The 109,063-nt window shown below is 64.5% G+C and carries 113 protein-coding genes, 4 tRNA genes and 3 pseudogenes (2 of these 120 cut by a window edge); 88 read left to right on the plus strand and 32 right to left on the minus strand.

The features are described from left to right. The 5 genes from murU to GCU53_RS15410 all read left to right on the plus strand — a co-directional run. A protein-coding gene (gene murU, locus GCU53_RS15390; RefSeq protein WP_152388391.1) for an N-acetylmuramate alpha-1-phosphate uridylyltransferase MurU crosses the window boundary here: on the plus strand, positions 1-234 show its 3' end. It extends 435 nt beyond the left edge of the window; only the last 234 of its 669 coding nucleotides appear in the window; the start codon falls outside the window, past its left edge; the stop codon is at positions 232-234. A 1-nt stretch (position 235) separates the two neighbouring features. Next, positions 236-997 carry a molecular chaperone DjiA gene (locus GCU53_RS15395; protein ID WP_152388392.1) on the plus strand — a complete coding sequence of 254 codons (762 nt, stop codon included), beginning with the start codon at positions 236-238 and terminating at the stop codon, positions 995-997. Between the two features lie 134 nt (positions 998-1,131). After that, entirely contained in the window at positions 1,132-2,412 is a 1,281-nt protein-coding gene (gabT, locus tag GCU53_RS15400; protein WP_152388393.1) for a 4-aminobutyrate--2-oxoglutarate transaminase, read from the plus strand. A 98-nt stretch (positions 2,413-2,510) separates the two neighbouring features. Next, entirely contained in the window at positions 2,511-3,185 is a 675-nt protein-coding gene (gene rpe, locus GCU53_RS15405; RefSeq protein WP_152388394.1) for a ribulose-phosphate 3-epimerase, read from the plus strand. Beyond that, on the plus strand, positions 3,182-3,889 hold the full coding sequence (locus tag GCU53_RS15410; protein ID WP_152388395.1) for a phosphoglycolate phosphatase: 708 nt from the start codon (positions 3,182-3,184) through the stop codon (positions 3,887-3,889). Before rpe ends, GCU53_RS15410 begins: the two co-directional genes overlap by 4 nt. Before the next feature lie 95 nt (positions 3,890-3,984). Here the strand turns inward: GCU53_RS15410 and GCU53_RS15415 are convergent, their stop codons facing one another. Continuing rightward, positions 3,985-4,878: a LysR family transcriptional regulator gene (locus GCU53_RS15415; protein ID WP_152388396.1), complete on the minus strand. Its 894-nt coding sequence runs from the start codon at positions 4,876-4,878 to the stop codon at positions 3,985-3,987. An 85-nt stretch (positions 4,879-4,963) separates the two neighbouring features. Between GCU53_RS15415 and GCU53_RS15420 the strand changes: the two genes are divergently transcribed. Continuing rightward, positions 4,964-5,740: an NAD(P)H-dependent oxidoreductase gene (locus GCU53_RS15420; RefSeq protein WP_152388397.1), complete on the plus strand. Its 777-nt coding sequence runs from the start codon at positions 4,964-4,966 to the stop codon at positions 5,738-5,740. A 590-nt stretch (positions 5,741-6,330) separates the two neighbouring features. After that, positions 6,331-7,809 carry an anthranilate synthase component I gene (gene trpE, locus GCU53_RS15430; RefSeq protein WP_152388398.1) on the plus strand — a complete coding sequence of 493 codons (1,479 nt, stop codon included), beginning with the start codon at positions 6,331-6,333 and terminating at the stop codon, positions 7,807-7,809. 177 nt (positions 7,810-7,986) lie between these two features. On the opposite strand, the gene GCU53_RS15435 is transcribed toward trpE, so the two are convergent. Together GCU53_RS15435 and GCU53_RS15440 are read right to left on the minus strand one after the other, a co-directional pair. Then, on the minus strand, positions 7,987-8,439 hold the full coding sequence (locus GCU53_RS15435) for a GNAT family N-acetyltransferase (protein WP_152388399.1): 453 nt from the start codon (positions 8,437-8,439) through the stop codon (positions 7,987-7,989). Positions 8,440-8,598: 159 nt separating this feature from the next. Then, complete coding sequence (locus GCU53_RS15440; RefSeq protein WP_152388400.1) at positions 8,599-9,357, minus strand: TorF family putative porin; 759 nt, start codon at positions 9,355-9,357, stop codon at positions 8,599-8,601. A 693-nt stretch (positions 9,358-10,050) separates the two neighbouring features. Here GCU53_RS15440 and GCU53_RS15445 point away from each other — a divergent pair. From GCU53_RS15445 to GCU53_RS15460, 4 genes are all read left to right on the plus strand, one after another. Beyond that, positions 10,051-11,586 carry an alpha-amylase family glycosyl hydrolase gene (locus GCU53_RS15445; protein ID WP_152388401.1) on the plus strand — a complete coding sequence of 512 codons (1,536 nt, stop codon included), beginning with the start codon at positions 10,051-10,053 and terminating at the stop codon, positions 11,584-11,586. 2 nt (positions 11,587-11,588) lie between these two features. Further along, on the plus strand, positions 11,589-13,211 hold the full coding sequence (locus tag GCU53_RS15450; protein ID WP_152388402.1) for an alpha-amylase family protein: 1,623 nt from the start codon (positions 11,589-11,591) through the stop codon (positions 13,209-13,211). A 105-nt stretch (positions 13,212-13,316) separates the two neighbouring features. Further along, positions 13,317-13,928: an exopolysaccharide biosynthesis protein gene (locus GCU53_RS15455; protein WP_152388403.1), complete on the plus strand. Its 612-nt coding sequence runs from the start codon at positions 13,317-13,319 to the stop codon at positions 13,926-13,928. A gap of 73 nt (positions 13,929-14,001) precedes the next feature. Then, positions 14,002-14,829: an HTD2 family dehydratase gene (locus GCU53_RS15460; protein ID WP_152388404.1), complete on the plus strand. Its 828-nt coding sequence runs from the start codon at positions 14,002-14,004 to the stop codon at positions 14,827-14,829. A gap of 27 nt (positions 14,830-14,856) precedes the next feature. Here the strand turns inward: GCU53_RS15460 and GCU53_RS15465 are convergent, their stop codons facing one another. Then, on the minus strand, positions 14,857-17,091 hold the full coding sequence (locus tag GCU53_RS15465; RefSeq protein WP_152388405.1) for an alginate lyase family protein: 2,235 nt from the start codon (positions 17,089-17,091) through the stop codon (positions 14,857-14,859). Between the two features lie 423 nt (positions 17,092-17,514). Here GCU53_RS15465 and GCU53_RS15470 point away from each other — a divergent pair, with 423 nt between their 5' ends. The 3 genes and pseudogenes from GCU53_RS15470 to GCU53_RS15480 all read left to right on the plus strand — a co-directional run bounded on the left by GCU53_RS15470 (position 17,515) and on the right by GCU53_RS15480 (position 20,146). Then, positions 17,515-18,423, plus strand: a complete 909-nt coding sequence (locus GCU53_RS15470; protein ID WP_152388406.1) for a LysR family transcriptional regulator — start codon at positions 17,515-17,517, stop codon at positions 18,421-18,423. Positions 18,424-18,829: 406 nt separating this feature from the next. Beyond that, a pseudogene (locus GCU53_RS15475) lies at positions 18,830-19,099 on the plus strand (YybH family protein); the annotation flags it as partial. A 66-nt stretch (positions 19,100-19,165) separates the two neighbouring features. After that, positions 19,166-20,146 carry an IS5 family transposase gene (locus tag GCU53_RS15480; RefSeq protein WP_152385832.1) on the plus strand — a complete coding sequence of 327 codons (981 nt, stop codon included), beginning with the start codon at positions 19,166-19,168 and terminating at the stop codon, positions 20,144-20,146. Between the two features lie 391 nt (positions 20,147-20,537). On the opposite strand, the gene tnpC (GCU53_RS15495) is transcribed toward GCU53_RS15480, so the two are convergent. The 3 genes from tnpC (GCU53_RS15495) to tnpA (GCU53_RS15505) all read right to left on the minus strand — a co-directional run bounded on the left by tnpC (GCU53_RS15495) (position 20,538) and on the right by tnpA (GCU53_RS15505) (position 22,792). Further along, positions 20,538-22,049, minus strand: a complete 1,512-nt coding sequence (tnpC, locus tag GCU53_RS15495; protein ID WP_152386468.1) for an IS66 family transposase — start codon at positions 22,047-22,049, stop codon at positions 20,538-20,540. 81 nt (positions 22,050-22,130) lie between these two features. Then, positions 22,131-22,466, minus strand: a complete 336-nt coding sequence (tnpB, locus tag GCU53_RS25535) for an IS66 family insertion sequence element accessory protein TnpB (RefSeq protein WP_167520046.1) — start codon at positions 22,464-22,466, stop codon at positions 22,131-22,133. Then, positions 22,463-22,792 carry an IS66-like element accessory protein TnpA gene (gene tnpA, locus GCU53_RS15505; RefSeq protein ID WP_152388408.1) on the minus strand — a complete coding sequence of 110 codons (330 nt, stop codon included), beginning with the start codon at positions 22,790-22,792 and terminating at the stop codon, positions 22,463-22,465. The genes tnpB (GCU53_RS25535) and tnpA (GCU53_RS15505) overlap by 4 nt, the downstream gene beginning before the upstream one ends. Positions 22,793-22,873: 81 nt before the next feature. On the opposite strand from tnpA (GCU53_RS15505), the gene GCU53_RS15510 reads away from it, so the two are divergent. Next, a complete protein-coding gene (locus tag GCU53_RS15510) occupies positions 22,874-23,299 on the plus strand; it encodes a P-loop nucleotide/nucleoside kinase family protein (protein WP_208845275.1) in 426 nt (141 codons plus the stop codon). A gap of 333 nt (positions 23,300-23,632) precedes the next feature. Here the strand turns inward: GCU53_RS15510 and GCU53_RS15515 are convergent, their stop codons facing one another. Beyond that, complete coding sequence (locus tag GCU53_RS15515; RefSeq protein WP_152388410.1) at positions 23,633-25,003, minus strand: transposase; 1,371 nt, start codon at positions 25,001-25,003, stop codon at positions 23,633-23,635. 317 nt (positions 25,004-25,320) lie between these two features. Here GCU53_RS15515 and GCU53_RS15520 point away from each other — a divergent pair. Both GCU53_RS15520 and GCU53_RS15525 read left to right on the plus strand, forming a co-directional pair. After that, a pseudogene (locus tag GCU53_RS15520) lies at positions 25,321-25,700 on the plus strand (VOC family protein). Between the two features lie 112 nt (positions 25,701-25,812). Further along, positions 25,813-26,670 carry an EamA family transporter gene (locus GCU53_RS15525; RefSeq protein WP_152388411.1) on the plus strand — a complete coding sequence of 286 codons (858 nt, stop codon included), beginning with the start codon at positions 25,813-25,815 and terminating at the stop codon, positions 26,668-26,670. A gap of 19 nt (positions 26,671-26,689) precedes the next feature. On the opposite strand, the gene GCU53_RS15530 is transcribed toward GCU53_RS15525, so the two are convergent. Together GCU53_RS15530 and GCU53_RS15535 are read right to left on the minus strand one after the other, a co-directional pair. After that, entirely contained in the window at positions 26,690-28,669 is a 1,980-nt protein-coding gene (locus tag GCU53_RS15530; protein WP_152388412.1) for a S8 family serine peptidase, read from the minus strand. A gap of 1 nt (position 28,670) precedes the next feature. Next, positions 28,671-28,976 carry a hypothetical protein gene (locus GCU53_RS15535; protein WP_244306793.1) on the minus strand — a complete coding sequence of 102 codons (306 nt, stop codon included), beginning with the start codon at positions 28,974-28,976 and terminating at the stop codon, positions 28,671-28,673. Between the two features lie 773 nt (positions 28,977-29,749). Here GCU53_RS15535 and GCU53_RS15540 point away from each other — a divergent pair. Beyond that, a complete protein-coding gene (locus GCU53_RS15540; protein WP_152388413.1) occupies positions 29,750-30,874 on the plus strand; it encodes a S1C family serine protease in 1,125 nt (374 codons plus the stop codon). An 82-nt stretch (positions 30,875-30,956) separates the two neighbouring features. On the opposite strand, the gene GCU53_RS15545 is transcribed toward GCU53_RS15540, so the two are convergent. Beyond that, positions 30,957-32,003 carry an alpha/beta fold hydrolase gene (locus GCU53_RS15545; RefSeq protein WP_152388414.1) on the minus strand — a complete coding sequence of 349 codons (1,047 nt, stop codon included), beginning with the start codon at positions 32,001-32,003 and terminating at the stop codon, positions 30,957-30,959. A gap of 210 nt (positions 32,004-32,213) precedes the next feature. Continuing rightward, the gene (locus GCU53_RS15550) at positions 32,214-33,035 is read right to left on the minus strand and encodes a bestrophin-like domain (protein WP_167520080.1); all 822 of its coding nucleotides are present in this window, start codon (positions 33,033-33,035) and stop codon (positions 32,214-32,216) included. A gap of 213 nt (positions 33,036-33,248) precedes the next feature. Between GCU53_RS15550 and GCU53_RS15555 the strand changes: the two genes are divergently transcribed. Both GCU53_RS15555 and GCU53_RS15560 read left to right on the plus strand, forming a co-directional pair. Beyond that, positions 33,249-34,418: a zinc-dependent alcohol dehydrogenase gene (locus tag GCU53_RS15555; RefSeq protein WP_152388416.1), complete on the plus strand. Its 1,170-nt coding sequence runs from the start codon at positions 33,249-33,251 to the stop codon at positions 34,416-34,418. 10 nt (positions 34,419-34,428) lie between these two features. Beyond that, positions 34,429-34,995 (plus strand): hypothetical protein, encoded by a 567-nt coding sequence (locus GCU53_RS15560; protein ID WP_152388417.1) that lies wholly within the window; start codon positions 34,429-34,431, stop codon positions 34,993-34,995. Positions 34,996-35,058: 63 nt separating this feature from the next. Here GCU53_RS15560 and GCU53_RS15565 read toward each other — a convergent pair whose 3' ends face one another. Further along, positions 35,059-36,111: an alpha/beta fold hydrolase gene (locus GCU53_RS15565; protein WP_152388418.1), complete on the minus strand. Its 1,053-nt coding sequence runs from the start codon at positions 36,109-36,111 to the stop codon at positions 35,059-35,061. A 180-nt stretch (positions 36,112-36,291) separates the two neighbouring features. Between GCU53_RS15565 and GCU53_RS15570 the strand changes: the two are divergent. Continuing rightward, positions 36,292-36,798 (plus strand): annotated as a pseudogene (locus GCU53_RS15570) (methylated-DNA--[protein]-cysteine S-methyltransferase); the annotation flags it as partial. Positions 36,799-36,887: 89 nt separating this feature from the next. Further along, positions 36,888-37,301, plus strand: coding sequence for an archease (locus tag GCU53_RS15575; RefSeq protein ID WP_152388420.1), 414 nt, complete (start codon positions 36,888-36,890; stop codon positions 37,299-37,301). A 48-nt stretch (positions 37,302-37,349) separates the two neighbouring features. Here GCU53_RS15575 and GCU53_RS15580 read toward each other — a convergent pair whose 3' ends face one another. The 4 genes from GCU53_RS15580 to GCU53_RS15595 form a co-directional block, all read right to left on the minus strand. Then, positions 37,350-37,595: a hypothetical protein gene (locus GCU53_RS15580; RefSeq protein WP_152388421.1), complete on the minus strand. Its 246-nt coding sequence runs from the start codon at positions 37,593-37,595 to the stop codon at positions 37,350-37,352. Between the two features lie 376 nt (positions 37,596-37,971). Continuing rightward, positions 37,972-39,615, minus strand: a complete 1,644-nt coding sequence (locus GCU53_RS15585; RefSeq protein WP_244307189.1) for a cation:proton antiporter — start codon at positions 39,613-39,615, stop codon at positions 37,972-37,974. Positions 39,616-39,769: 154 nt separating this feature from the next. Then, positions 39,770-40,363, minus strand: a complete 594-nt coding sequence (locus tag GCU53_RS15590) for an NAD(P)H-dependent oxidoreductase (protein ID WP_152388422.1) — start codon at positions 40,361-40,363, stop codon at positions 39,770-39,772. 300 nt (positions 40,364-40,663) lie between these two features. Continuing rightward, positions 40,664-41,776: a CapA family protein gene (locus tag GCU53_RS15595; protein WP_152388423.1), complete on the minus strand. Its 1,113-nt coding sequence runs from the start codon at positions 41,774-41,776 to the stop codon at positions 40,664-40,666. 114 nt (positions 41,777-41,890) lie between these two features. Here GCU53_RS15595 and GCU53_RS15600 point away from each other — a divergent pair, with 114 nt between their 5' ends. Next, entirely contained in the window at positions 41,891-43,252 is a 1,362-nt protein-coding gene (locus GCU53_RS15600) for a nicotinate phosphoribosyltransferase (protein WP_152388424.1), read from the plus strand. 187 nt (positions 43,253-43,439) lie between these two features. Here the strand turns inward: GCU53_RS15600 and pncA are convergent, their stop codons facing one another. From pncA to GCU53_RS15615, 3 genes are read right to left on the minus strand one after another with little or no spacing between them, the layout of a single operon-like run. Next, positions 43,440-44,063 (minus strand): bifunctional nicotinamidase/pyrazinamidase, encoded by a 624-nt coding sequence (pncA, locus tag GCU53_RS15605; RefSeq protein ID WP_152388425.1) that lies wholly within the window; start codon positions 44,061-44,063, stop codon positions 43,440-43,442. Beyond that, positions 44,060-45,040 carry a ribose-phosphate diphosphokinase gene (locus GCU53_RS15610; RefSeq protein ID WP_152388426.1) on the minus strand — a complete coding sequence of 327 codons (981 nt, stop codon included), beginning with the start codon at positions 45,038-45,040 and terminating at the stop codon, positions 44,060-44,062. Before GCU53_RS15610 ends, pncA begins: the two co-directional genes overlap by 4 nt. Positions 45,041-45,100: 60 nt before the next feature. Beyond that, positions 45,101-46,111: a phosphotransferase gene (locus tag GCU53_RS15615; protein ID WP_152388427.1), complete on the minus strand. Its 1,011-nt coding sequence runs from the start codon at positions 46,109-46,111 to the stop codon at positions 45,101-45,103. Positions 46,112-46,337: 226 nt separating this feature from the next. Here GCU53_RS15615 and acsA point away from each other — a divergent pair, with 226 nt between their 5' ends. The 6 genes from acsA (at position 46,338) to GCU53_RS15645 (ending at position 53,090) form a co-directional block, all read left to right on the plus strand. Next, positions 46,338-48,101: an acetate--CoA ligase gene (acsA, locus tag GCU53_RS15620; protein WP_152388428.1), complete on the plus strand. Its 1,764-nt coding sequence runs from the start codon at positions 46,338-46,340 to the stop codon at positions 48,099-48,101. Further along, positions 48,098-49,084: a pyruvate dehydrogenase (acetyl-transferring) E1 component subunit alpha gene (gene pdhA, locus GCU53_RS15625; RefSeq protein WP_152388429.1), complete on the plus strand. Its 987-nt coding sequence runs from the start codon at positions 48,098-48,100 to the stop codon at positions 49,082-49,084. The genes acsA and pdhA overlap by 4 nt, the downstream gene beginning before the upstream one ends. After that, a complete protein-coding gene (locus GCU53_RS15630; RefSeq protein WP_152388430.1) occupies positions 49,081-50,058 on the plus strand; it encodes an alpha-ketoacid dehydrogenase subunit beta in 978 nt (325 codons plus the stop codon). The genes pdhA and GCU53_RS15630 overlap by 4 nt, the downstream gene beginning before the upstream one ends. A 123-nt stretch (positions 50,059-50,181) precedes the next feature. Beyond that, on the plus strand, positions 50,182-51,285 hold the full coding sequence (locus tag GCU53_RS15635) for a dihydrolipoamide acetyltransferase family protein (RefSeq protein WP_152388431.1): 1,104 nt from the start codon (positions 50,182-50,184) through the stop codon (positions 51,283-51,285). A gap of 10 nt (positions 51,286-51,295) precedes the next feature. Further along, the gene (locus GCU53_RS15640) at positions 51,296-51,544 is read left to right on the plus strand and encodes an acyl carrier protein (RefSeq protein ID WP_152388432.1); all 249 of its coding nucleotides are present in this window, start codon (positions 51,296-51,298) and stop codon (positions 51,542-51,544) included. A gap of 115 nt (positions 51,545-51,659) precedes the next feature. Continuing rightward, the gene (locus GCU53_RS15645) at positions 51,660-53,090 is read left to right on the plus strand and encodes an RtcB family protein (RefSeq protein WP_152388433.1); all 1,431 of its coding nucleotides are present in this window, start codon (positions 51,660-51,662) and stop codon (positions 53,088-53,090) included. A 121-nt stretch (positions 53,091-53,211) separates the two neighbouring features. Here the strand turns inward: GCU53_RS15645 and GCU53_RS15650 are convergent, their stop codons facing one another. Together GCU53_RS15650 and GCU53_RS15655 are read right to left on the minus strand one after the other, a co-directional pair. Next, positions 53,212-53,991 carry a tetratricopeptide repeat protein gene (locus GCU53_RS15650; protein WP_152388434.1) on the minus strand — a complete coding sequence of 260 codons (780 nt, stop codon included), beginning with the start codon at positions 53,989-53,991 and terminating at the stop codon, positions 53,212-53,214. Between the two features lie 23 nt (positions 53,992-54,014). Next, positions 54,015-54,323, minus strand: a complete 309-nt coding sequence (locus GCU53_RS15655; protein WP_152388435.1) for a hypothetical protein — start codon at positions 54,321-54,323, stop codon at positions 54,015-54,017. Between the two features lie 310 nt (positions 54,324-54,633). Here GCU53_RS15655 and GCU53_RS15660 point away from each other — a divergent pair, with 310 nt between their 5' ends. Genes GCU53_RS15660 through trpC form a run of 3 tightly spaced genes read left to right on the plus strand, consistent with a single transcriptional unit; the run spans position 54,634 to position 57,070 of the window. After that, entirely contained in the window at positions 54,634-55,227 is a 594-nt protein-coding gene (locus tag GCU53_RS15660; protein WP_152388436.1) for an aminodeoxychorismate/anthranilate synthase component II, read from the plus strand. Further along, the gene (gene trpD, locus GCU53_RS15665; protein ID WP_152388437.1) at positions 55,227-56,273 is read left to right on the plus strand and encodes an anthranilate phosphoribosyltransferase; all 1,047 of its coding nucleotides are present in this window, start codon (positions 55,227-55,229) and stop codon (positions 56,271-56,273) included. Before GCU53_RS15660 ends, trpD begins: the two co-directional genes overlap by 1 nt. Next, the gene (gene trpC, locus GCU53_RS15670; RefSeq protein ID WP_152388438.1) at positions 56,270-57,070 is read left to right on the plus strand and encodes an indole-3-glycerol phosphate synthase TrpC; all 801 of its coding nucleotides are present in this window, start codon (positions 56,270-56,272) and stop codon (positions 57,068-57,070) included. The genes trpD and trpC overlap by 4 nt, the downstream gene beginning before the upstream one ends. A 45-nt stretch (positions 57,071-57,115) precedes the next feature. Here trpC and crp read toward each other — a convergent pair whose 3' ends face one another. Then, a complete protein-coding gene (crp, locus tag GCU53_RS15675; RefSeq protein WP_152388439.1) occupies positions 57,116-57,763 on the minus strand; it encodes a cAMP-activated global transcriptional regulator CRP in 648 nt (215 codons plus the stop codon). Positions 57,764-57,994: 231 nt separating this feature from the next. Here crp and GCU53_RS15680 point away from each other — a divergent pair, with 231 nt between their 5' ends. Beyond that, positions 57,995-58,417, plus strand: coding sequence for an OsmC family protein (locus GCU53_RS15680; RefSeq protein WP_152388440.1), 423 nt, complete (start codon positions 57,995-57,997; stop codon positions 58,415-58,417). 217 nt (positions 58,418-58,634) lie between these two features. Beyond that, the gene (gene speD / locus GCU53_RS15685) at positions 58,635-59,429 is read left to right on the plus strand and encodes an adenosylmethionine decarboxylase (protein WP_152388441.1); all 795 of its coding nucleotides are present in this window, start codon (positions 58,635-58,637) and stop codon (positions 59,427-59,429) included. Between the two features lie 81 nt (positions 59,430-59,510). On the opposite strand, the gene coq7 is transcribed toward speD, so the two are convergent. The 3 genes from coq7 to hemJ all read right to left on the minus strand — a co-directional run bounded on the left by coq7 (position 59,511) and on the right by hemJ (position 61,110). Further along, positions 59,511-60,158 carry a 2-polyprenyl-3-methyl-6-methoxy-1,4-benzoquinone monooxygenase gene (gene coq7 / locus GCU53_RS15690; RefSeq protein WP_152388442.1) on the minus strand — a complete coding sequence of 216 codons (648 nt, stop codon included), beginning with the start codon at positions 60,156-60,158 and terminating at the stop codon, positions 59,511-59,513. A 71-nt stretch (positions 60,159-60,229) separates the two neighbouring features. Then, entirely contained in the window at positions 60,230-60,568 is a 339-nt protein-coding gene (locus GCU53_RS15695; protein WP_152388443.1) for a histidine triad nucleotide-binding protein, read from the minus strand. 113 nt (positions 60,569-60,681) lie between these two features. Then, positions 60,682-61,110: a protoporphyrinogen oxidase HemJ gene (hemJ, locus tag GCU53_RS15700; protein WP_152388444.1), complete on the minus strand. Its 429-nt coding sequence runs from the start codon at positions 61,108-61,110 to the stop codon at positions 60,682-60,684. Positions 61,111-61,243: 133 nt separating this feature from the next. Between hemJ and argC the strand changes: the two genes are divergently transcribed. Together argC and erpA are read left to right on the plus strand one after the other, a co-directional pair. Continuing rightward, positions 61,244-62,278, plus strand: coding sequence for an N-acetyl-gamma-glutamyl-phosphate reductase (gene argC / locus GCU53_RS15705; protein WP_152388445.1), 1,035 nt, complete (start codon positions 61,244-61,246; stop codon positions 62,276-62,278). Positions 62,279-62,426: 148 nt separating this feature from the next. Then, a complete protein-coding gene (gene erpA / locus GCU53_RS15710; RefSeq protein ID WP_152388446.1) occupies positions 62,427-62,777 on the plus strand; it encodes an iron-sulfur cluster insertion protein ErpA in 351 nt (116 codons plus the stop codon). A gap of 67 nt (positions 62,778-62,844) precedes the next feature. On the opposite strand, the gene GCU53_RS15715 is transcribed toward erpA, so the two are convergent. Then, complete coding sequence (locus GCU53_RS15715) at positions 62,845-63,939, minus strand: anhydro-N-acetylmuramic acid kinase (RefSeq protein ID WP_152388447.1); 1,095 nt, start codon at positions 63,937-63,939, stop codon at positions 62,845-62,847. 1 nt (position 63,940) lies between these two features. Then, entirely contained in the window at positions 63,941-65,392 is a 1,452-nt protein-coding gene (locus GCU53_RS15720; RefSeq protein ID WP_152388448.1) for a peptidoglycan DD-metalloendopeptidase family protein, read from the minus strand. 382 nt (positions 65,393-65,774) lie between these two features. Between GCU53_RS15720 and tyrS the strand changes: the two genes are divergently transcribed. From tyrS to GCU53_RS15735, 3 genes are all read left to right on the plus strand, one after another. Further along, a complete protein-coding gene (gene tyrS / locus GCU53_RS15725; protein ID WP_152388449.1) occupies positions 65,775-66,974 on the plus strand; it encodes a tyrosine--tRNA ligase in 1,200 nt (399 codons plus the stop codon). A 144-nt stretch (positions 66,975-67,118) separates the two neighbouring features. Next, complete coding sequence (locus tag GCU53_RS15730; protein ID WP_152388450.1) at positions 67,119-68,216, plus strand: IS630 family transposase; 1,098 nt, start codon at positions 67,119-67,121, stop codon at positions 68,214-68,216. 435 nt (positions 68,217-68,651) lie between these two features. Then, positions 68,652-69,512, plus strand: a complete 861-nt coding sequence (locus GCU53_RS15735; protein WP_244306795.1) for an IS5 family transposase — start codon at positions 68,652-68,654, stop codon at positions 69,510-69,512. Between the two features lie 11 nt (positions 69,513-69,523). On the opposite strand, the gene tnpC (GCU53_RS15740) is transcribed toward GCU53_RS15735, so the two are convergent. The 3 genes from tnpC (GCU53_RS15740) to tnpA (GCU53_RS15750) form a co-directional block, all read right to left on the minus strand. After that, positions 69,524-71,035 (minus strand): IS66 family transposase, encoded by a 1,512-nt coding sequence (gene tnpC, locus GCU53_RS15740; protein WP_152388451.1) that lies wholly within the window; start codon positions 71,033-71,035, stop codon positions 69,524-69,526. Between the two features lie 81 nt (positions 71,036-71,116). After that, complete coding sequence (gene tnpB, locus GCU53_RS25540) at positions 71,117-71,452, minus strand: IS66 family insertion sequence element accessory protein TnpB (protein WP_167520046.1); 336 nt, start codon at positions 71,450-71,452, stop codon at positions 71,117-71,119. Next, entirely contained in the window at positions 71,449-71,778 is a 330-nt protein-coding gene (gene tnpA, locus GCU53_RS15750; protein ID WP_152388408.1) for an IS66-like element accessory protein TnpA, read from the minus strand. Before tnpA (GCU53_RS15750) ends, tnpB (GCU53_RS25540) begins: the two co-directional genes overlap by 4 nt. Positions 71,779-71,859: 81 nt before the next feature. On the opposite strand from tnpA (GCU53_RS15750), the gene GCU53_RS15755 reads away from it, so the two are divergent. The 49 genes from GCU53_RS15755 (at position 71,860) to rplQ (ending at position 107,104) form a co-directional block, all read left to right on the plus strand. Beyond that, complete coding sequence (locus tag GCU53_RS15755) at positions 71,860-72,039, plus strand: transposase (protein WP_244306798.1); 180 nt, start codon at positions 71,860-71,862, stop codon at positions 72,037-72,039. A gap of 690 nt (positions 72,040-72,729) precedes the next feature. Continuing rightward, positions 72,730-73,695, plus strand: a complete 966-nt coding sequence (gene birA / locus GCU53_RS15760; protein ID WP_152388452.1) for a bifunctional biotin--[acetyl-CoA-carboxylase] ligase/biotin operon repressor BirA — start codon at positions 72,730-72,732, stop codon at positions 73,693-73,695. Further along, a complete protein-coding gene (locus tag GCU53_RS15765) occupies positions 73,679-74,434 on the plus strand; it encodes a pantothenate kinase (RefSeq protein ID WP_152388453.1) in 756 nt (251 codons plus the stop codon). Before birA ends, GCU53_RS15765 begins: the two co-directional genes overlap by 17 nt. 8 nt (positions 74,435-74,442) lie before the next feature. Further along, positions 74,443-75,111, plus strand: coding sequence for an SPOR domain-containing protein (locus GCU53_RS15770; protein WP_244306800.1), 669 nt, complete (start codon positions 74,443-74,445; stop codon positions 75,109-75,111). Between the two features lie 133 nt (positions 75,112-75,244). Next, positions 75,245-75,329: transfer RNA gene (locus GCU53_RS15775), tRNA-Tyr, on the plus strand. A 27-nt stretch (positions 75,330-75,356) separates the two neighbouring features. Beyond that, positions 75,357-75,430, plus strand: a tRNA-Gly gene (locus GCU53_RS15780). An 18-nt stretch (positions 75,431-75,448) separates the two neighbouring features. Beyond that, positions 75,449-75,524, plus strand: a tRNA-Thr gene (locus GCU53_RS15785). Between the two features lie 67 nt (positions 75,525-75,591). Continuing rightward, positions 75,592-76,785, plus strand: a complete 1,194-nt coding sequence (gene tuf, locus GCU53_RS15790; protein WP_152388454.1) for an elongation factor Tu — start codon at positions 75,592-75,594, stop codon at positions 76,783-76,785. Positions 76,786-76,839: 54 nt separating this feature from the next. After that, positions 76,840-76,915: transfer RNA gene (locus GCU53_RS15795), tRNA-Trp, on the plus strand. 42 nt (positions 76,916-76,957) lie between these two features. Further along, complete coding sequence (secE, locus tag GCU53_RS15800) at positions 76,958-77,332, plus strand: preprotein translocase subunit SecE (protein WP_152388455.1); 375 nt, start codon at positions 76,958-76,960, stop codon at positions 77,330-77,332. 10 nt (positions 77,333-77,342) lie between these two features. Continuing rightward, positions 77,343-77,876, plus strand: a complete 534-nt coding sequence (nusG, locus tag GCU53_RS15805; protein WP_039806181.1) for a transcription termination/antitermination protein NusG — start codon at positions 77,343-77,345, stop codon at positions 77,874-77,876. Between the two features lie 116 nt (positions 77,877-77,992). Beyond that, entirely contained in the window at positions 77,993-78,424 is a 432-nt protein-coding gene (gene rplK, locus GCU53_RS15810) for a 50S ribosomal protein L11 (RefSeq protein ID WP_152388456.1), read from the plus strand. After that, positions 78,425-79,120, plus strand: a complete 696-nt coding sequence (rplA, locus tag GCU53_RS15815; protein WP_152388457.1) for a 50S ribosomal protein L1 — start codon at positions 78,425-78,427, stop codon at positions 79,118-79,120. Positions 79,121-79,315: 195 nt separating this feature from the next. Continuing rightward, complete coding sequence (gene rplJ / locus GCU53_RS15820; protein ID WP_152388458.1) at positions 79,316-79,816, plus strand: 50S ribosomal protein L10; 501 nt, start codon at positions 79,316-79,318, stop codon at positions 79,814-79,816. An 81-nt stretch (positions 79,817-79,897) separates the two neighbouring features. Further along, on the plus strand, positions 79,898-80,266 hold the full coding sequence (rplL, locus tag GCU53_RS15825) for a 50S ribosomal protein L7/L12 (protein ID WP_152388459.1): 369 nt from the start codon (positions 79,898-79,900) through the stop codon (positions 80,264-80,266). 218 nt (positions 80,267-80,484) lie between these two features. Continuing rightward, entirely contained in the window at positions 80,485-84,561 is a 4,077-nt protein-coding gene (rpoB, locus tag GCU53_RS15830) for a DNA-directed RNA polymerase subunit beta (protein ID WP_152388460.1), read from the plus strand. 65 nt (positions 84,562-84,626) lie between these two features. Beyond that, the gene (rpoC, locus tag GCU53_RS15835; protein WP_152388461.1) at positions 84,627-88,826 is read left to right on the plus strand and encodes a DNA-directed RNA polymerase subunit beta'; all 4,200 of its coding nucleotides are present in this window, start codon (positions 84,627-84,629) and stop codon (positions 88,824-88,826) included. A 137-nt stretch (positions 88,827-88,963) separates the two neighbouring features. Further along, positions 88,964-89,335: a 30S ribosomal protein S12 gene (rpsL, locus tag GCU53_RS15840; protein ID WP_039806165.1), complete on the plus strand. Its 372-nt coding sequence runs from the start codon at positions 88,964-88,966 to the stop codon at positions 89,333-89,335. 106 nt (positions 89,336-89,441) lie between these two features. Further along, positions 89,442-89,912: a 30S ribosomal protein S7 gene (gene rpsG / locus GCU53_RS15845; protein ID WP_012699299.1), complete on the plus strand. Its 471-nt coding sequence runs from the start codon at positions 89,442-89,444 to the stop codon at positions 89,910-89,912. A gap of 29 nt (positions 89,913-89,941) precedes the next feature. Continuing rightward, a complete protein-coding gene (fusA, locus tag GCU53_RS15850; protein ID WP_039806162.1) occupies positions 89,942-92,044 on the plus strand; it encodes an elongation factor G in 2,103 nt (700 codons plus the stop codon). 30 nt (positions 92,045-92,074) lie between these two features. Beyond that, positions 92,075-93,268 (plus strand): elongation factor Tu, encoded by a 1,194-nt coding sequence (gene tuf / locus GCU53_RS15855; RefSeq protein WP_152388462.1) that lies wholly within the window; start codon positions 92,075-92,077, stop codon positions 93,266-93,268. Positions 93,269-93,418: 150 nt separating this feature from the next. Then, positions 93,419-93,730, plus strand: coding sequence for a 30S ribosomal protein S10 (gene rpsJ / locus GCU53_RS15860; RefSeq protein ID WP_003463313.1), 312 nt, complete (start codon positions 93,419-93,421; stop codon positions 93,728-93,730). Between the two features lie 84 nt (positions 93,731-93,814). Beyond that, positions 93,815-94,450, plus strand: coding sequence for a 50S ribosomal protein L3 (gene rplC / locus GCU53_RS15865; protein ID WP_152388463.1), 636 nt, complete (start codon positions 93,815-93,817; stop codon positions 94,448-94,450). Positions 94,451-94,463: 13 nt separating this feature from the next. After that, positions 94,464-95,066, plus strand: a complete 603-nt coding sequence (gene rplD / locus GCU53_RS15870; protein ID WP_152388464.1) for a 50S ribosomal protein L4 — start codon at positions 94,464-94,466, stop codon at positions 95,064-95,066. Continuing rightward, entirely contained in the window at positions 95,063-95,362 is a 300-nt protein-coding gene (gene rplW, locus GCU53_RS15875; protein ID WP_152388465.1) for a 50S ribosomal protein L23, read from the plus strand. Before rplD ends, rplW begins: the two co-directional genes overlap by 4 nt. Positions 95,363-95,373: 11 nt before the next feature. Continuing rightward, the gene (rplB, locus tag GCU53_RS15880) at positions 95,374-96,195 is read left to right on the plus strand and encodes a 50S ribosomal protein L2 (protein ID WP_131255353.1); all 822 of its coding nucleotides are present in this window, start codon (positions 95,374-95,376) and stop codon (positions 96,193-96,195) included. Positions 96,196-96,211: 16 nt separating this feature from the next. Then, on the plus strand, positions 96,212-96,487 hold the full coding sequence (gene rpsS, locus GCU53_RS15885; protein WP_012699306.1) for a 30S ribosomal protein S19: 276 nt from the start codon (positions 96,212-96,214) through the stop codon (positions 96,485-96,487). A 13-nt stretch (positions 96,488-96,500) separates the two neighbouring features. Next, entirely contained in the window at positions 96,501-96,833 is a 333-nt protein-coding gene (gene rplV, locus GCU53_RS15890) for a 50S ribosomal protein L22 (RefSeq protein WP_003304070.1), read from the plus strand. Between the two features lie 13 nt (positions 96,834-96,846). After that, a complete protein-coding gene (gene rpsC / locus GCU53_RS15895; RefSeq protein ID WP_039806143.1) occupies positions 96,847-97,533 on the plus strand; it encodes a 30S ribosomal protein S3 in 687 nt (228 codons plus the stop codon). A 14-nt stretch (positions 97,534-97,547) separates the two neighbouring features. After that, on the plus strand, positions 97,548-97,961 hold the full coding sequence (gene rplP / locus GCU53_RS15900) for a 50S ribosomal protein L16 (RefSeq protein WP_012699309.1): 414 nt from the start codon (positions 97,548-97,550) through the stop codon (positions 97,959-97,961). After that, positions 97,961-98,152: a 50S ribosomal protein L29 gene (rpmC, locus tag GCU53_RS15905; RefSeq protein ID WP_039806140.1), complete on the plus strand. Its 192-nt coding sequence runs from the start codon at positions 97,961-97,963 to the stop codon at positions 98,150-98,152. The genes rplP and rpmC overlap by 1 nt, the downstream gene beginning before the upstream one ends. Positions 98,153-98,154: 2 nt before the next feature. After that, entirely contained in the window at positions 98,155-98,421 is a 267-nt protein-coding gene (gene rpsQ, locus GCU53_RS15910) for a 30S ribosomal protein S17 (RefSeq protein WP_012699311.1), read from the plus strand. Positions 98,422-98,444: 23 nt separating this feature from the next. After that, positions 98,445-98,813 (plus strand): 50S ribosomal protein L14, encoded by a 369-nt coding sequence (rplN, locus tag GCU53_RS15915; RefSeq protein WP_120997520.1) that lies wholly within the window; start codon positions 98,445-98,447, stop codon positions 98,811-98,813. A 12-nt stretch (positions 98,814-98,825) separates the two neighbouring features. Further along, complete coding sequence (gene rplX / locus GCU53_RS15920) at positions 98,826-99,140, plus strand: 50S ribosomal protein L24 (protein WP_152388466.1); 315 nt, start codon at positions 98,826-98,828, stop codon at positions 99,138-99,140. A 20-nt stretch (positions 99,141-99,160) separates the two neighbouring features. Continuing rightward, entirely contained in the window at positions 99,161-99,700 is a 540-nt protein-coding gene (rplE, locus tag GCU53_RS15925; RefSeq protein ID WP_039806132.1) for a 50S ribosomal protein L5, read from the plus strand. Between the two features lie 12 nt (positions 99,701-99,712). After that, entirely contained in the window at positions 99,713-100,018 is a 306-nt protein-coding gene (rpsN, locus tag GCU53_RS15930; RefSeq protein ID WP_152388467.1) for a 30S ribosomal protein S14, read from the plus strand. Between the two features lie 187 nt (positions 100,019-100,205). Then, positions 100,206-100,598 (plus strand): 30S ribosomal protein S8, encoded by a 393-nt coding sequence (rpsH, locus tag GCU53_RS15935; RefSeq protein ID WP_152388468.1) that lies wholly within the window; start codon positions 100,206-100,208, stop codon positions 100,596-100,598. A gap of 14 nt (positions 100,599-100,612) precedes the next feature. Then, entirely contained in the window at positions 100,613-101,146 is a 534-nt protein-coding gene (rplF, locus tag GCU53_RS15940) for a 50S ribosomal protein L6 (RefSeq protein ID WP_152388469.1), read from the plus strand. A gap of 10 nt (positions 101,147-101,156) precedes the next feature. After that, positions 101,157-101,507, plus strand: coding sequence for a 50S ribosomal protein L18 (gene rplR, locus GCU53_RS15945; RefSeq protein ID WP_039806123.1), 351 nt, complete (start codon positions 101,157-101,159; stop codon positions 101,505-101,507). A 3-nt stretch (positions 101,508-101,510) separates the two neighbouring features. Further along, positions 101,511-102,011: a 30S ribosomal protein S5 gene (gene rpsE / locus GCU53_RS15950; protein ID WP_152388470.1), complete on the plus strand. Its 501-nt coding sequence runs from the start codon at positions 101,511-101,513 to the stop codon at positions 102,009-102,011. Positions 102,012-102,013: 2 nt separating this feature from the next. Beyond that, positions 102,014-102,190 (plus strand): 50S ribosomal protein L30, encoded by a 177-nt coding sequence (gene rpmD, locus GCU53_RS15955; protein WP_039806119.1) that lies wholly within the window; start codon positions 102,014-102,016, stop codon positions 102,188-102,190. A gap of 3 nt (positions 102,191-102,193) precedes the next feature. After that, entirely contained in the window at positions 102,194-102,628 is a 435-nt protein-coding gene (rplO, locus tag GCU53_RS15960; RefSeq protein ID WP_152388471.1) for a 50S ribosomal protein L15, read from the plus strand. Further along, the gene (gene secY / locus GCU53_RS15965; protein WP_152388472.1) at positions 102,629-103,957 is read left to right on the plus strand and encodes a preprotein translocase subunit SecY; all 1,329 of its coding nucleotides are present in this window, start codon (positions 102,629-102,631) and stop codon (positions 103,955-103,957) included. Positions 103,958-103,985: 28 nt separating this feature from the next. Then, on the plus strand, positions 103,986-104,102 hold the full coding sequence (gene rpmJ, locus GCU53_RS15970; RefSeq protein WP_003281814.1) for a 50S ribosomal protein L36: 117 nt from the start codon (positions 103,986-103,988) through the stop codon (positions 104,100-104,102). 133 nt (positions 104,103-104,235) lie between these two features. Then, complete coding sequence (gene rpsM / locus GCU53_RS15975; RefSeq protein ID WP_152388473.1) at positions 104,236-104,592, plus strand: 30S ribosomal protein S13; 357 nt, start codon at positions 104,236-104,238, stop codon at positions 104,590-104,592. 30 nt (positions 104,593-104,622) lie between these two features. Further along, entirely contained in the window at positions 104,623-105,012 is a 390-nt protein-coding gene (gene rpsK, locus GCU53_RS15980; RefSeq protein ID WP_003093689.1) for a 30S ribosomal protein S11, read from the plus strand. A gap of 16 nt (positions 105,013-105,028) precedes the next feature. Next, entirely contained in the window at positions 105,029-105,649 is a 621-nt protein-coding gene (gene rpsD, locus GCU53_RS15985; RefSeq protein ID WP_152388474.1) for a 30S ribosomal protein S4, read from the plus strand. 22 nt (positions 105,650-105,671) lie between these two features. Further along, positions 105,672-106,673, plus strand: coding sequence for a DNA-directed RNA polymerase subunit alpha (locus tag GCU53_RS15990; protein ID WP_152388475.1), 1,002 nt, complete (start codon positions 105,672-105,674; stop codon positions 106,671-106,673). Between the two features lie 44 nt (positions 106,674-106,717). After that, positions 106,718-107,104, plus strand: a complete 387-nt coding sequence (gene rplQ / locus GCU53_RS15995; protein ID WP_152388476.1) for a 50S ribosomal protein L17 — start codon at positions 106,718-106,720, stop codon at positions 107,102-107,104. 353 nt (positions 107,105-107,457) lie between these two features. Here the strand turns inward: rplQ and uvrA are convergent, their stop codons facing one another. Continuing rightward, positions 107,458-109,063, minus strand: the 3' portion of a protein-coding gene (gene uvrA, locus GCU53_RS16000) for an excinuclease ABC subunit UvrA (RefSeq protein ID WP_152388477.1). The gene runs 1,229 nt beyond the window's last position; only the last 1,606 of its 2,835 coding nucleotides appear in the window; its start codon lies beyond the right edge, outside the window; the stop codon is at positions 107,458-107,460.

Here is a 109,063-nt window from a genome sequence, read left to right on the forward strand (position 1 = left end):
GGCCGGGTCGGCGCGCGCGGCGAGCAGCCCGGCCTGACCTACAGCGGCATCGCCGTGCTCGACCCGGCGCTGTTTGCCGGTTGCCGGCCGGGGGCCTTCAAGCTGGCGCCGCTGCTGCTCGCCGCCATGGCCGAGGGCCGGGTCGGCGGCGAGCACTTCCGCGGGCGCTGGGTGGACGTCGGCACCCACGAACGCCTTGCCGAGGTCGAGCGGCTGCTGGCGGAGCCCTGCTGAGGTGGTCTGGCCGTTCGCCCTGCTCGGCGCCCTGGCCGGCCTGCTGGTGGCCGGGCTGCCCGGGGCGGCGGTCGGCGGCCTGCTCGGCCTGCTGCTCGACCGCCGCCTGAGGCTGCGTTCCTGGTGGCAGCTGGCCGAGCGTCTGGGCCTGCGTCCGGCGGAGGACGACCACGAGCTGCTGTTCCATCTGCTCGGCCGCCTGGCGCGGCGCGAGGGCCCCGTGCAGGAGGCCCATCTGCGCCAGGCCTGCCGCGAGATGGGCGAGCTCGGCCTGGATGCGCGGGCCCGGCAGGCCGCCAGCCGGATCTTCGCCCACGGCATGCTCGGGGTCGACGGACTGCGCCGTTCGCTGCAACGCCTGAGCGGCCGGGCCGAGCGGGTCGAGCACCTGCTGCGCGCCTGCTGGCGGATGGCCTGGGCCGACGGCCGGGTGAGCCCGGCCGAGCGCGAGCTGGTGCTGCTCTGGGGGCGCTGGCTGGGCTGCAGCAGCGCCCAGGTCGAGGCGCTGGGCCGCGGCTGCGCGGCGCCGCCGGCGCCGTCCAAGGCCGTCGGCTACCTGCGGGCCCTGCGCCTGCTCGGCATCCACGCCGACAGCGACCCGGCGACCATCAAGCACGCCTATCGCCGGCTGCTCAACCGGCACCATCCGGACAAGCTGGGCCGCGCCGGGGCAAGCCCGGCACGGCTGTACGCGGCCACGGCGCGGACCTGCGAGCTGCACGAGGCCTACCGGCTGGTCCGCGACCACCACGGCTTTCGCTGACGCCTCTGCGCTGATCGCTCCCGGCCAGCCCCTGCGCTAGAGTGGCAAAAGGAAGGCCGACCGGGCGCCCGCGCCTGCCGCCGGCGCCCGATTCCCCTTGAGCGAAGCGCCGCCGCGCGGCCAGAGAGGACTCCATGAGCAGGACCAACGAATCCCTGATGCAACGCCGGATCGCCGCGGTGCCGCGCGGCGTCGGGCAGATCCACCCGATCTTCGCCGAGCATGCGCGCAACTGCAGCGTGGTCGACGTGGAAGGGCGCGAGTACATCGACTTCGCCGGCGGTATCGCCGTGCTCAACACCGGTCACCTGCACCCGAAGATCGTCGAGGCGGTGGAGCGGCAGCTGCACAAGCTGTCGCACACCTGCTTCCAGGTGCTGGCCTACGAGCCCTACGTCGAGCTCTGCGAAAAGCTCAACGCGCGCGTGCCGGGCGACTTCGCCAAGAAGACCCTGCTGGTCAGCACCGGCTCGGAGGCGGTGGAGAACGCCGTGAAGATCGCCCGCGCGGCCACCGGGCGGACCGGGGTGATCGCCTTCACCAGCGCCTACCACGGACGCACCCTGATGACCCTGGCGCTGACCGGCAAGAAGGTGCCCTACGCCGCCGGCATGGGGCTCTTGCCGGGCGGCGTGTTCCGTGCCCGCTACCCGAGCGCGCTGTGCGGCGTCGACGTGGCCGAGGCGCTGGCCAGCGTCGAGCGGGTGTTCAAGAACGACGCCGAGCCGCGCGACATCGCCGCGATCCTGGTCGAGCCGGTGCAGGGCGAGGGCGGCTTCAACGTCGCCCCGCCGGAGTTCATGCGCGGCCTGCGGGCGATCTGCGACCAGCACGGTATTCTCTTGATCGCCGACGAGGTGCAGACCGGTGCCGGGCGTACCGGCACCTTCTTCGCCATGGAGCAGATGGGCGTGGCCGCCGACCTCACCGCCTTCGCCAAGTCCATCGCCGGCGGCTTCCCGCTGGCCGGGGTGTGCGGCAAGGCCGAGTACATGGACGCCATCGCCCCCGGCGGGCTCGGCGGCACCTACGCCGGCAACCCGCTCTCCTGTGCCGCGGCCCTGGCGGTGCTGGAGGTGTTCGAGGAGGAGCGCCTGCTCGAGCGCGCCCGGAGCATCGGCGCGCGGCTGACCGAAGGGCTCCGGGCGATCCAGGCGCGCCATGCGTCGGTCGCCGAGGTGCGCGGCCTGGGCGCCATGGTTGCCATGGAGCTGTGCGAGGGCGGCGACGTCCTGAGGCCGGCCACCGTGCTGACCGGGCAGATCGTCGCCCGGGCGCGGGACAAGGGGCTGATCCTGCTGTCCTGCGGCACCTACGGCAACGTGCTGCGCTTTCTGATGCCCTTGACCGTGCCGGACGAGCTGCTCGAGCGCGGCCTGGCGATCCTCGCCGAGTGCTTCGACGAGCTGGCCTGAGCCGGCCCGCCGCGGGACAGGGCGGCGCGCCGCCCTTGCCGCCCCGGCGGTGACGCGGGAAACTGCACCTCTTTGCCGCAAGTCGCTCCGAGGTCTCCATGCAACCCTTCGCCATCGCCCCGTCGATTCTCTCCGCCGACTTCGCCCGTCTGGGCGAAGAGGTGGACAAGGTCCTCGCCGCCGGCGCCGACATCGTCCACTTCGACGTGATGGACAACCACTACGTGCCCAACCTGACCATCGGCTCGATGGTCTGCACGGCGCTGCGCAAGTACGGGATCAGTGCGCCGATCGATGTGCACCTGATGGTCAAGCCGGTCGACCGCATCATCGGCGACTTCCTCGAGGCCGGCGCCAGCTACATCACCTTCCACCCGGAGGCCTCCGAGCACATCGACCGCTCCCTGCAGCTGATCAGGGACGGCGGCGCCAAGGCCGGCCTGGTGTTCAACCCGGCGACCCCGCTGGACTGCCTGAAGTACGTGATGGACAAGCTCGACATGGTGCTGCTGATGAGCGTCAACCCTGGCTTCGGCGGGCAGAAGTTCATCCCCGGCACCCTCGACAAGCTGCGCGAGGCGCGCGCCCTGATCGACGCCAGCGGCCGGGACATCCGCCTGGAGATCGACGGCGGGGTCAACGTCAAGAACATCGGCGAGATCGCCGCGGCCGGCGCCGACACCTTCGTTGCCGGCTCGGCGATCTTCGGCCAGCCGGATTACAAGGCGGTGATCGACGCCATGCGCGCCGAGCTGGCCCGGGTGCGCCCATGACGCCCCTGCACGCCCTGTTCGGCGGACGCCTGCCGAAGCTGGCGATGTTCGATCTCGACGGCACCCTGGTGGACTCGGTGCCGGACCTGGCGGCGGCGGTCGACCGCATGCTCGTCCAGCTTGGCCGGGCGCCGGCCGGCGTCGAGCGGGTGCGCCTGTGGGTCGGCAACGGCGCGCCGGTGCTGGTGCGCCGCGCCCTGGCTGGCGACCTGCGCCACGACGGTGTGGACGCAGCCGAGGCCGAGGCGGCGCTGGCGCTGTTCATGGACGCCTACGCCGACAACCACGCGCTGACCCGCGTCTATCCCGGTGTGCCGGAAACCCTCGACTGGCTGCGCGAGCGCGAGGTGCAACTGGCGCTGATCACCAACAAGCCGGCGCGCTTCCTGCCCGAGCTGCTGGCCGACAAGGGCCTGGACGGCTATTTCCGCTGGGTCGTCGGCGGCGACACCCTGCCGCAGCAGAAGCCCGATCCGGCGGCGCTGCGCTGGGTGATGACGGAGGCCGGCGTGCTGGCGGAGGAGTCGCTGTTCGTCGGCGACTCGCGCAACGACGTGCTCGCCGCCCGGGCGGCGGGCGTCGCCTGCGTGGCGCTGTCCTACGGCTACAACCACGGTCGGCCGATCGCCGAGGAGGGGCCGGCGCTGGTGCTCGATGCGCTGTCCGTGCTGGTTGATTCGACACCCGCGGCTGCGCTGATGTGACCACTCGCGGGGCGACACGCATGCTCGTGTCGTTGCTTGGCTGGACGGTTTCCCTGATCATCGATCAAGCCTGAGAGTGCAACGCTCTGCACGGATCACACTGAATCTGCGATGTACTCGCGCAGCCATTGATGGGCGGGGTCGCCATGAGAGCGCTCATGCCAGAACATGGCCATCTCGAAGCCCGGTACATCAACCGGTGGCTCGACAACCTGCAACGCACTGGTATTGCGAACCAGGCGCGAAGGTAACATCGCCACGAGATCAGTGCTTGCCAGGACCGACATCACGAACAGGAAGTGCGGAACGGAAAGCACCACCCGGCGTGTCAGGCCCACCTCCGCGAGCGCCTTGTCCGTGATGCCGCGAAATCCCCCGCCATCCGGCGACACCATCAGGTGCTCGAGTTCGCAGAACTGCGCCAGCGTTGGTCGTCTTTTCAGGCGCGGATGACCCGCGCGGCTCACCAAAACATAGCGTTCCGTAAAGAGCGCGCGGCGATGCAGGCCGGACGGCGCCTCCTCACTGGTATGCAAGGCAAGATCGATCTCCCCCCGTTCCGCCTGCCTGGCGATGCGTGACGGCACAACTTGAAGGACTGCCAGTCGCGTACCGGGCGCCACCGAACGCAGGCCGCTCAGGGCTGGCAGCAGGATCGTCGACTCGCTGTAGTCGGACGCGGCGACGCGCCACGCATGACGGGCCTCGGCAGGGTCGAAGGGACTGGCGGGCGATACCGCGCGCTCGAGCGCCTCCAGTGCTTGCCGCAAGGGTTCGCGCAGCTCGTCGGCCCGCGCGGTGGGCCGCATGCCTCGCGGCCCCGGCAGCAACAGGGGGTCCCCGAAGATGTCCCGCAGCTTGGCGAGGTGGACGCTGACCGAGGGTTGGGCGAGGTTCAGGCGCTCCGCCGCACGGGTCACATTGTGCTCCGAGAGCAACACATCGAGCGTCACCAGCAGGTTGAGATCCAGCCGCCTGAGATTGTTCATGACAATACCTGGAATATTGGATATTCATTTCCAATATACCCGGCAAGGCCCCACTCTGCTCCTGTCCAGCAACGGAGGCCCAGCCATGAATATTCTGCTCGTCCATGCCCACCCTGAACCCCAGTCATTGAACGGCTCGCTCAAGGACTTTTCGGTCAAGCGCCTCGAGAAGGCCGGGCACGTCGTCCAGGTATCGGACCTGTATGCCATGCACTGGAAGGCGACGTTCGACGCCGACGACAGCACGGACCGGCGGGCCGATACGCGCTTCGATCCCGCCCTCGACTCCAGGCGGGCGTTCGAGAGCGGCACACAGAGCCAGGACATCGCGCGCGAACAGGACAAGCTGCGCTGGGCGGACGCCCTCATCCTGCAGTTTCCCCTGTGGTGGTTCTCGATGCCGGCGATCCTCAAGGGCTGGGTGGAGCGCGTCTATGCGTATGGCTTCGCCTACGGCGTGGGGGAACACTCCGACAGCCACTGGGGCGATCGATACGGGGAAGGCACGCTGGCGGGCAAACGAGCGATGTTGATCGTCACGGCGGGCGGCTGGGAGTCCCATTACGGCCCGCGGGGCATCAATGGCCCGATCGACGATATCCTGTTCCCCATCCAGCACGGGATTCTGTTCTACCCCGGTTTCGAGGTCCTGCCGCCGTTCGTGATCTATCGGACCGGCCGCATGGGCGAAGTCCGGTTTTCCACAATCTGTGAGGCACTCGGACAGCGTCTCGACGACCTTTGGAAGACGGCGCCGATACCCTTTCGCCCGCAGAACGCCGGTGCGTACCTCATCCCGGAGCTCACCCTGCGACCCGATATCGCGCCGGACCGGTCCGGCTTCGCCGCGCACGTCGTGTAGACACTGCGCCGTCACGCACTCCTGCGTTGTAGGCGATCGGCGAACGATGCCACTCGGGTTTCGGCGTTCCAGGGCGTGTCATCAATTTCCCGCTTGCGTTGCCGCCTGAGCCGGGCCCAGACAAGCCGCAGCCTTTGGCAATGGTCATTCCCTTGCCAAAGGCCGCCCTGGCGGAAGGTGCGGGAGATCATCAAGGGTTGTCGTCAGGCGGGTGGACGGCGGACCGGATACCCTGAGTAATCGCGTGCTGCTGCACCCGGACTGCCCTGTACTGCTCCACAGCGGCTTATAAGTGATATAGTCGCGCGCAACGTTCGTGCGTTGCCGGCCGAGTCTCTTGGCTTGAGCCGTATGCGGTGAAAGTCGCACGCATGGTTTTTAAGGAGGATGAGGCAGGAGTGGCCCGTCCTTGCCCGGCTCGTCCATTTTTCGCCTCGAGGGAAGCGTGATCGTGGTGGTTTCCCGCAAACTCTGGATGAAGGTCATCAAGGCCCTGGCCCGCTGGCGCTGGCGCGCCTGACGACATCCCCTGCCGGTTCGCCGGCGCGTTTGCCCCTTTCCCGTATTCCTGCCCGCCACGAGGCTGATTCATGACCCGCGAAGAATTCCTGCGCCTGGCCGCCGAAGGCTACAACCGCATTCCGCTCGCCTGCGAAACCCTCGCCGACTTCGACACCCCCCTGTCGATCTACCTGAAACTCGCCGACGCGCCGCACAGCTACCTGCTGGAGTCGGTGCAGGGCGGCGAGAAGTGGGGCCGCTACTCGATCATCGGCCTGCCGGCGCGCACCGTGCTGCGCGTCCATGGGCACTGCGCCTCGGTCAGCGTCGACGATGTCGAGGTGGAGCGCCACGACTGCGAAGACCCGCTGGCCTTCGTCGAAGCCTTCAAGGCGCGCTACCGGGTGCCGACCCTGCCGGGCCTGCCGCGCTTCAACGGCGGCCTGGTCGGCTACTTCGGCTACGACTGCGTGCGCTACGTCGAGAAGAAGCTCGCCCATTGCCCGAACCCCGACCCGCTGGGCACGCCGGACATCCTCCTGATGGTCTCCGATGCGGTGATGGTGTTCGACAACCTGGCCGGCAAGATGCATCTGATCGTCCTTGCCGACCCGGCCGAGGCGGACGCCTTCGAGCAGGGCCAGGCCCGCCTGCAGACGCTGCTGGAGCAACTGCGCCAGCCGCTGGCGCCGCGCCAGGGCATCGATCTTTCCGCCCAGCCCGGCGCCGAGCCGGCATTCCGCGCCAGCTTCGGCCGCGAAGACTACGAGCGCGCGGTGGACACCATCAAGGAGTACATCCTCGCTGGCGATTGCATGCAGGTGGTGCCCTCGCAGCGCATGTCGATCGACTTCAAGGCCGCGCCCATCGACCTGTACCGGGCGCTGCGCTGCTTCAACCCGACCCCCTACATGTATTTCTTCAATTTCGGCGACTTCCACGTGGTCGGCAGCTCGCCGGAAGTGCTGGTGCGCGTCGAGGACGGCCTGGTCACGGTGCGCCCGATCGCCGGCACCCGCCCGCGCGGCGCGACCGAGGAAGCCGACCTGGCGCTGGAAAAGGACCTGCTCTCCGACGCCAAGGAGCTGGCCGAGCACCTGATGCTGATCGACCTGGGCCGCAACGACGTCGGCCGGGTCGCCGACACCGGCTCGGTGAAGGTCACCGACCAGATGGTCATCGAGCGCTACTCCAACGTCATGCACATCGTCTCCAACGTCACCGGCCATCTGAAGGAAGGGCTGACGGCGATGGACGCGCTGCGCGCCATCCTGCCGGCCGGCACCCTCTCCGGCGCGCCGAAGATTCGCGCCATGGAGATCATCGACGAGCTGGAGCCGGTCAAGCGCGGGGTCTACGGCGGCGCCGTCGGCTATCTGGCGTGGAACGGCAACATGGACACGGCGATCGCCATCCGCACCGCGGTGATCAAGGACGGCGAGCTGCACGTGCAGGCCGGCGGCGGCATCGTCGCCGACTCGGTGCCGGCGCTGGAGTGGGAGGAAACCATCAACAAGCGCCGCGCCATGTTCCGCGCCGTGGCCCTGGCCGAGCAGGGCAAGGCCTGATCCGAAGCCGCTGGGGTTGTAGGGTGGACAACGCCGCAGGCTTGTCCACCATGGTGGATGGCTTCGGCCATCCACCCTACCCGGCTCGGGGTACAGATCGTAGGGCGGGTTTCAACTGCCCTACGGCACTGTAGGGTGGGCAACGGCGCAGCCTTGCCCACCAAGAGCGCTGTATCCCTACGCCGGATCGAGCGCCCGGCGCAGGGGAATCATCGGCGAGCGGGCGAAGCCCTGGCGGGCGTAGAAGCGCTGGGCGTCGAGGTTGTCGGCGTCGGTCAGGAGAGTGATGCGCAGGCAACCGTGCTGCCGCGCAGTGGCGATGGCTGCCTCCAGTAGCTGCGTGCCGAGGCCCCGGCCGCGCGCCGCGGCGTCCACCACCATGTCCTCGAGCAGTGCCACCGGCGCGCCCAGCGCGGTGGAAACCGTATAGAGCAGGTTGACCATGCCGAGGGGCCGCCCGTTCTCCTCGGCGAGCAGGATCCCGCCGACCTCCGGGCTTTCGATGATCGCCGCCAGGCCGCGCTGCTGCGCCGCGCGGTCGGGCGTGAATTCGGCCTCCTGGGCGAACAACTGGTCGAGCAGGAAGCACAATGCCGGGATATCGGCGGGCGTGGCGGGGCGAATCTCCATGGGCGCTTCTCCGAAGGGGACAGGGACCGGCAGCCCGGCATCATAGCGCCTGGCGGCCTCCCGGGCCTTCCTTCCTGCCCCCTTTCAAGGGGCGAAGCGTGCGGATGCCTTCAAGCGGTGCCTGCCGCGCGGACGATCCGGCCGGCGGCAGGCGAGCGGTCAGAAGGTCTTGGACACCGAGGCGACGAGGTTGGCGTCGCAGTAGGTGTCGTTGCCGGTGTAGTTCTCGCACTCCTCGTCCTTCAGGTCGGTCTGGGTATAGGCCAGGCCGAACTGCAGGCCGACGAACTCCTTGGTCACCCCGACGTACCAGTCGTAGTAGGCGTCCTCGCCCTTGGTCGCGCCGTCCTTGAAGAAGGTGTCGTCCTTGAAGTCGTACTTGCCGACACGCATGGACAGGCCGATTCCGTAGGGCAGGTCGCGCTTGTAGCCGATGTAGGAGTAGACGACGTTGTTGTCGCTGTTGACGTCGTCGGAGTAGTTGATGCCGACCTTGAAGCCGTAGGCCGAGAGGCTGCCGTAGAACTCGCTGTAGTTCAGGTCGGCGTTGTCGAGGTGGTCCTTCACATAGTCGTACTTGAGCCAGCCCACGTCGAAGGTCAGGTCTTCGGTGATGTTATTGCTGAAGCCGATGTAGTAGTCGCGCTCCATGGTCGCATCGGAGGTTTCGTAGTCGGTGTTGGAAACCCAGGCGCCGACGTACAGGCCGCTCTCGTGAACGATGTCCAGCCCGCCCTGGAGGGCCGGGTCGCCCTTGGTCTGCGAGATACCGCGGAAGATGTACTCGGAGGCCAGGGTGACGTTGGCGCTGGCGCTGAACTCGCCGAGCGGCGTGTCCACCGTTATCCCCGCCACGGCGATGCAACTGCCGGCCATGGCGCCGGCGGCGGTGAGGGCGAGGGTCGTTTTCTTGAGCATGACTCTTCTGTCCTTGGTAGTTGCGTTGCGCTGTTCCGCGCAGGTCTTGAGTGATTCGATAAAGCTTCCCTGAGATAAGCACAGGGCTTGCCAACCATCAAAGAAGCCCTGAAAAAAGCATTTCCTTGCGCTTTTCAGGGGATTCCTGCACCAAACTGAGCGTATTGCGATTAACGGTGCATCGTCCCGGTGCGCTGCCTGGGCGCCTGCCCGCAAGGCAGCCTGGCTGCACCGCCGGGAGACATTTTCGAGCCCCGCCAGGGGGCATGGGCCGAGGGAAATGGCCCGGCAGCCAGGCGCAGCCTGGTGCTGCTGCAACGGGCCGGGCTGGTGCGGACTGTTGGTGAACTGCTTCGCAAAGGGGCGGGCCTCGGAGCCCGTGCCCGATTCGAAGCCACCGATGCGCTTCGACCGTCGCGGCGAAGCGGCCGAAGCCTGACGGGGCACCCGGGCGGATTCCGATGGACGGTAGCCAGGCCCGGCGGAAATGCCCGTCTCTTGCGCCGGGCGCCTGTGCTTTCGGCCGCCAGGCATCGTCGGCATGCCGTGCGTCGGACTGGAAGGCGCTCCGTGCGGCTGCGAGCCGGTCCGCCCATGGCCCGGCAGCATTGAACCGGCCAGCCCGTCGGCCAGTCGTACCTGATGAAAGGCATCGAACACGAAGCATTCGCCGCGATTCGAGGACCGATCCGCATGCACGAGCCGTCAGCGACGCCCTGGTGGAAAAGTGCCGTCATCTATCAGGTCTATCCGCGTTCCTTCGCCGACGGCAATGGCGACGGCATCGGCGATCTGCCGGGCCTGATCGGTCGCCTCGACTACCTGCAGCGGCTCGGCGTCGACGCCCTCTGGCTGTCGCCGATCTATCGCTCGCCGATGGCCGATGCCGGCTACGACATCAGCGACCATCGCGCGGTCGACCCGCTGTTCGGCCGCCTCGAGGATGTCGACCGCCTGCTCGCCGAGGCCCATGGGCGCGGTCTGCGCGTGCTGCTGGATTTCGTGCCCAACCACACCTCCGACCGGCACCCCTGGTTCGTCGAGTCGCGCGCCTCGAGGACGAGCCCCCAGCGCGACTGGTACCTCTGGCGCGACCAGCCGAACAACTGGCGCGCGGCGATCGGCGGCGGCAGCGCCTGGACCTGGGACGAGGGCAGCCAGCAGTACTACCTGCATTTCTTCCTGCCGCAGCAGCCGGACCTGAACTGGCACAACCCGCAGGTGGTCGAGGCGATGCACGGGGTGCTGCGCTTCTGGCTGGAGCGCGGCGTCGACGGCTTCCGCATCGACGTGGCCCACTGCATCGGCAAGGACCCGCGCTTCGCCGACGACCCGCGCTGCCTGGCTGGCGAAGTGATGGCGCACATCAACGACCAGCCCTACAGTCACGAACTGCTGCGCGGCCTGCGCCGTCTGGTGGACGGCTATCCCGGCGAGCGGGTACTGGTCGGCGAAGTCAACATCCGCTCCACCGCGCGGATCGTCGAGTACTACGGCGCCGGCGACGAGCTGCACATGGCGTTCAATTTCCTGCCGCTGGACGCCCTCTGGGACGCGGTGACCTTCCGCCTGTGCATCCGCGAGGTCGAGGTCCTGCTGGGCGCGGCCCGCTCCTGGCCGACCTGGGTGCTGTCCAACCACGACAGCAGCCGCCACCGCAGCCGCTACGGCGGTTCGCTGCGCCGTGCGCGCGCAGCGGCGGTGCTGCTGCTGACGCTGCGCGGCACGCCCTTCGTCTACCAGGGCGAGGAGCTGGGGCTGGAGGACGTGCAGGTCACGCCGCAGACCCGGGTCGATCCCGGCGGCCGCGACGGCAGCCGCGCGCCGCTGCCCTGGCTGCGCGAGCCGCCGCACGGCTGGAGCGGCGCCAGGCCCTGGCTGCCGTTTCCGCCGGATGCCGCAGCGCTGTCCGTCGAGGCGCAGGAGGCGTCGGAGCATTCGACGCTCCGGCTCTACCGCCGGCTGCTGGCGATTCGCCGCGCCAGCCCGGCGCTGCGGCTGGGCGATTGGCAGGAGCTGCCTTCGCATCCCGAGGTGCTGGCGTACCGCAGGCAGCAGGGCAGCGACCTGCGCCTCGTCTGCACCAACTTCGCCGGGCGGCCGCACGCCTTTCCCCTGGCCGGCGACTGGCAGGTCGAGATCGCCAGCGACGGCCAGGGCGACGGCGCGTCCTTCGGCGGCACGCTGGCGGCCGAGCAGGCACTGATCCTCAAGCCGAGGGAGGGCTGAACATGCGACCACTCTGGTATCGCAACGCGGTGATCTACCAGATCGATCCTTCGCTGTTCCGCGACAGCGACGGCGATGGCTGCGGCGATCTGCGCGGCGTCACCGAGCGCCTGGACTACGTGCGCGGGATGGGCGCCACGGCGATCTGGCTGATGCCGATCTACGCCTCGCCGTTCCGCGACGCCGGCTACGACGTCAGCGACCACATGGCCGTCAACCCGCGCTTCGGCGACCTGGCCGACGTGGTCGCCCTGCTGGAGAAGGCCGAGGAGCTGGGCCTGCACGTCATCCTCGAGCTGGTCGTGCAGCACACCTCGGACCAGCATCCCTGGTTCCAGCAGGCGCGCCGGGACCGCAACTCGCGCTACCGCGACTACTACATATGGTCCGACACGCCGCTGGAGACGGACGTCGAGCCGATCTTTCCCACCGTCGAGGAGGAGGTCTGGCGCTGGGACGAGGAGGCCGGCCAGTACTACCGCCACCTGTTCTATCGCCACGAGCCGGACCTCAACCTGGCTAACCCGCAGGTGATCGAGGAAATCGAGCGGATCATGTCCTTCTGGCTGCGCCTGGGGGTCTCGGGCTTTCGCGTCGACGCCGCCTCGCACCTGATCGAGCAGGCCGGCCGCGGCAAGGTGCAGGACGGCATCTGGCTGCTCGACCACCTGCGCGACTTCGCCACCCTGCGCCGCCCGGAGGCGATCCTGATGGGCGAGGTGGACATCGAGCCGGAGGGCTATGTCCACTACTTCGGCGCAGGCGACCGGCTCACCCTGCTGCTGGATTTCTGGGTGAACAACCATTTGTACCTGTCCCTGGCCCGCGGCGAGGCCGAGCCCCTGCACCGCGCCGTCGCCAGCCAGCCGGTGCCGCCCGCGCGGGCGCAGTACGCGGTGTGGCTGCGCAATCACGACGAGCTCGACCTGGAGCGCCTGAGCGACGCCGAGCGCGAGGAGGTCATGCGCGCCTTCGCCCCGGACCCTGACATGCGCGCCTATGGGCGCGGCATCCGCCGCCGGCTGGCGCCGATGCTGGGCGGCGACCAGCAGCGCCTGGCGCTGGCCAACGCCATCCTGTTTTCCCTGCCGGGCACGCCGATCCTGCGCTATGGCGAGGAGATCGGCATGGGCGACGACCTCTCGCTGCCCGAGCGCCTGGCGGTGCGCACGCCGATGCAGTGGTCCGACGAGCCCAACGGCGGTTTCTCCTGCGCACGTCCCGAAGCGCTGGTCGCCCCGCCGATCGCCGAAGGCCCGTTCGCCTACGGCACGGTCAACGTCTACACCCAGAGCCTCGTCAGCGACTCGCTGCTGGCGCATACCAGCAACATGATACGCACGCGCATCGGTCTCACCGAGATCGGCTCCGGCACTTACCGCCCGGTCAGGGTCGACTGCCCGAGCGTGTTCGCCATCCGCTACGACGGCGACTCGACCCTGCTGATGCTGGCCAATCTCTCGGCGGAGGAGGTCGAGGTGCAGGTGCAGGAGGAAGACCTGCAGGACTTCGCCGACATCCTCGCCGACAGCCTGTACGAGCAGTCGCAGGGCCATCCGCTGTATCTGCGCCTGCGCGGCTACGGCTACCGCTGGCTGCGGCGCAGGCAGCAGCTCTTTGGATGAGCCCGCGCCGGGGGCGAGCGGCTCGGCCGCCGTCCCGCGATCCGCGCCGCGCGCCCGGGTTTCCCGGCCAGCCGAACAACCGACCAGTGCAAAGTCGAGGTGCCCATGCCGGCAGCTGAGCAGAAGAAGGAGCCCCAGAGCCTCGAGGCGGTGATCGATGGGGTCATCGATCTGGGCAGGCAGAGGGAAGGGGAGAAGGTGTCCATCGGCGACATCCAGGGCCGGATCGGCCAGCGCAGCTTCGGGCCCTTCCTGTTCATCGCCGCCGTGTGCGAGATCAGCCCGCTGGGCGGCGTGCCGGGCCTGCCCACCCTGCTCGCGGTGATCGTGGCGCTGTGCTCGATCCAGATGCTGCTGGGGCAGGAGCGCTTCTGGATACCGGGCCTGCTGCGCAACCGCGCGGTCAGCGGGCAGAAGCTGCAGTCCGGGCTGAAGCGGATCAAGCCCGCGATGCGCTGGCTGGACAAGGTCATCCGCCCGCGCCTGGGCTGGGCGACCGAGAAGTCCTTCGTGCGGATCCTCGCCGTGCTCTGCCTGACGCTGGCGGCCTCGGTCCCGCCACTGGAGCTGCTACCCTTCGCCAGTAGCATTCCCTTCGCCGCCATCGGCCTGTTCGGCCTGGGACTCACCGCCAGGGACGGCTATGTCGTTCTCGCCGGGCTCGTGGTTTCCCTCGCGGGCTTGTTCCTGGCCTTCAGGAGCCTGCTGGGGGGATGAGCCGACCCTGCCACAGCACCCGGCCCTCGCCCCGGCGGGGCCCTACAGCACGACACCAACCAGGAGAAGCGCGATGAGCACGATCGACCTTTCCGCCTGGATCGGCCACAGCCAGACCGTCCACGACCAGCTGACCCTCAACCTGATCGGGCGCCTCGCCGCGACGCTCGGCGAGGCATCGCCGGCCCATGGCCACCCATTGCCGCCGCTGTGGCACTGGGCGTTCTTCCAGGAACCCGTGCCCGGGGCCGGTCTCGGCCCGGACGGGCATCCGGCGCGCGGCGGCTTCCTGCCGCCGGCGGACGATCGCAACCGCATGTGGGGCGGCGGGCGTCTGGAGTTCTTCGAGCCGCTGCGGGTCGGCGGCGAGGCCAGCTGCATGTCGACCATCGCCACGATTGAGGAAAAGGCCGGCAGGAGCGGCGCCCTGCTGTTCGTCACGCTGCGTCACGAGTACCACCAGGACGGCCGCCTGGCGCTGCGCGAGGAGCAGGACATCGTCTACCGCGAGCCAAGCCCGCCGAGGACCCGCTCCGACGAGCCGGTGCCGCCGGGCGGCTGGCGCGAGCGCGTCGAGCCGACCAGCACGCTGCTGTTCCGCTATTCGGCGGCGACCTTCAACGGCCATCGCATCCACTACGACTGGCCCTACGCCACCGAAGTCGAGGGCTATCCCGGCCTGGTGGTGCACGGTCCGCTGATCGCCACCCTGGTGCTCGGCGCCTTCTGTCGCGCCAATCCCGGCGTGCGCCTGCAGCGCTTCGCCTACCGCGGCCTGCGCCCGCTCTTCGCGCCTGTGCCCTTCGAGGTCGGCGGCTTCATCGATGCGCCGGGCCACGCCGGGCTGTGGGCCGGCAATGCCGATGGCCTCGCCCAGCAGGGCGATGTCTGGTTCGACTGACAGACCGCACCGCGGCGGCGCCCGCCGCTACGGCTGCGGCCGCACGGCCAGCGCCTGCGGCCCTTCCTCGGCGGCCGGACCGTCGAAGCGGCCGACATGGCCGCTCCATTCGAGCGGCTGGCCGTCGAGCTCGGCTCGATGCGCCTTGGCCGCATCCGTGTCGTCGGCGATGGCCAGGGTCACCGTCCGGCCGTCGAGCAGCTCGAGCGCGACGAGATCGGCATCCGCGGCGCGGATATGGCGCAGCGCGGCGATCCGGCTGCTGCTGTCGGTGACCGTCTCGGCAGCCGGGTCGTAGCGTCCGTGCGGCTCGAGCACGGCGACGAAGGTGGCGTCGGTGGCGTTCTCCAGGCGCTCGATCAGCACCGGCTCGCGGCGCAGGTTGAAGTGCGGGTCGTTGGCGCCGCTCTCGGCCAGGATGACCTGCGTCCCGGCGGCGGGCAGCAGGCGGTAGGTATAGAAGCGCTCGCCGTTGAGCCAGGTCAGGGTCGCGTTGCCGGTCTGCGGCGTGCCGGTCGCATCCACCCACAGGTGCTGGTAGCCGTTGGCGCTGCCCAGTACCGGCCGCTCGGCCGGGTTCGACTGCAGCGGAAAGCCCACCTCGGTGATGTGTCCCGCGTAGTGCAGGGGCCGGTCGTAGCGCGCCGGCTGGCTGCCCTGGACGCGCAGCAGGTCGACCACCACGGGGCTGGCCAGACCGTCGATCTCCACCTGCGCCAGGCTGCGGCGGAAGCGCACCCCGGGATAGGCGCCCTCGACCTCCGCGGTGCTGACCCGCGTCGGCCCGTCCGCCGAGAAGAACAGCTGGCGGGGCGCGGTTTTCTCGCCGACCTTCCACTGGCCGTCGAAGTGGCTGGTCTCGTTGACCACCAGGGTGTTGTGGGCGACGGTCTGCCGGGCCCAGCTCTGGTTCTCCTTGAGGTAGCGGCCGCCGTCCTTGGACTCGACGTTGAGAAAGCGCGCCGCGCCGTAGTCGGTGACCACCGCGGCGCCGTCGTCGTAGAGCATCCAGCCCAGCTTGTCGAAATGCCCGTGGCCCATGCCCTGGGCGCTGTTCTTGACGACCAGCGTCTGGTCCCGCTCGCCCGGCCCGGCGCGCAGCACCGCAACGCCCCCGCGATCGCCCGCCGGACCGTCGCGAAACAGCCGGGAGGCGAAGGGGAAGGGCTGCGCCTTGCCTTCGGCCAGGTCGCGGGCGACCAGCAGCCCCTCGGGAGTGAGGGTGGTGCGTCCCTGCCACTGGGCGACGGACAGGAAGGCCGGGTCGCGGGTCGCGGCGTAGCCGATGGCGATGGCCTGGTAGAGCTCGTCGGTCTTCAGGCTCTTGTCCAGCAGGGCGTCGTTGAGCGGGAAGAAATGGCCGCCCTGGGTGAGCTGGACGGTGCTGCGGATCGCCTCGAGCAGCACGCCGTCGCGGTACGCGAAGATCTTGCGCGCGGGCTCGTTGGCTTCGATCGCCTGGGCGAAGACCACGAAGGGCAGCAGGGCGTAGCGCTGGTAGTAGGGGCCTTCGGTGTAGTAGCCGTCGGACGAGAAGAGTTGCTCGACCTGGCGCAGGAAGCCGGTGCGGCCGCTCTTGTCGAGACCGTTCAACGCCCTGGCCACCAGCTCGTTGTCGCGCAGCACGTAGCCGGTCATGCCGACCGCGGCGCAGGCCCAGGTCGCGTGGTTGTGGATCAGCTCGAAGACCTGCGGCTGGCCTTCGGAGAGAAGGGCCGCCATCGGGCGGAAGACCTGCTCGTCGATGGTCCGCCGGTCCTCGTCCGAGAGGGTGTCGCGGATCGCGTCGTAGCCCTGCACCGCATAGACCAGCCAGACGCTGTCGTTGAGGCTCTGCCAGAACAGCCGTCCCGGCGAGTCGCCGCTGGCGGCCGGGTGCGGCCCCAGGGTCGGATAGAGTTTCGCGTACTCCAGCAGCAGGCGCCGCGCGTAGTCGGCATAGGCGGCGTCGCCGGTGACCCGGTACAGCAGGCCGGCGCCGTGGATCGCCATGTAGTTGCGCTTGTGCTGCTCGTGGGTGGAACCGCCGCCGGGGTCGCGCGGCACCGGCACGTCGATTCCGGCGCGTCTGGCCGCCTCGACCAGCGCCGTCATGCGCTGCCGCTCGCCGGCGAACAGCGGGTAGTCGGCCTGGATCGGACCCGGGCTGGCGGGTCTGAACAATACCGGCCCGGTGCTTGCGGGGTCCGCGGCCGCGGCGTCGGCCTGTCCTGCAAGCAGCATGGCGGCGACCAGGCCCAGCGTAGTCTGCAGTCTTTGCATCGGCGGTCTTCCTTCTCGTCTGGTTATCCAGCCGGTTGCGGCGCGTCTGTCCGACGGCCGGGCTGGGGCATGGCTGGCAGGGCGAGCATCGCCCCCTGGAGGGCTTCGACGTGCGTGCTGCCATAATGTTCGAACCTGTCGCATCGCGGGGCCGCCCGCCTGCCGTGTCCGGTCGGCTGGACATTGCCTCCCTTCATATGGGACGTTCGTACCTTTCGGGCCGGGACCGGCGGATCGCTCCGCCATCCGGCGTGCCTTCGTGGCGTGCCCTCATACACCGGCCCGGCAGCCTCATTTCCTCGACCGTCTACCCGCCGACTCTCGATTTCGCCGCCGGCCATCCGCCGGAGTACGCGGGGATGAGATTCCGCGCGGAGTTCGGCGTATGTTCGGTTTCACAGCCTTCGGGAGCTTGCAGCAGTCATGACCAATCCCCTCCATTTCGATCTGCAGTCCCTGCGGGTCTTCCTGCTGGCCGCCGAGCTGGGCAGCCTGACCCGGGCGGCGGAGCGCGCCCACCTCACCCTGTCGGCGGTGAGCAAGCGCATCTGCGATCTGGAAAGGACCATCGACTGCCCGCTGTTCGTCCGTCAGCCGCGCGGGCTGGAGCTGACCCCGGCCGGCCAGGAGCTGCTGGAGCACACCCGCACCATCCTCGACAACGTCAACCGCATGGCCGCCGACATCGGCGAGTTCGCCACCGGCGTGCGCGGCCACCTGCGCCTGTGGGCCAACACCTCGGCGGTGCTGCAGTTCCTGCCGCACGACCTAGCGGCCTTCCTCGGCGAGCGGCCGCAGGTGCGCATCAACCTGGAGGAACGGCTGAGCGAGGAGATCATCGCGGCGCTGGACAGCGGGCGGATCGATCTGGGGGTGTTCGCCGACAACGTGCCGGCGCCGACCCTGGAGCTGCGGCCCTACCGGCAGAACCGGCTGGTCCTGCTGGTGCCGGTCGGGCATCCGCTGGCCAAGTTCGGCCGGATCGCCTTCGTCGACACCCTGGCCTACGACTACATCAGCCTCGCCCACGGCACCTCGCTGCTGCGCCTGCTGATCGACTCGGCGGTGACCGCGCAGCGCATCCTGCGCCTGCGCATGCAGGTCGGCAGCTTCGACGCCATCGGCCGGATGGTCGAGGCGGGGCTCGGGATCGGCGTGGTGCCCGAGGGCGCGGTGCACGACGAACGCCTGAAGGCCGGCCTGCGCGCCATCCCGCTGACCGACGACTGGGCCAGCCGCACCCTGTGGGTCGGGGTGAAGTCGGAGCAGGCCCTGCTGCCCGAGGCGCGCGAGCTGTGGCAGTTCCTGCTGCGCGAAGGGGCTGAGGGTTAGGGCGCTGCTTGGGGGGCGAAAGACTTCGTCGCGATGATCGAGAGTGCCCGAGAGCGCAACGGGGCTTCGGGGTCAGCTTGGCGAAGGATTGTGACGGCGGGAAGTAGAGTTTCGAAAATAGCGTTTCATCCGGGGATGACCGGGAGGATGGGGGCATCGACGAGGCTACGCATCCTCAGCCGGCTCGTTGTGAGAGGCAACAAGCGGCCAGGAGCAGTCATTGAACATCTTCTTTTCGCTGGCTAAAGCATCTGTTAGCGTATCCGTATGAGCGCACTTAGTTTCTTCATTTTTATTATTACCACCGTCCAGTTGATGGTGGGTTAGCGTTCATCTCTGCTTTTACCCGCCTCGAAAGGCGGGCCTCCAAAACCGACCTTCCGAGGCTCCACAGAAGGAGACTGGAATGAGCAAGGCACCCCACGCTGTCAAGCAACTTATCGAAGCTGCTGATCGAGCAATTACGGCAGAAGATTTCGATGCATTAATGGATTTCTATGCTGACGATGCCACTTTGGTCATCAAGCCTGGTTTACAGGCTAAAGGGAAAGAACAGATCAGGCGTGCTTTTATTGCTATCGCAGACCACTTCAACCACAGCTTGATAGTGACTCAGGGTGAAGTGGAAATCATAGAAGGTGCGGATGTGGCTTTGGTCATCATGGAAACGCACCTAAGGAAATCCTGAAAAAGACTTCCCGATTCTGGTGAAATACACCCGCTCCCTTGTCCGAGTTTCCCGATGAAGCAACTGTCCTTCGCCGATGCCGAGTATGCCGGCAAGCGCAAGCAGACCCGCCGCGAGCGCTTCCTGCTCGAGATGGACCAGGTGGTGCCGTGGCAGGGGCTGATCGCCCTGATCGAGCCCTACTATCCCAAGGGCGAAGGCGGTCGGCCCGCCTACCCGCTGGCAGCCATGCTGCGCGTGCACCTGATGCAGAACTGGTTCGGCTACAGCGATCCGGCGATGGAGGAAGCGCTGTACGAAACCACTCTCCTGCGCCAGTTCGCCGGCCTGAGCCTGGAGCGCATCCCGGACGAAACGACCCTCCTCAACTTCCGTCGCCTGCTGGAGAAGCACGAACTGGCCGGGGGAATACTGGAGGTGATCAACGGCTATCTGGGCGAGCGCGGACTGTCGCTGCGCCAGGGCACCATTGTCGACGCCACCCTGATCCATGCGCCGAGCTCGACGAAGAACAAGGACGGCAAGCGCGACCCGGAAATGCACTCGACGAAGAAGGGCAACCAGTACTACTTCGGCGCAAAAGCTCACATTGGTGCCGACGCTGAGTCGGGTCTGGTGCACAGCGTGGTGGTCACGGCAGCCAACGTGGCAGATGTCACCCAAGTCGACCAACTGCTGCATGGCGAGGAAAACGTAGTGAGTGCCGATGCGGGCTATACCGGCGTAGAGAAGCGCCCCGAGCATGAAGGTCGGCAGGTCATCTGGCAGGTCGCGGCCCGGCGCAGTACCTACAAGAAGCATGGCAAGCGTAGCGCCTTATACAAAGCGATCCACAAGATCGAGAAGGCCAAGGCCCAGGTACGAGCCAAGGTCGAACATCCGTTCCGCGTGATCAAGCGCCAGTTTGGCTACACCAAGGTGCGCTTCCGGGGATTGGCCAAAAACACGTCACAGTTGGTGACGCTGTTCGCCTTGTCGAATCTGTGGATGGCGCGCCGATATTTACTGGCGAATGCAGGAGAGGTGCGCCTGTAATGCGGGAAACGGTTGCTGCGACGTGCTCGCGGCAGCTAAAAAACGCAGAAACGAGCGGGTGATCTGATCGTTTTTGATCGATTCTCCGCTTTCAAAGTCGGCGGGGGGCTGAAGTCAGCCAGAAATACATGACTACTTCAGACCATCCCTAAAGGCGATAGACAAAGACGGCTCAGCTATCAAAACCTCGCGCCGAGCCACTTATGTGTTCCGCAGGTATCCTGATGACAAATGGCTCTGTGTCGTCGATAACTCTTATGGAACGGATCTGCTGGGGGGCGAGGCTAATGTCTAGTCCAGGGGCGGTGCTGCACTTGCTGTGCGGCAAGATTGCGTCAGGCAAATCCACTCTAGCTGCGAAACTGGCTAGCCATCCGTAAGCGGCTGGGGATTACACCTTGCTGGCAGGCATCCAGTTGTGCGGCAGCAGCTCGGTGAGCCCACTGGCCTTCTGCGTTGGCAGCCGGGTCAGCACATCTTTCAGATAGGCATACGGATCATGGCCGTTCAACCGCGCTGACTGGATCAGTGTCATCAGCGCAGCCGCACGTTTGCCGCTGCGCAGCGAGCCGGCGAACAGCCAGTTCGCACGGCCGATGGCCCACGGGCGGATCTGGTTTTCACACCCGTTGTTGTCGATGGCGAGCATGCCGTCATCGAGATAGCGCACCAGGGCCGCCCAGCGCTTGAGGCTGTAGTCGAGTGCCTTGGCGATGGCCGTGCCTTCATGCACCAACCGGCGCTGGGCGAGCATCCAGCCGTGCAGGGCATCGGCGATGGGCTTGGCTTTTTCCTGGCGTATTCGCTGTCGCTCATCGGGCAGCAAGTCGTGTACCTCGCGCTCGACGTCATACAGCTGACCGATGTGGCGCAGGGCCTGTTCAGCCAGTTGGCTCTGGTTCGCGACATGCAGGTCGTAGAACTTGCGTCGGGCATGGGCCATGCAGCCGATCTCGGTCACGCCCTGCTCGAAGCAGGCCTTGTAACCGGCGAAGTCGTCGCAGACCAGCTTGCCTTTCCAGTCGCCCAGGAAGGTGCGGACATGCTCGCCGGCACGGCTGGGGCTGAAGTCGTAGACGGCTGCGCGCAGCTCGGCGAACGGGCTGGGAACGTAGGCCCAGACGTAGGCGCGCTGGGTCTTCTTCATGCCCGGCGCGAGCATCTGCACCGGGGTCTCGTCGGCATGGACGACGTTCTGCTCCAGGACTGTGTCCCGCAGCGCATCGACCAGCGGTTGCAGCTGTACGCCGCAGCGGCCGACCCACTGCGCCAGGGTCGAGCGCGGGATGGCCAGGCCGGCCCGGGCGAAGATCCTTTCCTGCCGGTACAGGGGCAGATGATCGGCAAACTTGGCCACCATGACCTGGGCCAGCAGCCCGGCGGTCGGGATGCCCTTGTCGATCACCTGGGCCGGAACCGGCGCCTGGATCAGGGTTTCGCACCGCTCGCAGACCCACTTGCCGCGGATATGCCGCTCCACCGTGAAGACGCCCGGGGTGTAGTCGAGCTTTTCGCTGACATCCTCGCCGATGCGCTTGAGCTGGCAGCCGCAGGAGCACTGCGTGTTGTCCGGCTCGTGATGGATCAGCGTGCGGGGGAACTGCGGCGGCAAGGCCGTGCGCCTGGGCTGCCGGCGTGGCCCGGCAGCGGCGGGAGCTGGAGCCAGTTCCTCGAGCTCGGCTTCGATGGCCGCGATATCGGTATCGAGCAGATCGTCCAGCAGGCTGAGCTGGGCAGCACCGAGCTGCTCGCTGCGCCGGGCAAACCGATGCCGCTTGAGGACGGCAATTTCGTGAGCCAGCTGCTCGCCGCGGGTTTTGTAGTAATGGACTTGCTGCGTCAACTGCGCCGCCAGTTCGCGCAGTTGCTCGGGAGTCAGATGGTCGAAGCAAGCAGAAGTCATGGCGCCGAGTGTGCCTGCCTTGATCGCTCCCGGCGATAGGCCGTTCGGTCAATTGCGCGGCATGGGGCACCTGACGGTCAACTATAAAAGGCGGATTTCGGCCCCCGATCCGACCCGCTGCCAGGGCAGCCCGACCACCAGGGCCTGAAGCTGCTCGGCGCTCAGTTCAAACTGGGCACCCTGCCAGCTGCCCGGCCAGACGAAGCGGCCCCGGTTCAGCCGGCGCGAGGCCAGCCAGACACCGAAACCATCGTGAACCAGCACTTTCATGCGGTTGGCCCGCTTGTTGGCGAACAGGTAGGCGTTGTGCGGCTTCGCCGCACCGAAGACCGCCACCACCCTGGCCAGCGCCGTTTCCGTTCCGGCCCGCATATCCAGCGGCGCGGTGGCGAGCCAGATGGCATCGATGCGGATCATTGCAGGAGCTCGCGGACGAACCGGGCACAGCCTTCGGCATCGCCCGCCGGCCAGTGCACGGTCAAGCTTGTACGGCGATGGGGAATCTCGATGCGGATCTCCGCCTGGTCGAAAGTCGCCGACTGAACCAGCGGCTCCAGCGTCACCGGAAGAAAGGCGGGCAGTGTCCCGGTCGACGGGGAGCATGCGGCCAATCTTCTCCAGCGATGAACCACATTGGTATTGATGCCGTGGCTCAGGGCCACGCTGGCAACCGAGTTGCCGGGCAGGCTGCACTCCTGCACGACCTGCGCCTTGAAGGCCTTGGAATAAGAACGTCGCTGCATGATTCCCCGCTTGAAAGCCTTGAAATGGTGTCCACGATAAATAGGTGGACACCATCTCTTAGCCTGGCGGGTTCAAGCCAGATGACTTGGCCGGACGGTTACAGCCATCCTTCGACGTTATTGATAGCAGAAGATATCTGGCTAGGACAGCTCTATCCTGACGAGATTAAGACCGTTACGGATTATGTTCTTCGATCAAAAAGACTGAAGCAAATCTTAGGAAGCCACATTATTGATGTGCTCCGCGCAGAGATTAGTGTTGTACTGGACTTTCCAGCCAACACGGTTTCAGATCGGCAGTGGTTACGTGCGCTGGCTGATCAGGCTAGGGTAAACCATGTTCTCCATTTTCTTGATGTAGATGATGCTACCTGTCTTGCCCGCTTACGCTCTCGTAACTCCACTGGCAATCATGCTTTTCAAACAAGTGACGCGGATTTCGCCCTGATCACAAGTTACTTCATGCCACCTGGGCAAGAAGAAGGATTCCACATCGTGTTGGGTTAGTCATATTAATCCGGCAATACGAAAGCACAAATAAGGCTCATACTAGTATCGGCATATATCCTTGATTTTCAAGGAGAAACCAAAATACAGAAATGCCCTATTGTATTGCCGGATTAATAGTTTGCTTGCTGAGAGGATAGTCTTGGCAAGCAAACGAACGTCTGCTTCGGGTCGATTCTGTTGAAAAAGTAGGTTCAGCGGCAGCCAGCCGTTCAGGTGTGCCTGCTGTCGAAGTGGCTGCAAGTCACTTCAAGTTGCCTTTCGGTATTTCACTGAGCGTCCTTGCTCTGGTTTGAGGGTTAATCCGAGGGTTTCTGCTCGCAGCAGACGTACCTATCCCCTAAGCGGTGGCCCTTGAGGCAAAAGCTTGGCCATGCGGCGCAAGTTCTGCACCATCGCCGCCAAGGTGAATTCGTCAGTGGCACCTGTCAGTCCACGCAGTCGTAAGCGATCGAGTTTCATGATCCGTTTGAGGTGGGCGAAAAGCATCTCCACCTTCTTTCGCTCGCAGCGAGAGACGAGGTATTCCGGTGTTTTGGCGATGCGTCGGGCCACGTCGCGGGCAGCCTCATGGATGCTGCGGACGATCTTCCGATTCGGCGTGTTGGGGCAGCACTTCGCTTTTAACGGACAGGTAGCGCAATCGGTTTGGCTGGAGCGGTAGATGATGGTGTTGGCCTTGGTCACCCGCGATCTTTTCCGGGTGAAGGCGCGCCATTCACTGCGTAGCGGTTTGCCGGCTGGGCAGCGGTATTCATTGGCCTCCTGATTCCAGTAGAAGTCGTTACTGGAGAGGCTGTCGTCCTTGCGCTCGGTCTTGTCCCACACTGGCACGTGCGGCTCGATGTCCTTCTCTTCGACCATCCAGGCCAGCATCGGGGCAGTGCCATAAGCGGTATCGCCAATGAGGCGTTCTGGCGTGAGGTCGAACTGCGCTTCGACGCGCTCCACCATCGTTTGGGTCGAATCGACTTCGGCGGTGCGATGCGCTGGGGTAGCTTCCACATCCAGGATCACGCCGTGCTGAGTGTCGATCAGGTAGTTGGTGGAATAGGCAAAGTACGCCGGGCCACCTGGCGCTGCGGTCCAGCGAGCCAGCGGATCGGTGAGCGAAATCTTCTTGGGGAGGGCTTCGGCCAGCGCTTCTTCATCGAGAGCCTCAAGGTACTCGCGCACGGCGCGGCTGCTGAGCGCTGGATCGCGCCAATCGACCTCATCTCCCGCTACCCCACGTTGCCGGCTGGCATCCGCCTTGATGATGCTGGCGTCGACAGCGAAACCTTCACCCTTGACCAGGCCGGCCGCCATGCAGCGCCGCAGCACCTCATTGAACAACCAGCGGAACAGATCACTGTCACGGAAACGGCCGTGGCGATTCTTCGAGAAGGTTGAGTGATTGGGTACTGTGTCTTCCAGACCCAGCCGGCAGAACCAGCGATAGGCCAGGTTTAGATGTACCTCTTCGCACAATCGCCGCTCGGAACGGATGCCATAGCAGTAGCCGACGACCAGCATGCGAACCATCAATTCCGGGTCAATCGAGGGACGCCCGATGGGGCTATAGAAATCCGCCAGGTAGGCGCGCAGGTCACTGAGATCCAGGCACTGGTCGATGCTGCGCAGGAGGTGTTGGGCCGGGACGTGATCTTCCAGATTAAACGAGTAGAACAGGCGCTGCTGTCCTCCCGGTAACTGTCCCATCATGCTGTTCGCCCCCATGCTCGCTGACAGAGCAATTCTGCCGACGGCATGGGGAAGCAGCTACTTTTTCAACAGAATCGGTCGACAGCCGTCGGTGCCGAGGGGCAAAAGTCAACCCGAAACGGCCAGTTGTTGTAGTAGGCAAAAACCGGCCAGGAGTGGACGTTCCGTGTATTGGGGCCTATTGAGGGCAACCAGCAGGCCCGGATCGGCGGATCGGGCAGGGACATGGCAGACTCCGGGCGGGACGGCCCCATGCTTGCCAATTCCGCCGCACCCGGCAAGGCCGACGGCCGGGTGCCACGCCCGAGGAGACCCCGATGATCGACCATCTCGACCACCTGGTACTGACTGCCACCGACCCGCAGGCCACCACGCACTTCTATACCCAGGTGCTCGGCATGCGCCTGGAGACCTTCGGCAACGGCCGCGTGGCCTTCGCTTCGGCAACCAGAAGATCAACCTGCACGTGCGCGGTCGCGAGTTCGAGCCCAAGGCGCACCTGCCGGTGCCCGGCGCGCTGGATCTGTGCTTCATCGCCAGCCAGCCGCTGGAGGCGGTGATCGCCCACCTGCAGCGGATGAATTGGCCGGTCGTCGAGGGGCCGGTGATGCGCACCGGCGCGACCGGGCCGATCCGCTCGATCTATGTGCGCGACCCGGACCTCAACCTGATCGAGATTTCCGAACCGGCCGCCTGAGCCGCGTGCGGCGGGGAGGGCAGGCGGAGGTACGCCTCCGCGAAGGTGTGGGGATGACCCGGAGCGGCAGGCGCTAGACTGCGGAAAACCTCGGACTCCACACGGAGACGCCATGACCGCCCGCACCCTGCTGCTCACCACCCTCGCCATGCTGGCCTTCGCCGGCAATTCCCTGCTCTGCCGCCTGGCCCTCAGGGACACGGGCATCGACGCCGCCAGCTTCACCGGCATGCGCATCCTCGCCGGCGCGCTGACCCTCTGGCTGCTGCTGCGCACGCGGCAGCAGGGCAGGGCGGGCGGCAGCTGGTCCGGCGCCGTCGCGCTGTTCGTCTACGCCGCCGGCTTCTCCTTCGCCTACCTGCAGCTGGATGCCGGCGTCGGCGCGCTGCTGCTGTTCGGCGCGGTGCAGCTCGGCATGCTGCTCTACGGCCTCTCGCACGGCGAGCGCCTCGGCCCCTGGGCGAGCTTCGGCCTGCTGCTCGCCCTCGCCGGGCTGGTGGCGCTGCTGCTGCCGGGGGCCGACGCGCCGGAACCGGGCAGCGCCGCGCTGATGCTGCTCGCCGGCCTGGCCTGGGCGGTCTACTCGCTGCTCGGCCGCGGCAGTGCCGACCCGCTGGCGGCCACCGCCGGCAACTTCATCCGCGCGATTCCCCTGGCCCTGCTGCTCGGCCTGCTTCTCGTCGCGCAGAGCCGGCCGGATCCGCTGGGCCTCGTCTATGCGCTGCTCTCCGGCGCGCTGACCTCGGGGCTCGGCTACGCCGTCTGGTACAGCGCCCTGCGCGGCCTCGGCGCCCTGCAGGCGGCGACCGTCCAGCTCAGCGTGCCGATCCTCACCGCCCTGGCCGGCGCCCTGCTGCTCGGCGAGGCCCTGAGCCTGCGCCTGAGCCTCGCCGCCCTGGCCGTGCTCGGCGGCATCGCCCTGGTGCTGAGCGCCGAGCGCCCCGCCCCGCTGGCGTCGCGCCAGGCCTGAGGGGCGCCTACCCGGCAGATCAGACGAACAGCAGCCCCTCGAAGCCGCTCAGGGTGTCGGTGCCGCCGCCGGACAGGCTCTGCACGGTGATGACGCCCTCGGCCTCGCTGACGCTGTAGTCCTCGGCGCGGCCGTGGAAGACCGCCGTGTCGTTGCCCTCGCCGCCGATCAGGGTGTCGTCGCCGCGCATGCCGTAGATGAGGTTGTCGGCCGCGTTGCCCTCGATGCGGTCGTTGCCGTCGCCGCCGATGGCGTTCTCGATGAGGGTGTCGGTGGAGATGGTCAGGAAGGGGGTGCCGCCCAGGGTGGAGGTCTGTCCGGCCACCAGGCTGAGCGACAGGTCCTGGAGCACCGCGGCGGCATCGATCCAGTCGCTGCCGCCATCGGCGTCGACCAGCGTCAGGCGCTCGCTCTGGCCGGGCAGGGCCCGCACGGCGAGGGCTTCCTCCGTGTAGTGGTAGACATCGGCGTTGTCGGGCGCCGAGCCGTAGCCGCTGAAGCCGACCGAGTGCAGCGTGCCGCTGTCGCCCGGTAGCGCATCGCGGATCTGCAGGGTCCAGGTGCCCTTGCTGCTCTCGCCGCGCAGCCCGTCCACGCCGAAGGTGTAGGTGAACATGCCGTCGGCGTCGCTGGCCTCGCCCGTGCTGCCGTCGTAGAGCGACAGCCGCGTGCCGCTCGGCGAGATCAGGGCGATGCGCAGGTCGGTCAGGTCGGAGTGGTTGAGCGAGACCGTCAGGGCGACGTGCTCCAGGTCGATGTCGTCGTTCAGGGTGAAGCCGTAGTCCAGGGTGGCGTTGTCGGCGATGGTCGCGTTCGCTGCGATGCGGCTGTCGATGCGGGCTTCGTTGGCCGAGGTGGCGGCGGGCTGGAGCGCGCTCCAGACCTCGGCCATGCGCACGGCGCTGAGGGCGTTGACCATGCCGTAGCCGTAGTCCTCGCTGAAATGCAGGCCGCCGCCGTTCCAGTCGTCGGCGCCGTTCCATTTCCAGGCGAAGTTCTCGTTGCTGCGGGTCCCGTTGTGGAGGCTGCCGGTGCCGGTCGCCGAGTAGGCGAGGATGTTCTGCACGTCGCGCCAGCCGAGGCCGGGGTTGGCCTCGAGCATCAGGGCGATGACCCCGGCCACCAGCGGGCCGGCCGCCGAGGTGCCGCCGAAGGTGTTGGTGTAGTCGCCGGCGAGCAGGCCGTTGTAGCCGTCCGCGCCCAGCAGGTCGGTGGTCACCGAGCCGGCCGGCGCCGACACCAGCACATGGGCGCCATAGCTGGAATAGCTGGCGACGTTGCCCGTGGCGTTGTTGCCGATCGCGGCGACGCTGACGGTGAAGCGCGAGGCGCTCACTTCCTCGCCGTTGCCGTCGACGTTGAAGTTGCCGGCCGACCTGACGTTGAGGGTGCCCAGGCCGCCGCGCCCGTCCCGGGCCGCCACCTCGAGCCGGGTGACATCCCCCCAGCTGCCGAAGTCCGGGTAGCTGCTGTAGCTGTGGTTGGTCACGTCGAACCGGCCGAGGCTCTCCAGGGTCTGCAGGTAGCGCGACCAGTTGGCGTTCAGGTCGTCTTCCCCGCCGAAGACGCGCACCGAGGTGATCCTGGAGCCGTAGGCGACGCCGACGCCGCCCTCGCCGTTGTTCTCGGCGGCGATCAGCCCGGCGACCGCGGTGCCGTGGCCCCGGTTGGCGTCCAGCGGCTGGCCGTCGTTGAGGGTGCCGCCGATGGTCAGGTGCCGGCTGGCGTCGTAGTTGGCGTCGAGGTCCCAGTGGCCGCTCTGCACCCCCTCGTCCCAGATGCCCACCGCGACGCCCGCGCCGGTGTACTCGTTCCATACGCGCTCGATGCCCGCCGTGTTGGTGGCGCCGGGCCTGGCGGCGAACCCCGCGGCGCCGATGAAGCCCAGGTGCCACTGGCTGCCGTAGAGTCCGTCGACCGGGGCGTTCTGGACGCGTACGGCCGGCTCCGGGAAAACTTCCGCAAACAGGGGGAAGTTCGTTCTGGAAGATGGCTTCATGTCATGGCTCCTCGACTTTCAGCACTTGCTCCACCTGCAGGGTGCGTTTTCCCTGCATGCAAGGTGAAACCCTGACGAATACGCCGTTCAGCGTCAGACGGGTGGAGGGGGGATAATCACTGCGGCCGATGCCGGTCAGCGGCAGCACTTCACCGTCGCGGGTGCGCAAGAGCGGGCAGACGATGCCGCCTTCGACCAACTGGCCTTCGACTTGCACGTATTTGGCCGGTGCGGAAGTGTCCGCCATGGCGGTCAGTGCATTGCCCATGCATAACAGCAGAAACTTTCGAAAGAGCTTTCTTTTCATAAGCCGAATGTTACTTCTGTGGCTGCCATTCAATCGGAAAAGCCCTTCATAGAGCCATTCTCCTGTATCCGTTGCCTGCCCCGTGCCTGCGGTTCGGCATGTTTTAATGGCAATTGGAAATCAAACTGTTCCTGTATTGATTTTATCCGCCGAGAACTTTTGTGGCGCAATGCGACGAGGCATGGATATTCGCTTAGAACTACCTGCGGAGTATTTATTGTGCGACAGATATATGTTCTTTCGACGACGCTGGAAACTGTCCGGGATAAATGAATAGTTACAGATTAAAAGAATCCTGTTTGTATGGTTGGTTATCAGGCTGCTTTCCGACCAGTGGCGAGCATGGGTGGAATCGAGGCGATGGGTGAGCGTCTGGAACAATGACGCAGAACTTGAAAGTTCGCCGGAAGGCAAGCGCAACTTGTCGGGCGACTGTGAATGCGTGCTGGAAAAAGCATTGTTTTCCAGCCGCGGTTCGCCTTTTCACCCGCCGGCGGAAGAGGAAATGAGCCGGCGCACGCTGCGGCCTGAACGATGGCCTGGAGCGGCCGTCGGGGACTGCCTGGCGCGCCCGCCGGGCCGGGTGACAGGACGCCGGCCGCTATACCGGCCATGGGCCGGCCCCCGTATCATCGGCCCGGCCCGAGCCGTCGCAGACTGCCGGGCAAGCGCCGGCGCAAGGGCGCCGGGACAGGAATCCGGCCATGTCGCGGTCCTGTACCGAGCCGCACGCCCGGAAAGCCCGAGTCAATCCGCAATCAAGGAGTTCTTTCATGCGCGATCCCTTTCTCGTCCGTTTGCTGGGCGTCACGCTGGCGGTCGGTGCGCTGACCGTGCTCTGGCGTGGTCTGCCGGACTTTTCCGGCTGGTCCGGCGGCAACCCGGACTCCACGCCACGAGTGGTCGAGGCGCGGGGCGACCTGGCGGCGGACGAGCAGAGCACCATCGAGCTGTTCGAGAAGTCCCGCAACTCGGTGGTGTTCATCACCACCCGGGCGCAGGTGATGGACTTCTGGACCCGCGATGTCTTCTCGGTGCCGCGCGGCACCGGCTCGGGGTTCATCTGGGACGATGCCGGGCATGTGGTGACCAACTTTCACGTGGTGGAGGGCGCCAGCGAGGCCATGGTCAAGCTGGCCGACGGGCGCACCTTCAAGGCCTCCCTGGTGGGCACCTCCCGCGAGCACGACATCGCCGTGCTGAGGATCGGCGTGGACTTCAAGCAGCCGCCGCCGGTGCCCCTGGGCTCCAGTCAGGATCTCAGGGTGGGGCAGAAGGTCTTCGCCATCGGCAATCCCTTCGGCCTGGACTGGACGCTGACCACCGGGATCGTCTCGGCCCTGGACCGCACCCTGGCCGGCGAGGGCGGCCCGGCGATCGACCACCTGATCCAGACCGACGCGGCGATCAATCCGGGCAACTCCGGCGGGCCGCTGCTGGACTCGGCCGGCCGGCTGATCGGCATCAACACCGCGATCTACAGCCCGAGCGGGGCCTCCGCCGGGATCGGCTTCGCGGTGCCGGTGGACACCGTCAACCGGGTCGTGCCCGAGCTCATCAAGTCCGGCAAGTACGTGCAGCCGACCCTCGGCATCCAGGTGGACACCGGCCTGAACCAGCGCCTCACCGAGCTGAGCGGCATCGAGGGCGTCTTCGTCCTCGGCGTGCGGCCGGACTCCGCCGCCGAGGCGGCCGGGCTGGAGGGCGTGGGCTTCACCCGCGACGGCGGCATCGTGCCCGGCGACGTCATCACCGCCGTCAACGGCAAGGCCGTGGAGTCGGTCGAGCAGCTGCTGGCGATCCTCGACGACTACCGGGCCGGGGAGGTGGTGCGGCTGTCCGTGCGGCGCGGCGACGCGCGGCGCGAGGTCGAGGTACCGCTGCAACCGGGATCGTGATCGTGCCCCGGTTCCCGCGCCGGCCCCGCTCCCTGCGGCAGCCGAAGGCCCGAGGCCGCCCGGCGCGCGCAGGCGGCCTGGCTCATGTCCGGCCCTGCCGGGGCTTCGCCGGCTCCGACGCCGGGGCCTGAACCTGCCCGGCATCGAGCGGCTCGCCCGACACCCGATCCGCCTGGCGAGCGGCAACCGCCCCGGCGGTCATGCCCTCGACGATCTCGACGATCCGCTCGGGGACGGCGTAATGCACCATGTGGCCGGCTCCGGGGATCAGATGCAGATCGCTGCCGGGGAGTTGCGCGTGGAACCACTTGGCGTGTCGCTCATGCCTGACGATCAGATCCTTGGTGCCCGCCATGATCACGATCGGCAAGCGGAGCTCATGATAGCGGCCGCGCATTCTCATCACGGCGGGAATCATGGTGACGGCATCCTGGGCCGCGGCGCGGATCTGCCCCGGCCTGACCGGGAAGCGGTAGGGGAATTCCTGCTTGAAATGCTCCGGGACCGGCAGCGGGGCGAACATGGCCTTGAAGTTCAGCGGCAGCAACGCGCTGCCCATGAGCGGCGACAGGGTGTAACGGAGAAGGCCGCCGAGGATGGGAATCGCCGGTGGAGAGGCGAGCAGCACGTCGGGCCGGGCGGTCGGCGTGTAATAGCCGCCCAGCAGCACGAGACCGGCCACGTGTTCGGGGTGATCCAGGGCCATCCTCAGCGCGACCAGCGTTCCCCAGGAGTGGCCGACCACGATCGGGCGCGCGATACCCAGTTGCACGAGCGCCTGATCGAGCAGGTCGGCCTGTTTCGCCGCGGTCCACAGGCTGCCGAGCGGACGGTCGCTGTAACCGTAGCCGGGGCGGTCGAAGGCGATGACCCGATGATGTTTGGCGAGCCGGTCGAACACCCCGCTCAGCACATAGTCCTCGGCGGTCACCACGTTGCCGTGCAACAGCACCACGGGCGGTCCTTCCCCGCGTTCCAGGTAATGCAGGCGCACCTTGCCCACCTGGGTAAAGGAGCCGCCCGGCGGATGCTCGCGTTCCGCCTGGCGTGTCCGGTAGACGTTGTAGATGGCCAGGGCCACCAGGACGACCACCACTATCAGCAGGACGAGCGTGAAATCCTCATTCATTCGAATCTCTCCTTGATGTCGATGTGCGACAGGTCAGAACGCGCCAGTTGCGCCAGGCGCCCGGGCCCCTCGAGGACTAGATTTCATCCGGCCCCCTTGGTTCAGGCCGGGTTACCGGCGGCGCCGCCCGGGAGAGCGTGCTGGCGAGCAGCGCGGGGGCGGCCAGGCGAGCGTGCCCGGGCCGGGGGCATGGGTGCCGGCCGCAGCGCCTCATTCGAGGCCCGGTTCGTCCCGGCGCCGCTGGCGGCTTTGCATGGCCGCGGCCAGTTCGGCCTGAAGATCCGCCATCGGCTGTTGAGGTGCGATGAAATAGCCGCTCATCGGCCGGTCGAGCGAAGCGATCAGGGCGATCACCACGGCGAACGAGAGCGCCAGGCACGGCGTCGCCCAGGAGCGCCGGGAGCCGGCATTGGCCATCTGGTAGCCGAACCCGGCCATGGCCAGGACCAGCAGGGTGTACTGAACCAGCCAGATGCTGCGCGGCAGCCGGCTTTCCAGCGCGATGTCCACGCGCAGTGCATGGACCCGGATCATCTCGTTCAAGGCGGGGATGTAGAGGTTGGGGATGGGCGGGTTGCTGCCCGTGCGGGCATGCGCGATCGCCATGTCCCAGAGCTGCCGGTGGATCCGCGCCGAGCGCACCAGACCCTGGCGGAGCCTGTCGGGGCCGGGCTCCCGAGCCAGCCTCACACGCAGGTCGACGTATTCGGCGAACAGCTCCGCCGCCTGCTCGCGGTCGGGCTCGGGCAGGAAGTCGGCGCGCAGGAACGCCGTGCGAATCGCGTTGGCGTCCTCGCGCACCAGTGCCTTGCGCGCCTCGTACAGGCCGGACACGATGGCGAAGGTGAAGGCCAGGACGAACGCCAGCAGCCCCATGTTGGCGTTCACTATCGTCGAAACCGCGGATTCCTTTTCATTCTCCCGGTGCCGGTGGACGACATGTCCCGCCCGGTAGCCGGCCTCGATGGCGATCACCACGAGAACGGCGGTGATCGTGAACAGGCCGCCGATGGAGATCGTCTCGAAGTCCATGCACACCTCCGCCGTTGTGGCTTGCGCCCGGTGTCCGGTCCGGCCGGCCCGGGCCCTGCAGTCCATCCCCCCGCCTGAACCTTTCGCCGCTTTCCCGCTGTCCCAGCCCTAACGTCGCCGAGGATGCGGCGATGCCCGAGGCCCGGCCAGGTGGTAGGCGCGAGGGGGATGCTTCGCGTGCTGTCGGGACAACCATCACGAGGGGAGTCATCCATGAAGGCGCTCTGTTGGCATGGCAAGAACGACATCCGCTACGACACGGTCCCCGATCCGAGCATCGAAGATTCCCGCGACGCCATCGTCAAGGTGTCGAGCTGCGCCATCTGCGGCTCGGACCTGCACCTCTACGACCACTTCATCCCCGGCATGGAACACGGCGACATCATGGGCCACGAGTTCATGGGCGAGGTGGTGGAGGTCGGCGCCGACACGAAAAGGCTCAAGGTGGGCGACCGCGTGGTGGTGCCCTTCACCATCGTCTGCGGCGAGTGCGAGCAGTGCCGGCGCGGCAACTTCTCGGTCTGCGAGCGCAGCAACCGCAACAGGGAACTGGGCGACAAGGCCTTCGGCCACGCCACCGCCGGGCTGTTCGGCTACACCCATCTGACCGGCGGCTATGCCGGCGGCCAGGCCGAATACGTGCGGGTGCCTTTCGCCGACACCACCCACGTCAAGGTCCCGGACAGCCTGAGCGACGAGCAGGTGCTGTTTCTCGGCGACATCTTCCCGACCGGCTGGCAGGCCGTGGTGCAGTGCGACGTCCAGCCCACCGACACCGTGGCGATCTGGGGCGCGGGGCCGGTCGGCCAGTTCTGCGTGCGCAGCGCGGTGCTGCTCGGCGCCCGCCAGGTGGTGTGCATCGACCGGGTGCCGGAGCGGCTGTCGATGGCCGCGGCCGGCGGGGCGATCACCATCGACTTCGACGAGGAGAGCGTGCTCGAGCGGCTCAAGGAACTCACCCACGGCAAGGGCCCGGAGAAGTGCATCGACGCCGTGGGCCTGGAGGCGCACGCCACCCGCTCGCTGGACTCCATGTACGACCGCGCCAAGCAGGCGGTGATGCTGGAGACCGACCGCCCGCACGTGCTGCGCGAGATGATCTACGTCTGCCGCCCGGCCGGGGTGCTGTCGGTCCCGGGGGTCTATGGCGGGCTGGTGGACAAGCTGCCGTTCGGCGCGCTGATGAACAAGGGCCTCACCCTGCGCACCGGGCAGACCCACGTCCGGCGCTGGACCGACGACCTGCTGCGGCGCATCGAGGAGGGGCAGATCGATCCGTCCTTCGTCATCACCCACACCGTGGGCCTGGAGCAGGGGCCGGACATGTACCGGGTCTTCCGCGACAAGCTCGACAACTGCATCAAGGTCGTGCTGAAGCCTTGAGGGGAACGCCATGAACCACACGCATACGTCCGCCACCTCGTCGATGGCCACTTCCGACCGGGTCGCCCGCGGCCTGGGCTATTTCAGTATCGGCCTGGGGCTGCTGGAGCTGGCCTCGCCGCGCCTGGTGACCCGCTCCCTGGGCATGGAGGGCGCCGAGACGCTGGTGCGCGCCGCCGGCGCCCGCGAGATCCTCACCGGCCTCGGCGCGCTGGGAGTGAATCCCACGCCGGCGCTCTGGGGCCGCGTGGCCGGGGATGCGCTGGACCTGGCCACCCTGGCCTCGGGCCTGTCGGCGGACAACCCCCGGCAGGGCAACGTCAAGGCGGCGATGGCCGTGGTGCTGGGCACCGCCATGGTCGATGCCATGGCGGCTCGCGCGCTGAGCGAGCGGCATGTCCGCCCCCGACATGCGCACATCGCCGACTACAGCCGCTGCAGCGGCTTTTCCCGCCCGGTGGAGGTCATGCGCGGCGCCGCCAGCGACTTCGAGACGCCGGCCGACATGCGCGCCGACATCGGCAGCGGGCCGCGTCCAACGCCGGTGCCGATCAGGCTGAGCGACAGCGATCGGTGACGGAGCCGGCCTGGCCCCGGGCTTGCCCGGTCGCCCCATGGCCGGTCTTGAGCGCCTCCGCGGTCAGCCGGTTTCGGCGTGCGCGTCCAGCCAGCGCAGGATGTGCGGCCATACCTCCCGGTGCGCCCGCCTGCCGACCAGCACCCCGACATGCTGTAGGGCGACTCCCACGTCGCCCTCGTACCAGAGCAGCTGCGCATCGCCGCTGCCGACGGCGGCGTGAAACGGCAGCACCGCATCGGGTGGCACCACGTGCGAGCGCGGGTCGACCACGCTGAGGACCGGCGTCTTCGCGCCTGCCGGCGTGGCCGGCCGCCCGCCGATCTTCAGGGTTCCGCCCATGAAGCGGTTTTCCCGGTACAAAAGCTCCACGACTTCCTCGAACAGCCGCCGGGGCATCGGCAGCTCGTCCAGGCTCCAGCGTGTGACCAGCAGATGGGTCTGCAGGGCCTCGCGGTCGCTCAGGCTGTTCAGCCAGTCCGTCCAGCGGGCCCGGACGAAGCTGTCCGGGGCGGCGCGGGCGGCCGCCATGCTCAGGAAGGAGCCGGGCACTTCGTGCAGCAGGGCGGTGACCTGCCGGGCGTGGGGGGCACGGGCGACGAACGGGGTGAAGGCGTCTGCTGCCGTGCCGAACTGAATCGGCGCCTCGAGCAGGACGAGACCGCCGACCCGTTCGGGATGCAGCGCGGCGAAGATGGCCGCCAGGGTGCCGCCCAGGGAGTGACCCGCCAGGAGCGCCGGGCGCCGGCCGCGCTCGGCGGCGATCGCCTCCAGGCAGTCGAGGATGCAGCGCTCGGCGTAGTCGGCCAGCCCGAGATCCTGCTCGTCGGCACCGGGCTGCTCCCATTGCAGCAGGTGGACGGCGGCGCCATGCTGCAGCAGCCGCTGCACGACGCTGATCCGCGGGATGAGGTCCCAGATATAGGCGCGCTTGATCGGCGCCGGCAGCAACAGCAGGAGCGGACCGTCCTGCTTGGCCGTGCCATAGGCCTTGAGGGTGAAGGCGGGCGTCGAAAGCACCACCCGCGACGGCGTTTCCTGCGGGCCCAGGCCCAGGGCATCCAGCCAGCGGCCCTGCAGTCGGCGAACCTGATCGATCTGTCCATACGCATTCATGACGGGTCCATCCGGTCTCGTTTTTCCGGGGATAGGCGGTTCGGCGCAGCCCCGACACCACTGGGGGCGCCTGCCATCTACACTCGGCAAGAGTAGTTCATGCAGCCTCGGCAAATCGGGGCGGGAGGCACGATGAAAACCTCGAAGGCAGACCCTGTGACGGACCATCCGGGAAGCGCCGGGCGGCGCGGCGATGCGATCCGCTTTGCGCTGGGCGCCTGTTCGCTCGGCGCCATCCTGGTCGCGCAGAGCGGGCGCGGGGTCTGCGCGATCCTGCTGGGCGACGAGCCGGAGGCGCTGCGGCGCGAGCTGCAGGCGCGCTTTCCGGCGGCGCAGCCGGGCGGCGGGGAGGCCGCGCTCGAGCAACTGATCGCCGGGGTGGCCGCCTTCGTCGAGGCGCCGCAAATCGGCCTCGACCTGCCGCTGGACGTCCGCGGCACGGCCTTCCAGCAACGGGTGTGGGCAGTGCTGCGGCAGATTCCGCCGGGAACCACCCTCAGCTATGGCGAGGTGGCGGCGCTGGCCGGGGTGCCGCAGGCGGTGCGCGCGGTGGCCCAGGCCTGCGCCGCCAACGCCCTGGCGCTGGCGATTCCCTGCCACCGGGTGGTGCGCCAGGACGGCGGGCTGTCCGGCTACCGCTGGGGCGTGGAGCGCAAGCGCGCGCTGCTCGGGCGGGAGCGGGCATGAGGACGGCGGCCCGCCGGCTTTCCCGCTCCCTGGCCCGCTTCCCGGTGGAGAGCGGCTGACCGGAGTCCCCCGACAGGAGTACGTGGCCCATGCCCTGGCAGACCTTTTCCCACGAAGCCGACGTCGGCGTGCGCGGCACCGGCGCGACCCCGGCCGAGGCCTTCGCCGGGGCGGCGATCGCCCTGACCGCGGCGATCTGCGATCCGGCCACGGTGGCGCCGCGCGAGGCCGTGACGGTCGACTGCGAGGCGCCGGATCTCGAACTGCTGCTGGTAGACTGGCTGAACGCGCTGGTGTTCGAGATGGCCACCCGGCACCTGCTGTTCTCGCGCTTCGAGCTGGCGATCGACGGCACCCGGCTGCACGCCACGGCCTGGGGCGAGCCTTTGGACGTGGCGCGCCACCAGCCGGCGGCGGAGGCCAAGGGAGTGTCCTTCTGCGAGCTGAAGGTGACGCGGCAGGCCGATGGCCAGTGGCTGGCTCAGGCGGTGGTGGATGTCTGAGCAGCCCTGGGCGGCGGCCGCAGGCCCGTTCGGGCACTGCGGCCCGGGTCAGCAGCGTGCCGAGCTGAAGACCAGGTCGTCGTCGCGCTCGATCTGCACCAGCTTGTCGAGCGCGTCGTCGGCCGCTTCGTCGGCCTCCGACAGCCGGGAGAAGTGGGAGCCGTCGTAGACGAGGTGGAAATGCAGCTCCGACTCGGGGCTGCGGGACTGGGTGACGATGAACGCCAGGGCATGGTCCCCGTTCATGCAGGCCTTGCTCCAGGCGACGTGGTCTGGAAAGTCGCGTCGTTTCATGAGGGCCTCCGTCGAGAGGACAACTCTCGCTTCGAGAACGCCCATTCACTATCCGTCCCTTCGCGACACTCTGCCGGCGCTCGTGGTCCGAAACCGACCAGAGGACATGCAGCCGTCTCCGCAGGCCGGTCGTTCCGCGACGAACGGACCTTGCGTCCTCCGGAGAGTCCGCCAGCGCGGGTATCCACGGCCCTCCCGGACACGCCGGCAGCCTGTTCGCCGGGCAACGCCCGCAATGAACCGCGGGCGTCCAGCCCCGCGGCATGCATGAGCCTGTAGCGGGCGTCGGTAGCGCGGGCGATCTGGAAGCCGCGATCCACGGCATGCAGCGAGGGGGGCGAGAGGTCGGTGGCGGCAAGTATGTGATGAAGCGTCTTCATGGTCGGGTTTCCCTTTGCCGGATCAGTTTCGTCAGGGCGCCCACGGCATAGTCGACCGCGTTGCTCATCGGGTAGAGGACGTGGGCGATGCCCAGCTTCCTGAGCGCCGCGTGGTCGAACTCCTCGCGCGCGACGACCGCCAGCCCGCCGTCGTAGCGCTGTTCGCGCAGGACCCGCAGCAGTTCGCGATTGGATTGCAGGTCGGGCAGGGCGCTGACGATCCAGGCCGTGTTCTTGAGGGGCAGGCTCTCGACGAAGTCGGTCTCCATGCCGTCGCCGAAGCGCACCGGAAAGCCCTTGCGGCTCGCGGCGCGCGCTGCTTCCGGATCGAAGTCGACGCCCACCACCTGCAGGCCTGCGGCCTTCAGGCCCAGCGCCAGCTGGCTGCCGTAGCGCCCCAGGCCGAAGACCATCACGTCCGGATGCTCGCCGTAATGGTGGTCGTGATCCGCGCCGAGCTCCCGGTGCGGGTGCCGGCGCTCGAACACCCGCAGCAGCGGCGCCAGGAACTCGTAGAGCGGGTAGGAGTAGAGAATCATGTAGGTCGAGAGGGCGATGGTGATCAGCCCCACCAGGGTGGTCAGGCTCAGGGCCTCGGTGCCGACGTGTCCCAGCGAGATGCCCATGGCCACGAAGACGATCGAGAACTCGCTGATCTGCGCCACCGTCAGGCCGGCGAGGAAGCCGGTCCGCCTGCGGTAGCCCATGTAGCCCATGATCCCCAGCACGATGAGCGGGTTGCCGATCAGCACGAACAGGGAGAGCGCCAGGGCCGGCCAGAGCTGGTCGCCCAGCATGGAGAAGTCGAGCTTGGCGCCGAGGTCGATGAAGAAGAACAGCAGCAGGAAGTCGCGGATGCCGGTCAGCCGCGCATTGATGGCGTCCCGGTAGTGGGTCGAGGCCAGGGAAAAGCCGGCGAGAAAGGCGCCGGCCTCCTTGGAGAACCCTGCCCATTCGCCGAGGGCCGCAAGACCGGTGCCCCAGGCGATGGCGAAGATCAGCAGCAGCTCCTGGGAGCGCGCCATCATCGCCACCACCTTCGGCAGCACGAAGCGCATCAGCAGGTACAGGGAGGCGGCAGCCACGCCGATGCGCAGCGCGAGCGACAGGGCGAGTTCCGCCAGGGCGGCGTCGCCGTCGCCGCGCATGGCGCTCATGACCATCATGGCGAGCACCACGGCGAGATCCTGCACGATCAGGAAGCCCACCGCGATGCGCCCGTGCAGCGAGTCGATCTCGCGTTTGTCGGAGAGCAGCTTGACGATGATGATGGTGCTGGAGAACGTCAGGGCCACCGAGACGTAGAGGGCCTCCATGAGGCTCTTGCCCATGAGCAGGATGAGCACGAAGCCGAACACGATGGTGAAGGCCAACTGGCCCAGTCCGGTGGCCAGGGCGACGGGGCCGATATGGCGTATGTGCTGCAGATCGAGCTTGAGACCCACCACGAACAGCAGCACGGTCACGCCGACCTGCGCCAGCAGGTCGATCTGGTCGTGGCTGGTCACCAGACCCAGCACCGAGGGGCCGACCAGGATGCCCACGACGATGTAGGCGATCAGGGCCGGTTGCCTGAGCCGCAGGAAGAGGGCGCCGGCGAAGGCGGCGATCATCAGCAGCAGGGAGAACTCGCTGAACACGCTGTGCAAGGTCCGTCTCCTGTCGTCGCCCCGGCCGGGCCGTGGTCCTCAGGAAACTATCAGCCGGTGCCGGGCCTTGCGCCAGCCGGCCGGCGCCTTTTCGGCGTGGCGCGGGAGCGTTTTTCCTGTCCCCGGCGGGAAAGGAGCAGGCGCCCTAGTCCGCCTGCGGGCGGCCGAACACTGCGCTCAGGTGTGCCTGGTAGGCGCGGATGTCGCGCTCCACGTCGGGCGCCTTGATCACGTCGGTGGCGAGGAAGGTGGGCAGGCCCTGCATGCCGAGGAATTCCTGGGACTTGTGGAAGGGGAAGTAGACGCCGTCCACGCCGCGGCCCTCGAAGAAATTGCCCGGCGCGTCGAAGGCGGCCTGCGGCGCGTTCCAGGTCAGGGAGAGCATGTAGCGCCGGCCCTGCAGCAGGCCGCCGCTGCCGTAGTGGCGGCTCGGCTCCTGGCGGCTGCGCCCGTCGTTGGCGTAGAGGCCGCCGTGGCCGGCGGTGAACACCTCGTCGAGGTACTTCTTCACCGTCCAGGGTGCGCCCATCCACCAGCCGGGCATCTGGTAGATCAGGGCATCGGCCCAGAGAATCTTCCGCACTTCCGTCTCGATGTCGTAGCCGGAGGCGATGCGCGTCTCCTCCAGCGCATGGCCCAGCTCGGCGAGCTGGGCGCGTGCCGCGTCGTGCAGGGTGTCGTTGAGACGCCCGCCCGAGTGGGCGAAGCGCTGGCCGCCGTTGATCAGCAGAATTTTCATGGTGGAGTTTCTCCGCATAGAAGATCGGGACCGTCGCCGGGGGACGGCCGGGATGGCGGGCAGTATCGGAGAAACGACCGGCGGCATTAAGCCGGGGAAGCGGAACAGAACCTGTGATTCGAAATCACGAGTCGGCAGGCTTGCCCTTATGGCGCGGTTCGGGACGCGGGCCCGCCGGTGGAAATCGCTGCGCGGGTTTTCCACGGGGAGGCCATCCAGTCTGCGCGGGGGCGGGCCCCGTAGGGTGGGTAACCGCGCAGCGTTACCCACCGGCAGGCAGCATCGATGTCGCCACCGGGCTCAGGCCGCCGCCGGCCATTCCAGGCGCAAGGCCTGTCCCGCGCTGTCGTGCAGGCGGCAGCCGAAGTGCGCGCACTCGCGCATCAGGGCGCCCTGCAGCCACTGGCGGTCCTGGCCCCTGGCGTACTGGAGGCTGAAGCGACACTGGCGGGTGGGCACCAGTTCCAGGGCCTGCAGGCGGCCCTCGGCGTCCAGGTCGGCGAAGTACAGGAGGCCCAGGTCGCCGCGCCAGGCCTCCTGGTCGTCGATGCCCTCGTAGTCGTCGAGCAGGTCGCCGCAGCCGTAGAGGATCAGCCGCTGGCGGTACACCTCGATGCCCTTGACGTGGTGCGAGGAGTGGCCGTGGATCAGGTCGACGCCGGCCTCGTCGATCAGCGCGTGGGCGAAGCGCTGCTGCTCGGCGGGGATGCTGAAGCCCCAGTTGCCGCCCCAGTGCAGGGCGACCACGACCCGGTCGCCGGGCCGCTTCGCCGCGCGGATGCAGCGTGCCACCCGCTCGAGGCTCTCGGTCGAGAGGTCTTCGAGGAAGGCGACGCCCGGCTGCTGCTCGCCGGCCGCCCAGTTATCCGGCACGCCGCAGTCCGCAGCGGCGAAGGCGAATACCAGGAGGCGTTTGCCGTCGGCCAGCGGCAGGATCGCCGGCGCCTCGGCGTGCTGGCGGTCGGTGCCGGCGCCGGCGTGGTGCAGGCCCGCGGCGTCGAGGTTGTGCAGAGTGTCGAGCAGGCCTTCCTCGCCCCAGTCCAGCACGTGGTTGTTGGCCAGCACGCAGCAGTCGAGGCCGGCTGCCGCGAGCACCGGCAGGTTGGCCGGGTTCATCCGGTAGTTGATGCCCTTGGGCACCGGCCAGCCGCGCGTCGTCACCGCGGTTTCCAGGTTGACCAGGCGCACGTCCGGGCGGCGCCGCTCGAACTCGGCCAGGGCCACGCCCCAGACGTAGGCGAAGTCCGCCGGGCGGGGAATGGGGCCGTTGCGCCGTTCGGCCAGCTCCACGTAGTCGTCGGCGTATCTGGCATAAGCTTCGTGGAGAAGGGGATCGCCGGGATGTGGCAGGATGCGGTCGATGCCGCGGGCGGTCATCAGGTCGCCGGCGAGAAAGACTCTGGTGCTGGACATGGGCGCCTCCCGGATCTTGCCGCGTTCCCTTCCAGTCTGGACCGCCCGGGGCGGCCGGCGCCGGGCCGCGGCGACCGGCCGTCGGGCCGCCATCAACTGCACGGGAGAATGCCCATGCCGCTCGATCCGCCACGTCTGGCCGCCCCCGGTGCGCTGCTCACCGACCTCTACCAACTGACCATGCTGCAGGGCTATGTCGAGCACGACATGCTCGACACCGCGGTGTTCGAGTTCTACGCCCGCCAGCCGCCGGCCTGCCGCAACTTCTACCTGGCCGCAGGCCTCGAGCAGGCGCTCGACTACCTGGAGCAGCTGCACTTCACCCCGGCCGAGCTGGACTGGCTGAGCGGCCTGGGCCAGTTCCGCCCGGCCTTCCTCGACTACCTGGCCGGGCTGCGCTTCACCGGCGAGGTGCACGCCATGGCCGAGGGCACGCCGTTCTTCGCCGACGAGCCGATCCTGCGCGTCACGGCGCCCCTGCCCGAGGCGCAGCTGGTGGAGTCGCGGCTGATCAACCTGCTGCATTTTCAGACGCTGATCGCCAGCAAGGCGGCGCGGGTGGTGCTGGTGGCGTCGGGCAAGCGCCTGGTGGACTTCGGCCTGCGCCGCGCCCACGGCGCCGAGGCCGGGCTGCTGGCCGCCCGCGCCAGTTACCTGGCCGGCTTCCACGCCAGCGCCACGGTGCTGGCCGGCGCCCAGTTCGGCATCCCGTTGGCCGGGACCATGGCGCATTCCTTCGTCCAGGCCCACGTCGACGAGGCCGAGGCCTTCGAGCACTTCGCCCGCAGCCTGCCGCAGTCGGTGGTGCTGCTGATCGACACCTATGACACCGAGGCGGGCGCGCAGCGGGTCGTCGCGCTGGCCCCGCGCCTGGCCCTGGCCGGCATCCGCGTCCAGGGGGTGCGTCTGGACAGCGGCGACCTCGGCGCGCATGCCCGCCAGGTGCGCGCCATCCTCGACCGCGGCGGGCTGGGTGGCGTGGCGATCTTCGCCAGCGGCAACCTGGACGAGTACCTGGTGCGCCGGCTGGTGGCCGAGGGCGCGCCGATCGACGGCTTCGGCGTCGGCACCCGGCTGGACACTTCCAGCGACGCGCCCTACCTCGACTGCGTCTACAAGCTGCAGGAGTACGCCGGCCAGCCGCGGCGCAAGCGCTCGGAGGGCAAGGCCACCTGGCCGGGGCGCAAGCAGGTCTGGCGGCGCTACGACGAGGCCGGCTGCTGCTGCGGCGACAGCCTGATGCTCGTGGGCGAGGCGGGCGAGGGACAGGCGCTGATCCAGCCGGTGATGCAGGGCGGCCGGCGCCTGGCGCCCTCGCCGGCGCTGGAGGCGGTGCGCACCCACGCTCTGCACCAGCTCGACAGCCTGCCGCCGGCGTTGCAGGACCTGGAGCCGGCGCCGCCCTATCCGGTGGAGGTGAGCGACGCGCTGCGCCTGATGGCCGCGGCGATCGACCGGCAGGCAGGTTGGGAGTGAGGGGCCAGGACCGTAGGGTGGATGGCCACCCCGTGGAAAACCGCGCAGCGTTTTCCACCACAAGCTCCTCCATGGCCGGCAGGTGGAAAAGACCGGCGGTCGTTTTCCACCCTGCGAGTTCGTGTAGGTGGGTGAAACCCGCCATTGTACGTCGGGCGTTGGCCATGTCCGGCGGGTTGCACCCGCCCTACCCGAGGATCTCCACCCCTGCCGCGCGCATCGCCGTCAGTGCCGCGGCCAGCGAGCCGTCGTGGTCGATGGCGCGGCAGGCGTCCAGCAGCACCACCGTCTCGAAGCCCGCCAGGCGCGCGTCCAGCGCCGTGTAGTACACGCAGAAGTCGGTGGCCAGGCCGGCGAGGAACAACCGGCGCAGGCCCCGTTCGCGCAGGTAGCCAGTCAGGCCGGTGGGGGTGCAGCGGTCGTTCTCGTAGAGCGCCGAATAGGAGTCGACCTCGGCGCGGTAGCCCTTGCGCAGGATCAACTCGGCGTGGGGGATGACCAAGCCGGGATGGAAGTCGGCGCCATGGCTGTTCTGCACGCAGTGATCGGGCCACAGGATCTGCTCGCCGCAGGCCAGCTGGACGGTTTCGAAGGGGCAGCGGCCAGGATGGCTGCTGGCGAAGCTCCGGTGGCCCGGCGGGTGCCAGTCCTGGGTCAGCACCACGTGGGCAAAGGCTTCGGCCAGGCGGTTGATGACCGGCACCAGCTCGTCGGCGCCCGGCACGGCCAGCGTGCCGCCGGCGCAGAAGTCGTTCTGCAGGTCAGTCACTATGAGCAGGTCGCTCTCGCCGATGGCGGGCAGGCGCCTCATGCCGGCAGCTCCCCCATCGGCGCCAGGCGGTATTCCCGGGCCAGCCGCGCGGCCAGCGCCGCGGTCGAGTCGAGGATTTCCAGGCGCTGCGCGGCCAGCTCGGCGGACAGGCGGAACGGCGGCACGCTGTCGCAGATCACGATGCGCTCGAACACCGGGCTGTCGAGCAGTTCCGTGCCGCCGGTGAACAGGCCGTGGGCTGCGGCGGCGAACAGCCGGGTGGCGCCGGCCGCCTGGCAGGCCTGGCCGGCGCGCAGCAGGGTGCCGCCGGTGCTGATCAGGTCGTCGACGACGATCGCCGCCTTGCCGCGCACCTCGCCGACCAGCAGCGAGCCGCTGATCTGGTCGTTGCTGCGGTATTTCTCCATGAAGGCGCTGCCCACCGGGCGGCCGAGGCGTTCCTCCAGCTCCTGGCGGAACTGCTCGGCACGCTTGGCGCCGCCGGCGTCGGGCGACACCGCGACCACCTCCGCCTCGCCCACGAGCGGGGCGAAGTGCTCGGCGAACAGCGCGGCGGCCTCGACGTTGTGGCAGGGCACCCGGAAGGCGTTGTCGAAGGCGGCGACGTTGTGCACCTCCAGGGTGGTCAGCCGGTCGACCCCGCAGCTTTCGATGAGGCCGGCGACGTAGCGGGTGATGATCGGGTCCTGGAACTTGGTGCGGCGGTCCTTGCGCGCGTAGCACAGGTAGGGGGCGACCACCTGCACGCGGCGGGCGCCGGCGTCCTTCAGGGCGGCGCAGAAGAACAGCAGGCGGCACAGCTTGTCGTTGGCGCTGTGCCGGTCGTCGCCGTGCAGCGCATGGAAGACCAGCGCCTCGCGGCCCTCGACCGGCTCCAGCGCGCGGCTCTTGTGCTCGCCGTCTTCGAACTCACGCTCCTCGTGGGCGGCCAGGCTCAGGCCGAGGTGCTCGGCGACGCGGGCGGCATAGGCCTCGCTGCCGTGAAGGGCGAAGAGCAGGGGATGCTCCGTGGACATGGGGGGACTCCTTGTATTCGGTGGAGGATGGACATTGTGCCTGGCCTGTCGTTCGCGCGCTCAGGGCAGGCCATCGCCGCGCAGGCAGGCTGCGGCCCGCTCGAGCAGGGCGCGGGCCTGGCGGGCCTTGTCGGCGGCCAGCGCCGGGTCGTGCTGGCGCCCGGCGCTGCAGGCCAGGGTGAAGCTGCGGGTGGCGGCGCGCAGGGAGAGGAACAGCGGCAGCGGCCGGCAGTCCTCGGGCTCGCCGGCATGCGCCAGATAGCTGTGCAAAAGGCGCGTCGCCAGGGCGTCGAGGCCGTGGTGCTGCAGGTCGAGCAGCAGGAAGGCGAGGTCGTGGAGCACGTCGATGCAGCTCAGCCGGTCGCTGAACTCGATGCCGTCGAAGGGCGTCGGCCGGCCGTCGAGCAGGCAGACGTTGGCCAGCCGCAGGTCGCCGTGGCAGCGCCGCACCCGGCCCACGCGGCGGCGCCGGTCGAGCTCCCCGGCCTGGGCGTCGAGGGCGGCCAGCGCGGCGCGGTGCAGGGCGTTCCGGGCGCCTGGGTCGAGCAGGTCCGGGTAGCGGCAGAGCTCCCGGTGGTTCTCCTCGATGACCAGCCGCAGCGCCGCCGGGCCGCCGAACTGCGGGGTGAGCTCGGCGCCGGCGTGGAAGCGGGCGATCTCCGCGCCCAGGCGATCCATCAGCGTCTCCGTCAGTTGCCCGGCGACCGCCAGGTTCTCGAACAGTGCCGCCTGGGGAAAGCGCCGCATCATCACCACCCAGTCCAGTACCGGCCCGGCGCCATCGAACTGCAGGCCGCCGTCCGCCGCCCGGTTGATCGAGCGCACGTCCAGATACAGCTGCGGCGCGGTACGCCGGTTCAGGCGCAGTTCGGCGCGGCAGGCATGCTCGCGGCTGCTCAGGCTGCGGTAGTCGAGGGCCGCGTAGGCGACCGCGCGCTTGAGCTTGTAGGCGCGCTCGCCGTGCAGGAAGACCAGCGAGCCGTGGCTCTCGATGCGCTCGACGCGGCCGTCGGGCGCGCCGTAGCTGGCGGCCCGGGAGAGAAAGGCGATGACCTCGTCCTGAGCGCTCACGGGCGCTCCGTGACGGCCGGCCGGTCCGTGGCGTGGCGCGGGGCTGGCATGGTCCCGGGTTCTCCCGTTGCTGGGGCCGCCGCAGGGGCGGGCGGCCGTCTGAGCAGTCTGGACCAGCCGCCGGGCAAAGTCCTGCCGCACCGTCGCCGGGCGGCGCCCGTGGCGGTCTACGCTGAAACAGGATCGCTCGTTCCTTCGTTCGAGCCTGCGCGCGGAGGGCAAGCCCATGCGCCCGTCCATCATCGAGAAAAATCCCGCCGATCTGCGTCAGGTGCCCAACTGGCCGGATACCGCCGCGGCCCGCGCGGCCTTTTCCTGGCAGGTCGAGGCGACCGGCCTTTCCGGCCTGCCCGGCGGCGGGCTGAACCTGGCCTTCGAGGCGGTCGACCGGCATGCCGCCGGCCCGCGCAGCGTCCATGTCGCCCTGCGTCTGCTGATGCGCGACGGCCAGCGCCAGCAGATCAGTTACGGCGAGTTGTGCCGCCTGACCAGCCGTTTCGCCAACGTGCTGGGCGGACTCGGCATCCGCCCCGGCGCGCGGCTGTTCGTGTTGTGCAACCGGGGCCTCGAGCTGTACCTGGGCGTGCTCGGCGGGCTCAAGTACGGCTGCGTGGTCGCGCCGCTGTTCGCCGCCTTCGGTCCCGAGCCGCTGGAGACCCGCCTGCGCCTGGGCGAGGGCGAGGTGCTCTTGACCAGCGCGGCGCTGTACCGGCGCAAGGTGGCGGCGATCCGCAAGCAGCTGCCCGCGCTGCGCCACGTGCTGGTCTACGCCGAGGAGGGCGACGCCGTGGAGGAGGGGGACGGCACCCTGGACCTGCACCGCCTGCTGGGCGAGGCCGCCGACGATTTCGCGATCGCCCCGACCACGGCCGACAGCCCCTCGCTGCTGCATTTCACCAGCGGCACCACCGGCACCCCGAAGGGCGCGCTGCACGTGCATGGCGCGGCGCTGACCCATTACGTCTCCGGCAAGTACGCCCTCGACCTGCACCCGGGCGATGTGTTCTGGTGCACCGCCGACCCCGGCTGGGTCACCGGCACCTCCTACGGCATCCTCGCGCCGCTGTTGCTCGGCGTCACCAGCGTGGTCGACTGCGCCGAGTTCGACGCCGAGCGCTGGTATGTCATCCTCGAGAGCGAGCGGATCAGCGTCTGGTATACCGCGCCCACCGCCATCCGCCTGTTGATGAAGGCCGGCGCCGAGCTGGCGCACCGGCACCGCTATCCGAACCTGCGCTTCATCGCCAGCGTCGGCGAGCCGCTCAACCCCGAGGCGGTGTGGTGGAGCCAGGAGGTGCTCGGCCTGCCGATCCACGACAACTGGTGGCAGACCGAGACCGGCGGGATCATGCTGGCCAACACCGCGGCCATGCCGATCAAGCCGGGCTCCATGGGCAAGCCGCTGCCGGGCATCGAGGCGGCCATCGTCGAGCGCCGCGAGAACGGCACGCTGCAGCTGCTGGGTGACGAGGCCGTCGGCGAGCTGGCGCTGAAACAGCCCTGGCCCGGCATGTTCCGCGCCTATCTCGGCCGCGAGGAGCGCTACCGGCGCTGTTTCGCCGGCGACTGGTACCTGAGCGGCGACCTGGCCCGCCGCGACGGCGACGGCTATTACTGGTTCGTCGGCCGCAGCGACGACGTGATCAAGTCCGCCGGCCATTTGATCGGACCCTTCGAGGTGGAGAGCGCGCTGCTCGAGCACCCGGCGGTGGCCGAGGCGGCGGTGATCGGCAAGCCCGACCTGCTGCTCGGCGAGACGGTGAAGGCCTTCGTCTCGCTCAAGGGCGGCTTCGCGGCCGGCGAGGCGCTGCACGACGAGCTGCTCGGCCACGCGCGCAGGCGCCTGGGCGCGGCGGTGGCGCCCAAGGAGCTGGACATCCTGCCGAGCCTGCCGCGCACTCGCAGCGGCAAGCTGATGCGCCGCCTGCTCAAGGCCCGCGAGCTGGGCCTGCCCGAAGGCGACACCTCGACCCTGGAGAACCCGTCATGAGTTTGCCTGTGCCCTATCCCGCCGAGTTCGCCCGGCAGCTATTGCGCGACATGCTGCGCATCCGCCGCCTCGAGGAGCGCGCCGCCGAGCTGTACGGCGAGGGCAAGATCCGCGGCTTCCTGCACCTGTACATCGGCCAGGAGGCGGTGGCGGTCGGCGCGCTGCACGCCCTGGGGCCGGGCGACGCGGTGGTCGCCACCTATCGCGAGCACGGCCATGCGCTGCTGCAGGGCGTGTCGATGAACGCGATCATGGCCGAGATGTACGGCCGCCGGGAGGGCTGCTCGCGCGGGCGCGGCGGCTCCATGCACCTGTTCGACGCCAGGACGCGCTTCTTCGGCGGCAACGCCATCGTCGGCGGCGGCCTGCCGCTGGCGGTGGGCCTGGCGCTGGCCGAGCGCATGCAGGGCGGCACGCGGCTGGCCGCCTGCTTCTTCGGCGAGGGGGCGCTGGCCGAGGGCGCCGCCGCCGAGTCGCTGAACCTGGCCGCGCTCTGGCAGCTGCCGGTGCTGTTCTGCTGCGAGAACAATCTCTACGCCATGGGCACCGCGCTGGCGCGCTCGCAGGCGCAGACCGACCTGTGCGCCAAGGTCCAGGCCTTCAAGGTGCCGGCCCGCTCGGTGGACGGCATGGATGTGGTCGCCGTGTACGAGGCGACCCGCATGGCGGTCGAGCAGATGCACGCCGGCCACGGACCCTGCTTTCTCGAGTTCCGCACCTATCGCTTCCGCGCCCACTCGATGTTCGATCCCGAGCTGTACCGCGACAAGGCCGAGGTGGAGGCGTGGAAGAAGCGCGGGCCGATCCACACCTACAGTGCGCAGCTGAAGGCCCAGGGACTGCTCGACGAGACCGGCCTCGACGCCCTCGAGGCCGAGGCTTCGGCCGAGGTGGAGGCCGCGGTGGCCTTTGCCGAGGCGGGCAGCCTGGAGCCGGTCGAGGACCTGCTGCGCGATGTCTACACCCCGGAGCGGACGCCGTGATCCGCACCACCTATCGCGAGGCGCTGCGCGAGGGCCTGCGCGAGGCGCTCGCCCGCGATCCGCGGGTGTTCCTGATGGGCGAGGACGTCGGCCGCTACGGTGGCACCTACGCGGTGTCCAAGGGGCTGCTCGAGGAGTTCGGCGAGCAGCGCATCCGCGACACGCCGCTGTCGGAGCTGTCCTTCGTCGCTGCCGGCATCGGTGCGGCGCTGGGCGGCATGCGGCCGATCGTCGAGGTGATGACGGTGAACTTCAGCCTGCTGGCGCTGGACCCGCTGATGAACACCGCCGCGACCCTGCGGCACATGTCCGGCGGGCAGTTCTCGGTGCCGCTGGTGCTGCGCATGGCCACCGGCGCCGGACGCCAGCTGGCGGCGCAGCACTCGCACAGCCTGGAAGGCTGGTACGCGCACATCCCCGGGCTGAAGATCCTCGCCCCGGCCACCCTGGAGGACGCCCGCGGCATGCTCTGGCCGGCGTTGCAGGACCCCGATCCGGTGCTGATCTTCGAGCACAGCACGCTGTACAACCTCGAGGGCGTGCTGGACGAGGGCGCGGCGGTGGACATCCATTCGGCGCGGGTGCGCCGCGAGGGCAGGGACCTGACCCTGGTCACCTACGGCGGCAGCCTGGGCAAGGCGCTGGCGGCGGCCGGGCAATTGGCGGGCGAGGGCATCTCCGTCGAGGTGATCGACCTGCGCGTGCTGCACCCGCTGGACGACGCCACGCTCATGGCCTCGGTGCGCAGGACCCGCCGCCTGCTGGTGGTCGACGAGGGCTGGCGCAGCGGCAGCCTGGCCGCCGAGATCATCGCCCGGGTCGTCGAGCAGGGCTTCTACGAGCTGGATGCGCCGCCGGCGCGGGTCTGCAGCCAGGAGGTGCCGGTACCCTACGCCAAGCACCTGGAGGAGGCGGCGCTGCCGCAGGTGCCGGGCATAGTCGCGGCGGCCAGGGAGCTGCTCGGCCGCGGCTGAAGCGTGGGGCGAAAACCGTAGGGTGGAAAACTCGCGCAGCGATTTTCCACCATGGCCCTGCTCGATGGTGGGAAATGCCTTCGGCAGTTTCCCACCCTACGCACTGCCACCCACGGAGGACCGATGATCGAATTCAAGCTGCCCTCCCTCGGCGCCGACATGGACGAGGGCACCCTGCTCGAGTGGCGGATCGCCCCGGGCGATGCGCTCAGGCGCGGCCAGGTGGTCGCCGTGGTCGACACCGCCAAGGCGGCGGTGGACGTGGAGTGCTGGCAGGACGGCAACGTGCTCGACCTGCTGATCCAGCCCGGCGACAAGGTACCGGTGGGCACGCCCATCGCCCTCCTGCTGGAGCCGGGAGAGTCCGCGGAGACGGCGCCCGTGCCGACTGCCGCCGTTCCGGCCGCCGTGCCGACCGGGCGGCCGCGGATTTCGCCGGCCGCCCGCAAGCGCGCCGCCGAGCTGGGCATCGACGCCAGCGTTCTGTCCGGCACGGGGCCGCAGGGCGCCGTGACCCTGGAGGACGTCGAGGCCGCCGCCAGGCAGGCCGCGCCCGTCGACCGCCAGGCCGCCATGCGCCAGGCCATCGGCGCGGCGATGAGCCGTTCCAAGCGCGAGATTCCCCATTACTACCTGGGCGAGACCATCCCCCTGGGCGCTGTCATGGCCTGGCTTGCCACGCACAACGCCGAGCTGGCGCCGGAGCGGCGCCTGCTGCCCGGCGTGCTGCTGCTCAAGGCCATCGCCCTGGCCCTGCGCGACTACCCACAGCTCAACGGTTTCTGGCAGGGCGGCGCTTTCCACCCGGCCCCCGGCATTCATCTGGGCGTGGCCGTCGCCCTGCGCCAGGGCGGGCTGATCGCCCCGGCGCTGCACGACGTCGCCGACAAGCCGCTGGCCCAGCTGATGGACGAGCTGGGCGATCTGGTACAGCGCGCGCGCAGCCATTCGCTGCGCAGCTCGGAGCTCGCCGACGCCAGCCTGACCGTCACCCAGCTCGGCGACCAGGGCGTGGACAGCGTGTTCGGCGTGATCTACCCGCCGCAGGTGGCGCTGGTCGGCGTCGGCCGCATCGCCGAACGGCCCTGGGTGGAGGCGGGCCGGTTGTGCGCGATGCCCACTGCCCACTTCAGCCTGGCCGCCGACCACCGCGCCAGCGACGGCCACTACGGCGCGCGCTTTCTCGCCGAGATCCGCCGCCTGCTGCAAGCCCCGGACAGCCTGTGAGGATTCGAAGATGGACGAAGCACAGATCCGCCGGCAGGTGCTCGAAGCCCTGCAGGGCATCGCCCCGGAAGTCGATCCTGCCACCCTGCGCGGCGAGCGTCCGCTGCGCGACGAGGTGGACCTCGACTCGATGGACTGGCTGCGCTTTCTCGCCGCCCTGCACCAGCGCCTCGGGGTGAGCATCCCTGAGGCCGACTACCAGCGCCTGGGCAGCCTGGATGCGCTGCTGGCCTATCTGGCACAGCGGCTGGAGGGCTGAGCGGCGGGGGCCGATCCCCCCGCGCGGATCGCGGCCATGGCGGTCGATGACCGGTCCGGCCGCATCCCGGACGCTCGCCTATAGTCAGGCAGATCGCTATCTGCAGGAGAGCGCCATGAACCTCTCGCAATTCCGCCAGCGCGGTCCCTTCGAATGGGAACTGCCGGCCCGTGGGGCGATGCGTGTGCCGGGGGTGATCTTCGCCTCGCAAGAACTCGTCGAGGCGATGGACGACAAGGTCGGCGAACAGATCGCCAACGTCGCCAGCCTGCCGGGCATCGTCGAGGCCGCCTACGCCATGCCCGATGCGCACTGGGGCTATGGCTTCCCGATCGGCGGGGTGGCGGCCTTCGATGCCGAGGAGGGCGGGGTGGTGTCGGCCGGCGGAGTGGGCTTCGACATCTCCTGCGGGGTGCGCAGCCTGCATACCGGGCTCACGCTGGCCGACGTGGAGGCGGCCAAGCCGCGCCTGGCCGATGTGCTCTACCGGCACATTCCGGCCGGGCTCGGCAGCACCGGGGCGCTGCGCCTGTCGGCCCGGGAGATGAACGCCATGCTGCGCGGCGGCGCGAAGTGGGCGGTCGAGGAGGGCTTCGGCGGCGAGGCGGATCTGGCGCGCATCGAGGAGTCCGGCTGCATGGCCGGCGCCGATCCTTCCGCCGTCTCGGAGCAGGCGAAGAAGCGCCAGCGCGACGAGATGGGCACCCTCGGCTCGGGCAACCACTATCTGGAGGTGCAGGTGGTCGACGAATTGTTCGATGTCCGGGCGGCCCGGGCCTATGGCCTGGCCGAGGGCGACGTGCTGGCGACCATCCACTGCGGCTCGCGGGGCATGGGCCACCAGATCGGCACCGACTACCTGCGCGCCATGGTGATCGCCGCGTCCCAGGCCGGCATCGCCCTGCCGGACCGCGAGCTGGCCTGCGCGCCGCTGAAGTCCGAGCTCGGCCAGCGTTACCTCGGCGCCATGCGCGCGGCGATCAACTGCGCGCTGGCCAACCGGCAGATCCTCACCCACCTGACCCGGCAGGCCTTCGCCGAGGTGTTCCCCGGCATCCATCTGCCGCTGCTCTACGACGTGTCGCACAACACCTGCAAGGAGGAGCGCCATGTCCTCGGCGGACAGCACCGGCGGCTGTTCGTCCACCGCAAGGGGGCGACCCGCGCCTTCGCCGCCGGGCACGCCGAGCTGCCGGCGGAGTACCGCCAGGTCGGCCAGCCGGTGCTGATCGGCGGCAGCATGGGTACCTTCTCCTGGGTTCTCGCCGGCTCAGCGGGCACCGGGGAGCGCGCCTTCGCCTCGGCCTGCCACGGCGCCGGCCGCGCCATGAGCCGCCACGAGGCGCTGCGCCGCTGGCAGGGCCGCTCGGTGGTGGACGAGCTGGCCTCCCGCGGCATCCTGATCCGCAGCCCGAGCCTGCGCGGCGTGGCCGAGGAGGCGCCGCTGGCCTACAAGGACGTCGGCGCAGTGGTCGAGGCGGCCGAGCAGGCAGGGTTGGCAGTGCGGGTGGCGCGGCTGCGGCCTGTGGTGTGCGTCAAGGGCTAGGGTCTGTTGACGTTTTGGCGTGAGCCGCGTTGCCGCGTCAAATGACACCAGGCCGGGCCGCGTTCGGCAAGGCGCGGGCCGCCGTCGCGGCCTACGGCAAAGCATCAACAGACCCTAGGCGTCAGGAACCGACCAGCCAGGCCCCGGCGGGAAGCTCGCGCTTCAGCGTCCGGCAGTCGCCCGGCGGCGGCTGGTGGCCCGGCGGACGGTCGGGAAACCAGATGCGGCACTGCCCCGGCGGCGGCCAGTGGCTGGCCGGGACCTGCGAGGCGTTCTGGCCATCGACCGGGCCGAGGGCGGCTTGCTGCTCATCGGGCCGGGACCACTGCAGGCGGGCTTCCCCGCGGTTCTGTCCGGTCGCGGCGGAGGGCAGCGGGGCTTGGCTGGATGCCGTGCAGCGCGCCTGCACCTGCTCCAGCCGTTCGCGCAGGGCGGCGATCTCGCTTTCGGCTTGCCGGCGTCGCTCGGTTTCTTCGTCGAGCCGCTGCTGCAGGGCCGCTGGCTGGCCGTCGCTGACCGGCGAATTGCGTTGCTGGCCGGCGGCCTGCCGGGCCGCCGCGATCAGCCAGACGTTGCGCACGCGCAGGGCGTCGTTGTCGCCGATCAGGGTGTTGGACTTGGCGGCCAGGGACTCGGCTTCCTGATGGTGGCCCTGGTGCAGGCGGGTCTGTCCCAGGTAGTGCCAGAGGATGGCGTTGTTCGGCTCGATGCGCAGGGCCCGTTCCAGGGCGGAGGCGGCCTGGTCGGGGCGGCCGGCGCTGAACTCCTCGATGGCGCTTTTCAGCAGGGAGACCACGGCCTGATTCTCCTGCGTGGCCGCATTGGCGGGCAGGGCCGAGCCGAGCGCGCAGAGCAGCAGGGCCGTCCGCAGGCCGGAAAGCCCGAAGGATGTCTTCATCATGTCGGTGAGCTGTCGTCCCGGTTTCAGTGATCTTCCCGCCAGTGCTCCCCGGCATGCTTGTGCCGTTCCCGGTGCATTTCTTCGGCGTGCTTGTGCTGCTCCCGATGCATTTCCCCGGCATGCTTGCGGTGTTCCCGCTGAGCCTCCATCTCGGCTTTTCGGTACTCCCGGTGCATTTCCTGATGGTGTTTCTCGGCCTCGTGGCGACCCTGGCCGTACGAGTCGGCGAAGGCTGCGGGCGTGTTGCCGGCCAGGGCGATCAGGGCTGCCGCCAGTGTCTTGTATGGGGTCATCGGGTTGCCTGTGCAGGTGTGGAAAACGGGCGCGATCATACCGCGCCCGCTCCGCACCGGCGCTGCCGGGCCGCGCGCTCTGGTATAGTCCGGTTGCAGGCCGGTCGGGCCTGGGCTACTGTGCCCCGACAGCAAGACGAGACATTTCCGTGACATCCAGCAGCACCCTTCTGATGCGAGTCGTCAAGGCCCACGCCCGTTGGCGCTGGCGCGCCTGATCCCTTTCCTTTCCGGCCTGGCCGGACGCTTCCTTGCCACCCCGTTCCCGGCTCGCAGACGAGCCCTCCCTGACGGAACAGCGGACCGGGGCCTTTCATCCGACGCAGTGAATCAAGGGGTTACGCCTACCATGCTGCTGATGATCGATAACTACGACTCCTTCACCTACAACGTCGTCCACTATCTCAGCGAGCTGGGAGCCGAGGTCAAGGTGATCCGCAACGACGAGCTGAGCATCGCCGAGATCGAGGCCTTGGGCCCGGAACGGCTGGTGATCTCGCCCGGCCCCTGCACGCCCAGCGAGGCGGGGGTGTCGCTGGAGGCGATCCGCCATTTCGCCGGCAAGCTGCCGATCCTCGGCGTCTGCCTGGGGCACCAGAGCATCGGCCAGGCCTTCGGCGGCGATGTGGTGCGCGCGCGGGTGGCCATGCACGGCAAGACCAGCCCGGTGTTCCACCGGGACCAGGGGGTGTTCGCCGGCCTCAACAATCCGCTCACGGTGACCCGCTACCATTCGCTGGTGGTCAGGCGCGAAACCCTGCCTGAGTGCCTGGAGATCACCGCCTGGACGCAGTTCGAGGACGGCGCCGTGGACGAGATCATGGGCCTGCGCCACAAGACCCTGAACATCGAGGGCGTGCAGTTCCATCCCGAGTCCATCCTCACCGAGCAGGGCCACGAGCTGTTCGCCAATTTCCTGAAGCAGAACGGAGGCGTGCGCTGATGGACATCAAGCAAGCCCTGGCGCGGGTGGCCGAGCGTCTCGACCTGAGCACGGCGGAAATGCAGGACGTGATGCGCCAGATCATGACCGGCCAGTGCAGCGACGCGCAGATCGGCGCCTTCCTGATGGGAATGCGCATGAAGAGCGAGAGCATCGACGAGATCGTCGGCGCTGCACTGGTCATGCGCGAGCTGGCCGCGCCGGTGCGGATCGACGCCGCACACCTGGTCGACACCTGCGGCACCGGCGGCGACGGCATGAACATCTTCAACGTCTCCACCGCCGCGGCCTTCGTCGTCGCCGCGGCCGGCGGCCGGGTGGCCAAGCACGGCAACCGCGCGGTCTCCGGCAAGAGCGGCAGCGCCGATCTGCTGGAGGCCGCCGGAGTCTACCTGGAGCTGAGCCCCGAGCAGGTGGCGCGCTGCGTCGAGTCGGTCGGCGTCGGCTTCATGTTCGCGCCCGCCCACCACGGGGCGATGAAGCACGCCATCGGCCCGCGCCGTGAACTCGGCCTGCGCACGCTGTTCAACATGTTGGGTCCGATGACCAATCCGGCCGGCGTGAAGCATCAGGTGCTCGGCGTGTTCAGCCAGGCGCTGTGCCGGCCGCTGGCGGAGGTGATGGCCCGTCTGGGCAGTCTGCATGTACTGGTGGTGCATGCCCAGGACGGTCTGGACGAGATCAGCCTGGCCGCGCCGACCCACATCGCCGAGCTGCGCAACGGCCAGATCGACGAATACCTCGTCCAGCCGGAAGATTTCGGCATCAGGAGCCAGAGCCTGATCGGCCTCGATGTGGAGGGGCCGCAGGAGTCGCTGACGCTGATTCGCGATGCCCTCGGCCGGCGCAAGACCGAGAACGGTCAGAAGGCCGCCGAGATGATCGTGCTCAACGCCGGCGCCGCGCTCTATGCCTCCGACCGGGCCGGCACCCTGAAGGAGGGTGTGGCGCTGGCCCACGACGCCCTGCACACCGGGCTGGCACGCGACAAGCTGGAAGAGCTGGTATCCATCACCGCCGTCTTTCGTCAGGAGAATCAAGCGTGAGCCTGCCCACCGTTCTGGAAAAGATCATCGCGCGCAAGGTCGAGGAAGTCGCCGAGCGCAGCGCCCGTGTCCCGCTGGCCGAGGTCGAGGCGCTGGCCCGCTCCGCCAGTACCCCGCGCGGCTTCGCCGCGGCCCTGCAGGCGCAGGTCGGGCGCAAGCAGCCGGCGGTGATCGCCGAAGTCAAGAAGGCCTCGCCGAGCAAGGGCGTGTTGCGCGAGCACTTCGCCCCCGCGGAGATCGCCAGGAGCTATGAGGACGGCGGAGCGACCTGTCTGTCGGTGCTGACCGACGTGGACTTCTTCCAGGGCAGCGACGCCTATCTGCAGGAGGCCCGCGCGGCCTGCGGCCTGCCGGTGATCCGCAAGGACTTCCTCATCGACCCCTATCAGGTGGTCGAGGCCCGCGCGCTGGGTGCCGATTGCGTGCTGCTGATCGTCGCCGCGCTGGGCGATGCGCAGATGCTGGAGCTGGCCGCCACCGCCAGGGATGTCGGTCTCGACGTGCTGGTGGAGGTGCATGACGGCGCCGAGCTGGAGCGGGCACTGCAATTGGAGACGCCGCTGATCGGCATCAACAACCGCAACCTGCATACCTTCGAGGTGAGCCTGGAAACCACCCTCGACCTGCTGCCGAAGGTGCCGCGGGACCGTCTGGTGGTCACCGAGAGCGGCATTCTCAACCGCGCCGATGTCGAGCTGATGGAGGTCAGCGGCGTGTATGCCTTCCTCGTCGGCGAGGCGTTCATGCGGGCGGAGAAGCCGGGCGCCGAGCTGCGCCGGCTGTTCTTCCCGGGCTGAGGAGGCGCGGCCCGGCGTGTTGCGCGCCGGGCCGGGGAAAGGCCGTCAGCGGGTGCCGAAGACCACCATGGTCTTGCCCTTGACGTGGACCAGCCCCTGTTCCTCCAGGCTCTTCAGCACGCGGCCGACCATTTCCCGCGAGCAGCCGACGATGCGGCCGATTTCCTGGCGGGTGATCTTGATCTGCATGCCGTCGGGATGGGTCATGGCGTCGGGCTGCTTGCACAGATCGAGCAGGGTGCGCGCCACCCGTCCCGTGACGTCGAGGAAAGCCAGGTCGCCGACCTTGCGGGTGGTGTTGCGCAGGCGGTCGGCCATCTGCCGACCGAGGGCGTAGAGGATTTCCGGATCCTGCTGGGCCAGTTCGCGGAACTTCGCATAGCTGATTTCCGCCACTTCGCATTCGGTCTTGGCGCGGACCCAGGCGCTGCGCTCCTTTTCGCTGCCTTCCTTGTCGAACAGGCCCATTTCTCCGAAGAAGTCCCCGGCGTTCAGGTAGGCGATGATCATCTCGCGCCCGTCGTCATCTTCGATGAGGATGGTGACCGAACCCTTGATGATGAAGAACAGGCTCTCGCACCGGTCACCCGCATAAATGATGGTGCTCTTGGCCGTGTAGCGGCGCCGATGGCAATGGGCGAGCAGTTTGTCGTGGTTGTTGATCTTGGGTGGAAGAAGGGTGAGAGCGACCACGCTGGATTCCCCTTGGAATGAAAATTGGTGTCCTTGTCATCTGGCGTTTTTCTACTTGTGCTGTAAGTGTGCCAGCAAACTGGCGTCAGCTTAACAGAGGCACGGGACACGCCGGCTCCGATTTGTGATGGAGCAATCATCTCCTCTCTCTTTACCAGTCCCTCTGGCGACGGGCGGTGGGCTGGGGACGCTGTGCTAGAATCCGCGGCATTTTCAGCAAGGAGTTTCATGATGAAAGCGCGCATTCAATGGGCCGGTGAAGCCATGTTCATCGGCGAGTCCGGCAGCGGTCATGCGGTCGTCATGGACGGCCCGCCGGAGAATGGCGGGCGCAATCTCGGCATCCGGCCGATGGAAATGGTGCTGCTCGGCCTGGGCGGTTGCTCCAGCTTCGATGTGGTGAGCATCCTGAAGAAGTCGCGGCAGGCGGTGGAGAACTGCGAGGCCTTCCTGGAAGCCGAGCGGGCCGGCGAGGACCCCAAGGTATTCACCAAAATCCACCTGCATTTCGTGGTCAAGGGGCGGGGACTGAAGGAGGCGCAGGTCAAGCGGGCCGTGGAGCTGTCGGCAGAGAAATATTGTTCCGCCTCCATCATGCTGGGCCGCGCCGGGGTGGAGATCAGCCACGATTACGAAATCGTCGAACTCGGCTGAAGCCTCCCGGACATCGTGAGCGCTGCGCGGACACTGGCGCCGCGCCGCGCGGCTCTGCATAATTCGCCCCCATTTTCAGGGGCCTCGGATCCCCGACAGCACAACCATAATCGCCAACGCGAAGAGGTGTTAACCGTCCTACGCAGATGCCTCCCGCGCATCTGACGGGCATGCCCAATCACGCGGCGGGGCCGCATCGACTGAGAGTTTCCATACGGTGAAAAGCAAACTCAAGCTCCACGGGTTCAACAACCTGACCAAGACCTTGAGCTTCAACATCTACGACATTTGCTACGCCGAGACGCCGGAAGACCAGCAGGCCTATATCCGGTACATCGACGAAGAGTACGATGCCCAGCGGCTGACGCAGATTCTCACCGATGTTGTCGACATTATCGGCGCCAACGTGCTGAACATTGCCCGTCAGGACTATGATCCGCAGGGTGCCAGCGTGACCATCCTGATCTCCGAGCAGCCGGTCGAGCCGACCGAGAGCCAGATCGAGGAGTCACCCGGGCCGCTGCCGGAAACCATCCTGGCGCACCTGGACAAGAGCCACATCACCGTTCACACCTATCCGGAAATCCATCCGGTCGATGGCCTGGCTACCTTCCGGGTGGATATCGACGTGTCCACCTGCGGGGTGATCTCGCCGCTGAAGGCGCTCAACTACCTGATCCACCAGTTCGATTCGGACATCGTCACCGTGGACTACCGGGTGCGCGGCTTCACCCGCGACGTGGAAGGGCGCAAGCACTTCATCGATCACGAGATCAACTCGATCCAGAAATACCTCTCCGCGGATACCCGTGCGGCCTACCAGATGACCGATGTGAACGTGTATCAGGAGAATATGTTCCACACCAAGATGCTGCTCAAGGACTTCGATCTGGACAACTACCTGTTCGGCGATGCCACCCGCAACCTGTCCGCCGAGCAGCGCAAGCAGGTGGAGGAGCGTCTGCGCCACGAGATGCTGGAAATCTTCTACGCGCGCAACATGCCGCACTGAGGCGCCGACAGGCGGCAATCCTCGATCTGAAAGCACGAAGGGCGCCGCGGCGCCCTTCGTCTTGCTCGATACCCTGTGGCGTCAGATCCGGTAGGTGGTCTTGGTCATCACCTTGGACAGCAGGGACATGCCAAACTTGACCGGCGCCGGAAAGCGCAGGCCGCCGGCCTCGAGGGCGGTTGCGGCGTGTTGCCGCTCGTCAATGCGCATCTGCTCGAGGATGGCGCGGGATTTCCGGTCTTCCTCCGGCAACTGACCCAGGTGGTCATCCAGGTGCTTGCAGACCTGGTCCTCGGTCGCTGCGACGAAGCCCAGGCTGATCCTGTCGCTGATCAGCCCGGCAGTGGCACCGATACCGAAGGACAGTCCGTAGAACAACGGATTGAGCAGGCTCGTCCGGCTGTCCAGCTCGCGGATACGCTGTTCGCACCAGGCCAGGTGATCGACCTCCTCATTGGCGGCCTGTTCCATGGCGCTGCGCACCTGCGGCAGCCTGGCCGTCAGCGCCTGGCCCTGGTAGAGCGCCTGGGCGCAGACCTCGCCGGTGTGGTTGATGCGCATCAGGCCGGCGACATGGCGGGCCTTGCCGGCATCGAGCTGGGTTTCCGGTTCGCCCTGTGCCGGAGAGGGGCGATAGGGCTTGCCGTTGAAGGGCAGCAGGGTGCGCAGCGCTGCATCGGCCTGTAGCAGCAGGCGATCAGTGGGCGAATAATGGCGTTCGTTGGCCATGGAACCTCCAGAGAATTCATGCCGGGCAGTCTGCCCGGCCAGGGTTGCGCGTGGGGGAGGCACCGGGCCGTTCAGCCCGGGGGCCAGTGCATCTGGCGCTGGCCGAGCACATGCATGTGGATGTGGTAGACGGTTTGTCCGCCCTGCTCGTTGCAGTTCATCACCACGCGGAAGCCTTCCTCGCAACCCTGCTCCCTGGCGAGGCGCTGGGCGGTGAAGAGCATATGTCCGGCCAGCAGCCTGTCCTCTTCGCTCAGGTCGTTGAGGGTGGGAACGTGTCGCTTCGGGATGACCAGAAAATGCACCGGCGCCTGGGGGCCGATGTCATGGAAGGCGACGACCAGGTCGTCCTCATAGAGCTTGCGCGCAGGGATCTCCCCGGCCGCGATTTTGCAAAATAGACAGTCCACGGACGGTCTCCCTGCCTGTTGTGAAGTCTTCCGAGTTTAACGGGGTCGCTCCACAGCAGCCAGTGGGCGGTGTGGAGCGGTCCTGGCGGCGAGGTAGTTCTCGCCATGGCCAGTTAGAACGGGCGCACCACGACCAGGATCACGATGGCCAGCAGGAAGACCACAGGGATCTCGTTGAACCAGCGGAAGAACACATGACCGTGCGGCGTCTCGCCATTGGCGAAGCGCTTGAGCTGGAGGCCGCAGACATGGTGGTAGCCGATCAGCAGAAGGACGGCGGTGAGTTTCGCGTGCATCCAGCCCTGGCTGAAGTAATAGCCCGGGTTCAGCGCGATGAGCCCTATGCCGAGCAGCAGGGTGGCGATCAGCGAGGGGTTCATGATGCCCCGGTAGAGCTTGCGTTCCATGACGCAGAAGCGCTCGCGGCTGGTCAGGTCTTCGCTCATGGCGTGGTAGACGAACAGGCGCGGCAGATAGAAGAGTCCGGCGAACCAGCAGACGACGGCGATGATGTGCAGGGCTTTCAGCCAGAGGTAGAGCATGGGGTTCTCCCGATAGCGATAAAGCCGGAATACTAGTGGCTGCTGGTGATGCACGTCATCCGGGCGGTTGGCCGGGTGCAGGCCGGGGCTTTATCATCGGCACCCTTTCAGTGGCTTGATGCGAGGGCGGGTTATGGTCAAGGTCGGTATCGTTGGCGGCACGGGCTATACCGGGGTCGAACTGCTGCGTCTGCTGGCGCAGCATCCTCAGGCGGAGGTGGCGGTGATCACCTCGCGCTCGGAGGCGGGGGTGAAGGTTGCCGATATGTACCCGAACCTGCGCGGCCATTACGACGAACTGGCCTTCAGTGTGCCGGACAGCGCCGTTCTGGGCGGCTGCGATGTGGTGTTCTTCGCCACGCCACATGGTGTCGCCCATGCCCTGGCCGGCGAGTTGCTGGCGGCCGGCACTCGGGTGATCGACCTGTCCGCCGACTTCCGTCTGCAGGATGCCGAAGAGTGGGCTCGCTGGTACGGTCAGCCGCATGGCGCTCCGCAGCTGCTGCCGGAGGCGATCTATGGCCTGCCGGAGGTGAATCGCGAGCAGATTCGCACCGCGCGTCTGATCGCCGTCCCCGGCTGCTATCCGACGGCGACTCAGCTGGGCTTCCTGCCGCTGCTGGAAGCCGGCCTGGCCGACAACGCACGGCTGATCGCCGACTGTAAGTCCGGGGTCAGCGGTGCCGGCCGCGGGGCCAAGGTCGGCTCGCTGTTCTGCGAGGCCGGCGAGAGCATGATGGCCTACTCGGTGAAGGGGCATCGTCACTTGCCGGAAATCAGCCAGGGCCTGCGTCGCGCGGCCGGGGAAGCAGTCGGACTGACCTTCGTGCCGCATTTGACGCCGATGATCCGTGGCATTCACGCCACCTTGTATGCGACCGTCGCCGACCGTTCCGTGGATCTGCAGGCGCTCTACGAGAAGCGTTATGCCAATGAGCCTTTCGTCGATGTCATGCCGGCCGGCAGCCATCCGGAAACCCGCAGCGTGCGGGGTGCCAACGTTTGCCGCATCGCCGTGCACCGGCCGCAGGGCGGCGATCTGGTGGTGGTGCTGTCGGTAATCGACAATCTGGTCAAGGGCGCCTCCGGTCAGGCCGTCCAGAACATGAACATCCTCTTCGGTCTGGATGAGCGGCTCGGTCTGGCCCATGCGGCCTTGCTGCCTTGAGCGCTAAGGCTGCTTGCCGACGGCCTGTTCCCGGGAGGAGGCCGGCCCGGCAGGGCTCGATGGAGCCTCTGTTGACCGGGTTTTCCGGGCGGGTGGATAATTCGTTTTCAATCAAAGTCAGGGCGCATGGCGCCGGGGAGTCACCAGCATGACCGTTGAAACCTTCACCCCGACTCCGCTGCTCTTTACGCAGGGGGCCGCAACCAAGGTGAAGACCCTGATCAGCGAGGAAGGCAACCCGCGGCTGAAGCTCCGTGTTTTTGTCACGGGCGGGGGATGCTCGGGCTTCCAGTACGGCTTCACCTTCGATGAGGATGTCGCCGAGGATGACACCATTGTCGAGCGTGAAGGCGTCAGCCTGGTCGTCGACCCCATGAGTTTCCAGTATCTGGCTGGGGCCGAGGTCGATTATCAGGAGGGGCTGGAGGGCTCGCGCTTCGTGATCAAGAACCCGAATGCCGCGACCACCTGTGGTTGTGGCCAGTCCTTCTCGGTCTGAAACTGCACCCAGTAGAAACGCCACCCTTGAGGTGGCGTTTTTGTTTGTCTGCCTGTCGCCGCGGGAATCAGGCCGGATAGATTGCCCCGAGGATCCGCGGTCCTCGTGCACCGGTCACGCTCGGCCGGTTGGCAGGAATGCCCTCCAGGCAGCAATGTGCCAGCCAGGCGAAGGCCATGGCTTCGATCCAGTCCGGAGGAACCCCGTAGGCCTCGGTGCTGGCTACCCTGGCGGTTGGCAGCAGCTCGGCCAGCCGTCTCATGAGTGTCCGATTGTGGGCTCCACCGCCGCAGACAAGCAGCTCGTCCGTCCTGGCCTGCGCTCCCCGCAGGGCACCGACGATGCTGGTGGCGGTGAGCTCGAGCAGCGTGGCCTGGATGTCTACCGGCGTCATGGCCGGCAGTTTGGCCAGGTGCCGGGCCAGCCAGTCCATGTTGAACAGCTCTCGGCCTGTGCTTTTCGGGCCCTGGGTCAGAAAGAAGGGGTCGCCAAGCAAGGTCTGCAGCAAAGGCGACTGTACCGCGCCGCCGGCCGCCCAGGCGCCATCGCGATCGAACTCGACACCTTGCTGGTGCTGGATCCAGGCATCCAGAAGAACGTTGCCGGGGCCGCAGTCGAAGCCGCAGACCGGCCTTCCTGGTTCAATCAGGGTCAGATTGCTGAAGCCGCCGATATTGAGAATGGCGCGGTGGCGGTTGTCGGCTGCGAATAGCGCCTGGTGGAAGGCGGGCACCAGCGGAGCCCCTTGGCCGCCAGCGGCCAGATCGCGCCGGCGAAAGTCGCTGACGACGCTGATGCCGGTGCATTCGGCCAGCAAGGCTGGATTGCCGATCTGGATGGTGACGCCTTGGGTGGGGTGGTGGCGGACGGTTTGTCCGTGACTGCCGATGGCGCGAATTCGGGCCGGCTCGATGCGCTGCTGCTTGAGCAGGTTGTCGATGCCCTGGGCGGTCAGGTGCACCCAGCGCTGCTCGACAAGGGCCGCCCGCACCAGTTCGTCGGGGCCGGGAGAGCAGAGGGATAGCAGCTCGGTGCGGAGCTCCGCTGGCATGGGCACATAGTGAGTGTCGAGCAGGCTGGTGGTGGCGCCCTCCTGCTCGACAAGGGCGATGTCGATCCCGTCCAGGCTGGTGCCCGACATCACCCCCAGATAAAGCGCCATGTCAGCGCTTGTCCATGGCCAGCATCGTGGCCTTTTCCTTGTTCATCCGTGCCGTCAGCGGTTGGGTCTGCTGCAGGAAGCGCTGCTTTTCGCTCCGGCTGATCGGATCGGCCATCGTCAATTTCTGCGACAGGGGATCGACATGCGTGCCATTGATCTGGAACTCGTAGTGCAGATGGGGGCCGGTCGATAGGCCGGTGGTTCCGATGTAGCCGATGATCTGCCCCTGCTTCACGGTACCGCCCGTACGGATTCCTTTGGCGAAGCCCTGCATGTGCGCGTACAGGGTCTGCTGGCGGTTGCCGTGCTGAATGATCACGGTATTGCCGTAGCCACCCTTGCGGCCGGCGAGCGTAACCTTTCCATCGCCGGTCGCGCGGATCGGCGTGCCGCGCGGTGCGGCGTAATCCACACCCTTGTGGGCGCGGATCTTGTTGAGAATCGGATGGCGACGGCCGTTGGAAAAGCGCGAGCTGATGCGGGCAAAGTCCACGGGAGTGCGGATAAAGGCCTTGCGCATGCTGTTGCCGTCAGCCGTGTAGTAATTGGTCACACCCTGCTTGTTGGTGTAGCGCACGGCTGTATAGGTCTTGCCCTTATTGGTGAAGCGGGCGGCAAGAATGTTGCCCTGAGGCAGTCGCTTGCTGCCAAGACGTTTTTCTTCGTAGATCACCTCGAACTCATCGCCACGGCGAATGTCTTGAGCGAAGTCGATGTCATAGGCAAAGATTTTCGACAGGGCTAGGGTCAGACCATGGTTTAGGCCGGCCTTCTTGGCTGCATTGAACAGGGAGTTGTCGATCACGCCGCGGGCGTAGACGGTCCGAGCCTCAGGCTTGGTGATCTCATGCTTGGCGGAAAACCCTTGGGCCGATTTGCTAACTTCAACACTTTCCAGTTTGCCCAGCCTGGTGTGCAGGGTCTGCAACTCGCCATTGGCGGAAAAGCTGAATTCAAATTTTTGCCCGGTCTTGATGCGGCCCAAGTGTTTGGCCACCGCCTTGTTGCTGGCGAGGATTTCCTGCAGGGTGGAGGCGGGTATTCCCGCCTTGGCGAAAACGGTTGAGAGGGTATCGCCCCTGCCTGCGGCCACTACTTTTTTGGGGGGCGCTGCGGGTGCGGAAGGAGTGACGGCCACGATGGCGGGGGCGTTGCCTTCTGTCTGCTGCACCGGTTGCTCCACAGAACCGGGTTGGCTATCGGTGGAGTCTTCGAGCACGACAAAAGGCGGTTCCACTTGCTCATTGATGGGCAGCGGCTCTGGCTTTTGGTCGTCTGTTTTTTCGATTTGGGTTGAGACACCCTCTATCTCCGGATGGATGAAGGGCTTCTTCGCCTCGACCTCGCGTGACGGAAACACCAGCAGGGCCAGGCTTAGCAGCGCTGCTACACCACTGGCAGCCAAGATATGGCTTTTGGGGTAGAGCGGGGCTTTGGTGTCTTTTTGAGTCATGGCAGAGGGTGTTTAGGTTACAGTAACTGCCTAAAATATAATCAAATCGCCTATGAGGCAACCCTGAAGCGGGTGTGTGGCTCGCTGCACCTGCCAGGGAGAAAGGTTGGCACGCTTCTCTAGCTCTTGCCTTGGCGAGAGTGCGCTTGTCGTCGGAATGGCCGCAGGTCAGGGGCGCTCGAGCGTGCTTTTCAGCCCTTGCGTCGAGCCGGCAGGAGGCGCCGGCGGCTCGAAGCAGATTGAAAGAGTGCCTTGTGTTCATGGCGAGGAGGGCGTCAGTCGCTGCAGACGGTTATGATAGCGCTCGGCTGGCCTGAGCCTTGTAATTCATGGGCAATCTTGTAATGTTGATACCTTTTCCGTTTGTGGCTGATGGGTTCTCATGAGGTCGATTGAAGAGCAGTTGGCGCTGATCAAGCGCGGTGCAGAGGAAGTCTTGGTTGAAGCCGAGCTGGTCGAGAAGCTGAAAAGCGGCCAGCCGCTGCGAATCAAGGCTGGTTTCGATCCTACTGCTCCGGATCTGCATCTCGGGCATACCGTACTCATCAACAAGTTGCGCCAATTTCAGGACCTGGGGCATCAGGTGATTTTTCTTATTGGCGATTTCACCGGAATGATCGGTGACCCCAGCGGCAAAAGCGCAACCCGACCGCCTCTGACTCGTGATCAGGTATTGGAGAACGCTGAAACCTACAAGGCCCAAGTCTTCAAGATCCTCGATCCGGCCAAGACCGAAGTGGTTTTCAATTCCGCCTGGATCGAGCAATTGACGCCTGCCGACTTCGTTCGGCTTACCTCTCATTGCACGGTTGCCCGCATGCTCGAGCGCGACGACTTCAGCAAGCGCTACGCTGCGAATCAGTCGATCGCCATCCATGAGTTTCTCTATCCCCTGGTGCAGGGATACGACTCGGTTGCCCTGCAGGCAGATGTCGAGCTGGGGGGCACGGACCAGAAGTTCAATCTGCTGATGGGGCGCGAGCTACAGCGCGCCTACGGTCAAAAATCCCAGTGCATAGTCACCATGCCTCTGCTCGAGGGTTTGGATGGCGTGAAGAAAATGTCCAAGTCGCTGGGTAATTATGTCGGCATTCAGGAGCCGCCGGGTGTCATGTATGGCAAGTTGGTGTCTGTTCCCGACTCGCTGATGTGGCGATACTTCGAACTCCTGAGCTTTCGCTCCATGGAGGAGATCGATGGTTTTCGGTCCGATGTAGAGCGAGGCGCCAACCCGCGAGACATCAAGATCAAGTTGGCCGAGGAAATCGTGGCACGCTTTCACGGTGAAGAGGCCGCTGCCAGTGCACACCGCTCGGCCGGAAACCGCATGAAGGACGGTGAGTTGCCGGAAGATCTGCCCGAGATCCATCTGTTGTCCGCAGAGGACATGCCAATCGCTGCCGTCCTCAACAAGGCAGGGCTGGTCAAGAATGCCGCCGCGGCGCGCGACCTGCTCGGCTCTGGAGGGGTTCGTGTGGATGGAGCGGTGATTGATCGCGGATTCCTGTTCCGGCTTGGCTCAACGCATGTCTGTCAGGCGGGTAAGAAGTCTTTTGCCAAGATTGTCCTGAAGGCGGAATAACAGCTTTTCCATCGGAGTGGGGCGGTCCGCCCGTCTCGGTTTGCCTCTCCTCTCCTTTTTCTTGCGCTAGTGTGGTGAATCACAACTACTCAGGATAAGTCTTGTCTACCGCGGAGCTGGCAGAGTTTTTTCGGAGGGCATGCGATGAAAACAGGCCGCCCAGCCGTTCGGATCGAACTGACCGAACAAGAGCATGCCGAACTCACCCGCCGCCGAGCCAGGCACAAGGGGCCTGCCGATATGCAGCTGCGCGCCGAGATCATTCTGTCCTGCGCTCGAGGCGAGTCCGGCTCTTCCATTGCTCGACGGCTCGGCATTACGGCGCAAACCGTTTCGAGGTGGCGCCTTCGCTTCGCCCGTTTGGGCCTGCAAGGCCTCAATGACGAGCCGCGCTCAGGCCGCCCACGCAGCATCAGTGATGAAAAGGTCCAGGAAGTGGTCGACCGGGTGCGGCAGACCCGGCCCGACGATGCCAGCCATTGGAGCTCGCGCCGGATGAGCAAGGCCACCCATATTTCACCGGCGAGCGTACAGCGTATCTGGCGAGCCTTCGGGCTCAAGCCTCACCTGGAGCACACCTTCAAGCTGTCCACCGATCCTGCCTTTGTCGACAAGGTGCAGGATATCGTAGGGCTCTACCTGAATCCGCCGGATAAAGCGCTGGTACTGTGCGTCGATGAGAAAAGCCAGATCCAGGCGCTCAATCGAACACAGCCGGGGCTGCCGCTGGAGCCTGGGTATCCGGCGACCCGTACCCATGATTATCAGCGCCATGGCACGACGTCCTTGTTTGCCGCCCTGGATGTGGCCACCGGCGAGGTGATCGGACGTCTCAAGCGCCGTCACCGCAGCGCAGAATTCCTGGAGTTTCTCAGGGCCATCGAGGAAACGGTCGAGGGCGACAAGGCCATACACCTGATCATGGATAACTATGCCGTGCACAAGACCGACAAGGTGCGTGCCTGGCTTGTCGCACACCCGCGTTATCATGTGCATTTCACCCCGACGTCTGCGTCATGGCTGAATCTGGTGGAGCGCTTTTTCTCGATGCTCACCCAGAAGTGGATAAAGCGCCAGGCCCATACCCGCGTGAAGGATCTCGAGCAGTCCATCGAGTATTACCTGGCGACCTACAACCAGAATCCAAGGCCCTTCCGCTGGCGTAAGGGAGCAGGTGAAATCTTGGCCTCTGTCGACAGGGCTGCTCGAGCCTTGCAAAGAAATAATGAAGCGAACTTGTGATTCACCACACTAGTCTCGCTTCTCGTCTCTATGTATATGGCGGGCTTCCTATCAAGCCGGGCACCGCCATCCCGTCAAGTTGATGCCTTGGTCTGTAGTGCTCGAGAGTAATCGCCAGGTTCCATGGCGCTGTTGTCTGATCCGGCTTGAGTATGCGCGATATGGTCGCGCTTCATTGTCTTCACGAAGCTTGCCGCTATGCCCTTACCTCGCAGGTTGCATACCTGTTTCGCCAGAGGGCAGGCCGATCCGTTGTTACTCGGCATCGTCACGGTGCAGTTCGAAGCCATCGGAGCGCCGGCGGGTATTTGATTCGAGTCGTCAGTGGCGAGTGCGGTGAGGCGAGACTTTCGCTGAGCCGCTCATGGGCACCTCTAAAAACCAGCCCGGCCGCCGGGTAAGATCATCCGCCTGTTGATCACCCGGAGCCTGCTGATGTTCAGTCTTTTTGCCGACCAGGAGCGTGAAGCCAAGCTGGACAGCTTGGGCGACCCACTGGCCCTACTGAACAAGCATGTGGACTTTGCATCCTTGGCCGCCGAAATCGACCGCTGGGCTCCCAGGCCCAGTAGGGCCAAGGGCGGCCGGCCGCCTTATCCAACGGAGCAGATGACGCGACTGCTGGTACTCCAGCAACTGTTCAACCTGTCCGACGAGCAGATGGAGTTCCAGTTGCTCGACCGCATGAGCTTCCAGCGTTTTGCCGGTCTCAAGCACGCCGGCCGAGTGCCGGATCGCAACACGATCTGGCTCTTTCGCGAGCGCCTGGTCAAGGCCAATGTCGAGCACCAGATCTTTGCCGAGGTGCAGCGTCAGTTGCAGGCACACGGATTCCGGGCTCGCAAAGGGCAGATCATCGATGCCAGCATCGTTCGCGCGCCCATCCAGCACAACACAGCCGATGAGCAGGCCGTGGTGAAGGAGCAGGCTGTGCCGGTGGAGTGGTCACCCGCCCAGCGCCGACAAAAGGATGTCGAGGCGCGCTGGACGAAGAAGCACGGCAAATCGTACTTCGGCTACAAGCTGTCGGTCAGCGTGGATCGTCGGCACAAGCTGATCCGCGGCGTGCGGGTGAGCGATGCCAGCGAGGCCGATACCCTGCACCTGGTGGATGTGCTCGACCGAAACAACAGCAGCCGTGACTTCTGGGCGGATCGCGGTTATCACGACAAGCCCAGAGAGCGCTGGCTCAAGCTGATCGGCTGGCGACCGCATATCCAGCGCAAGGGCCAGGCCGGCAAGCCTATCGGAGAGCCGGGCAAGGCCCGGAACAAACGCATTGCCAGCCCCCGGTAAGCGGCTGGGGATTACACCTTGCTGGCAGGCATCCAGTTGTGCGGCAGCAGCTCGGTGAGCCCACTGGCCTTCTGCGTTGGCAGCCGGGTCAGCACATCTTTCAGATAGGCATACGGATCATGGCCGTTCAACCGCGCTGACTGGATCAGTGTCATCAGCGCAGCCGCACGTTTGCCGCTGCGCAGCGAGCCGGCGAACAGCCAGTTCGCACGGCCGATGGCCCACGGGCGGATCTGGTTTTCACACCCGTTGTTGTCGATGGCGAGCATGCCGTCATCGAGATAGCGCACCAGGGCCGCCCAGCGCTTGAGGCTGTAGTCGAGTGCCTTGGCGATGGCCGTGCCTTCATGCACCAACCGGCGCTGGGCGAGCATCCAGCCGTGCAGGGCATCGGCGATGGGCTTGGCTTTTTCCTGGCGTATTCGCTGTCGCTCATCGGGCAGCAAGTCGTGTACCTCGCGCTCGATGTCGTACAGCTGACCGATGTAGCGCAGAGCCTGTTCGGCCAGTTGACTCTGGTTGGCGATATGCAGGTCGTAGAGCTTGCGCCGGGCATGGGCCATGCAGCCGATCTCGGTCACGCCCTGCTCGAAGCAGGCCTTGTAGCCGGCGAAGTCGTCGCAGACCAGTTGGCCGCGCCAGTCGCCGAGGAAGGTGCGGGCATGCTCGCCGGCACGGCTGGGGCTGAAGTCGTAGACCGCCGCACGCAGCTCGGCGAACGGGCTGGGAACGTAGGCCCAGACATAGGCGCGCCGGGTCTTCTTCATGCCCGGCGCGAGCATTTGTACCGGGGTCTCGTCGGCATGGATGACGTTCTGCTCCAGGACTATGTCCCGCAGTGCATCGACCAGTGGTTGCAGTTGCACGCCGCAGCGGCCGACCCACTGCGCCAGGGTCGAGCGCGGGAGGGCGAAACCGGCCCGGCCGAAGATCTTTTCCTGCCGGTACAGGGGCAGATGGTCGGCGAACTTGGCCACCATGACCTGGGCCAGCAGCCCGGCAGTCGGGATGCCCTTGTCGATCACCTGGGCCGGAACCGGCGCCTGGATCAGCGTTTCGCATCGTTCGCAGACCCATTTGCCGCGGATATGCCGCTCCACCGTGAAGACGCCCGGGGTGTAGTCGAGCTTTTCGCTGACATCTTCACCGATGCGTTTGAGCTGGCAGCCGCAGGCGCACTGCGTGTTGTCCGGCTCGTGATGGATCAGCGTGCGGGGGAACTGCGGCGGCAAGGCTGTGCGCCTGGGCTGCTGGCGTGGCTCGGCAGCGGCGGGAGCTGGAGCCAGCTCCTCGAGCTCGGCTTCGATGGCCGCGATATCGGTATCGAGCAGATCGTCCAGCAGGCTGAGCTGGGCAGCACCGAGCTGCTCGCTGCGCCGGGCAAACCGATGCCGCTTGAGGACGGCAATTTCGTGAGCCAGCTGCTCGCCGCGGGTTTTGTAGTAATGGACTTGCTGCGTCAACTGCGCCGCCAGTTCGCGCAGTTGCTCGGGAGTCAGATGGTCGAAGCAAGCAGAAGTCATGGCGCCGAGTGTGCCTGCCTTGATCGCTCCCGGCGATAGGCCGTTCGGTCAATTGCGCGGCATGGGGCACCTGACGGTCAACTATAAAAGGCGGATTTCGGCCCCCGATCCGACCCGCTGCCAGGGCAGCCCGACCACCAGGGCCTGAAGCTGCTCGGCGCTCAGTTCAAACTGGGCACCCTGCCAGCTGCCCGGCCAGACGAAGCGGCCCCGGTTCAGCCGGCGCGAGGCCAGCCAGACACCGAAACCATCGTGAACCAGCACTTTCATGCGGTTGGCCCGCTTGTTGGCGAACAGGTAGGCGTTGTGCGGCTTCGCCGCACCGAAGACCGCCACCACCCTGGCCAGCGCCGTTTCCGTTCCGGCCCGCATATCCAGCGGCGCGGTGGCGAGCCAGATGGCATCGATGCGGATCATTGCAGGAGCTCGCGGACGAACCGGGCACAGCCTTCGGCATCGCCCGCCGGCCAGTGCACGGTCAAGCTTGTACGGCGATGGGGAATCTCGATGCGGATCTCCGCCTGGTCGAAAGTCGCCGACTGAACCAGCGGCTCCAGCGTCACCGGAAGAAAGGCGGGCAGTGTCCCGGTCGACGGGGAGCATGCGGCCAATCTTCTCCAGCGATGAACCACATTGGTATTGATGCCGTGGCTCAGGGCCACGCTGGCAACCGAGTTGCCGGGCAGGCTGCACTCCTGCACGACCTGCGCCTTGAAGGCCTTGGAATAAGAACGTCGCTGCATGATTCCCCGCTTGAAAGCCTTGAAATGGTGTCCACGATAAATAGGTGGACACCATCTCTTAGCCTGGCGGGTTCAAGCCAGATGACTTGGCCGGACGGTTACAGCCCCCGGGCCAGGGTCGAGCATGTATTTGCCAGCCTCGCCCAGATGGGCGGCAAGATGGTCCGGAGCATTGGCTTGGTCCGGGCGGAGTTCGGTTTGGTGGTCAAATCGGCGGTCTACAACCTCAAGCGGATGTCGAGACTGCTGGAAATGGCCTGAGTCAGGTCGCCGGTTGCATACCGCGACCGGCAGCAGGATCTTCTGCGAGACATCAACCCGGTCAACGGATGCCAAGCGCTGGGTTCGTCACTGCTCGACCCAGCTCAGGTGGGTGTTTTTAGAGGTGCCCTCATTGGGCCTTCCGTGACAACAATGGTGAGGGCGCAAGCCACTGTCGCGAGCGGGCTACCTTGTCGCTTCCTTGAGATCCCGCCCCCCCCCCCCCCCCCCCCCCCCCCCCCATGGCCTTCTTGTCCGACATTTGTTGCAGTTCCCTGACTTGTTTCAAGGCATTGGCCGATCCGAGGTGGATATCGCTATCTCGCCGGCAGGCTGCCGTCCTGGTGGGGCTTGCTTTCGTGGAGCGCTTGGTTGGAATTGATGTTATTACGCCGGTCCAGGGTCGAGACGCCTTGCGCAGGCCTCAAGCTCTTGCGCGTCGACGCGAGCTTCCTCTCGACGCTTCAGCGGCGGCATCGCGCCTTGGCGAGGGAGTCGATATGTCTGTCTTTGCTGGCGTGGCGTCATAAATATGACCGTTTGCCTGTCCCTTAGGTAGAGGGGAAATGGAGTCTGGATCTTCAGGGGGGATAGTCTTTGTCTGTGGGGTATTCCGGGAGGATGTTAGGTTGTTGGGTTTTCAGGAGTGCCCCGCTATGATGCCGATCTTATATTGGTTTGGGGCATGAAATGCTGACTTTATTAAAGCTCCTTCAAGATGGTCGCTTTCATTCCGGACAGGCAATCGCCGATGCATTGTGTATCAGTCGAAATGCTGTCTGGAAGCAGATACGTCGCTTGGAGGCTGATCTGGGAATAGAGTTGAACCGGGTGCGAGGGCGTGGTTATCAGCTGGCCAGTCCGTTGATTTTGTTGGATGATGGGGTGTTGTGCGATAAAGGTTTGTCTGATGTTTGGCCTTTTTATATTTATGAATCGTTGGATTCGACAAACGCTGAGGCAACTAGGCTCGTGGCTAAGGGTGTTGAGCCTCCTTTTCTAATACTGGCGGAGAGGCAGACTTCTGGGCGCGGTCGGCGAGGGCGTGTTTGGCAAAGTCCATTCGGGGTGAATGTCTACATGAGTCTGGTGATGCGAGTTCAGGGGGGGGCTCGCCAGTTGGAGGGATTAAGCCTTGTGGTTGGATTGGCAGTATTGCGGGCGCTAAGGGCTTCGGGGCTCGCTAAGGCTGGGCTGAAGTGGCCTAATGATATTCTGGTGCAGGGGAAAAAGATTGCAGGAATTCTCCTGGAGTTGACCGGCGATCCTGCGGATATATGTCATGTTGTCGTAGGTATTGGTATCAACATCAATATGGAAAGCGAAAGTGATATCGAGCAGCCGTGGACTTCCATGAAGTTGGAGCTCCAGCGCCTGATTGATAGAAATGAATTTGTCTGTGAGTTGAGCCGGCAGTTGCACGGGTATTTGACTCGTCATGCGGAGGTGGGGTTTGCTGCGCTGCATGAGGAGTGGGAGTCGAATCACCTGTGGCAGGGATGCGAAGTGGTGTTGATTGCAGGTACGCAGCGGATCGAGGGCTTGGTCTTGGGGGTTGATCGTGTGGGGGCGCTGCGGTTGAGCGTCAGTGGGCGGGAGCAGTTGTTCAGTGGTGGCGAGATCAGCCTGAGGTTGTGTGATGATCATCGAGCTTGACTGTGGTAACAGTTTTATAAAGTGGCGAATCATCAATGTGGCCTCTCAAGTGCTTCTGAGAGGGGTAGTTGAATCGGTCGAGGAACTGGTTCGTGCTTTGGAGGCGGCTCGGGTATCCCATGAGTTCCGCCATTGCCGTATGGTTAGTGTGCGTAGTGATGAGGAAAATGTTTCTCTCGAAAGATGCCTTGCTGAAAGGTTCGGGCTTGATTTGTTGATTGCTCGGCCTGCAGCTTGTTTGGCGGGGGTGCGTAACGGCTATATGGATCATGAAAGCCTCGGGCTTGATAGATGGATGGCTGTTATCGCTGCCTATCATCTTTCGGCTGGCGCCTGTCTGGTGCTGGATTTGGGGACTGCGGTCACGGCTGACTTTGTTGATGCCAATGGTGAGCATAAGGGGGGGTTTATTTGTCCAGGACTGCCGCTGTTGCGTAGTCGGTTGTGCACGCATACCAAGCGCATTCATCATGCTGCCATTGCTTCTAATGGCTTCATGGCTGAGCTGGTTGCTCCGGGTCGTTCCACGGCTGAAGCTGTTGAGCGTGGGTGTTTCTTGATGTTGAAGGGGTTCGTGCGTTCTCAGGTGGACTTGGCTATGGAATATTGGGGTGATGACTATGAGGTTTTTCTGACTGGTGGAGATGCCTCCTTGGTCAAGGATATGTTGCCCCGTGTAAAAGTTGTACCGGATTTGATTTTCGTCGGGCTTGCCATTGCGTGCCCCATTCCTTCCTGAGGTCGTGCATGCGCTGGCTTTTCCTTTTATTGGTGATGCTGAATCTCTTCTATTGGGTCTGGAACGAGCGATTCGCTTCTCGGATGGCAAATGAGAAGCCTGATTCGTCGTTTCGTGATGTGGAGGTGGGAATTCGGCTGATCAGTGAGTCAGGGGTTACCATGCAAGCGAAAGGCGAGGGCAGAAAAGAGGAGTGCTTGTTTCTGGGGGGATTTCAGTCTGAAGAAAAGGGGCATCAGATTGTGCAGCGGCTGCTAAGCCTCGATATTGCCTCCAGGATAGAGCGACAGGAGCGTGTTGTGGCGGCGGATTACTGGGTGTATTTGGCGCCACTGGCATCTCGTCAGGCATCCCGGCAGCAAGTGAGGGAGCTGCAGGCGAAGAAAATTGACAGTTATGTGATTGCTCAAGGGGATCTAATCAATGCTGTCTCGCTGGGGGTTTTCTCTCGCGCTGAGTCCGCCGAAGCTGCAGTGCAGCGCTTCAGGGCGGCTGGCTACGAGCCTGTGGTGCGTGAGCTGCCTCGGGTGCGGCAAGATTACTGGGTCAGGGTGATGCCTGAGAGTGCTCGATTGCTCGATGAACGCCTGATGAGGAGGCTCGGTCGATCCTTTCCCGGGCTGCGGCAGCAAAAAAAGGAGTGCGAGGGGGTTGCGGTCTCTGGGTATCTTGAATAGAATTGCGCCCGCTTTAAGGCGGCAGTGGGTTCGGAAGCTGCCTGAAGTAGCGGTCAAGCGAGCTAAGCTCAGGTTTTTTAAAGAAAAACTCTTGACAGCTAAAGGTCGGCGAAACATAATGCCGGCATGTTCAGGAGGGGTTCCCGAGTGGCCAAAGGGATCAGACTGTAAATCTGACGTCATAGACTTCGAAGGTTCGAATCCTTCCCCCTCCACCAGATTTTCAGCATTAGCCTGATGGCTATGCGGGTATAGTTCAGTGGTAGAACCTCAGCCTTCCAAGCTGATGATGCGGGTTCGATTCCCGCTACCCGCTCCAGGTTTTGCTTGTGTTTTTGCTCATGTAGCTCAGCTGGTAGAGCACACCCTTGGTAAGGGTGAGGTCAGCGGTTCAAATCCGCTCATGAGCTCCAATATTAAAGGCAGATATGAAAATATCTGCCTTTGTTTTGGTGGTGAGATTCTTGCGGGGTGGCTTCGGTGGGTAAAGAAAAATTCGAACGTAACAAACCGCACGTCAACGTTGGCACCATCGGTCACGTGGACCATGGCAAGACCACTCTGACGGCCGCTCTGACCAAGGTTTGCGCGGAGACCTGGGGCGGTGCCGCTCGCGCCTTCGACCAGATCGACAATGCTCCGGAAGAAAAGGCACGCGGTATCACCATCAATACTTCCCACGTTGAATATGATTCCCCGGTCCGTCACTACGCGCACGTCGACTGCCCCGGTCACGCCGACTACGTGAAGAACATGATCACCGGTGCTGCCCAGATGGACGGCGCTATCCTGGTCTGCTCGGCTGCCGATGGTCCCATGCCGCAAACCCGCGAGCACATCCTGCTGTCCCGTCAGGTGGGCGTTCCCTACATCGTCGTGTTCCTGAACAAGGCCGACATGGTCGACGACGCCGAGCTCCTGGAGCTGGTCGAGATGGAGGTGCGCGATCTGCTGTCCGCCTACGACTTCCCGGGCGACGACACCCCAATCATCACCGGCTCCGCCCTGATGGCGCTGGAAGGCAAGGACGACAACGGCATCGGCGTTTCCGCCGTGCGCAAGCTGGTGGAAACCCTGGACTCCTACATTCCGGAGCCGGTGCGTGCCATCGATCAGCCGTTCCTGATGCCGATCGAAGACGTGTTCTCCATCTCCGGTCGTGGCACCGTGGTGACCGGTCGTGTCGAACGCGGCATCGTCAAGGTGGGCGAGGAAGTGGAAATCGTCGGTATCCGTCCGACCACCAAGACCACCTGCACCGGCGTGGAAATGTTCCGCAAGCTGCTCGATGAAGGTCGCGCCGGCGAGAACATCGGCGCCCTGCTGCGCGGCACCAAGCGTGAAGACGTGGAGCGCGGCCAGGTTCTGGCCAAGCCGGGCACCATCAAGCCGCACACCAAGTTCGAGGCCGAAGTGTACGTGCTGTCCAAGGAGGAGGGTGGTCGTCACACTCCGTTCTTCAAGGGCTACCGTCCGCAGTTCTACTTCCGTACCACCGACGTGACCGGTAACGTCGAGCTGCCGGAAGGCGTCGAGATGGTGATGCCGGGTGACAACATCAAGATGGTCGTCACCCTGATCGCCCCGATCGCCATGGAAGACGGCCTGCGCTTCGCCATTCGCGAAGGTGGTCGTACCGTTGGTGCCGGTGTGGTTGCCAAGATCATCGAGTAAGTCATTGATCTTTATTTCTGAGGCTGGCAAGATGGCTGGCCTCGTCAAGGTTCTAGGCCAGTAGCTCAATTGGCAGAGCGGCGGTCTCCAAAACCGCAGGTTGGGGGTTCGATTCCCTCCTGGCCTGCCAGATTTCAAAGGATTTCTGGCATTTCTTTATAGGGTCTCTCGGATGAATGCCAAGGCTGAAGCTGAAGCTAAAGAGTCTCGCTTTGATTTGCTGAAGTGGCTCGTGGTGGTGGCCTTGGTTGCAGTGGGTGTGGTTGGTAACCAGCTATACTCTGACGAGTCCATCCTCTATCGTGTTGTTGCATTGCTGGTCTTGGGAGGCGTGGCGCTTTTCGTTGCTCTCAGGACTAGTCAGGGGCAGGCTTTTTTCTCTCTGGCGAAAGAAGCGCGTGCCGAAATTCGCAAGGTTGTCTGGCCGACCCGTCAAGAAACCACGCAAACCACGTTGATCGTGGTGGCTGTGGTTCTGGTGATGGCGCTGCTGTTGTGGGGGCTTGATTCCCTGCTGGGCTGGCTGGTCTCCATGATCGTTGGTTAAGGGTGCATTCGTGGCTAAGCGTTGGTACGTCGTTCATGCCTATTCAGGCTATGAAAAGCATGTCATGCGCTCGCTGATCGAACGGGTCAAGCTTGCCGGAATGGAAGACCAATTCGGCGAGATTCTGGTTCCCACCGAGGAAGTGGTGGAGATGCGGAACGGCCAGAAACGGAAAAGCGAGCGCAAGTTCTTTCCAGGTTATGTGCTAGTCCAGATGGAGATGAATGAGGCAACGTGGCACCTGATCAAGGATACGCCTCGTGTCATGGGCTTCATCGGCGGTACTGCCGACAAGCCGGCACCCATTACCGATAAGGAAGCTGAGGCTATTCTTCGCCGAGTGGCCGATAGTGGTGATCGGCCAAAGCCGAAAACCTTGTTCGAGCCGGGTGAGGTGGTGCGTGTGATCGACGGTCCCTTCGCGGACTTCAACGGGGTCGTGGAAGAAGTCAATTACGAGAAGAGTCGCATCCAGGTGGCGGTGCTTATCTTCGGGCGCTCCACGCCAGTGGAGCTGGAGTTCAGCCAGGTCGAAAAGGCGTAGCTGATAAAGTTGCCCCATACCCCGCAGTCGCAGGCTGCGGGGTTTTGTCGTCACTAGGCAATCGCGAAAGCAACAGGGGAGCCTCCGGGCGCTTGAACCCATAACTGGAGTTATACATGGCTAAGAAAATTCAGGCTTATATCAAGCTGCAAGTGAAGGCCGCTCAGGCCAACCCGTCGCCGCCGGTCGGTCCGGCCCTGGGTCAGCACGGGGTCAACATCATGGAGTTCTGCAAGGCGTTCAACGCCAGGACCCAAGGCATGGAGCCAGGCCTGCCGACTCCGGTGATCATCACCGTCTATAGTGACCGCAGCTTTACCTTCGAAACCAAGAGCACCCCGGCGTCCGTGTTGCTGAAGAAGGCGGCCGGTATCTCCAGTGGCTCTCCCCGCCCGAATACCCAGAAGGTCGGCACCGTGAACCGTGCCCAGCTGGAGGAGATTGCCAAGGCCAAGCAGGCCGATCTGACGGCTGCTGACCTGGAGGCTGCTGTGCGTACCATTGCCGGTTCCGCACGCAGCATGGGCCTGAATGTGGAGGGTGTTTAAATGGCTAAGCTGACCAAGCGCCAGAAGGCGATCGCTGCAAAAGTAGAGGCAGGAAAGCAATACGGCTTCGAGGAAGCTGCTGCTCTGCTGGCGGAGCTCTCCACCATCAAGTTCAAAGAGTCTGTCGACATCGCCATCAACCTGGGCGTGGATCCGCGTAAGTCTGACCAGGTCGTGCGTGGCGCCACCGTGCTGCCGAACGGCACCGGCAAGAGTGTACGTGTTGCCGTGTTCACTCAGGGGCCGGCTGCCGAGGCAGCCTTGGCTGCCGGTGCCGACAGGGTGGGCATGGACGAGCTGGCCGCCGAGATGAAAGGCGGCGATCTGAGCTATGACGTCGTTATTGCCTCTCCGGACGCAATGCGTGTCGTTGGTCAGTTGGGCCAGATTCTCGGTCCGCGTGGTCTGATGCCGAACCCGAAAGTAGGCACCGTGACTCCCGACGTGGCCACCGCTGTGAAGAATGCCAAGGCAGGTCAGGTGCGCTTCCGTACCGACAAGAACGGCATCATTCACGCCTCCGTGGGCAAGGTCGATTTCGAGCCGGTCAAGCTGAAGCAGAACGTCGAAGCTCTGCTGGGCGACCTGAAGCGTCTGAAGCCCTCTACCTCCAAGGGGGTCTATGTCAAGCGCGTGACTCTCAGCACGACCATGGGGCCGGGGCTGGTCATCGATCAGGCTTCTCTGGAGGCCTAAGGCATTGAGCGTGGCGGCGCAGTCCGCCACGTCGATTATTGGGGTCCCTGCCTGGCGGGGGCTATCCAAGACCGTAGGCGGCGCAAGCCTTAAACCTTCAGCCTACGCAGATGGTGCTCCCGATTCGTACCGAATCAGACACCAAAGCGCCGTCCGGCTCTGCTGGGCGAAACGGTAACATCCAGGAGTAAACCCGTGGCAATCAAGCTCGAAGACAAGAAGGCCATCGTCGCTGAAGTCAACGAGGCTGCCAAGGCTGCCCTGTCCGCTGTCGTGGCCGATGCCCGTGGCGTGACTGTCGGTGCCATGACCGGACTCCGTAAAGAGGCCCGCGAGGCTGGTGTGTACGTGCGAGTCGTGCGTAATACCCTGGCCCGCCGCGCTGTCGCAGGCACTCAGTTCGAGATCCTGAACGACGCGTTCAAAGGCCCGACCCTGATCGCTTTCTCCAATGAACATCCGGGCGCTGCAGCCCGCATCTTCAAGGAGTTTGCCAAGGGTCAGGACAAGTTCGAGATCAAGGCTGCTGCATTTGAAGGGCAGTTCCTTGCAGCCAACCAGATCGACGTACTGGCTACCCTGCCGACCTACAACGAAGCCGTTGCACAGCTGATGAGCGTGATTCAAGGCGCTACCAGCAAGCTGGCTCGTACCCTGGCGGCAATTCGCGACCAGAAAGAAGGTGTGGCTGCCTGACCGGCACCCAGGTTCTTTCGATTTCATATTTAATTTTGATGGCCGCATAAAGGTCGTCTATCCCTAACAGGAATTAGAGTCATGGCTCTGACCAACGAAGATATCATCAACGCCGTTTCCGAAATGTCCGTCATGCAGATCGTCGAGCTGATCAAGGCGATGGAAGAAAAGTTCGGCGTGACTGCTGCCGCTGCCGTGGCTGCCGGCCCGGCTGCCGCTGCTCCGGTCGCTGAAGAGCAAACCGAGTTCACCATCGTTCTGGCCGAGGCTGGCGACAAGAAAGTGAACGTGATCAAGGTCGTTCGCGAACTGACCGGCCTGGGTCTGAAAGAGGCCAAGGCTGTTGTCGATGGCGCTCCGGGCGTAGTCAAGGAAGGCGTCTCCAAGGAAGAGGCCGAGGCTGCCAAGAAGGCCCTGGAAGAAGCTGGCGCGAAAGTCGAGCTCAAGTAAGCGACGATCTTGCGTCTACGGCCTGCGCGCCTTGCGTAAGGCTGATGGCTGGTGGCTGGAGCCACCGGCCTTTTTCCGTTATGGGTGGCTTGCTGTCTGCTGCCGCCCATGACCTACCACCTCAGAGGTGGCGCAGGCAATCGAATCGGCCTGCACGATTTCTGGCAGCTCCCCTTCGGAGAGGCCAAACAAGCAGGTGACCAAGCTGGGGAACGCTGATGGCTTACTCATACACTGAGAAAAAACGTATCCGCAAGGACTTTAGCAAGTTGCCGGACGTCATGGATGTGCCTTATCTCCTGGCTATCCAGTTGGATTCCTATCGCGAATTCCTGCAGGCCGGTATGAGCAAGGACAAGCTCCGCGACGTTGGCTTGCATGCAGCCTTCAAGTCCGTTTTCCCGATCATCAGCTATTCCGGCAATGCTGCCCTGGAATACGTTGGCTACCGTCTGGGCGAGCCGGCCTTCGACGTCAAGGAGTGCGTGCTGCGCGGCGTGACCTTCGCTGTACCGCTTCGCGTGAAGGTGCGCCTGATCATTTTCGACAAGGAATCTTCGAACAAGGCGATCAAGGACATCAAGGAGCAGGAGGTCTACATGGGGGAAATCCCCCTGATGACCGAGAACGGCACCTTTATCGTCAACGGTACCGAGCGCGTGATCGTTTCCCAGCTGCACCGTTCCCCAGGTGTGTTCTTTGATCACGACCGCGGCAAGACCCACAGCTCGGGCAAGCTGCTGTATTCCGCGCGGATCATTCCCTACCGCGGCTCCTGGCTCGACTTCGAGTTCGATCCGAAGGATGCCGTGTTCGTCCGTATCGACCGCCGCCGCAAGTTGCCGGCCTCGGTACTGCTGCGTGCGCTTGGATACACCACCGAAGAAGTGCTGGGCATTTTCTACGATACCAATGTGTTCCATGTGACGGAGCATGGCCTCAGTCTGGAGCTGGTGCCGCAGCGTCTGCGTGGTGAAATCGCCGCCTTCGACATCAAGGATGTCTCCGGCAAGGTCATCGTCGAGCAGGGGCGACGCATTACTGCTCGTCACATCAACCAGTTGGAGAAGGCCGGCATCAAGGAGCTGGATGTCCCGCTGGAGTACGTCCTGGGACGTACTACGGCCAAGGCCATCGTGCACCCGTCGACCGGCGAAATCATCGCCGAGTGCAACAGTGAGCTGACCCAAGAGCTGCTGGTGAAGATCGCCAAGGCTCAGGTCGTGCGCCTCGAAACCCTCTACACCAACGACATCGACTGTGGTCCGTTTATCTCCGACACGCTGAAGATCGACTCGACCACCAATCAGTTGGAGGCACTGGTCGAGATCTACCGCATGATGCGTCCGGGGGAGCCGCCGACCAAGGATGCTGCTGAGACCCTGTTCAACAACCTGTTCTTCAGTGCTGAGCGGTACGATCTGTCCGCTGTCGGCCGCATGAAGTTCAACCGCCGCATCGGGCGCGAAGAAATCGAGGGTCCAGGCGTACTGAGCCGCGAGGACATCGTCGATGTGCTTAAGACCCTGGTGGGTATCCGCAACGGCAAGGGTATCGTCGATGACATCGACCATCTGGGCAACCGTCGCGTGCGCTGTGTCGGTGAAATGGCCGAGAACCAGTTCCGTGTCGGCCTGGTACGCGTCGAGCGTGCCGTCAAGGAGCGTCTGTCGATGGCGGAGAGTGAGGGCCTGATGCCTCAGGACCTGATCAATGCCAAGCCGGTGGCTGCAGCAGTCAAGGAGTTCTTCGGCTCCAGCCAGCTGTCGCAGTTCATGGACCAGAACAATCCACTGTCGGAGATCACGCACAAGCGCCGTGTCTCCGCCCTTGGCCCGGGTGGTCTGACTCGCGAGCGTGCCGGTTTCGAGGTGCGTGACGTGCACCCGACCCACTATGGCCGCGTGTGCCCGATCGAAACGCCTGAAGGCCCGAACATCGGTCTGATCAACTCCCTGGCTGCCTATGCCCGCACCAACCAGTACGGCTTCCTGGAGAGTCCGTACCGTGTGGTCAAGGAGGGGCAGGTCACCGACCAGATCGTGTTCCTGTCCGCCATCGAGGAAGCCGACCATGTGATTGCCCAGGCTTCCGCGACGCTGGACGAGAGTGGCCGGCTGATTGACGAACTGGTAGCGGTCCGCCATCTGAACGAGTTCACCGTCAAGGCTCCGGAAGACGTCACCCTGATGGACGTCTCGCCGCGGCAGGTGGTGTCCGTTGCGGCCTCGCTGATTCCGTTCCTCGAGCACGACGACGCCAACCGTGCGCTCATGGGGTCCAACATGCAGCGTCAGGCCGTGCCGACCCTGCGTGCCGACAAGCCGCTGGTGGGCACCGGGATGGAGCGCAACGTGGCGCGCGACTCCGGCGTCTGCGTGGTGGCCCGCCGTGGCGGGGTGATCGACTCGGTCGACGCCAGCCGCATCGTGGTGCGCGTCAACGACGACGAGGTCGAAACCGGCGAAGCCGGTGTGGATATCTACAACCTGACCAAGTACACCCGTTCCAACCAGAACACCTGCATCAACCAGCGTCCGCTGGTCAGCAAGGGTGATCAGGTCTCGCGCGGCGACATCATGGCCGACGGCCCGTCCACCGACATGGGCGAGCTGGCCCTGGGGCAGAACATGCGCGTGGCGTTCATGCCCTGGAACGGCTTCAACTTCGAGGACTCGATCTGCCTGTCCGAGCGCGTGGTGCAGGAAGATCGCTTCACCACCATCCACATCCAGGAACTGACCTGTGTGGCGCGGGACACCAAGCTCGGTCCGGAGGAAATCACCGCGGATATCCCGAACGTCGGCGAGGCTGCACTGAACAAGCTGGACGAAGCCGGTATCGTCTATGTCGGTGCCGAGGTCATGGCTGGCGACATCTTGGTTGGCAAGGTCACTCCGAAGGGCGAGACCCAACTGACTCCGGAAGAGAAGCTGCTGCGGGCGATCTTCGGCGAGAAGGCCAGTGACGTGAAGGACACCTCCCTGCGCGTGCCGACCGGCACCAAGGGCACCGTCATCGATGTCCAGGTTTTCACCCGCGATGGCGTCGAGCGCGATTCCCGTGCCTTGGCCATCGAGAAGATGCAACTGGACGAGATCCGCAAGGATCTCAACGAGGAGTTCCGCATCGTCGAAGGCGCCACCTTCGAGCGTCTGCGGGCCGCCTTGGTCGGCGCCATGTGCGAAGGCGGGGCCGGCCTGAAGAAGGGCACCGAGATCAGCGATGAAATTCTCGACGGGCTCGAGCGTGGTCAGTGGTTCAAGCTACGCATGACCGACGACGCCCTCAACGAGCAGCTGGAGAAGGCGCAGGCCTACCTGGCCGACCGCCGTCAGCTGCTCGACGACAAGTTCGAGGACAAGAAGCGCAAGCTGCAGCAGGGGGACGACCTGGCTCCGGGCGTGCTGAAGATCGTCAAGGTCTATCTGGCCATCAAGCGCCGCATCCAGCCGGGCGACAAGATGGCTGGCCGCCACGGCAACAAGGGTGTGGTGTCGGTGATCATGCCGGTCGAGGACATGCCCCACGATGCCAACGGCACTCCCGTGGATATCGTCCTCAACCCGCTGGGCGTGCCGTCGCGGATGAACGTCGGGCAGATCCTCGAAACCCACCTGGGGCTGGCAGCCAAGGGCCTGGGCGAGAAGATCAACCGGATGCTTGAGGAGCAGCGCAAGGTCGCCGAGCTGCGTCAGTTCCTCGGCGAGGTGTACAACGAGATCGGCGGGCGCAAGGAGGAAGAGCTGGACTCTCTGAGCGATACCGAGATCCTCGACCTGGCGAACAACCTGTGCGGCGGCGTGCCGATGGCTACGCCGGTGTTCGATGGCGCCAAGGAAAGCGAAATCAAGGCCATGCTGAAGCTGGCCGATCTGCCGGAAAGCGGTCAGATGCGCCTGTTCGATGGTCGGACCGGCAACCAGTTCGAGCGTCCGACCACCGTCGGTTACATGTACATGCTCAAGCTGAACCACCTGGTCGACGACAAGATGCACGCGCGCTCCACTGGTTCCTACAGCCTGGTGACCCAGCAGCCGCTGGGCGGCAAGGCGCAGTTCGGCGGTCAGCGTTTCGGGGAGATGGAGGTCTGGGCGCTGGAAGCCTATGGCGCCGCCTACACCCTGCAGGAAATGCTCACCGTGAAATCGGATGACGTGAATGGCCGGACCAAGATGTACAAGAACATCGTGGACGGCGATCACCGCATGGAGGCCGGTATGCCCGAGTCCTTCAACGTGCTGATCAAGGAAATCCGCTCGCTCGGCATCGACATCGAACTGGAAACCGAATAACCACGCACCGTCCATGCGGTGCCCGGCGCTAGCCGGCCACCGCCGGTTCGTGAGGAGGAAAGGCCTTGAAAGACTTGCTGAATCTCTTGAAAAACCAGGGTCAACTCGAAGAGTTCGATGCCATTCGTATCGGTCTGGCTTCGCCCGAGATGATCCGCTCCTGGTCCTTCGGTGAAGTGAAGAAGCCGGAGACAATCAACTACCGTACCTTCAAGCCTGAGCGCGATGGCCTGTTCTGCGCCAAGATCTTCGGGCCGGTGAAGGACTACGAGTGCCTGTGCGGCAAGTACAAGCGCCTCAAGCATCGTGGTGTGATCTGCGAGAAGTGCGGGGTGGAGGTTGCCCTGGCCAAGGTGCGCCGCGAGCGCATGGCGCACATCGAGCTGGCCTCGCCGGTCGCCCACATCTGGTTCCTCAAGTCGCTGCCGTCGCGCATCGGCCTGCTGCTGGACATGACCCTGCGCGATATCGAGCGTGTGCTCTATTTCGAGAGCTACGTGGTGATCGATCCGGGCATGACCACCCTGGAGAAAGGGCAACTGCTCAACGATGAGCAGTACTTCGAGGCACTCGAGGAGTTCGGTGACGACTTCGATGCGCGCATGGGTGCCGAGGCGGTTCGCGAACTGCTCAACCAGATCGACCTGGAGCACGAGATCGGCCGCCTGCGCGAGGAGATTCCGCAGACCAACTCGGAAACCAAGATCAAGAAGTTGTCCAAGCGCCTGAAGCTGATGGAGGCCTTTCAGGGCTCCGGCAACCTGCCGGAGTGGATGGTGCTGACCGTGCTGCCGGTGCTGCCGCCGGACCTGCGTCCGTTGGTGCCGCTGGATGGTGGCCGCTTTGCGACCTCCGACCTGAACGACCTGTACCGCCGGGTGATCAACCGCAACAACCGCCTGAAGCGCCTGCTCGATCTGGCCGCACCGGATATCATCGTGCGCAACGAGAAGCGCATGCTGCAGGAGGCGGTGGATGCCCTGCTGGACAACGGTCGCCGTGGCCGGGCCATTACCGGCTCTAACAAGCGCCCGCTGAAGTCCCTGGCCGACATGATCAAGGGCAAGCAGGGCCGTTTCCGCCAGAACTTGCTGGGCAAGCGCGTCGACTACTCCGGTCGTTCGGTGATCACCGTGGGCCCGACCCTGCGTCTGCACCAGTGCGGCCTGCCGAAGAAGATGGCGTTGGAGCTGTTCAAGCCGTTCATCTTCGGCAAGCTGGAAACCCGCGGCATGGCCACCACCATCAAGGCGGCCAAGAAGATGGTCGAGCGCGAGCTGCCCGAGGTCTGGGACGTGCTTGCCGAAGTCATTCGCGAACATCCGGTACTGCTCAACCGTGCGCCGACCCTGCACCGTCTGGGTATCCAGGCGTTCGAGCCGGTGCTCATCGAGGGCAAGGCAATCCAGCTGCACCCGCTGGTCTGCGCCGCCTACAATGCCGACTTCGACGGCGATCAGATGGCCGTGCACGTCCCGCTGACCCTCGAGGCCCAGTTGGAGGCGCGTGCGCTGATGATGTCGACCAACAACATCCTCTCGCCGGCCAACGGTGAACCGATCATCGTGCCGTCGCAGGACGTGGTGCTGGGTCTGTACTACATGACCCGTGAGGCAGTGAACGCCAAGGGAGAAGGGCGCATCTTTGCCGATCTGCAGGAGGTCGACCGTGTATTCCGGGCTGGCGAGGCATCGCTGCATGCTCGCGTGAAGGTGCGGATCAACGAGACTGTCAAGCAGAAGGATGGCAGCCTGGTCCACAACACCCGCATCGTCGACACCACCGTCGGCCGGGCGCTGCTGTTCCAGGTCGTGCCCGCTGGTCTGCCGTTCGATGTCGTCAACCAGCCGATGAAGAAGAAGGCGATCTCCAAGCTGATCAACCACTGCTATCGCACCGTGGGGCTGAAGGATACCGTCATCTTCGCCGACCAGCTGATGTACACCGGCTTTGCCTTCTCGACCCTGTCGGGCGTTTCCATCGGTGTGAACGATTTTGTCATTCCGGCGGAGAAGGCGCGAATCATCGAGGGCGCCACCGAGGAAGTGAAGGAGATCGAGAGCCAATACGCCACCGGCCTGGTGACCCAGGGCGAGAAGTACAACAAGGTGATCGACCTGTGGTCCAAGGCCAACGACGAAGTATCCAAGGCGATGATGGCCAACCTCTCGAAAGAGAAGGTCATCGATCGCCATGGCAATGAGGTCGAGCAGGAGTCGTTCAACTCCATGTACATGATGGCGGACTCCGGTGCGCGGGGTTCCGCTGCGCAGATCCGTCAGCTGGCCGGCATGCGCGGTCTGATGGCCAAGCCCGACGGCTCGATCATCGAAACGCCGATCACCGCGAACTTCCGCGAAGGCCTGAACGTACTGCAGTACTTCATCTCCACGCACGGTGCACGGAAGGGGCTGGCGGATACCGCACTGAAAACCGCGAACTCCGGTTACCTCACCCGTCGTCTGGTGGATGTGGCCCAGGATCTGGTTGTGACCGAGATCGATTGCGGCACCGAGCAGGGCCTGCTGATGACCCCGCATATCGAGGGCGGCGACGTGGTCGAGCCGCTCGGCGAGCGGGTGCTCGGGCGGGTCATCGCCAAGGATGTGTTCCGTCCCGGGACCGACGAGGTCATCGTGCCGGCCGGCACCCTGATCGACGAGAAATGGGTCGAGTTCATCGAGATGAACACCATCGACGAGGTGGTTGTGCGTTCGCCGATCACCTGCGAGACCCGTTACGGCATCTGCGCCAAGTGCTACGGTCGCGATCTGGCGCGCGGGCATCAGGTGAACATCGGTGAAGCGGTAGGCGTGATCGCCGCGCAGTCCATCGGTGAGCCGGGCACCCAGCTGACCATGCGGACCTTCCACATCGGCGGTGCGGCCAGCCGGACCTCGGCCGTGGACAACGTCCAGGTGAAGAACGGCGGCAACATCCGTCTGCACAACCTGAAATACGTCGAGCGGGCCGATGGTGCGCTGGTTGCAGTGTCCCGCTCCGGCGAGCTGGCCGTGGCCGACGATTTCGGCCGCGAGCGTGAGCGCTACAAGCTGCCGTACGGTGCGGTGATTTCGGTGAAGGAGGGCGACAAGGTCGACCCGGGTGCCATCGTTGCCAAGTGGGACCCGCATACCCACCCGATCGTCACGGAAATGAAGGGTACTGTGGCCTTCGTCGGCATGGAGGAGGGCATCACCATTAAGCGCCAGACCGACGAACTGACCGGTCTGACCAACATCGAGGTGATGGATCCGAAGGACCGTCCGGCTGCCGGCAAGGATATCCGTCCGGCGGTCAAGCTGGTCGATGCCAATGGCAAGGAACTGCTGCTGCCGGGTACCGACGTGCCGGCCCAGTATTTCCTGCCGGCGAACGCCCTGGTCGGTGTGGCTGACGGCGCCGAAGTAGGGGTGGGCGACGTGATTGCCCGTATTCCTCAGGAGACTTCGAAGACCCGCGACATCACCGGCGGTCTGCCGCGCGTTGCCGACCTGTTCGAAGCGCGCCGTCCGAAAGAGCCATCAATCCTTGCGGAAGTCAGCGGTACCATCAGCTTTGGCAAGGAAACCAAGGGCAAGCGTCGTCTGGTCATTACCCCGAACGATGGCAGCGATCCGTACGAGGAGCTGATCCCGAAATGGCGTCACCTCAACGTCTTCGAGGGCGAGCAGGTAAACCGTGGCGAAGTGATCTCCGATGGTCCGAGCAATCCGCACGACATTCTGCGTCTGCTGGGGGTCAGCGCGCTGGCCAAGTACATCGTCAACGAGATCCAGGATGTGTACCGCCTGCAGGGCGTGAAGATCAACGACAAGCACATCGAGACCATCCTGCGGCAGATGCTGCGCAAGGTAGAGGTCAGCGAGGCGGGAGACTCGAGCTTCATCAAGGGCGATCAGGTGGAGCTGACTCAGGTCCTCGAGGAAAACGAGCAGTTGGCGACCGAGGATCGCTTCCCGGCGAAATACGAGCGTATTCTGCTGGGCATCACCAAGGCGTCGTTGTCGACCGAGTCGTTTATTTCCGCCGCCTCCTTCCAGGAGACTACCCGCGTTCTCACCGAGGCTGCGGTTACCGGCAAGCGTGACTACCTGCGTGGCCTGAAGGAGAACGTAGTGGTGGGCCGGCTAATTCCTGCCGGTACCGGCTTGGCCTATCACAGCGAGCGCAAGCGCAAGCGTGATGCCGAGAAGCCGGTGCGGGTGAGTGCGGAGGAGGTCGAAGCCGCCTTGACTGAGGCCCTCAACACCAGCGGTAACTGACAGACATCGCCCGGCCCTGCGCCGGGCCTTGCCTTGACTGGGATCGGGAGTCTCTTTAGACTAACGGACCCTAAATTTGGCAGGGCGAATCGCTCTGCCATTTTGTTTATGTCGAAAGACAACAGTGGAGCTAGTAGATGGCAACTATCAACCAGCTGGTGCGTCAGCCGCGCAAGCGTCTCGTCGACAAGAGCGACGTGCCTGCGCTGCAGAACTGCCCCCAGCGCCGTGGCGTGTGCACCCGGGTGTACACCACCACGCCGAAAAAACCGAACTCGGCACTGCGTAAGGTCTGCCGTGTGCGCCTGACCAACGGTTACGAGGTCACCTCCTATATCGGCGGCGAGGGGCACAACCTGCAGGAGCACAGTGTAGTGCTGATCCGTGGCGGTCGTGTCAAGGACCTTCCGGGTGTCCGTTACCACACCGTGCGCGGTTCGCTGGATACCACCGGCGTGAAAGACCGCAAGCAGGGTCGTTCCAAATACGGTACCAAGCGTCCGAAGTAGTTCGGCGCGCCAATTTTCTATTTGTTGAGTCGATAAGAGTAAGGTCGGACGTGGCCTTGGTGGCTACCGTTCCGAGCTAACCTGAAGACCGTTTGAGGGCTTATCAATGCCAAGACGTCGTGTAGCAGCCAAGCGTGAGATTCTGGATGATCCGAAGTACGGAAGCCAAATTCTTGCCAAGTTCATGAACCACGTGATGGAAAGCGGCAAGAAGGCGGTTGCCGAGCGCATCGTTTATGGCGCGCTGGATACCGTCAAATCCCGCAAGAACAGCGATCCCCTGGAAATCTTCGAAAAAGCACTCGACGCCATCGCTCCGCTGGTCGAAGTGAAGTCCCGCCGCGTGGGTGGTGCGACTTACCAGGTTCCGGTCGAGGTTCGTCCGTCGCGTCGCAATGCGCTGGCCATGCGCTGGCTGGTGGACTCCGCACGCAAGCGTGGCGAGAAATCTATGGCCCTGCGTCTCGCTGGTGAGCTGCTTGACGCCTCCGAGGGCAAGGGCGCTGCTGTGAAGAAGCGTGAAGACGTGCATCGCATGGCCGAGGCGAACAAGGCGTTCTCGCACTATCGTTTCTGAATTCAGCTTCCATCTACGAGGACCTCATTGTGGCCCGTACAACCCCTATCAATCGCTACCGTAACATCGGTATCTGCGCCCATGTGGACGCAGGCAAGACGACGACTACGGAGCGGATCCTGTTCTACACAGGCGTCAACCACAAGATGGGCGAGGTGCATGATGGCGCCGCCACCATGGACTGGATGGTGCAGGAGCAGGAGCGCGGTATCACCATTACCTCCGCTGCGACCACCGCCTTCTGGCAAGGCTCGACCAAGCAGTACGACAACTATCGCGTAAACATCATCGATACCCCCGGTCACGTGGACTTCACCATCGAAGTGGAGCGCTCACTGCGTGTGCTGGACGGCGCTGTGGTGGTGTTCTGTGGTACCTCCGGTGTCGAGCCGCAGTCCGAAACCGTATGGCGTCAGGCCAACAAGTACGGCGTGCCGCGTATCGTCTACGTGAACAAGATGGACCGTGCTGGTGCCAACTTCCTGCGCGTCGTCGAGCAGATCAAGAAGCGTCTGGGCCACACTCCGGTCCCGGTACAGCTGGCCATCGGCGCGGAAGAGAACTTCCAGGGTCAGATCGATCTTCTCAAGATGAAGGCGATTTACTGGAACGAAGATGATCAGGGTATGACCTACCGCGAGGAAGAGATTCCGGCGGAGTTGCAGGGGCTTGCCGAGGAGTATCGCTCCAACATGGTGGAGGCTGCTGCCGAGGCCAACGAAGAGCTGATGAACAAGTACCTTGAGGGGGGCGAGCTGTCGATCGAAGAGATCAAGGCTGGGCTGCGTCAGCGCACCATCGCGTGTGAGATCGTCCCGGCTGTATGCGGTTCCTCCTTCAAGAACAAGGGTGTTCCGCTGGTTCTCGACGCCGTTATCGAATTTCTTCCGGCTCCGACCGAGATCCCTGCAATCAAGGGCGTGCATCCCGATAACGAGGAAATCGTCGACGAGCGTCATGCTGACGATAACGAGCCGTTCTCGGCGCTGGCGTTCAAGATCGCTACCGACCCGTTTGTGGGTACCTTGACGTTTGCTCGAGTGTACTCGGGTGTTCTCAGCTCTGGCGACTCGGTTATCAACTCGGTCAAGGGCAAAAAAGAGCGTGTAGGGCGTATGGTGCAAATGCACGCCAACACTCGCGAAGAAATCAAGGAAGTGCGTGCTGGTGATATCGCGGCGCTGATTGGTATGAAGGACGTCACAACTGGTGACACCCTGTGCTCGATCGAGAAGCCGATCATTCTCGAGCGTATGGACTTCCCGGAGCCGGTAATCTCCGTGGCGGTCGAGCCGAAGACCAAGGCTGACCAGGAAAAGATGGGTATCGCCCTTGGCAAGCTGGCACAGGAAGACCCGTCTTTCCGCGTCAAGACCGATGAGGAAAGTGGACAGACCATTATTTCCGGTATGGGCGAGTTGCATCTGGACATTCTGGTCGATCGCATGAAGCGCGAGTTCGGTGTCGAGGCTAACATCGGCAAGCCTCAGGTGGCTTATCGCGAGACCATTCGCAACAAGTGCGAGATCGAAGGCAAGTTCGTGCGTCAGTCCGGTGGTCGTGGCCAGTTCGGTCATTGCTGGATTCGTTTCGAGCCGGCTGACGAGGGTCAGGAAGGGTTGCTCTTCACTAACGAGGTTGTGGGTGGTGTGATTCCGAAGGAATACATCCCGGCGATCCAGAAGGGTATCGAAGAGCAGATGAAGAACGGTGTGGTTGCGGGTTATCCGCTGCTTGGTCTGAAAGCCGCCGTATTCGATGGCTCCTACCATGACGTTGACTCCAATGAAATGGCGTTCAAGATTGCGGCCTCCATGGCGACCAAGCAGCTGTCCCAGAAGGGCGGTGCGGTGCTGCTCGAGCCGATCATGAAGGTCGAGGTGGTTACTCCGGAGGACTACATGGGTGATGTCATGGGCGACTTGAATCGTCGTCGTGGTCTGATCCAGGGTATGGAGGACACCGTCTCCGGCAAGGTCATCCGCGCCGAAGTCCCGCTGGGCGAGATGTTTGGTTACGCTACCGATGTACGTTCGATGTCCCAGGGACGCGCCAGCTACTCCATGGAATTCTCGAAGTACTCCGAAGCTCCGGCCAACATCGCCGAAGCTATCGTCAAAAAACAAGGTTGATTCAGCCCTTTAAGTAAGAGGTTTACTGTCGTGGCTAAGGAAAAATTCGAACGTAACAAACCGCACGTCAACGTTGGCACCATCGGTCACGTGGACCATGGCAAGACCACTCTGACGGCCGCTCTGACCAAGGTTTGCGCGGAGACCTGGGGCGGTGCCGCTCGCGCCTTCGACCAGATCGACAATGCTCCGGAAGAAAAGGCACGCGGTATCACCATCAATACTTCCCACGTTGAATATGATTCCCCGGTCCGTCACTACGCGCACGTCGACTGCCCCGGTCACGCCGACTACGTGAAGAACATGATCACCGGTGCTGCCCAGATGGACGGCGCTATCCTGGTCTGCTCGGCTGCCGATGGTCCCATGCCGCAAACCCGCGAGCACATCCTGCTGTCCCGTCAGGTGGGCGTTCCCTACATCGTCGTGTTCCTGAACAAGGCCGACATGGTCGACGACGCCGAGCTCCTGGAGCTGGTCGAGATGGAGGTGCGCGATCTGCTGTCCGCCTACGACTTCCCGGGCGACGACACCCCAATCATCACCGGCTCCGCCCTGATGGCGCTGGAAGGCAAGGACGACAACGGCATCGGCGTTTCCGCCGTGCGCAAGCTGGTGGAAACCCTGGACTCCTACATTCCGGAGCCGGTGCGTGCCATCGATCAGCCGTTCCTGATGCCGATCGAAGACGTGTTCTCCATCTCCGGTCGTGGCACCGTGGTGACCGGTCGTGTCGAACGCGGCATCGTCAAGGTGGGCGAGGAAGTGGAAATCGTCGGTATCCGTCCGACCACCAAGACCACCTGCACCGGCGTGGAAATGTTCCGCAAGCTGCTCGATGAAGGTCGCGCCGGCGAGAACATCGGCGCCCTGCTGCGCGGCACCAAGCGTGAAGACGTGGAGCGCGGCCAGGTTCTGGCCAAGCCGGGCACCATCAAGCCGCACACCAAGTTCGAGGCCGAAGTGTACGTGCTGTCCAAGGAGGAGGGTGGTCGTCACACTCCGTTCTTCAAGGGCTACCGTCCGCAGTTCTACTTCCGTACCACCGACGTGACCGGTAACGTCGAGCTGCCGGAAGGCGTCGAGATGGTGATGCCGGGTGACAACATCAAGATGGTCGTCACCCTGATCGCCCCGATCGCCATGGAAGACGGCCTGCGCTTCGCCATTCGCGAAGGTGGTCGTACCGTTGGTGCCGGTGTGGTTGCCAAGATCATCGAGTAATCGATGAGGTGATAGAAAAAGCCCCTTTTGGGGCTTTTTCTATTGCTGATCATTTTATTGACACTCTGGGGGGGGCATCCGTACAATTGCGCCTCCTTTTATCGGGTGTATTCCGCTCGGTAGGGTGGCAACTTCGAGTCTGAGGTCAAAATGCAAAACCAACAAATCCGTATTCGGTTGAAGGCTTTTGACCATCGCCTGATTGATCAATCTACCCAGGAAATCGTGGAAACCGCGAAACGTACTGGTGCTCAGGTGCGTGGTCCGATTCCTCTGCCTACTCGCAAAGAGCGGTATACCGTTCTGGTTTCGCCGCACGTCAACAAGGATGCGCGTGATCAGTACGAGATTCGTACCCACAAGCGTGTGCTGGACATCGTTCAGCCGACCGACAAGACCGTCGATGCGCTGATGAAGCTCGATCTGGCGGCTGGCGTGGAAGTGCAGATCAGCCTCGGCTAAGACCGTTCAGGTTTTGGTCGTGTAACGCTCTGAAATGGGCGGCCATAGCGGGTGAAAGCCCCGTACACTCGAGAGGTTCAAGAAATGACTATTGGTGTAGTCGGTCGTAAGTGCGGCATGACCCGCATTTTCACCGAAGAAGGTGTCTCCATTCCGGTTACGGTCATCGAGATCGAGCCGAATCGCGTGACCCAGTTCAAGAATGAAGAAAGCGACGGCTATCGTGCAGTGCAAATCACTGTTGGCGAGCGCCGTGCTTCGCGTGTGACCAAAGCGCAGGCTGGTCACTTCGCCAAAGCGAATGTCGCTGCTGGTCGTGGTGTCTGGGAGTTCCGCCTCGAAGAGGGCGAGTACCAGGCTGGTGATCAGATCACTACCGAAATTTTCCAGGCAGGACAGTTGGTGGATGTCACCGGTCAGTCCAAGGGTAAAGGCTATGCCGGTACCATCAAGCGCTGGAATTTCCGTGGTCAGGACAATACCCACGGCAACTCAGTCTCCCACCGTGTTCCGGGCTCTATCGGCCAGTGCCAGACTCCTGGCCGTGTGTTCAAGGGCAAGAAGATGTCCGGTCATATGGGTGCCGAGCGCGTAACTGTGCAGTCCCTGGAAGTGGTTCGTGTCGATGTCGAGCGCAATCTGCTGCTGGTCAAGGGTGCTGTTCCCGGCGCTACCGGCGGCGATGTGATCGTGCGTCCGGCGGCCAAGGCTCGCGGTTAAGGGGGAAGCTGAGATGCAATTGAATGTGAATGGCGCTCAGGCGATCGAAGTCTCCGAGCGCACCTTTGGCGGCGAGTTCAATGAGACCCTCGTGCACCAGGCTGTCGTTGCCTATCTGGCGGGTGGTCGCCAGGGCAGCAAGCAGCAGAAGAACCGTTCCGACGTGAGCGGTGGCGGCAAGCGCCCTTGGCGTCAGAAGGGTACTGGTCGCGCCCGTGCTGGTACTACCCGTGGTCCGATCTGGCGTGGCGGTGGCGTGACCTTCGCCGCTCGTCCGCAGAATCACGAGCAGAAGCTCAACAAGAAGATGTACCGTGCCGCCCTGCGCTCGATCCTGAGCGAGCTGGTGCGTCAGGAGCGTCTGGTTGTTGTTGAGGACTTCATTGTTGATGCGCCAAAGACCAAGAGCCTGGTGAGCAAGCTGGGCAGTCTGGGTCTGAATGACGTGCTGATCGTCTCCGATGCGGTCGATCAGAATCTGTATCTGGCTGCACGCAACCTGCCGCACGTTGATGTACGTGATGTCCAGGGTTCCGATCCGGTCAGCCTGATCGCATACGACAAGGTGCTGGTCACCGTGTCGGCGGTGAAGAAATTCGAGGAGCTGCTGGGATGAACCAGGAACGCGTATTCAAAGTGCTGCTTGGCCCGCATGTCTCCGAGAAGGCCACCGTGCTGGCGGAAAGCAAGAAGCAGTTCGTTTTCAAGGTTGCCACCGATGCAACCAAGCTGGAAATCAAGAAGGCTGTCGAAGCTCTGTTCGAAGTGAAGGTCGCCCGTGTCACCACCCTGAATGTCCAGGGCAAGACCAAGCGCACCGCTCGCGGTCTGGGCAAGCGCAACGACTGGAAGAAGGCATACGTCGCTCTTCAAGCCGGCCAAGATCTCGATTTCGCCAGCAGCGCTGAGTAAAGGGGTGCATCATGGCAATCGTTAAATGCAAACCGACTTCCGCTGGCCGCCGCTTCGTGGTCAAGGTGGTCAACCAGGAGCTGCATAAGGGTGCCCCCTATGCGCCGCTGCTGGAGAAAAAGTCCAAGTCCGGTGGCCGTAACAACAACGGTCGCATCACCACCCGTCATATCGGTGGTGGTCACAAGCAGCACTATCGCCTGGTCGACTTTCGTCGCAGCAAGGATGGCATTCCTGCCATCGTCGAGCGGATCGAGTACGACCCGAACCGCACCGCACATATCGCGCTGCTGAAGTATGCCGACGGCGAGCGTCGTTACATCATCGCGCCGAAGGGCGTGGCGGCTGGTGATCAGCTGATCTCCGGCGTGAACGCACCGATCAAGGCGGGCAATACCCTGCCGTTGCGCAACATTCCGGTCGGTTCCACCATTCACGCTATCGAGCTGAAGCCGGGCAAGGGTGCGCAGATCGCCCGTTCTGCCGGTGCTTCCGTGCAGTTGGTTGCGCGTGAGGGTGCCTACGTGACCCTGCGTCTGCGCTCTGGCGAGATGCGCAAGGTCCTGGCTGATTGCCGTGCGACCCTGGGCGAGGTGTCCAATTCCGAGCACAGCCTGCGCTCGCTGGGTAAGGCCGGTGCCAAGCGCTGGCGTGGCGTTCGCCCGACCGTTCGTGGCGTGGCGATGAACCCGGTCGACCACCCGCATGGTGGTGGTGAAGGTCGTACCTCGGGTGGTCGTCATCCGGTGTCGCCGTGGGGCTTCCCGACCAAGGGTGCGAAGACCCGGTCGAACAAGCGCACCGACAACATGATCGTCCGCCGCCGTAAGTAACTAGAGGGATACGACTGTGCCGCGTTCTCTGAAAAAAGGTCCTTTCATCGATCTTCACCTGTTGAAGAAGGTCGAAGTGGCGGTGGAAAAAAACGATCGCAAACCGGTCAAGACCTGGTCGCGTCGTTCGATGATCCTGCCGCAGATGGTCGGTCTGACCATTGCTGTGCATAACGGCCGTCAGCATGTCCCGGTGCTTATCAGCGAGGATATGGTCGGTCACAAACTAGGCGAGTTTGCTGCTACCCGTACCTATCGTGGTCATGCGGCAGACAAGAAAGCCAAGCGTTGAGGGGTAAGGAAAGATGGAAGTAGCCGCTAAGCTGTCGGGCGCTCGAATCTCCGCCCAGAAAGCCCGCTTGGTCGCCGACCAGATCCGCGGGAAGAAGGTGGGCGATGCGCTCAACCTCCTGGCTTTCAGCAGCAAGAAAGCCGCCGAGATCATGAAGAAAGTGCTGGAGTCGGCCGTTGCCAACGCCGAGCACAACGAGGGCGCAGACGTGGATGACCTGAAGGTTTCCACCGTTTTCGTCAACGAGGGGCGTTCGCTTAAGCGCATCATGCCGCGCGCCAAGGGCCGTGCTGATCGCATCGTCAAGCGGTCTTGCCATATCACTGTCAAGGTTGCGGACAAGTAACGGAGTCGATCAGATGGGTCAGAAAGTACATCCCGTTGGCATCCGCCTGGGAATCGTCAAGGAGCATACCTCGGTCTGGTATGCAGATAAGCGCACTTATGCCGATTATCTGTTCGCCGACCTCAAGGTGCGTGAGTACCTCCAAGACAAACTAAAAAGCGCGTCCGTGAGCCGTATCGACATCGCTCGTCCGGCCCAAACCGCACGCATCACCATCCACACCGCTCGTCCCGGCATCGTGATCGGCAAGAAAGGTGAGGATGTCGAGAAGCTGCGTCAGGACCTGACCAAGCAAATGGGTGTGCCGGTGCACATCAACATCGAAGAGATCCGCAAGCCGGAGCTTGACGGTATGCTGGTTGCTCAGAGCGTAGCCCAGCAGCTTGAGCGTCGCGTAATGTTCCGTCGCGCCATGAAGCGCGCCGTGCAGAACGCCATGCGCATTGGTGCCAAGGGCATCAAGATCCAGGTGAGTGGTCGTCTGGGCGGTGCCGAAATCGCCCGTACCGAATGGTATCGCGAAGGCCGTGTGCCGCTGCACACCCTGCGCGCAGATATCGATTACGCCACCTACGAAGCGCACACCACCTATGGTGTGATCGGCGTCAAGGTTTGGATCTTCAAGGGCGAGGTCATTGGTGGCCAGCATGAAGAGCTCAAGCCGCAAGCGCCTGCGCCTCGCAAAAAAGCTGCTAAGTAAGAGGAGTACGCAACATGCTGCAACCCAAGCGTACAAAATTCCGCAAGCAGATGACCGGCCACAACCGTGGCTTGGCTCACCGTGGTAGCAAGGTCAGCTTCGGCGAGTTTGCCCTGAAGTCCGTGAGCCGCGGTCGTCTCACCGCTCGCCAGATCGAGGCTGCACGTCGCGCCCTGACCCGTCACGTCAAGCGTGGCGGCAAGATCTGGATCCGCGTATTCCCCGACAAGCCGGTTACCAAGAAACCCCTCGAAGTTCGTATGGGTAAGGGTAAGGGTAACGTCGAGTACTGGGTAGCCCAGATCCAGCCGGGCAAGGTGCTCTACGAAATCGAGGGTGTTTCCGAAGAGCTGGCGCGCGAGGCTTTCGCCCTGGCAGCAGCCAAGCTGCCGCTCGCCACCACTTTTGTTAAGCGGACGGTGATGTGATGAAAGCGAATGAACTTCGTGAAAAATCGGCTGAGCAACTGAGCGAGCAATTGCTCGGCCTGCTGCGTGACCAGTTCAATCTGCGCATGCAGAAGGCAACTGGCCAACTGGGGCAGAGTCACCTGCTCTCGCAAGTGAAGCGCGATATCGCTCGCGTCAAGACTGTGCTCAACCAGCAGGCAGGTAAGTGATTATGGCTGAAGCTCAGAAAACCGTTCGTACGCTGACCGGCCGTGTCGTAAGCGACAAAATGGACAAGACCATCACCGTCCTGATCGAGCGCCGCGTGAAGCACCCGATCTACGGTAAATACGTGAAGCGTTCGACCAAGCTGCACGCCCACGACGAAACCAACCAGTGCCGTATCGGCGACACGGTCACCATCCGCGAGACCCGTCCGCTGGCTAAGACCAAGTCCTGGATGCTGGTGGAAGTCGTCGAGCGCGCGGTGGAAGTCTAAGAGACTAAGGGTCGGAGAAAGTTATGATTCAGACTCAATCCATGCTCGACGTGGCCGACAACAGCGGTGCCCGTCGCGTCATGTGCATCAAGGTGCTGGGTGGCTCTCATCGCCGTTACGCCGGCATCGGCGACATCATCAAGGTGACCGTGAAGGAAGCGATTCCGCGCGGCAAGGTCAAGAAGGGCCAGGTCATGACGGCTGTGGTGGTTCGCACCAGGCACGGCGTGCGCCGTCCCGATGGCTCCATCATCCGCTTCGACGGCAATGCGGCAGTCCTGCTGAACAACAAGCAGGAGCCGATCGGCACTCGTATCTTTGGGCCGGTTACTCGCGAGCTTCGTTCCGAGAGGTTCATGAAGATCGTCTCGCTCGCCCCTGAAGTGCTGTAAGGAGAAGCCGTCATGCAAAAGATTCGTCGTGACGACGAGATCATCGTCATCGCCGGCAAGGACAAGGGCAAGCGTGGCAAGGTGCTCAAGGTTCTCGCGGACGACCGTCTGGTCGTCGGTGGGGTCAACCTGATCAAGCGCCACAGCAAGCCGAATCCGATGCTGGGTGTCCAGGGCGGTATCGTCGAGAAGGAGGCGCCTCTGCACGTCTCCAACGTGGCCATCTTCAATGTCGAAACCAACAAGGCTGATCGCGTCGGTTTCAAGGTCGAAGACGGCAAGAAAATTCGTGTCTTCAAGTCGACCCAAAAGCCGGTTGATGCTTGAGCACTGCTAGGTAGATAACCATGGCACGACTAAAAGAGATTTATCGGAAAGAAATCGCGCCCAAGTTGAAGGAAGAGCTTCAGCTGGCCAACGTGATGGAAGTTCCGCGCGTTACCAAAATCACCCTGAACATGGGTCTTGGCGAAGCTATCGGCGATAAAAAAATCATCGAGAACGCCGTTGCTGACCTGGAGAAAATCACTGGTCAAAAGCCGATCGTCACCTATGCTCGCAAGTCGATTGCGGGCTTCAAGGTTCGTGAGGGCTGGCCGATCGGTGTCAAGGTGACGCTGCGTCGCGATCGTATGTACGAATTCCTGGATCGTCTGCTCGCGATTTCCCTGCCACGTGTGCGTGACTTCCGCGGTCTGAATGCCAAGTCCTTCGATGGTCGCGGCAACTACAGCATGGGTGTCAAAGAGCAGATCATCTTCCCGGAAATCGATTACGACAAGATCGATGCGCTGCGTGGTCTGGACATCACTCTGACCACCACTGCCCGCACCGATGATGAAGGTCGCGCTCTGCTGCGTGCCTTCAACTTCCCATTCCGCAACTGACTGGAGCAGGCAATGGCCAAACAGAGCATGAAGAACCGCGAGCTGAAGCGTCAGCAAACGGTTGCCAAGTACGCCAAGAAGCGTGCCGAGCTGAAAGCTATCATCGCCAACCCGAACTCTGCTCCGGAGCAGCGTTGGGAAGCCCAGGTCGCCCTGCAGAAGCAGCCGCGTGATGCCAGTGCCTCGCGCCTGCGCAACCGCTGCCGTTTGACCGGTCGTCCTCATGGCGTCTACCGCAAGTTCGGCCTGGCTCGCAATATGCTACGCCAGGCAGCCATGCGTGGTGATGTCCCGGGTCTGGTCAAGGCCAGCTGGTAAGTACAGCTCGGGCTCTCGAGCATATCGACCGAGCCTGGGTTCTCCGAATCAAGCCCCTTATGGGGCTTGATTCTTTTTTAGACGGCCTATAGGATGTTCGGCTCTCCTGACTCTTGATTTTTTGTGTTAGTCAAAGTCCGGAGTTCAGGCCGCAAGGCTTTCTTTCTGTATCAGGAGCAATTAGCCCATGAGTATGCAGGACCCGTTAGCGGACATGCTAACTCGTATCCGTAATGCCCAGATGGCTGAGAAGACCGTCGTGAGCATGCCGTCTTCCAAGCTGAAGGTGGCCGTGGCCAATGTTCTCAAGAACGAGGGTTACATTTCGGATTATCAAGTCAGCAGCGATATGAAGCCGTTGCTGTCCATCGAGCTCAAGTATTTCGAGGGCCGTCCGGTCATCGAGGAGCTCAAGCGCGTGAGCCGCCCCGGCCTGCGTCAGTACAAGTCTGTCGATCAGCTGCCGAAAGTACGTGGTGGTCTGGGCGTTTCGATCGTATCCACCAATAAGGGTGTGATGACCGATCGTGCGGCTCGTGCTGCCGGTGTTGGTGGCGAAGTGCTCTGCACCGTGTTCTAAGGGGGGGTAACAGCATGTCTCGCGTTGCTAAGAACCCCGTCAAGCTGCCCGCTGGCGTGGAGATCAAGCTGGCTGGTCAGCAGCTTTCGGTGAAGGGAGCGAAAGGCTCCCTCGAATTGAATGTGCATCCCTCCGTCGAGGTCATCCAGGATGCTGGTGAGCTGCGTTTTGCTGCCCGCAATGGCGATCAGCAGAACAGGGCCATGGCCGGTACCACCCGCGCCCTCGTCAACAACATGGTGATTGGCGTCAGTCAGGGCTTCGAGCGCAAGCTGCAACTGGTTGGCGTTGGTTACAAGGCGCAGGCCAAGGGGCAAATCCTGTCCCTGGCGCTTGGCTTCTCCCATCCGGTGGATTACGAGCTGCCGCAAGGCATCACCGCGGAAACCCCCAGCCAGACCGATATCCTGATCAAGGGCGTCGACAAGCAGCTGGTTGGTCAGGTGGCAGCCGAAATTCGCGATTTCCGCCGTCCCGAGCCGTATAAGGGCAAGGGTGTGCGGTATTCCGACGAAGTGGTCCATCGTAAAGAAGCCAAGAAGAAGTAGGGCATAGCAAATGAGCGTAAAGAAAGAAACTCGTCTGCGTCGCGCTCGCAAGGCACGCCTGAAAATGCGCGAGCTGGAAACTGTACGCCTTTGCGTGTACCGCTCTTCCCAGCACATCTACGCCCAAGTCATCACGGCCGACGGCGGCAAGGTTCTGGCTTCTGCCTCGACCTTGGACAAAGAACTGCGCGACGCTGCCACCGGCAACGTCGACGCGGCCAAGAAGGTTGGTCAACTGGTGGCCGAGCGTGCGAAGGCCGCTGGTGTAACCCAGGTGGCATTCGATCGTTCTGGCTTCAAGTACCACGGTCGTGTCAAGGCACTGGCCGATGCTGCTCGTGAAGGCGGGCTGGAGTTCTAAGTTATGGCAAATAACGAGCAAAAGCGCGACGAGGGCTACATCGAGAAGCTGGTCCAAGTCAATCGCGTTGCCAAGACTGTCAAGGGTGGGCGCATCTTTACCTTTACCGCGCTGACGGTCGTCGGCGATGGCAAAGGCCGCGTTGGCTTCGGTCGCGGCAAGTCCCGCGAGGTTCCGGCTGCCATTCAGAAAGCTATGGAAGCCGCTCGCCGCAACATGATTCAGGTTGATCTGAGCGGCACCACTCTGCAGTATCCGGTCAAGTCTGCCCATGGCGCTTCCCGGGTTTACATGCAGCCTGCCAGTGACGGTACCGGGATCATCGCTGGCGGTGCCATGCGTGCCGTCCTCGAAGTCGCAGGTGTCCAGAACGTTCTGGCCAAGTGCTACGGCTCGACCAATCCGGTGAACGTGGTTTATGCCACCTTCAAGGGGCTGAAGGAAATGCAGTCCCCCGAGGCCGTGGCAGCCAAGCGTGGCAAGAGCGTCGAGGAGATTCTCTGATCATGGCAACTGTCAAAGTCACTCTGGTCAAGAGCCTGAATGGTCGTCTGGCCAACCACAAGGCCTGCGTCAAGGGGCTGGGCCTGCGTCGTATCGGTCACACCGTCGAGGTCCAGGATACTCCTGAAAATCGCGGGATGATCAACAAGGCCTATTACCTGCTGCGTGTGGAGGGTTAATCCATGCAACTGAACGATCTGCGTTCCGCGCCGGGTGCCCGGCGCGAGAAGCTGCGTCCGGGTCGTGGCATCGGCAGCGGTCTCGGCAAGACTGGTGGTCGCGGCCACAAGGGCCAGACCTCCCGCTCCGGTGGCAAGATCGCACCCGGCTTCGAAGGCGGTCAGCAGCCTCTGCACCGCCGCCTGCCCAAGTTCGGCTTCACTTCTCTGAAGGCCTTGGATCGTGCAGAAATTCGCACCTCCGAACTGGCTAAGGTGGAAGGTGATGTCGTGACTCTGCAGGCGCTGAAGGATGCCAATCTGATCAATCAGAACGTCCGTCGCGTGAAGGTCATGCTGTCTGGTGATGTGAGCCGGGCCGTTACTCTGAAGGGAATCGCCGTCACCAAGGGTGCGCGTGCGGCCATCGAAGCAGCTGGCGGTAAAATCGAGGACTAAATGGCTAAGCAAGGTGCTCTCTCCGCACTCAGCAATGGCGGGCTGTCCGAGCTCTGGACTCGGTTGAGGTTCCTGTTCCTGGCGATCATCGTCTATCGCATAGGCGCGCATATCCCAGTGCCCGGAATCAATCCCGACAGGCTGGCGGAACTGTTCCAACAGAACGAGGGAACCATTCTTAGCCTGTTCAACATGTTTTCCGGTGGTGCGCTGGAGCGGATGAGCATCTTTGCGCTGGGGATCATGCCGTACATCTCGGCATCGATCATCATGCAGCTGATGACCGTGGTCAGCCCCCAGCTGGAGCAGTTGAAGAAGGAGGGCGAGGCCGGTCGGCGCAAGATCAGTCAGTACACCCGTTACGGGACACTCGTTCTGGCGATCGTCCAGGCTTTCGGCATGTCCGTCGGCCTGGCCAGTCAGGGTGTGGCCTTCGCCGCCGACTTCGGTTTCTACTTCGTGGCGGTGAGCACCTTCGTGGCTGGTGCCATGTTCATGATGTGGCTGGGGGAGCAGATTACCGAGCGGGGTGTTGGCAACGGGATCTCGATGCTGATCTTTGCCGGGATCGTCGCCGGTCTGCCGGCTGCGATCGGTCAGTCGTTCGAGTCTGCCCGTCAAGGCGATATCAATATCATTGCTCTGCTTGCTGTCGCGCTCCTGGCTGTGGCGATCATCGGGTTCGTGGTCTTTGTCGAGCGTGGTCAGCGTCGTATCGCGGTGCACTACGCCAAGCGTCAACAAGGTCGCAAGGTTTTCGCTGCGCAGACCAGCCACTTGCCGCTGAAGGTGAATATGGCAGGCGTGATTCCGGCCATTTTTGCTAGCAGCATTCTGCTGTTTCCGGCTTCGCTGGGCTCCTGGTTCGGTCAGTCGGAAGGCATGGGTTGGTTGCAGGACATAGCCCAGGCCATCGCGCCCGGTCAGCCGTTGAACATCATCCTGTTCAGTGCAGGAATCATTTTCTTCTGCTTCTTCTATACTGCGCTGATGTTCAATCCCAAGGATGTGGCGGAAAACCTGAAAAAATCGGGTGCCTTCATTCCTGGCATCAGGCCGGGTGAGCAGTCGGCACGCTATATCGATGGTGTGCTGACCCGCTTGACCATTTTTGGTGCTCTCTACATGACGGCGGTCTGCCTGCTTCCGCAGTTCCTAGTGGTGGCAGCCAACGTGCCGTTCTATCTTGGCGGGACTTCGTTGCTGATCGTGGTAGTGGTTGTGATGGACTTTATGTCGCAAGTACAATCGCACCTCGTTTCGCACCAGTACGAATCCCTGATGAAGAAAAGCAACCTGAAGGGCTATGGCGGCGGCATGCTCCGCTGATCTGTCCATAAGGTTCGAGGAGTTGGTGATGAAAGTTCGTGCGTCGGTGAAGAAGCTGTGCCGCAACTGCAAGATCATCCGTCGCGACGGCGTCGTGCGCGTGATCTGCAGCGCGGAGCCGCGTCACAAGCAGCGCCAAGGCTGAGTGTGATCCTCGCGTGATGAGCCCGGCAGCTAGTGTGCTGTCGGGTTGATTCTTTTTTATTACAGCGCTAGTATCCTGCGCCCTATTTCTTGGCTTCCAGGGCGTGGGTAGCTGTCAATTGGAGTTCCACTGAATGGCCCGTATCGCAGGCGTAAACATTCCGGATAACAAGCATACTGTTATCTCGCTGACCTACATCTATGGTGTCGGTCGTACCACTGCACAGGCTATCTGTGCTGCTACCGGTGTCAATCCGGCAGCAAAGATCAAGGATCTCTCGGACGAGCAGATCGAGCAACTGCGTGGCGAAGTGGCCAAGTTCACTACCGAAGGTGACCTGCGCCGTGAAGTCAACATGAAAATCAAGCGCCTGATGGACCTGGGCTGCTACCGCGGTCTGCGTCATCGCCGTGGCCTGCCGGTTCGCGGTCAGCGCACCAAGACCAACGCCCGTACCCGCAAGGGCCCGCGCAAGCCGATCCGCAAGTAATCGCATTCGCGAATCGACAGGAATCTAATCATGGCAAAACCTGCTGCTCGTCCTCGTAAAAAAGTCAAAAAGACCGTGGTGGATGGTATCGCCCACATCCATGCGTCTTTCAACAACACCATCGTGACCATCACCGATCGTCAGGGTAACGCCCTTTCCTGGGCCACCTCCGGCGGCTCCGGTTTCCGTGGCTCGCGCAAGAGCACCCCGTTTGCTGCCCAGGTGGCTGCCGAGCGTGCCGGCCAGGCCGCCTTGGAATATGGGCTGAAAAACCTCGACGTGAACGTCAAGGGGCCTGGTCCGGGTCGTGAGTCCGCTGTGCGTGCCCTCAATGCCTGCGGTTACAAGATTGCCAGCATCACCGACGTGACCCCGATCCCGCATAACGGCTGCCGTCCGCCGAAGAAGCGTCGCGTGTAATAGGAGACAGTGAAGAATGGCACGTTACATTGGTCCCAAATGCAAGCTGTCCCGTCGCGAAGGCACTGACCTGTTCTTGAAGAGCGGCTCCCGTGCGCTCGAATCCAAGTGCAAGGTCGAGTCGGCCCCGGGTATCCATGGCCAGCGTCGTGGTCGCCTGTCCGAGTACGGCACCCAGCTGCGAGAGAAGCAGAAGGTCCGCCGCATCTACGGCGTGCTGGAGCGCCAGTTCAGCGGTTACTACAAGGAAGCCAGCCGTCGCAAGGGTTCCACCGGCGAGAACCTGCTGCAGCTGCTTGAGTGCCGTCTGGACAACGTCGTCTACCGCATGGGCTTCGGCGCTACTCGTGCCGAATCTCGCCAGCTGGTTTCGCACAAGGCCATTACCGTCAATGGCCAAGCCGTGAACATCCCGTCCTACCAGATCAAGGCTGGTGATGTCGTGGCCGTTCGCGAAAAAGCCAAGAATCAGCTGCGCATTGGCCAGGCTCTCGAACTCTGCGCCCAGCGCGGCCGTGTCGAGTGGGTTGAAGTGGATACTGAGAAGAAGTCTGGCGTGTTCAAGAGCGTGCCGGCTCGCAGCGACCTGTCCGCCGACATCAACGAAAACCTGATTGTCGAGCTCTACTCCAAGTAAGGGCTAGAAAATAGGTATATCCATGCAGAGTTCGGTAAATGAGTTCCTGACCCCTCGCCACATCGATGTGCAGGCGGTCAGTCCGACCCGCGCCAAGATCACGCTCGAGCCTCTCGAGCGCGGTTTTGGTCATACCCTGGGCAATGCCCTGCGTCGCATCCTGCTGTCTTCCATGCCCGGCTGTGCAGTGGTCGAGGCGGAGATCGACGGCGTGCTTCATGAGTACAGCGCCATCGAAGGCGTGCAGGAAGATGTCATCGAGATCCTGCTCAACCTGAAGGGCCTGGCCATCAAGCTGCACGGGCGCGACGAAGTCACGCTGAGCCTGAGCAAGAAGGGCCCTGGCGCGGTCACCGCTGCCGATATTCAGCTGGATCATGATGTCGAAATCGTCAACGGCGGCCATGTAATCGCCAACCTGGCGGACAACGGCGTACTGAACATGAAGCTCAAGGTGGCTCGCGGGCGTGGCTATGAGCCCGCGGATGCCCGTCAGAGCGATGAGGATGAAAGCCGCAGCATCGGTCGTCTGCAGCTGGACGCTTCCTTCAGCCCGGTACGTCGTGTTGCCTACGTGGTGGAAAACGCCCGTGTCGAGCAGCGCACCAACTTGGACAAGCTGGTCATCGATCTGGAAACCAACGGTACCCTGGATCCTGAAGAGGCCATTCGCCGGGCCGCGACCATTCTGCAGCAGCAGCTGGCCGCGTTCGTCGACCTCAAGGGGGACACCGCACCGGTAGTGGTGGAGCAGGAAGACGAGATCGATCCGATCCTCCTGCGTCCGGTCGACGATCTGGAGCTGACCGTGCGTTCGGCCAACTGCCTGAAGGCGGAAAACATCTACTACATCGGTGACCTGATTCAGCGCACCGAAGTGGAGCTGTTGAAGACTCCGAACCTGGGCAAGAAGTCCCTGACCGAGATCAAGGACGTTCTGGCTTCTCGTGGTCTGTCCCTCGGCATGCGCCTCGACAACTGGCCGCCGGCAAGTCTTAAGAAGGACGACAAGGCTACGGCCTGAGCGTCATAACCACCGAACGAATAAGTTTGGTAAGGAATTGAACCATGCGTCATCGTAAAAGTGGCCGTCATCTGAGCCGCACCAGCGCACATCGCAAGGCCATGTTCCAGAACATGGCGGTGTCGCTGTTCGAGCACGAACTGATCAAGACCACCCTGCCCAAGGCCAAGGAACTGCGTCGCGTTGCCGAGCCGCTGATCACCCTGGCCAAGGAAGACAGCGTCGCCAACCGCCGCCTGGCCTTCGACCGCACCCGTTCGAAAGCAGCTGTCGGCAAGCTGTTCAACGATCTGGGCAAGCGCTACGCCAATCGTCAGGGCGGTTATCTCCGCATCCTGAAGTGTGGTTTCCGTGCCGGCGACAACGCGCCGATGGCCTATGTCGAGCTGGTTGACCGTCCGGTCGCTGGTGAAGCTGCAGCTGCCGAATAAGGGCTGTTGCGTTAGAAAACCGGGCTCAGGCCCGGTTTTTTATTTTTCATGTTTTCGTCCTGTCCAAGGCCTTGAAATGGCAGGAATAGAAAATGCCATCAGCCTTACCTTCAGAGGGCAGGGCGCGAGGATTTTCACTTTCTTCGAAGAAGGTCCGTGTCAGCCATAAGGGGCGTCCCAATCTATCGGCAGGCAAGCCCTGCGGTGCCAAAGCCTGCCTCCTCGCGGCCGACTCGGCGTATGCGAGGGTGTCGCAGGGCTGGAGGAGTCAAGCTTGGCAGATCGCCTGGTTGCCCAGTGGCAAGCGAGAAACCGGCTCCCTCAGGAGCCGGCTCTTGCCCTGGTTGTCCCGATCAAGCCCGGTCGCGCTCCAGCAGTGGCTTGAGAAAACGTCCGGTATGGGAATGTGCCATCCGGGCGATCTCCTCGGGCGTCCCCGCGCCGATGATCCTGCCGCCTCGCGAGCCCCCCTCGGGGCCGAGATCGACGATCCAGTCGGCAGTCTTGATTACGTCCAGATTATGCTCGATCACCACCACGGTGTTGCCGTGGTCGCGCAGCCGGTGCAACACGTCCAAGAGCTGCTGGATGTCGGCGAAATGCAGGCCCGTGGTGGGCTCGTCGAGAATGTACAGGGTCTTGCCGGTATCCCGTTTCGACAGTTCGCGGCTCAGCTTGACCCGTTGCGCCTCGCCGCCGGACAGGGTCGTGGCGCTCTGACCCAGGCGAATGTAGGAGAGACCAACATCGATGAGCGTCTGCAGCTTGCGCGCCACGGCCGGTACGGCATCGAAGAAGTCGCGGGCTTCCTCGATAGTCATTTCCAGCACTTCGTGGATGTTTTTCCCTTTGTATTTCACTTCGAGGGTTTCGCGGTTGTAGCGCTTGCCCTTGCAGACATCGCAGGGAACGTAGATGTCCGGTAGAAAGTGCATCTCCACCTTGATCACACCGTCACCCTGGCAGGCCTCGCAGCGTCCGCCCTTGACGTTGAAGGAGAATCGCCCGGGGTTGTAGCCGCGCGAGCGCGACTCCGGCACTCCGGCGAACAGCTCGCGAATGGGCGTGAACAGTCCGGTATAGGTGGCTGGATTCGAGCGTGGCGTCCTGCCGATCGGGCTCTGGTCGATATCGACCACCTTGTCCAGATGCTGCAGGCCGTCGAAGCTGTCGTGGGGGGCAGTTTCCAGCGCGCTGCTGCCATTCAATGCCGTGGCGGTGAGGGGAAACAGGGTGTTGTTGATCAAGGTCGACTTGCCCGAACCGGACACCCCGGTAATGCAGGTGAGCAGGCCCACCGGGATCTCCAGGTCGACGTTCTGCAGGTTGTTGCCACGGGCCCCCTTGAGCTTGAGGAGCCTTTTGGCGTCGCGGGGGGTGCGCTCGGCCGGGACCTCGATCTTCATGCGGCCGGAGAGGTACTTGCCGGTCAGCGACGCGGGGTGGGCCATCACTTCGGCCGGCGCGCCCTCGGCGACGATCTGTCCGCCATGCACGCCGGCCCCCGGACCTATGTCGACCAGATAGTCGGCCAGGCGGATGGCATCCTCGTCGTGCTCCACCACGATCACCGTGTTGCCCAGGTCGCGCAGGTGGGTGAGGGTGGCCAGCAGGCGCTCGTTGTCGCGCTGATGCAGGCCGATGGAGGGTTCGTCGAGGATGTACATCACGCCGACCAGGCCGGCGCCGATCTGGCTGGCCAGGCGAATGCGCTGCGCCTCGCCACCGGACAGGGTGTCGGCACTGCGATCCAGGGTCAGGTAGTCGAGGCCGACGTTGACCAGGAACTGCAGGCGCTCGCGGATCTCCTTGAGGATCTTCCCGGCGATCTCGCCGCGCCGGCCGCTCAGCGACAGGTCGGAGAAATAGCTGCAGGCCTCGCCCACCGGCAGGGCGGTGACCGCCGGCAGGGTCTTTTCACCGACCCAGACGTGTCGCGCCTCGCGGCGCAGGCGGGTG

The organism is Azotobacter salinestris (genome assembly GCF_009363155.1).
Taxonomy (GTDB): domain Bacteria; phylum Pseudomonadota; class Gammaproteobacteria; order Pseudomonadales; family Pseudomonadaceae; genus Azotobacter; species Azotobacter salinestris.

What these genes read in the sequence shown, in the direction of transcription:
- GCU53_RS15650 (WP_152388434.1), bottom strand. Translation starts at nt 53,991, where the DNA reads ATGATGAAGACATCCTTCGGGCTTTCCGGCCTGCGGACGGCCCTGCTG.
- coq7 (WP_152388442.1), bottom strand. Translation starts at nt 60,158, where the DNA reads ATGGCCAACGAACGCCATTATTCGCCCACTGATCGCCTGCTGCTACAG.
- GCU53_RS15555 (WP_152388416.1), top strand. Translation starts at nt 33,249, where the DNA reads ATGAAGGCGCTCTGTTGGCATGGCAAGAACGACATCCGCTACGACACG.
- GCU53_RS15640 (WP_152388432.1), top strand. Translation starts at nt 51,296, where the DNA reads ATGGACGAAGCACAGATCCGCCGGCAGGTGCTCGAAGCCCTGCAGGGC.
- tnpC (WP_152386468.1), bottom strand. Translation starts at nt 22,049, where the DNA reads ATGACTTCTGCTTGCTTCGACCATCTGACTCCCGAGCAACTGCGCGAA.
- GCU53_RS15645 (WP_152388433.1), top strand. Translation starts at nt 51,660, where the DNA reads ATGAACCTCTCGCAATTCCGCCAGCGCGGTCCCTTCGAATGGGAACTG.
- GCU53_RS15990 (WP_152388475.1), top strand. Translation starts at nt 105,672, where the DNA reads ATGCAGAGTTCGGTAAATGAGTTCCTGACCCCTCGCCACATCGATGTG.
- rplO (WP_152388471.1), top strand. Translation starts at nt 102,194, where the DNA reads ATGCAACTGAACGATCTGCGTTCCGCGCCGGGTGCCCGGCGCGAGAAG.
- GCU53_RS15565 (WP_152388418.1), bottom strand. Translation starts at nt 36,111, where the DNA reads ATGAATGCGTATGGACAGATCGATCAGGTTCGCCGACTGCAGGGCCGC.
- GCU53_RS15610 (WP_152388426.1), bottom strand. Translation starts at nt 45,040, where the DNA reads ATGTCCACGGAGCATCCCCTGCTCTTCGCCCTTCACGGCAGCGAGGCC.
- GCU53_RS15470 (WP_152388406.1), top strand. Translation starts at nt 17,515, where the DNA reads ATGACCAATCCCCTCCATTTCGATCTGCAGTCCCTGCGGGTCTTCCTG.
- GCU53_RS15655 (WP_152388435.1), bottom strand. Translation starts at nt 54,323, where the DNA reads ATGATCGCGCCCGTTTTCCACACCTGCACAGGCAACCCGATGACCCCA.
- GCU53_RS15435 (WP_152388399.1), bottom strand. Translation starts at nt 8,439, where the DNA reads ATGGAGATTCGCCCCGCCACGCCCGCCGATATCCCGGCATTGTGCTTC.
- rplW (WP_152388465.1), top strand. Translation starts at nt 95,063, where the DNA reads ATGAACCAGGAACGCGTATTCAAAGTGCTGCTTGGCCCGCATGTCTCC.
- secE (WP_152388455.1), top strand. Translation starts at nt 76,958, where the DNA reads ATGAATGCCAAGGCTGAAGCTGAAGCTAAAGAGTCTCGCTTTGATTTG.
- tnpB (WP_167520046.1), bottom strand. Translation starts at nt 22,466, where the DNA reads ATGATCCGCATCGATGCCATCTGGCTCGCCACCGCGCCGCTGGATATG.
- rpmC (WP_039806140.1), top strand. Translation starts at nt 97,961, where the DNA reads ATGAAAGCGAATGAACTTCGTGAAAAATCGGCTGAGCAACTGAGCGAG.
- GCU53_RS15575 (WP_152388420.1), top strand. Translation starts at nt 36,888, where the DNA reads ATGCCCTGGCAGACCTTTTCCCACGAAGCCGACGTCGGCGTGCGCGGC.
- rplQ (WP_152388476.1), top strand. Translation starts at nt 106,718, where the DNA reads ATGCGTCATCGTAAAAGTGGCCGTCATCTGAGCCGCACCAGCGCACAT.
- rplN (WP_120997520.1), top strand. Translation starts at nt 98,445, where the DNA reads ATGATTCAGACTCAATCCATGCTCGACGTGGCCGACAACAGCGGTGCC.
- tnpA (WP_152388408.1), bottom strand. Translation starts at nt 71,778, where the DNA reads ATGCAGCGACGTTCTTATTCCAAGGCCTTCAAGGCGCAGGTCGTGCAG.
- rpoB (WP_152388460.1), top strand. Translation starts at nt 80,485, where the DNA reads ATGGCTTACTCATACACTGAGAAAAAACGTATCCGCAAGGACTTTAGC.
- gabT (WP_152388393.1), top strand. Translation starts at nt 1,132, where the DNA reads ATGAGCAGGACCAACGAATCCCTGATGCAACGCCGGATCGCCGCGGTG.
- GCU53_RS15480 (WP_152385832.1), top strand. Translation starts at nt 19,166, where the DNA reads ATGAAGCAACTGTCCTTCGCCGATGCCGAGTATGCCGGCAAGCGCAAG.
- rpsG (WP_012699299.1), top strand. Translation starts at nt 89,442, where the DNA reads ATGCCAAGACGTCGTGTAGCAGCCAAGCGTGAGATTCTGGATGATCCG.
- GCU53_RS15525 (WP_152388411.1), top strand. Translation starts at nt 25,813, where the DNA reads ATGACCGCCCGCACCCTGCTGCTCACCACCCTCGCCATGCTGGCCTTC.
- argC (WP_152388445.1), top strand. Translation starts at nt 61,244, where the DNA reads ATGGTCAAGGTCGGTATCGTTGGCGGCACGGGCTATACCGGGGTCGAA.
- pncA (WP_152388425.1), bottom strand. Translation starts at nt 44,063, where the DNA reads ATGAGGCGCCTGCCCGCCATCGGCGAGAGCGACCTGCTCATAGTGACT.
- GCU53_RS15450 (WP_152388402.1), top strand. Translation starts at nt 11,589, where the DNA reads ATGCGACCACTCTGGTATCGCAACGCGGTGATCTACCAGATCGATCCT.
- GCU53_RS15590 (WP_152388422.1), bottom strand. Translation starts at nt 40,363, where the DNA reads ATGAAAATTCTGCTGATCAACGGCGGCCAGCGCTTCGCCCACTCGGGC.
- GCU53_RS15660 (WP_152388436.1), top strand. Translation starts at nt 54,634, where the DNA reads ATGCTGCTGATGATCGATAACTACGACTCCTTCACCTACAACGTCGTC.
- GCU53_RS15530 (WP_152388412.1), bottom strand. Translation starts at nt 28,669, where the DNA reads ATGAAGCCATCTTCCAGAACGAACTTCCCCCTGTTTGCGGAAGTTTTC.
- GCU53_RS15455 (WP_152388403.1), top strand. Translation starts at nt 13,317, where the DNA reads ATGCCGGCAGCTGAGCAGAAGAAGGAGCCCCAGAGCCTCGAGGCGGTG.
- GCU53_RS15755 (WP_244306798.1), top strand. Translation starts at nt 71,860, where the DNA reads ATGACTTGGCCGGACGGTTACAGCCCCCGGGCCAGGGTCGAGCATGTA.
- GCU53_RS15715 (WP_152388447.1), bottom strand. Translation starts at nt 63,939, where the DNA reads ATGGCGCTTTATCTGGGGGTGATGTCGGGCACCAGCCTGGACGGGATC.
- GCU53_RS15540 (WP_152388413.1), top strand. Translation starts at nt 29,750, where the DNA reads ATGCGCGATCCCTTTCTCGTCCGTTTGCTGGGCGTCACGCTGGCGGTC.
- rplE (WP_039806132.1), top strand. Translation starts at nt 99,161, where the DNA reads ATGGCACGACTAAAAGAGATTTATCGGAAAGAAATCGCGCCCAAGTTG.
- GCU53_RS15545 (WP_152388414.1), bottom strand. Translation starts at nt 32,003, where the DNA reads ATGAATGAGGATTTCACGCTCGTCCTGCTGATAGTGGTGGTCGTCCTG.
- rpsC (WP_039806143.1), top strand. Translation starts at nt 96,847, where the DNA reads ATGGGTCAGAAAGTACATCCCGTTGGCATCCGCCTGGGAATCGTCAAG.
- rpmJ (WP_003281814.1), top strand. Translation starts at nt 103,986, where the DNA reads ATGAAAGTTCGTGCGTCGGTGAAGAAGCTGTGCCGCAACTGCAAGATC.
- rplP (WP_012699309.1), top strand. Translation starts at nt 97,548, where the DNA reads ATGCTGCAACCCAAGCGTACAAAATTCCGCAAGCAGATGACCGGCCAC.
- tnpB (WP_167520046.1), bottom strand. Translation starts at nt 71,452, where the DNA reads ATGATCCGCATCGATGCCATCTGGCTCGCCACCGCGCCGCTGGATATG.
- GCU53_RS15770 (WP_244306800.1), top strand. Translation starts at nt 74,443, where the DNA reads ATGCGCTGGCTTTTCCTTTTATTGGTGATGCTGAATCTCTTCTATTGG.
- GCU53_RS15635 (WP_152388431.1), top strand. Translation starts at nt 50,182, where the DNA reads ATGATCGAATTCAAGCTGCCCTCCCTCGGCGCCGACATGGACGAGGGC.
- rpmD (WP_039806119.1), top strand. Translation starts at nt 102,014, where the DNA reads ATGGCAACTGTCAAAGTCACTCTGGTCAAGAGCCTGAATGGTCGTCTG.
- GCU53_RS15420 (WP_152388397.1), top strand. Translation starts at nt 4,964, where the DNA reads ATGAATATTCTGCTCGTCCATGCCCACCCTGAACCCCAGTCATTGAAC.
- rplR (WP_039806123.1), top strand. Translation starts at nt 101,157, where the DNA reads ATGAGCGTAAAGAAAGAAACTCGTCTGCGTCGCGCTCGCAAGGCACGC.
- GCU53_RS15560 (WP_152388417.1), top strand. Translation starts at nt 34,429, where the DNA reads ATGAACCACACGCATACGTCCGCCACCTCGTCGATGGCCACTTCCGAC.
- GCU53_RS15535 (WP_244306793.1), bottom strand. Translation starts at nt 28,976, where the DNA reads ATGAAAAGAAAGCTCTTTCGAAAGTTTCTGCTGTTATGCATGGGCAAT.
- rplK (WP_152388456.1), top strand. Translation starts at nt 77,993, where the DNA reads ATGGCTAAGAAAATTCAGGCTTATATCAAGCTGCAAGTGAAGGCCGCT.
- pdhA (WP_152388429.1), top strand. Translation starts at nt 48,098, where the DNA reads ATGAGTTTGCCTGTGCCCTATCCCGCCGAGTTCGCCCGGCAGCTATTG.
- GCU53_RS15440 (WP_152388400.1), bottom strand. Translation starts at nt 9,357, where the DNA reads ATGCTCAAGAAAACGACCCTCGCCCTCACCGCCGCCGGCGCCATGGCC.
- rpsK (WP_003093689.1), top strand. Translation starts at nt 104,623, where the DNA reads ATGGCAAAACCTGCTGCTCGTCCTCGTAAAAAAGTCAAAAAGACCGTG.
- trpD (WP_152388437.1), top strand. Translation starts at nt 55,227, where the DNA reads ATGGACATCAAGCAAGCCCTGGCGCGGGTGGCCGAGCGTCTCGACCTG.
- rplV (WP_003304070.1), top strand. Translation starts at nt 96,501, where the DNA reads ATGGAAGTAGCCGCTAAGCTGTCGGGCGCTCGAATCTCCGCCCAGAAA.
- GCU53_RS15735 (WP_244306795.1), top strand. Translation starts at nt 68,652, where the DNA reads ATGTTCAGTCTTTTTGCCGACCAGGAGCGTGAAGCCAAGCTGGACAGC.
- rplB (WP_131255353.1), top strand. Translation starts at nt 95,374, where the DNA reads ATGGCAATCGTTAAATGCAAACCGACTTCCGCTGGCCGCCGCTTCGTG.
- GCU53_RS15580 (WP_152388421.1), bottom strand. Translation starts at nt 37,595, where the DNA reads ATGAAACGACGCGACTTTCCAGACCACGTCGCCTGGAGCAAGGCCTGC.
- GCU53_RS15600 (WP_152388424.1), top strand. Translation starts at nt 41,891, where the DNA reads ATGCCGCTCGATCCGCCACGTCTGGCCGCCCCCGGTGCGCTGCTCACC.
- rpsL (WP_039806165.1), top strand. Translation starts at nt 88,964, where the DNA reads ATGGCAACTATCAACCAGCTGGTGCGTCAGCCGCGCAAGCGTCTCGTC.
- rplF (WP_152388469.1), top strand. Translation starts at nt 100,613, where the DNA reads ATGTCTCGCGTTGCTAAGAACCCCGTCAAGCTGCCCGCTGGCGTGGAG.
- GCU53_RS15595 (WP_152388423.1), bottom strand. Translation starts at nt 41,776, where the DNA reads ATGTCCAGCACCAGAGTCTTTCTCGCCGGCGACCTGATGACCGCCCGC.
- rpsJ (WP_003463313.1), top strand. Translation starts at nt 93,419, where the DNA reads ATGCAAAACCAACAAATCCGTATTCGGTTGAAGGCTTTTGACCATCGC.
- rplD (WP_152388464.1), top strand. Translation starts at nt 94,464, where the DNA reads ATGCAATTGAATGTGAATGGCGCTCAGGCGATCGAAGTCTCCGAGCGC.
- hemJ (WP_152388444.1), bottom strand. Translation starts at nt 61,110, where the DNA reads ATGCTCTACCTCTGGCTGAAAGCCCTGCACATCATCGCCGTCGTCTGC.
- acsA (WP_152388428.1), top strand. Translation starts at nt 46,338, where the DNA reads ATGCGCCCGTCCATCATCGAGAAAAATCCCGCCGATCTGCGTCAGGTG.
- rplX (WP_152388466.1), top strand. Translation starts at nt 98,826, where the DNA reads ATGCAAAAGATTCGTCGTGACGACGAGATCATCGTCATCGCCGGCAAG.
- GCU53_RS15730 (WP_152388450.1), top strand. Translation starts at nt 67,119, where the DNA reads ATGAAAACAGGCCGCCCAGCCGTTCGGATCGAACTGACCGAACAAGAG.
- GCU53_RS15445 (WP_152388401.1), top strand. Translation starts at nt 10,051, where the DNA reads ATGCACGAGCCGTCAGCGACGCCCTGGTGGAAAAGTGCCGTCATCTAT.
- secY (WP_152388472.1), top strand. Translation starts at nt 102,629, where the DNA reads ATGGCTAAGCAAGGTGCTCTCTCCGCACTCAGCAATGGCGGGCTGTCC.
- tnpA (WP_152388408.1), bottom strand. Translation starts at nt 22,792, where the DNA reads ATGCAGCGACGTTCTTATTCCAAGGCCTTCAAGGCGCAGGTCGTGCAG.
- rpsE (WP_152388470.1), top strand. Translation starts at nt 101,511, where the DNA reads ATGGCAAATAACGAGCAAAAGCGCGACGAGGGCTACATCGAGAAGCTG.
- erpA (WP_152388446.1), top strand. Translation starts at nt 62,427, where the DNA reads ATGACCGTTGAAACCTTCACCCCGACTCCGCTGCTCTTTACGCAGGGG.
- rpsM (WP_152388473.1), top strand. Translation starts at nt 104,236, where the DNA reads ATGGCCCGTATCGCAGGCGTAAACATTCCGGATAACAAGCATACTGTT.
- GCU53_RS15680 (WP_152388440.1), top strand. Translation starts at nt 57,995, where the DNA reads ATGAAAGCGCGCATTCAATGGGCCGGTGAAGCCATGTTCATCGGCGAG.
- birA (WP_152388452.1), top strand. Translation starts at nt 72,730, where the DNA reads ATGCTGACTTTATTAAAGCTCCTTCAAGATGGTCGCTTTCATTCCGGA.
- GCU53_RS15765 (WP_152388453.1), top strand. Translation starts at nt 73,679, where the DNA reads ATGATCATCGAGCTTGACTGTGGTAACAGTTTTATAAAGTGGCGAATC.
- rpe (WP_152388394.1), top strand. Translation starts at nt 2,511, where the DNA reads ATGCAACCCTTCGCCATCGCCCCGTCGATTCTCTCCGCCGACTTCGCC.
- GCU53_RS15465 (WP_152388405.1), bottom strand. Translation starts at nt 17,091, where the DNA reads ATGCAAAGACTGCAGACTACGCTGGGCCTGGTCGCCGCCATGCTGCTT.
- tnpC (WP_152388451.1), bottom strand. Translation starts at nt 71,035, where the DNA reads ATGACTTCTGCTTGCTTCGACCATCTGACTCCCGAGCAACTGCGCGAA.
- GCU53_RS15720 (WP_152388448.1), bottom strand. Translation starts at nt 65,392, where the DNA reads ATGACTCAAAAAGACACCAAAGCCCCGCTCTACCCCAAAAGCCATATC.
- rpsQ (WP_012699311.1), top strand. Translation starts at nt 98,155, where the DNA reads ATGGCTGAAGCTCAGAAAACCGTTCGTACGCTGACCGGCCGTGTCGTA.
- rpsN (WP_152388467.1), top strand. Translation starts at nt 99,713, where the DNA reads ATGGCCAAACAGAGCATGAAGAACCGCGAGCTGAAGCGTCAGCAAACG.
- trpE (WP_152388398.1), top strand. Translation starts at nt 6,331, where the DNA reads ATGACCCGCGAAGAATTCCTGCGCCTGGCCGCCGAAGGCTACAACCGC.
- GCU53_RS15460 (WP_152388404.1), top strand. Translation starts at nt 14,002, where the DNA reads ATGAGCACGATCGACCTTTCCGCCTGGATCGGCCACAGCCAGACCGTC.
- GCU53_RS15510 (WP_208845275.1), top strand. Translation starts at nt 22,874, where the DNA reads ATGACTTGGCCGGACGGTTACAGCCATCCTTCGACGTTATTGATAGCA.
- rpsH (WP_152388468.1), top strand. Translation starts at nt 100,206, where the DNA reads ATGAGTATGCAGGACCCGTTAGCGGACATGCTAACTCGTATCCGTAAT.
- rplL (WP_152388459.1), top strand. Translation starts at nt 79,898, where the DNA reads ATGGCTCTGACCAACGAAGATATCATCAACGCCGTTTCCGAAATGTCC.
- rplC (WP_152388463.1), top strand. Translation starts at nt 93,815, where the DNA reads ATGACTATTGGTGTAGTCGGTCGTAAGTGCGGCATGACCCGCATTTTC.
- GCU53_RS15415 (WP_152388396.1), bottom strand. Translation starts at nt 4,878, where the DNA reads ATGAACAATCTCAGGCGGCTGGATCTCAACCTGCTGGTGACGCTCGAT.
- GCU53_RS15550 (WP_167520080.1), bottom strand. Translation starts at nt 33,035, where the DNA reads ATGGACTTCGAGACGATCTCCATCGGCGGCCTGTTCACGATCACCGCC.
- tyrS (WP_152388449.1), top strand. Translation starts at nt 65,775, where the DNA reads ATGAGGTCGATTGAAGAGCAGTTGGCGCTGATCAAGCGCGGTGCAGAG.
- GCU53_RS15410 (WP_152388395.1), top strand. Translation starts at nt 3,182, where the DNA reads ATGACGCCCCTGCACGCCCTGTTCGGCGGACGCCTGCCGAAGCTGGCG.
- rplA (WP_152388457.1), top strand. Translation starts at nt 78,425, where the DNA reads ATGGCTAAGCTGACCAAGCGCCAGAAGGCGATCGCTGCAAAAGTAGAG.
- GCU53_RS15515 (WP_152388410.1), bottom strand. Translation starts at nt 25,003, where the DNA reads ATGATGGGACAGTTACCGGGAGGACAGCAGCGCCTGTTCTACTCGTTT.
- rpsD (WP_152388474.1), top strand. Translation starts at nt 105,029, where the DNA reads ATGGCACGTTACATTGGTCCCAAATGCAAGCTGTCCCGTCGCGAAGGC.